We start from the raw sequence: 115,343 nt of genomic DNA on the forward strand, positions 1-115,343 counted from the left end.
GGCCGGTGCGATCGGTGACCCGGGGGGCCAGCAGCGCGGCCGCCGAGCCGATGCCGACGTCCTGCAGGGTGTTGCGTACGCTGTCCTGTTGGAAGCGCGCGGTGATTTTCGCGGCGTCCAGTTGCATCGGTTTCATTGAGCCAACCAGCAGCATTTCATGGAACTCGCTGGTCCACAGCGAGGCATGCGGGAAGACATCGAGGAAGCTGCGCACCAGTGAGCGCGAGTCGTCGATATTCTGCGTCGGCAGCGGCAGCCACTGGGCAACGATGCCCTGGTCCTGCAAGCGACTGGCGGCCAGCTGGTAGAAGTCCCGCGAATACAAATTGACTACGCCTGCAGCGGAGGGCGGTGGTGGTTCCAGGGTGATCACGTCGTAGGTCTGTGCACTGCGCAGCAGTTCCTGGCGACCGTCGCGCAGGCGTACGTCGACGCCGGGATCGCTGGCGGCATTGAAGTTGCCCTTGAACAACGGCGCTGCTTTCACCACCGATGGCAGCAACTCGGCAACCACGCGATGTTCCAGACCCGGATAGCGCAGCATGGCGCCTGCGGTGATGCCGGTGCCGAAGCCGATCACCAGGGTCGAGCGCGGATCACCGTTGTGGATCAGCAGCGGCAGCAGCGCCTGAATGCGCATGTAGCGCAGCGACGGCATGGCATCGCCAGTGTTCGACACGCCCTGGATGTACAAACGGTGGAAGGTGTTTTCGCCACGTCCCTGAGTGACCACCGCGACCGTGCCGCCGCGTCCTTCCTCGTAGAAGGCCAGCGTGCCGTTGCGTGCGCCGGGCAACAGGCTGGCCAGTTTGTCGGCTGGGGTCAGTACCGCCACCGCTACGCAAACCAGACCCAGTGCGACCACGGCCTGGCGCCGACCTTTCGCCACGCCATGGCCCTTGCGCACCGCCATATAACCGATTGTCGCTGCGACGAGCGCCAGTAGACCGAGGGTGCGGACAAGTCCCAGCAAGGGAATCAATACGAAGCCGCAAAGCATCACACCGATGATCCCGCCCAGGGTGTTGAACGCGACAACGGCGCCGACATCGCGGCCCACACGTTCGCTGCCGACACTCAGGCGCAACGCCAGAGGAAACGCCGCGCCGAGCTGCAGGGTCGGCACAAACACGATGCTCAGCGCCGCCACGGCAAAGCGCGCGCTCATACCGGCCAGCTCGCTGACGCCCAGACTCAGCAGCCAGGTTTCCGCATGGCTCTGCGCGAGCACCAGCCAGCGGCCGAGCACGGCGATCTCCAGCAGCGCAAGCAGGCCTGCACCGGCAATCAACAAACCGAATACGCCCCATGGGTCGCGAATGCGCTCGACGCGACGGGCGAGCATGGCGCTGCCGATAAACAGCCCGGTCAGGTAGGTCGCCAGCACCACGGCGAACGCGTAGGTGCGCGTGCTCATGAACTGCACGATCGATTGCGACCAGACCACCTCGTAACCCAACGCCACACCCCCGGCGATCGCGTAAAGCCACAGCGCAGTGCGGTCGGCTGCTTTGGCGTTGCCGTGTTTGACCGGTGTGGCCAGCGCTACTGGCTGCTGGCGCTGCAACCACAGCGCACCGGCCGCGGCGAGCAGGTTGAGCATCGCGGCGAACAGCGCACTGCCGCGCACGCCGAGGCTGGCGATCAGTACGAACGCGGCGAGCAAAGTGCCAATGATCGCGCCCAGCGTATTCGCCGCATACAACTGACCGCCGGCCTTGCCCGGCTCAGCCGCCAGTGCGCGCACCAGCACCGGCAGTGTCCCGCCCATCAACACCGCCGGAATGCCCACCAGCGCAAACGGCAGCAACCACGCAAGCACGCCGACATGACCTTGCAACCAGGCAAACGCACCGGCCGCCAGACTCATCGCCACTGTCGCGCCAACCCCGAGTATCGCCACCAGTACTTCCAGCCCGGCGTAGAGCAGAACCGGCTGTTGCAAGCGATCGGCCCAGCGCCCGAACAGCCAGCCGCCGAGCGCGAGCCCGGCGAAAAACGCGCTGATGCCGGTGGTGATTGCGTAGACCTCGACGCCGACCACCAGCGACAGCTGTTTGATCCACAACACCTGATAGACCAACGCTGCCGCGCCGGAGATGCATAGCAACAGGGCAGGGATCATTGAGGTGGTGGACGCGACTTGCGGAACGGGTATGGCCGACGGCTTGCTGGCGATACGTGAGGACATGCGGTGAGCCTTGTTATGGATTGGCTGATGTTGATCGTTCCCACGCTCTGCGTGGGAATGCCTCACTGGACGCTCCGCGTCCGCTTCGGCATTGGACGCAGAGCGTGGGAACGATCGCAGAAAACCTTGTGGGAGCGAGCCTGCTTGCGAACGAAACCGACCCGGTCGCTTGTTGAAAACAGGGCCGCCCGCCGATGAAGGCGAGCGGCGGTACAGCGCTATTACTGGGCTTTCTTCATTTTTTCTTCGATACGGCGGTCCACATCCTCGCGGATCTGGTCGATGCTGAAGCTCGCCGGACGCTGGCTAGGTGGATAGTCGACGAAGGTCTGCAGGAACTTCGCCGCGCGGCGGGTACCGTCGAAAATCAGATAATCGTTTTTCGTCAGCCAGTCATAGTACTGGTCAGACACGACATCGGCGCGTTCGTACGGGTCCATGCGCAGGTTGAACATTTTCGGCACACGCAGGCAGGTGAACGGTTCGCTCCACACCTGCAGTCCGCCGGGCGCGCGCTGCTCACAGAACACCAGTTTCCAATCATTGAAACGCATGCTGACCAACGCACCGTCATCGTTGAAGTAGTAGAACTCCTTGCGCGCGCTCTTGTCGGTTTTACCCGTCAGGTAGTCCAGCTGGTTATAGCCGTCCAGGTGCACTTTGAAGTTCTTGCCGCCGATGTCGGCGCCCTTGAGCAAGCGGTCCTTGATGTCGGTGTCGCCCACGGCGGCCAACAGTGTCGGGAACCAGTCCAGACCGGAGAACATCTGCGTGGAGACTTCGCCTGCCTTGACTTTGCCCGGCCAGCGAATCATCGCCGGTACCCGGTATGCGCCTTCCCAGTTCGAGTTTTTCTCGTTGCGGAACGGCGTCGTTGCAGCGTCAGGCCACGACCATTGGTTCGGGCCGTTGTCGGTGGTGTAGACAACGATGGTGTTCTCGGTCAGCTTCAAGTCATCCAGTGTCTTGAGCAGCTTGCCGACGTCGCCGTCATGCTCGAGCATGCCATCGGCATATTCGTTGCCGACCATGCCGCTTTGGCCTTGCATGGATTCGCGCACGTGAGTGAAGGCATGCATGCGTGTGGTGTTCATCCAGACAAAGAACGGTTTGTCCGCCTTGGCCTGTTTCTCGATGAACGCTTGCGCTGCCGCAGTGGTTTCGTCGTCGATGGTCTCCATGCGTTTCTTGGTCAGCGCGCCGGTGTCTTCAATCTTGCCGTCGGCAAAACTGTGGATCACGCCACGAGGCGAGGCGGCCTTGACGAACTCGGCATCATCCTTGGGCCAGTACGGACGCTCCGGTTCCTCTTCGGCGTTGAGGTGATACAGGTTGCCGAAAAACTCGTCGAAACCATGGTTGGTCGGCAGATATTCGTCTTTGTCGCCCAAGTGGTTCTTGCCGAATTGACCCGTGGCATAGCCCTGGGCTTTCAGCGCTTGGGCAATGGTCACATCGCGTGGCTGCAAGCCCACCGGAACCCCCGGCATGCCGACTTTCGACAAGCCGGTCCGCAATGGCGTCTGCCCGGTGATGAACGACGAGCGTCCGGCCGTGCAACTATTTTCGGCATAGTAATCGGTGAAGATCATGCCTTCTTTGGCGATACGGTCGATATTCGGCGTCTTGTATCCGACCACGCCCATGGAATAGGCACTGATGTTGGTCTGGCCGATGTCGTCGCCGAAGATCACGAGAATGTTGGGTTTTTCAGCCGCTGTGGCGGTTGCCGACAGCGCCATCACCGAGGTTGCCACCAGGGCGAGTTTCGGTAGCCACTTGCGTATGCGAGTCATCTGACTTGCTCCTTTTGCACGGGGGTCGTTTTTTGCGAAAAACGTTTACTGCTCTCCTGCATCACGCTTTCTTATTGCACTTGCTCGGTTGCCGGCGGATCGAACGGATAGATCCGGCGCCATTCCGACGCCATGTCCACCACCGTCCAGCCACGGGAATTCGCTTCATCGAGGGCCTTGTCGAGTCGGCCGATATTCGATTGCCGGTCATAAGCCCACTCGCGCTTGGCATCGGTGTGGTGCACCAGCCCCATCAGGCGCTTGCCCGGCCCGGCGGCGGTCCACTGCAGCATTTGCAGGTCGCCGTCGGAGTTGCCAAAGGCGAGGATCGGCCGCCGACCGATGACCGCATCGATGCTGACCGGTTTGCCCGGACCGTCATCGTTGTGAGCAACTTTCGGCGTGCGCACGATCGACGCTTTGCCGTCCTTGAACTGGTAAGAGGTGACGAACGTGGTACCGATCACCTGTTCCGGCGGGATGCCGTAGACCTTCTCGGCGAAGGCGCGCATGAAGCCGGTATCGCCGCCGGAAACGATGTAGGTCTTGAAGTTCTGGCTGCGCAGGTAGTCGAGCATTTCCAGCATCGGCTGGAAGATCATTTCCGTGTAGGGCTTGCCGGTTTTCGGTGGCGGGCCTGGCTGAACCAGGTTTTCGCGTAGTCATCGAAGGCTTCGGTGGTCATGCCGCTGTGGGTGGCGCCGACGATCTCAGCAAACCCTCCATGCCCGACGCGGCGAGGGCTTTGTGATCATTTTCCAGCACCGCTTTGAACGGCTGTGTGGTTTTCCATTCCGGGTGTTGTGCGGCGGTGCGCTTGACCTCGTCGAAGGCAAACAGCAATTCGAAGTACGCCGGTTGTTCGCTCCACAAGGTGCCGTCATTGTCGAACACGGCGATGCGATCGGCCGGTTTGACGAAGTCCTTGCTGCTCTGGTCGGTCACGGCCTGGACGAACTCGATGATGCTCTTTTTGGCCGGGCCCTCGTTCCATGACGGCAGCGGTTCATTCGCCTGTGCCAGCAGGGGCAGAACCAGTGTCAACAGCAGGGCGAAACCGAAACGTTGGCGACGCAGCAACGGGTTGATCATGTGAAGTCCTTCTCATGCACAGGGTTGAGCGGGCGCAGGGCCGGTGCGGGTTTCGCCTGTTGCCGGGCGACCTGACTTTGAAGCGTAGACAACGATTGGCGAAGCTGAACAAGTGTTTGATCGGCGGCAGACTGACGGCCGTAAAGCCCGCGTAACAATCCCTGCAAGCGCGGACCGGCGCCCGTGAGTTTCAAGCCCAGACGACTACGCCGCAGCCACAGGTACAGCGCGGTCAGTTGCGCCGGCCTGGCTTGCAGTTGCGGGGCGATCTGTTGCCAGGCGAAAGCGGGCGAATGCTGCCAGGCCAATTGCTTCGCCCGTTTATGTGCGAGCCAGCGTTGATGGGCGCGAACGGCGACGGGCCGCAGCAAGTACACAGCGACGGCGAGGCCGACCGCCAGCGCCAGCCAGAGGAGCCAGCGGCTGGAGAAGTGCAAGTGCTTCTGTTGCAGTTGCCTGAGGTCTTCGGCGAGCGAAAACACCGGTTTATAGGCGTTGTTGGCTGCGGCCTCGAAGCTCACGGCCGGCACCTCAGCGCTACGGATCTGCTTCGCAGCGGAATCCCACCATTTCACGCGGATGGCTGGCAGCGTGTAAGTACCGGCGCTGTCGATGCGATAGCTGGCGCTGTCGACACGTTGGCCGCCGAGGATATTGCCGCGACCGTCATCCAGCGCTTTGACTTGTGGCGTCTTCGCGTACCGGCTCAAGCCGGCGACATCACTGAAGGTCGGAATCGGCAGGGCCATCGCCAGCGCGCCATCGGCTTGCAGGGTGAGCTCACGTGTGATGCTGTCGCCGACTTTCAGCGGCGTGGCCGAATTGGTAACGATCTGTTTCAAGCGCAACCCACTGGCGACCATAGGCGTCTCCCCGGGCGCGAAACCGGGCGGCTGGGCGGCGCTGAAACTCAGCGGCTGGCTTTGTGCGCTGATTTCTTCAGTGGCCTGGCCCAGTCTGGCGCGTAAGGTCAGCGCCGGGATATCGAAACTGCGCGCGACGTTGGGCGTGATCAGATAGCTATAGCGCAAGCCATTGAACGATTGGCCATCGATGGTCTGGTTCAGATGCTGCGCCTGGCCGTTCGGCGGCATCACCAGCGCACCGTCGAGTTGCAGATCGGGCAGAGTGGCGGCGCTGGTGAACCAGGTGTCGGTGAGCACGTCGAGTTGCAGTTCGACCAGACCGCCGACCATCGCGCCTTCACTAGGGTTGAGGTGAGCCTGGACTTTCAGTTGCGCTGGGGCGGCAATAACATTCAGAGACAGCAGGCTGGTCAGCAGCAGTGCGCTGAGTTTTGCGGTGAGGGTCCGGGCCTCTTCGCGAGCAGGCTCGCGCCCACTTGGAGTCCACGGTTTTCCAGTGGGAGCGAGCTTGCTCGCGAAGGCCGCAACACGGTTCATGGCCGGTCACCCTGCTGATCCTGCAAGCTGAACTTCTGCCTTAGAAACTTCGCCGGCGAGGTGGTCAGGTTCTCCAGCCACAGCGCGTCGGACGCCGCCTGCTGGGTCTCGACCTTTTTGCTCTGACCTTTACCGGGTGCCTTGTCGAATTTGACTTCATCGGGTTTGGTTTGCGGAGCGTTTTTCTCGGCGCTTTCGGTGTCCTTGAGCAGTGCCTGAGCCAAGGCCAGATTGGCGCTCGCTTGGGGAAATTGCGGCTGCAGTTTCAACGCCTGGCTGTAGGCGGCAATCGCCTGATCGAACTTGAAGCGGCGCACATAAATGTTGCCCAGGTAGAAGTACGCCTGCGGCGTGTCCAGGCGGGCGAAGGTCGCCATTGCCAAGTCGTAATCGGCAGCGTGATAGGCCGCGACGCCTTTCCAGTACGGGTCGACGAACAGCGCCGCGGCTTCGGGCAAACGATCATGCTCAAACGCCCAGCGGCCCTGTTGGTCGCGGGTGAAAAACGCATCGGTGAGGGCGTTGGCCTGCGCCGGCGCCGCAGGCCAGCCCAACCCTACGGCCAAAAACAGCGCCGGCATCCAGTTGACGCTCCAGCCTTTGCGTACGCTGAACAGCGCCAGTAACAGCAACGGCCAGCAGAGCCAGTAACCGGCGTCCTTCCAGTGCAATTCGCGCTGTTCGGCGCTGGCGCTCTGGAAGTGTTGGCGGGCGTGCAACTCGATCCACTCCAGGTCATCGTTATTGAGGGTCAGGCTGCCGAGCGGCGCGTCGACGGCCGAGGCCAATTGCTTGAGGGCCGCTTGATCGAAGCTGCCGAGCACCGGTCGCCCGCTACTGTCGATTTTCGGTTGGCCGCTGGCGTTAGTGATGACGCCCGCGTCTTCGCTGCCCACCGCCAGAACCAGAACCTCCAAGGCACTGCCGTCGAGGTGTTTTTGCAGATCATCGAGTTGCGTGGTATCGGCCCCATCAGTCATCAGCAGCAGACTGCCCGGGGTGTTCTCGGCGCTGAGCAAGCGTTTCGCTTGATCGATCACGGCGGCGACGTTCTTGCCCGGTTTGTCGATCAAGCCCGTGCCCAGGGCCTGGATGAAACTATCGAGCAGCGCCGGATCGTCGGTCGGTGGCAACACCAGATGCGCGCTGCCGGCATAGGCGATCAGTGCGGTCCGCGCAGCGGCGCGACGTTGCAGCAGATCATGCAGCTTGTGCTTGACCGCCTCCAGCCGCGTCGGCTGCACGTCGTTGGCGTCCATCGACGGCGAAAGGTCGACGGCAACGATCAGTGGTGCGCGGTTCTCGAGAAAGTCCGGGCGATCCTGTTCCCACGTCGGCCCGGCCGCGGCGAGTGCACCGAGGATCAGCAGCGCACAGAGCAGGTGCACCGGGCGCCAGCGCTGGTGATCCTGCGGGGTGATCAACAAGTGCGGCAGCAAGTGTTCGGCGATATTGCCGCGCAGGCGTTTTTGCAGGTCGCGGCTGCGACGCCAGATCAGTGGCAGCATTGCGCCGAACAGCGCAAGCAACAGCCACAGCGGGCGCAGAAAGTGGAAATCGCTGAGGTTGATTTCCATCTCAGGCTTCCTGCCGTTGCCGCGCATCCATCAGACGCGGGTTCAACAACGCGCCGAGCTGATACAGCGCCAACAACAGCAATGCTGCACCCAGCGGCCAGTAGAACAGTTCTCGCTGCGGTTGATGGCTAAGGGTTTTCACCTGATGCGGGGTGAGCTGGTCAAGGGTGGTGTAGACCTGATCCAGTGCCGCGCGATCTTCGGCGCGGAAGAAGCGGCCGCCGGTGGTATTGGCGATCTGTTCGAGGCCTTGCAGATTGACCTTCGCTTCGCCGGAAGCGTCGGGGTCGCCGATGCCGATGGTATGAATGACCACGCCTTTGTTGGCCGCCATTTCGGCGGCGTGATCCGGCGTAATGGCGCTGCTGGTGTCGTTGCCATCGGTCAGCAGAATCAGGACTTTTTCCTGCTCATGGGCCTTGTCGAGCAACTTCAGGCTGAGCCCGATCGCGTCACCGATCGCCGTGTTGGGGCCGGCCATGCCGATCCCGGTATCGGCCAGCAACAACGACAGGCTGGCGTGATCGAGGGTCAGTGGAGCCTGTGGATAGGCACCGCTGCCAAATACAATCAGGCCGATGCGGTCGTCCTTGCGTTTGTCGATGAAGCCTTGGACCACGCCTTTGACCGCCGCCAGGCGATTGATTTTTTCGCCTTGGGCGTTAGTGAAATCCTCGGTTTCCATCGACTGCGAGAGGTCGATGGCGAGCATCAGGTCGCGCACCGGTTGCTGGCGTTCGATCGGCTTTTCGACGTACACCGGGCGCGACACGGCCAGCAGGATCAGCGCCCACACCAGCACATTGAGCAGCAGTTGCCAGCGATTGCGCCGACTGCCCGCGGTGCCTGGCGCTTCGCCGACCGCGCGGCTCATCGCGCCGAAAAACGGTACGCGCACGGCACTGCGGGCTTCGTTGTAGGCAGGCAAAAAGCGGTAAGCCAACCAGGGCAGCGGCAGCAGGAGCAACAGCCAGGGGTAATCAAGCTGCCACATGGTGATGCTCCACCCAGTATTGGCAGCTGTCGAAGAGCATTTGCCGTTGCGCTGCGGGGAGGGCGCGCAATATGGGGTCCGGCGCGTAGGCGAGTTGGGCCAGTTGCGTGCTGAAGTCGGCGGGCATTCTGTTTTTGCAATGCCGTTGCAGAAATTCCTGCCAGTCATCTTTGCCAAGCGCCGCCGGCCCTTGTGGGAGCGAACCTGCTGGCGAAAGCGCTGTGTCAGTGGATCGAGGTATTGCATGCGCTGACGTCTTCGCGAGCAGGCTCGCTCCCACGGGGAATGCATTCCAGCGCCGCGATCGAGTGGGCATGGACAGGGCTACGCGTTTGAGCAGCTCTGGCAATTCGCGCAGGGCATTGAGATCGTCACTGCGGCCGCGCAACTGTGCCAGTCGGGCAAGGGCTTCACGGCGATAGCGGTCGCGGCACCATTGCCAGTATCTGCGCAGGCCGAGCAACAGCGCGGCGAATATCAGCACCGCCAGCAACAGCCACCAGCCCCAGGTTTGCGGCGCATAGCTGACGGGCGCAGGCAGGGCCAGCTCCTTGAGCTGATCGATGCCGGGAATGTTCGGGTTCATCGCGCGCCCCCGGCGCTTTTGCCCAGTTCGGCGCGCAGTTGCCCATGGGCGTCCTCGGCGGTGCTGATCATCATCAGCGGCACCTGACTGCGGCGCAGCAGGGTGGCGACGTCCTTGAGCCGCCCGCTGAAAAAATCCCCCAGCGGCTGATGCACGTTACGTTTCTCGATCGCCAGTTCGACCTGCAACTCGCCCTGGGTGACGAGCAGCCGACCGTTGTTCGGCAGTTTCAGCGCCAGCGGATCATAGACCTGCAAGGCAATCACATCGTTGTGCGCCGACAGCTGCCGCATCAATTGCAAGGTGCGTTCACCGGCGCCAGCAAAGTCGCTGACAATGCAGATCAAGTGGTCGTGCCCGGCCACACCGAGGCAGCGCTGCAAGGCTTTGTCCAATTGGTCTTCATCTTCGGCGTCGGGATTACCGGCGTTCAGCGCGCGGTTTTGCTGCACTACGCGGCTAAGCAGTGCTTCGACACGCTTGCGGCTGCGCAAAGGCGCGATGCTGTCGATGCGCTGATCGTTGAAGACCAGACCGCCGACCCGATCCCCGGCGTGAAAAACCATCCACGCCGCCAGCGCGGCGAGTTCGGCGGCGACTGCCGATTTGAAGCTGCGCTGCGAGCCGAAGAACATCGACATGCGCTGGTCGACCACGATCAGGGCCGGGCGGTCGCGTTCTTCGGTGAAAGTGCGCACCACCGGTTTGCCGGTACGCAACGAGGCGCGCCAGTCGAGGTGGCGCAGGTCATCGCCCGGTTGATAGCGGCGCAACTCGTCGAAATTCAGCCCGCGACCGCGCAGCCGCGAAGCGTGGTTGCCGGCGAGGATGCTGCCCTGCGGCTGCCGGGCAAGAAAACTCAGGTCACGGGCCTTGAACTCCAGCGCCATCAATTGCGCGAGAGAGACGTAGACCAGACCTTCGTCGTTCATGCGGGAATCGCCACTTTGTCGAGAATCCGGTCGAGCACCTGATCGGCGCTGACGCCATCGGCTACCGCGTCGTAACTCAGCTGCAAACGATGGCGCAACACCGGATGGACCACGGCGCGGACGTTGTCCGGCGAAACGAAATCCTGCCCCTGCAGCCACGCATCGGCGCGGGCGCAGCGGTCCAGGCCAATGCCGCCACGGGGACTGGCACCAATGGCGATCCAGCGTGCGAGGTCTTCGTCGTAGTCGGCGGGGTGGCGGGTGGCGTTGATCAGGTCGATCAGGTAAGTGTCGATGGCCGGTGAAACGTGCACGGCGCTGACTTCCTTGCGCGCAGCAAAAATCACCTCTTGCGGCAAAGTGAAATTCTTCACCGGCGTGGTGCTCGCACCTTGGGCAAACTCTTCGTTGCGCAGCAGGCGCAGCACCTGGCTTTCGTTTTCGGCGCTGGGGTAATCGAGCAGCACCTTCATCAGAAAACGGTCCATCTGCGCTTCCGGCAGTGGGTAGGTGCCTTCCTGCTCGATCGGGTTCTGCGTCGCAACGACGATGAACAGCTCCGGTAGCGCATGGCTGTTGCCGGCGACGGTGATCTGGCGTTCCTCCATGGCTTCGAGCAGCGCCGCCTGGACCTTGGCCGGGGCGCGGTTGATTTCGTCGGCGAGGATCAGATTGCCGAACAGCGGGCCGGGCTGGAATCGGATCTCGTTTTTGCCGTCGACCTGGTGCAGCACCTCGGCGCCAGTGATGTCCGAGGGCAACAGGTCGGGGGTGAACTGGATGCGGCTCATCTTGGCATCAAGGTGTTTGGCCAGTGCCTTGACCGTGCGTGTCTTGGCCAGCCCGGGCAGACTCTCCAGGAGCAAATGACCATTGGCCAACAGCCCGAGCAGAATCTGCCGGATGACTTGATCCTGGCCGAGCACCGCTTCGGCGATGCTGGCTTGCAGGGCGTTGAGGTCGGTGAGCGCTGTCATGGGCAGTCCTTTGTGTCCGGGTCTAGAAAAACGCCAGGGTCAGATTGACGCTGAAGCCGTTGCCTTCGGGGCGGTTTTTGGTGTCGAACTCCGGCACCCAGCGCGCGCTGATATTGGCCTGGGCATCGGCGAACTTTCCGGCCCAGCCAACCACCGGGCCGGCGCCGACCGAACGGCCGCGATAGCCATTGAAGACATCGGCGGTCTGGCCTTTGTCGTCGGTCAGTTGCTGCACGTAGCCGGCGGCAAGTCCGGCGTTCCAGCCATTGCCCAAGCCGTGAGTCCAGAAGGCGTCGAGGGTGAAGATGTTGCCGTTGCGATAATCGGTAGCGTCGTTCTCGGTGTAGAACTCCAGCCCGCTGGACAAGGTGAACTCGCCGCCCTTGCCGTCGAGGTGGGTAAAGGCCACGGTTGGCATGAATGTGTAGTTATTCTGTCCGGGGTTGGCCAGGCGGTCCTTGTTATAGGCGCCGGTCGGCACGTAGATCGGTAGCGACAGCGAGAGATGATTGAGTTCGTCGAAGTGATAACCAGCGGCAATCGGGGTGATCAGCGCATCGGCAAACTGCGTGCCGGAATCGCTGTCACCCAAAGTGCGCCCGCGCGGGCCGGTGATGCTCGCCTTGATGTCGGTGTATTGCACCGGCAGGCCCATTGCCGAGGCGAAATTCCAGCGGCCCTTGCCGGTGTTCCAGACATGGGTGAAGTTGGCCATGGTGTAGGAGACTTTCACGTCGATCCCGCCACTGATCGCGCCGGAAATCGGTGCGCCGTCGCTGCCCTTGAGCGAGCCGTCGTACCAGATGCTGGTCAACGACATTACCCAGCCCGGCTCCGGCGGCACGATGCCAGCATTGGCGAACACTTGCTGGCCCGTGATCGGCCGGCCGACGCCACCTTCCGCAGCGAACAGCGATGGACTGACGCCCAGGCACAGCAAGAGGAGGAGGCGCCCGCTGCGTGGCTTGTGCATGGCGAACGCCGCGCCATCCGGCCCCGGCAGAAATCCTCTATTCCCGGCTCGACTGCAGATCATTCCCGATTCCATGGTGTTTTTCCGGACAACTGAGCAATGTCGCGCCGCTACTGCGTTATCCCTTTGCTTATCAAGCCTGTAGGACACGTCCTTCTGAAACTAGCAGCTAATCGGGGGTTAGCCAGTCGAAGCAATTAATTCGTTGGTGCGGGCGGCGGGGTGTGCACATCACACCTCTGATGGTCGGAGCCGGGCTGAATCGAAGGTGGCTGGGGCGGCACTGCAAACTTCTGTGGGAGCGAGCCTGCTCGCGAAAGCGGTAGTCCATTTGACACACGTTTCTGATATCGATACCTGATTTCGCGAGCAGGCTCGCTCCTACAGGACTTGTATACAATCTCGCAGCCGAGCGCCCAACAATTTCCAACGGGGCATAGGTCGTCAGCCGATTTCGTGGTTAACTTCCGCCTCTTGCATGCTTTCCAATCAAAAAACAGAAGGACTCAAGTCATGGCTCAAGTCACCCTCAAAGGCAATCCGGTTCAAGTCAACGGCCAGTTGCCACAAGCCGGTTCCAAGGCGCCAGCCTTTTCCCTGGTAGCCGGCAATCTGTCCGATGTCACCCTGAAAGACTTCGCTGGCAAGCGCAAAGTCCTGAACATTTTCCCAAGCGTCGACACCCCGACCTGCGCCACTTCCGTGCGCAAGTTCAACGCCCAGGCCAACGACATCAGCAACACCGTGGTGCTGTGCATCTCCGCTGACCTGCCGTTCGCCCAGGCGCGCTTCTGCGGCGCCGAAGGTCTGGAAAACGTACAGAACCTGTCGACCCTGCGCGGCAGCGAGTTCATCGAAAACTACGGCGTGGCCATCGCTGACGGCCCGCTGAAAGGCCTGACCGCTCGCGCCGTTGTGGTGCTGGACGAAAACGACACCGTCCTGCACAGCGAACTGGTCAAGGAAATCGCCGAAGAGCCTAACTACGAAGCGGCACTGTCCGTTCTCAAGTAAGGCTTTTACAATTGTTAACGGCCTGGCCCTGTCCAGGCCGTTTTCATTTGTGTATCAGGGTTTTGCCTCACACCTTGAAACGTAAGTGGAAGGTAAATTGCCGGTAAAGCTGCTTTGCTTAAATCCACTCAGTGCTTATCGTTCAGCCTCCCGTAATAGAAGCCCACGCGCCCAATGGTCAATAACTCCATGCAATCGTCCCCCCGCAAATCCCGTCGCTGGCTGATCAGCCTGCTGGTCCTGTTGGTCATCGCCGTCCTGTGCTGGAAATTCTGGCCCGCTGGCTCTGCTGACAAGGCGGGCGGCGACAAAGCGGCCGCCGGGCATACCGGGCGCTCGGGAATGATGCGGCCGGGCTTCGGCGGCGGTACCGGGCCGATTCCGGTGCGTGTGGCGCCGGCGGTGAAGGGCGACTTCCCGCTGTATTACAAGGCACTGGGCACGGTCACCGCGCTCAATACCATCAACGTGCGCAGCCGGGTGGGCGGCGAACTGGTGAAGATTCATTTCGAAGAAGGCCAGATGGTCAAGGCGGGCGACCTGTTGGCCGAGATCGATCCGCGTCCTTACCAGAATGCTTTGCTCCAGGCCGAAGGCACGTTGCTGCAGAATCAGGCGCAACTGAAAAACGCCCAAGTCGACGTCGAGCGTTATCGTGGGCTGTATAAAGAAGACAGCATCGCCAAACAGACCCTCGACACCGCCGAAGCGCTGGTCGGCCAATACTTGGGCACGGTCAAGACCAATCAGGCCGCGGTCAACGATGCCAAGCTCAATCTCGAATTCACCAAGATCCGCGCGCCGATTGCCGGTCGCGTCGGTCTGCGTCAGGTCGACGTCGGCAACCTCGTCGCCGCCAACGACACCACGTTCCTCGCGGTGATCACCCAGACGCAACCGATCAGCGTGGCCTTCACCCTGCCGGAGAACAGCCTCGACACCGTCCTGGCCCGTTACCGCAGCGGCGCCAAGTTGCCTGCCGAAGCGTGGGATCGCGGCGACACCAAGCTGCAAGCCACTGGCGTGCTGCAAAGCCTCGACAACCAGATCGACGTGGCCACCGGCACCCTCAAGTTCAAGGCCCGTTACGATAACCGCGACCAGTCACTGTTCCCCAACCAGTTCGTCAACGTCCACCTGCTGGCCGACACGCTCAAAGGTGTAGTGCTGGCACCGTCGGCAGCGATCCAGTTCGGTACCAACGGCACCTTCGTCTATGCGCTGGACGGCGACAAGAAAGTCACCATTCGCCAACTGAAAATCGGTGCCAGCGACGGTGACAACACCGTGGTCACCGAAGGCCTCGTCGCGGGTGATCGCGTTGTGCTTGAAGGCACCGATCGCTTGAAAGAGGGCAGCGAAGTCGAAGTGGTCAATGACAGCAGCGAAGTGCCGACCTCGCCGACCGAGCACCTGCAAGGCAAATCCGCCGCCAATCCCGATGCGACCACCGCTGACAAGGCCAAGAAGGGCGCATGAACATTTCGCGGCTGTTCATCCTCCGTCCGGTAGCCACCACCCTTAGCATGCTGGCCATTGTCCTGGCCGGCCTGATCGCTTATCGCCTGCTGCCGGTTTCGGCCCTGCCGCAGGTCGATTACCCGACCATCCGCGTCATGACCCTGTACCCCGGCGCCAGTCCGGACGTAATGACCAGCGCCGTCACCGCGCCGCTTGAACGCCAGTTCGGGCAGATGCCGGGCCTGACGCAAATGGCTTCGACCAGCTCCGGCGGCGCTTCGGTGCTGACCCTGCGTTTCAGCCTCGACATCAACATGGACGTCGCCGAGCAGCAGGTGCAGGCCGCGATCAACGCCGCGACCAACCTGCTGCCTACCGACCTGCCGGCGCCGCCGGTGTACAACAAGGTCAACCCGGCGGACACCCCGGTGCTGACCCTGGCCATCACTTCGAAAACCATGCTGCTGCCCAAGCTCAATGACTTGGTCGATACGCGCATGGCGCAGAAGATCGCCCAGATCAGCGGCGTCGGCATGGTCAGCATCGCTGGTGGCCAGCGTCAGGCGGTACGAATCAAGGTCAACCCCGAAGCGCTCGCGGCCAACAGCCTTAACCTGTCGGACGTGCGCACGCTGATCGGCGCCTCCAACGTCAACCAGCCGAAAGGCAACTTCGATGGCCCGACCCGGGTGTCGATGCTCGATGCCAACGACCAACTGACCTCGCCCGAGGACTACGCCAATCTGATCCTGACCTACAAGAACGGCGCGCCGTTGCGGCTCAAGGACGTCGCGGAAATCGTCGATGGCGCCGAGAACGAGCGTCTGGCCGCGTGGGCCAACCAGAATCAGGCGGTGTTGCTGAATATCCAGCGTCAGCCAGGCGCCAACGTTATCGAAGTGGTCGACCGCATCAAGGCCTTGCTGCCGAGTATCACCGACAACCTGCCGGCCGGCCTCGATGTCACTGTGCTGACGGATCGCACCCAGACCATCCGCGCCTCGGTCACCGACGTGCAACACGAACTGCTGATCGCTATCGCGTTGGTGGTCATGGTCACGTTCCTGTTTCTGCGCCGCGCCAGTGCAACGATCATTCCCTCGGTGGCCGTGCCGCTGTCGTTGATCGGCACCTTTGGCGTGATGTACCTCGCCGGTTTCTCGGTGAACAACCTGACGTTGATGGCGCTGACCATCGCCACTGGCTTCGTGGTCGACGACGCCATCGTCATGCTCGAGAACATTTCGCGCTTCATCGAAGAGGGTGACAGCCCGATGCAGGCCGCGCTCAAGGGCGCGAAACAGATCGGCTTCACCCTGATTTCCCTGACCCTGTCGCTGATCGCCGTCCTGATTCCGCTGCTGTTCATGGCCGACGTGGTGGGGCGCCTGTTCCGTGAATTCGCCATCACCCTGGCCGTGGCAATCCTGATTTCCCTGGTCGTCTCGCTGACCCTGACGCCGATGATGTGCGCGCGTCTGCTCAAGCGTGAACCGCAGGAACACGAGCAAGGCCGTTTCTATCGCGCCAGCGGTGCGTTCATCGATTGGATGATCAACGAATACGGGCGGATGCTGCGCTGGGTGCTCAAGCATCAGCCGCTGACCTTGCTGGTCGCCATCGGCACACTGGCGTTGACCGTGTTCCTGTACGTGATCGTGCCGAAGGGTTTCTTTCCGGTGCAGGACACCGGCGTGATTCAGGGTATTTCCGAAGCGCCGCAGTCGATCTCCTTCGCGGCGATGGGAGATCGGCAGCAGCAACTGGCGAAGATCATCCTTGAAGATCCGGCGGTGCAGAGCCTGTCGTCCTACATTGGCGTCGACGGCGACAACGCCACGCTCAACAGCGGCCGCTTGCTGATCAACCTCAAGCCCCACGGCGAGCGCGATCTGACGGCCAGCGAAGTGATCGCGCGCCTGCAACCGCAACTGGGCAAACTGGTCGGCATTCGGCTGTTCATGCAGCCGGTGCAGGACCTGACCATCGAGGATCGGGTCAGCCGCACCCAGTATCAGTTCAGCATGTCTTCGCCGGACTCCGAATTGCTCAGCCAGTGGAGCGGACGTCTGGTCGAAGCCCTGGCGCAGCGTCCAGAGTTGACCGACGTGGCCAGTGATCTGCAGGACAAAGGCTTGCAGGTCTATCTGGTGATCGACCGCGACGCCGCATCGCGCCTCGGCGTGTCGGTGGCGAATATCACCGATGCGCTGTACGACGCGTTCGGCCAGCGGCAGATTTCGACCATTTACACCCAGGCCAGCCAGTACCGCGTGGTGCTGCAAGCCCAGGCCGGGGAGAAGATCGGCCCGCAGGCCCTGGATCAGATTCACGTCAAGACTACCGACGGCGCGCAGGTGCGTCTGTCGAGTCTGGCGCATGTCGAAGAGCGTCAGGCGCAATTGGCGATCACTCACATCGGCCAGTTTCCGGCAGTGATGATGTCGTTCAACCTCGCGCCGGGCGTGGCGTTGGGGCATGCCGTGGACATCATCGAGCAAGTGCAGCAGGACATCGGCATGCCGGTCGGCGTGCAGACTCAGTTCCAGGGCGCGGCGCAAGCGTTCCAGGCTTCGCTGTCGAGTACCCTGCTGCTGATTCTGGCGGCGGTGGTGACCATGTACATCGTGCTGGGCGTGCTCTACGAGAGCTACATCCACCCGATCACCATTCTCTCGACCTTGCCGTCGGCAGCGGTCGGCGCCTTGCTGGCGTTGCTGCTCAGTGGCAACGACCTGGGCATGATCGCGATCATCGGCATCATCCTGCTGATCGGTATCGTCAAGAAGAACGCGATCATGATGATCGACTTCGCCCTCGACGCCGAACGCACCCAGGGCATGGCCCCGGCCGAGGCGATCTATCAAGCGGCGCTGCTGCGCTTCCGGCCGATTCTGATGACCACACTGGCAGCGTTGTTCGGCGCAGTGCCGCTGATGCTTGCCACGGGGTCTGGCGCGGAACTGCGTCAGCCGTTGGGTCTGGTGATGGTCGGCGGTTTGTTGGTGAGCCAGGTGTTGACGCTGTTCACCACGCCGGTGATTTACCTGTACTTCGACCGCCTCGGAAGGCGCTTTGGCAAAGCCAAAGCCGAAGGTGAAGAGGTCGCGGTATGACGGTCGGAATATATCTCCCCTGTGGGAGCGAGCCTGCTCGCGAAAGCGGTAGGTCAGTCACTGCCAAAGTTGAAGGTAAGGGCGCATTCGCGAGCAGGCTCGCTCCCACAGAAGTATGCGGGGAGAACAAGAGTCGATGAACCTCTCCGGCCCTTTCATCAAACGCCCCGTGGCAACCATGCTGCTATCCCTGGCAATCATGTTGCTCGGCGGGGTCAGCTTCGGTCTGTTGCCGGTATCGCCGCTGCCGCAGATGGATTTCCCGGTGATCGTCGTCCAGGCCAGTCTGCCGGGCGCCAGTCCCGAGGTGAGGCTTCAACGGTGGCCACGCCGCTGGAGCGTTCGTTCGGTGCGATTGCCGGCGTCAACACCATGAGCAGCCGCTCCAGTCAGGGTTCGACTCGGGTCATTCTGCAATTTGACCTCGACCGTGACATCAACGGCGCGGCGCGGGAAGTGCAGGCGGCGATCAATGCTTCGCGCAATCTGCTGCCAAGCGGGATGCGTAGCATGCCGACCTATAAAAAGGTCAATCCGTCGCAGGCGCCGATCATGGTGCTGTCGCTGACTTCGGATGTGCTGGAAAAAGGCCAGCTCTACGATCTGGCCTCGACCATCCTCTCGCAAAGCCTGTCGCAGGTGCAGGGCGTCGGTGAAGTGCAGATCGGTGGCAGTTCGCTGCCGGCGGTGCGCATCGAGCTCGAACCGCAGGCGCTGAACCAGTACGGCGTGGCCCTCGACGATGTGCGCAAGACCATTGCCGACGCCAACGTACGCCGGCCCAAGGGTTCGGTCGAGGACGGCGAGCGCCTGTGGCAGATCCAGGCCAACGACCAGTTGGAGAAAGCCAAGGATTACGAGTCGCTGATCATTCACTACGCCGACGGCGCCGCATTGCGTCTCAAGGATGTGGCGAAAGTCAGCGATGGCGTCGAAGACCGTTACAACAGCGGTTTCTTCAACGACGACGCGGCGGTGCTGCTGGTGATCAACCGCCAGGCAGGCGCCAACATCATCGAAACGGTCAACGAGATCAAGGCGCAGTTGCCCGCGCTGCAAGCGGTGCTGCCGGCCAGCGTCAAACTCAATCTGGCCATGGATCGCTCGCCAGTGATCAAGGCCACGCTGCACGAAGCCGAGATGACCTTGCTGATCGCCGTCGCGCTGGTGGTGTTGGTGGTGTACCTGTTTCTCGGTAACTTCCGCGCCTCGCTGATCCCGACCCTGGCGGTGCCGGTGTCGCTGGTCGGTACCTTTGCGGTGATGTACCTGTACGGGTTTTCGCTGAACAACCTGTCGCTGATGGCGCTGATTCTCGCCACCGGACTGGTGGTGGACGACGCCATCGTGGTGCTGGAAAACATTTCCCGGCACATCGACGAAGGCGTCAAGCCGATGCAGGCCGCGTACCTCGGCGCCAAGGAAGTCGGCTTTACCCTGCTGTCGATGAACGTCTCTCTGGTGGCGGTGTTCCTGTCGATCCTGTTCATGGGCGGGCTGGTCGAGAGCTTGTTTCGCGAATTTTCCATCACCCTGGCGGCGGCAATCGTGGTGTCGCTGGTGGTGTCCCTGACGCTGACACCGATGCTCTGCGCGCGCTGGCTCAAGCCGCACACCCCGGGCCAGGAAAACCGCTTGCAACGCTGGAGCCACAAGACCAACGACTGGATGGTTGGCAAATACGCCACCAGCCTCGACTGGGTATTGCGTCATCGGCGTCTGACCTTGTTCAGTCTGCTGCTCACCGTGGGCGTCAACATTGCGCTCTATGTAGTGGTGCCTAAAACCTTCCTGCCGCAGCAGGACACCGGCCAGTTGATCGGTTTCGTGCGTGGCGACGACGGTCTGTCCTTCAACGTCATGCAGCCAAAAATGGAAACCTTTCGCCGCGCCGTACTCAAGGATGAAGCGGTGGAAAGCGTGGCCGGGTTCATCGGCGGCAACAACGGCACCAACAATGCCTTCATGATCGTGCGCCTGAAGCCGATCAAGCAACGCCAGCTGTCGGCGCAGAAAGTCATCGAACGCCTGCGCAAGGAAATGCCCAAGGTGCCCGGGGCGCAGTTGATGCTGATGGCCGACCAGGATCTGCAGTTTGGTGGCGGCCGCGAGCAGACCAGTTCGCAATACACCTACATTCTGCAAAGCGGCGACCTCGCCGAGCTGCGCAAGTGGTTCCCGAAAGTGGTCACCGCGTTGCGTGCCTTGCCCGAGCTGACCGCCATCGATGCCCGCGAAGGTGCCGGGGCACAGCAGGTGACACTGATCGTCGACCGGGATCAGGCCAAGCGCCTGGGCGTCGACATGAACATGGTCACCGCCGTGCTCAACAACGCTTACAGCCAGCGGCAGATTTCGACGATCTACGACAGCCTCAACCAGTACCAGGTGGTGATGGAGGTCAATCCGAAATACGCCCAGGATCCGGTGACGCTCAAGCAGGTCGAGGTGATTACCGCTGACGGTGCGCGGGTGCCGCTGTCGACGTTCGCCCATTACGAAAACAGCCTGGAAAACGACCGGGTCAGTCACGAAGGCCAGTTCGCGTCCGAAAGCATTTCCTTTGACATGGCCGAAGGCGTGACGGTGGAGCAGGGCAGCGCCGCCATCGAACGGGCGATCGCCAAGGTCGGCCTGCCGGAGGATGTGATTGCGAAAATGGCCGGCACCGCTGACGCCTTCGCGGCCACGCAGAAGAGCCAGCCGTTCATGATCCTCGGTGCGTTGCTGGCGGTGTATCTGGTGCTCGGCGTGCTGTATGAAAGCTACATCCACCCGCTGACCATTCTTTCGACTTTGCCCTCGGCCGGGGTCGGCGCGCTGCTGTCGATTTATGCACTGGGGGGCGAGTTCAGCCTGATTTCCCTGCTGGGGATATTCCTGCTGATCGGCGTGGTGAAAAAGAACGCCATTCTGATGATCGATCTGGCGCTGCAATTGGAGCGTCATCAGGGCCTGTCGCCGCTGGAGTCGATCCGCAGCGCCTGTCTGCAACGCCTGCGACCGATTCTGATGACCACGCTGGCGGCGATCCTCGGCGCCTTGCCGTTGCTGCTCGGCCGCGCCGAGGGTGCCGAAATGCGCCAGCCGCTGGGACTGACCATCATTGGCGGCCTGGTGTTCAGCCAGGTCCTGACCCTTTACACCACCCCGGTGGTTTACCTCTATCTCGACAAGCTGCGCCATCGCTTCAACAAATGGCGTGGCGTGCGCACTGATGCCGCTCTGGAAACTCCGCTATGACTGACCGTTCGCTTCTCCAATTGGCCACCGTTCGCGGCTCGCGCCTGTTGAGCCTGTCGCTGTGCGTGGCGCTGCTCAGCGCTTGCGCAGTCGGCCCGGACTACCAGCGCCCGCAAACTGCCGAAATCGCTCAGTTCAAGGAAGCCGAGGGCTGGCGTCAGGCCAACCCCAGCGACTCGCTGGCCCGTGGCGCCTGGTGGGAGTTGTACGGCGACCAACAGCTCAACGCCTTGATCGAAAAACTCAACAGCTCCAACCAGACCGTTGCCCAGTCGGAAGCGCAGTTTCGTCAGGCGCAGGCCTTGGTGCGCAGCGCGCGTGGGGCGTTTTACCCCAGCGTCGACCTGAGTCTGGGCAAGACCCGCTCGAGTCAGGGCACCGGCAGCAGCAGTTCGAGCCTGAGCAGTTCCTCAAGCGGCATCCGCGACACCTACAACGCGCAACTGGGCGTCAGTTGGGAAGCCGATGTCTGGGGCAAACTGCGTCGTGGCCTGGAGGCGGATGAGGCCAACGCTCAGGCGAGCTTTGCCGATCTGGCAGCGATGCGTCTGAGTCAGCAATCGGAACTGGTGCAGAACTACCTGCAACTGCGGGTCATCGATCAGCAGAAGCGTTTGCTCGAGGCCACTGTTGCCGCTTATGAACGCTCGCTGAAAATGACCCAGAACCAGTACCGCGCCGGGGTTTCCGGGCGCGATGCGGTGGCGCAGGCGCAAACCCAGCTGAAAAGCACCCAGGCCGATCTGGTTGATCTGATCTGGCAGCGCGCGCAGTTCGAAAACGCTATTGCCGTACTGACCGGCGAAGCACCGGCCAACTTCAGCATTGCCGAAAGCCAGAGCATCCCGAATCTGCCGCAGGTACCGCTGAGCTTGCCTTCACAACTGCTGGAACGCCGTCCTGACATCGCTTCGGCCGAACGCTCGGTGATTGCCGCCAATGCCAACATCGGCGTGGCGAAAGCCGCGTATTACCCGGACCTGACCCTGAGCCTGAGCGGCGGCTACAGCAGCAGTACCTCGAAAAACCTGATCAGCCTGCCGAACCGTTTCTGGTCGGTCGGCCCGCAGCTTTCTTTGCCGCTGTTCGACGGTGGCATTCGTTCGGCCGAGGTTGACCGCAGCGAGGCAGCCTATGACGAAACCGTCGCCCGCTACCGCCAGACCGTTCTCGACGGTTTCCGTGAAGTGGAAAACTATCTGGTCCAGCTCAAGGTGTATGAGGACGAAGCTGCGGTGCGTCAGGAAGCGCTGGACGCCGCCCGCGATTCCCTGCGCCTGACGGAAAACCAGTACAAGGCGGGCCTGATTGCCTATATCGATGTGGTAGTGGTGCAGGCCACCGCGCTTAGCAACGAACGCAGTGTGCTGAATATTCTGCAGAACCGACTGATCGCCAGCGTACAACTGATCGCCGCACTGGGCGGCGGCTGGGACGGCCAACTGGACGTCAGCGACAACCGCTGAACCTGTGGGAGCGAGCTTGCTCGCGAAAGCGGTGGGTCAGGCAACTACGATGGTGGCTGTGCCGACGCCTTCGCGAGCAAGCTCGCTCCCACAGGGATTCGCGTTCGAATGGTGAAGGGTGGTCGGACGCTGAAAATTGTGGGAGCGAGCCTGCTCGCGAAAGCGGTGGGTCAGGCAACTACGATGGTGGCTGTGCCGACGCCTTCGCGAGCAAGCTCGCTCCCACAGGGATTCGCGTTCGAATGGTGAGGGGTGGCTGGACGCTGAAAAATTGTGGGAGCGAGCCTGCTCGCGAAAGCGGTGGGTCAGTCGAGCGAGATGTTGAAAGTGCTGACGCCTTCGCGAGCAGGCTCGCTCCCACGGGAATTAGTGTATGGCGTGAGATCGCTTTCACAAGGTGTGCTTAAAGCCCACCGCAGAGCCTTGTAGGACGATCGAACAAGCGTTTCATCGGCTTGATGGCAATTTGGTTACTTTGTCAGTGCGTTCTTCCGCGCAATCAGTACAATCGCCGCATTTGCCCGACCGAGAATGGAAGCAGTACGGTTTCGGCTTGTCACGAGAACGTCCATGCTCATCGGCAGCTACTCCTTCACCCTGGTTTTCATTTCGTTGTGCGTGGCCATTCTGGCTTCCTACACGGCGCTCGATCTCACCGGGCGCATCGCCACGGCGAAAGGCCGGGCCGTGCATTTCTGGACGGCGGGCGGGGCGTTGGCGATGGGCGTTGGCGTCTGGTCGATGCACTTCATCGGCATGCTCGCCTTCAAATTGCCGATCGACCTGGGCTACGACTTCGCCCTCACTGCGCTGTCGCTGCTGATCGCGGTGCTGTCCTGCGGTTTTGCGTTGTGGCTGGTCAGCCAACCGAAACTGCCACTGGCGCAACTGGCCTTCGGTGCGTTGATCATGGGAGCGGGCATCAGCGCCATGCACTACACCGGCATGGCCGCGCTGCGCATGACCCCGGGCATTGATTACGACCCGACATTGTTCAGCGCCTCCCTGCTGATTGCCGTCGGCGCCTCGGCAGCGGCATTGTGGATTGCCTTTCGTCTGCGCCAGCATTCTCCCTATGTGCGGCTGATTCGTGCCGGCGCGGCGGTGATCATGGGGGTGGCGATTGTCGGCATGCACTACACCGGCATGGCGGCGGCGCAATTTCCTGACGGCAGTTTCTGCGGCGCGACGCTCAATGGCTTGAAGGGCAACGGCCTCGACAGCCTGGTCGTGGTCACCACGCTGGCGGTGCTGTCGATTGCCCTGTTGACCTCGATTCTCGATGCCCGCCTCGAAGCGCGCACCGCTGATCTGGCGCACTCGCTGACGGTGGCCAATCGCGAACTCACCCAATTGGCCTTGCACGATCCGCTGACCAGCCTGCCCAATCGCATGTTGCTCGACGACCGCATCAATCAGGCAATCAGAAAAGTTGAAGAGCAGGGCGGCTGCTTCGCCTTGATGTTCATCGACCTCGACGGCTTCAAACCGGTCAACGACGCATTCGGCCATCACATGGGTGACCAATTGCTGCGCGAGGTCGGCGCGCGTCTGCGTGAAGACCTGCGCAGCCAGGACACGTTGGCGCGGATCGGTGGCGATGAATTCGTTTTGCTGGTGCGCTTGAGCGAGCCCAATGACGCCTTGAGCCTGGCTGCGCGTCAGGTCGGCCTGATCGGTCGCACGTTCCGCGTCGCCGAGCATGATCTGCAGATTTCCGCCAGCGTCGGCATTGCCCTGTATCCGGGCAACGGCGCCAACGCCCAGGAACTGCTGATGAACGCCGACGCCGCGATGTACCACGCCAAGGGCGGCGGCAAAAACGGCTACAGCTTCTTCGATGCGTCGATGAACACCAACGCGCGCAAACAACTGCAACTGTTGCAGGACCTGCGCGCGGCCATCGAGCACAACCAGTTCTGCCTGCATTACCAACCCAAATTCGACGCCGCCAACGGTCGCCCCGTCGGTGCCGAAGCGCTGCTGCGTTGGAAGCATCCGCTGCATGGCATGCTGATGCCGGATAAATTCATCGATCTGGCGGAGAAAACCGGGCTGATCATTCCGATGGGCGAATGGGTGCTTAATGAAGCCTGCCGGCAGATGCGCGAATGGTACGTGCTCGGTTACACCGACTGGCGCATTGCCGTGAACCTCTCGGCCTTGCAGTTCTGCCATGCCGGGCTGGTGCAAAGCGTGGCCAAGGCGCTGGCGAACCACCACTTGCCGGCCAACAGCCTGACCCTGGAAATCACCGAAACCACAGCGATGAGCGACGCTGACGCGAGCATGACCGTCCTGCAAGAGCTGTCGGACATGGGCGTCGACCTGTCGATCGACGACTTCGGCACCGGTTATTCCAGCCTGATGTACCTCAAGCGCCTGCCGGCCAATGAGCTGAAGATCGACCGTGGTTTCGTCCGCGATCTGGAACATGACAGCGATGATGCGGCGATCGTCTCGGCGATTGTCGCGCTGGGGCAGGCCCTGGATCTGCGGATTGTCGCCGAAGGCGTCGAGACCGGCGCGCAACAGGATTTCCTGACCAAACTGGGCTGTGATTCGCTGCAGGGCTATCTGCTTGGCCACCCGATGCCGGCGGAGCGCTTCATGCAGGACATCGTGCGCGGGCAACGGCTGGCGGTGGTCTGAGAGACCCTGTGGGAGCGAGCTTGCTCGCGAAGGCGCCCGGATAGGCGCCACATGCAAAACCCGCCAATCGCAGTTATTCTTCCCCCGACTGTTACGTGTGCACGTGGGGGAAGGCCAGCATGGATAAAGTCATTGTCATCACCGGGGGCGGGCGCGGAATCGGCGCGGCTACGGCATTGTTGGCAGCCGAACAGGGCTACCGGATCTGCATCAACTATCAGTCGGATGAACAGGCCGCACACAACGTACTAGAGCAGGTTCGCGCCTTGGGCGCACAGGCCGTCGCGGTCCGCGCCGATGTCAGCATCGAAGACGAAGTAATCGCTATGTTTCAGCGCGTCGACGCCGAACTGGGCCGGGTTACTGCGCTGGTCAACAACGCCGGCACCGTCGGGCAGAAGTCGCGAGTCGATGAAATGTCCGAATTCCGCATCCTCAAAATCATGAAAACCAACGTGCTGGCGCCGATCCTCTGCGCCAAGCACGCGATCCTGCGCATGTCGCCCAAACACGGCGGGCAGGGCGGCAGCATCGTCAACGTCTCCTCGGTCGCGGCACGCCTCGGTTCGCCAAACGAGTACGTTGATTACGCCGCATCCAAAGGCGCGCTCGACACCTTTACCATCGGTCTGTCGAAAGAAGTCGCGGGTGAGGGCATTCGCGTCAATGCCGTGCGTCCGGGCTACATCTACACCGACTTCCATGCCCTGAGCGGCGACCCGGATCGGGTCAGCAAGCTCGAATCGGCGATTCCCATGGCCCGGGGCGGGCGGCCGGATGAAGTGGCGGAGGCGATTGTCTGGTTGCTGTCGGACAAGGCTTCGTATGCGACGGGGACGTTTGTTGATTTGGGGGGTGGGCGGTAAACCGGTGGATTTGCAGTGTTAAAGCCGGCCTCTTCGCGAGCAGGCTCGCTCCCACATTGGTTCTGTATTCACAAATCAACTGTGGGAGCGAGCCTGCTCGCGAAGGGGCCAGTCCAGACAACATCTATCCCTCAGAACGACCGCACAATCCGCCCCAACGTCTCCATGGCCTTTTCCGATTCCTCGGTCCACGGGCTGCCGTAATTCAAGCGAATGCAATTTCTGAAACGCTGGGTCGGCGAGAATATCGGCCCCGGCGCGATGCTGATGCCTTGCGCCAATGCCATTTGAAACAGCTTCAGCGAATCCATCTGCTCCGGCAATTCCAGCCATAGAAAGTAGCCGCCCGCCGGCTGGCTGACGCGGGTCTGCGCCGGAAAATACCTAGCAATTGCCGCGAGCATCGCGCTCTGCTGTTCTTCCAGGGCATAACGCAGTTTGCGCAGATGCCGATCGTAGCCGCCGTGTTGCAGATAATCGGCAATCGCCGCTTGCGCCGGCATCGAAGCGCACAGCGAGGTCATCAGCTTCAGCCGTTCGATTTTCTGCGCGAAACGCCCGGCCGCCACCCAGCCGATGCGGTAACCGGGCGCGAGGCTTTTGGCGAACGAGCCGCAATGCATGACCAGTCCTTCGGTATCAAAAGCCTTGGCCGGTTTTGGCGCCTGTTGCCCGTAATAAAGCTCGGCGTAGACGTCGTCCTCGATCAATGGCACCTGATGCTGACGCAGCAGTTCGACCAGTTCCTGTTTCTTCGCCTCGGGCACGGTCGCGCCCATCGGGTTCTGGAAACTGGTCATGCACCAGCAGGCCTTGATCGGGTGACGTTCGAGGGTTTGCGCGAGCACGCCGAGGTCGATGCCGTCACGCGGATGCACGGGGATTTCCACGGCTTTGAGCTTCAGGCGCTCCAGCACTTGCAGGCAGGCATAAAACGCCGGGGCCTCGATGGCCACCAGATCGCCGGGCTCGGTCACTGCTTGCAGGCACAGGTTCAGCGCTTCGAGGGCGCCGTTGGTGATCAGTAGCTCTTCCATCGGCAGCATCAGCCCGCCGACCATGTAGCGCAGGGCAATCTGTCGACGCAATTGCGGATTGCCCGGCGACATGTCGGTGACGACCATGCGCGGATCCATCTCCCGCGCGGCGCTGGCCAGTGAGCGGGACAGGCGTTGCAGCGGGAACAGCGTCGGGCTGGGGAAGGCCGAGCCGAAGGGCACGGTGTTGGGGTCTTTGATCGAATCGAGCACCGAGAACACCAGTTCGCTGACGTCGACTTCGGTGGATTCGTTGACCTGGCTGCTGATCACCGGCTCGGAAAATGTGCTCGGTGTATGGGCGTTGACGAAGTAACCGGAGCGCGGCCGGGCGCGGATCAGGCCGCGGCGTTCGAGCAGGTAATAGGCCTGGAACACGGTCGACGGGCTGACCCCGTAAGCCTGGCTGGCATAGCGCACCGACGGTACCCGCTGGCCAGGGCCGAGGACGCCGGAGCGGATCAGTTCAGCGATGTCGTCGGCGAATTTTTCGTAGCGTTTCATCGAAGGGCCTTGGTGGACTTGATTTTGTGGGGTGTCAGGGAAGGAGCCCTCACCCTAGCCCTCTCCCAGAGGGAGAGGGGACTGATTGGGGGATGCTGATGAAATACGCCGACCTGACAGTGCTTTGCCGAATCCATAATCGACTCGGTCTTTCAGGTCGATGCATTGCGACAGACACCTCGGTCGGCTCCCTCTCCCTCCGGGAGAGGGCTGGGGTGAGGGCAACAATGCCAGCTGCTCAACGATTCATCGGCGCCACAAACCGGCTCGTCGCCACGCTGTATACCTGCGGCTCGTCACTGTCTTCAATCCTGAAACTCAACGTCTGCGAACTGCTCGCCGGGCGCTCGGTGGTCATCGCCACCGACACCGGCACATCGACAATCTCCCCGGGCGCCAGGCTCAATGCCGTTTTGCCCTGCAATTCAAACCCGTCGCCATCAACCAGACTCAACCGGTAATCCTGCCGTTGCTGAGTCTTGTTGATCACTTTCAGCGAATAAATATTCTCGATCTGCCCCTGGGCGTTCTCACGAAACAACCCGCGATCCTTGGTCACGTCCAGCGACACCATCGGTCGCTCGATCAATGCCAGCACCAACGCGCCAATCATCACCAGTAACACCGCCGTATAGCCAATCAAGCGCGGACGCAGCAGATGAGTCTTGCCGCCCTGCAATTCGCGCTCGGAACTGTAGCGGATCAGGCCGCGCGGGTAATGCATTTTGTCCATGATCGAATCGCAGGCATCGATGCACGCTGCGCAGCCGATGCATTCCATTTGCAAGCCATCGCGGATGTCGATGCCGGTCGGGCAGACCTGCACGCACAGCTGGCAGTCGATGCAATCACCCAGGCCGGCTTCGACCGGGCGCACGTCACGCTTGCGCGGACCCCGGTTTTCGCCGCGGGCGGCGTCGTAGGCAATGGTCAGCGTGTCCTTGTCGAACATCACACTCTGGAACCGCGCATACGGGCACATGTGCATGCACACTGCCTCACGCAGCCAACCGGCGTTGATGTACGTGGCGGCGGCGAAGAACAGCACCCAGAACAGGCTGACGCCACCGATCTGCAGCGTCAGCAGTTCTTCGGCCAGCGGCCGGATCGGGGTGAAATAGCCGACGAAGGTCAGGCCGGTGATCACGCTGATTGCCAGCCACAGCGTGTGCTTGGCGGCACGCCGCGCCAGTTTGTTCAGGCTCCATGGCGCCGCTTGCAGTTTGATGCGCTGGTTGCGCTCGCCTTCGGTGATCTTCTCGCACCACATGAAGATCCACGTCCACGAACTCTGCGGGCAGGTGTAACCGCACCAGACGCGACCGGCAAACACGGTGATGGCGAAGAGTCCGAACGCGGCAATGATCAACAGCGCCGAGAGCAGAATGAAATCCTGCGGCCAGAACGTCGCGCCGAAGATGTGGAATTTGCTTTCCGCCAGATCCCAAAGTACGGCCTGCCGACCGCCCCAGTTCAGCCACACGGTGCCGAAAAACAGCACGAACAGAACGCCGGCACCGCTCATACGCAGGTTGCGGAACAGGCCGGTGAAACTGCGAGTGTGGATCTGCTTGTCGGTGGATCCGGCGGTCGCTTTCAGTGGGCGCGCGGGTACGCTTTTTATCGTTGGCGATGCTTCTACGGTTCGGACGGGGATTTGCTCGCTCATGTTCGTTCGCTCATCAGCCTCCATCAGGCCGATGCACTATGAGCGCCGATCTGTTTGCAGAACAGACTCAGGTTTGGCAATAAAAAGCGGATCAGATGAGGTTTGGCGCAATGCCTGCGACAACTTGAAGCAACCTGCCAGGCAAGGCGCAAACGCCTATTGCAGGCGTCTGCGTCGGGTGTTGATGGAGACCAATCAAACCACCGAATCACTGTCATCGGCCTTCAGATGTTTGCGCCCGTCCTTGGCCCCGGCGACGGTCAAGGCATCGGCTTCTGCTTCGGTGATGTAAGTGCGTTTGCCTTCGATTTCCACGAACGACATGGCTTTGTCGCTATCGGTCATGACTTCCAGGGTGTCACAGATGCGAATTTCCTCACCATGCTCGACGGTAAAAAAACACACTTTCTGCTCGGGGTTGGATTCATCGATTCGAACGGGCATGGCGGCAGTCCTTGTTCCAGGGAGGTCTGCATATTAGGAAGCGCAGCGCGCCGATCGTTCTGCGCAACCGATTAATGGTCGCTGTTGTCCATCGCTTATCAAGCCAATAACAAGGGAAGCACGATGGAAGACTGGTGGGATGAAGTGTGGGCCACGATGCAAGCCGAATTTGCCGATATCGGCGATGCCTCGCAAATGACCCGGATCACCGTACGTCTGGTGATGGCGGCGATTCTCGGCGGGATTCTCGGATTTGAGCGCGAGCATAAAGGCAAGGCAGCGGGCGTTCGCACGCACATGCTGGTGGCATTGGGTGCTGCGCTATTCGTATTGGTGCCGCAGACCTCGGGCGCAGAATCCGATGCGATGAGTCGCGTATTGCAGGGCGTGATTGCCGGGATCGGCTTTCTCGGCGCCGGCACCATTCTGAAAAATCAACAGGGCGACGAGGCCCATGTCAAAGGCCTGACCACGGCGGCGGGTTTATGGATGACGGCAGCGATCGGCGTGGCGGCGGGGCTGGGCAAGGAAGCGACGGCATTGCTCAGTACCATTCTGGCACTGGCGATCTTCAGCGTGATGCCGTACGTGGTGAGGGTGTTCGAAAAGGATGTCGACAAGAATGACCACCTCTGACTCCTCGCCGGCTGATGATCGTTCCCACGCTCCGCGTGGGAATGCCTCAACGGACGCTCCGCGTTCGGCTCTGGATGGGACGCAGAGCGTCCCGGGCTGCATTCCTTTGCTGCGCGTGGGAACGATCAGATCAGACGCGGAGCGTGGGAACGATCAGGGGGCAAGCGTCAGACGATCACCGGCGGCATCGTGCTCGGTGGCTCTTCTTTCGGTGGTGGCGTGGTGCCTGGCGGCTCTTGTTCGGGCACCGCCGGCGGCTCGGTCTCCGGCAGGGTGGGTTTGTCGATGTTCGGATCGGGCGTTTCCGCCGGGATCGGGATGCTCATCAAGTGACCTCCGTATGGCACATGGCGTGGGACGTGCTTAAGTGAGTTGACCCGGCCACGACAAATTCGATCCGCAGGTTTGTCTTGTTAATTTCATCTGAACTTTTCCCCGCGCCGGTTGCTCGGAACCTAAGTGAGTTCATGACAGGGCCGGCGCTTTGTCGCGAATACTGTTCCGGCACAAGAGCGTCCTTGGGGCGTTAAGGAGAGATGCTCAATGACTGCTGAAAGACCTTCAGAGCTGAGTTACAACCCGCACATGCCGCTGTCGCAGGCGTTGCTGCTGCCACGTATCGTCATCGAAAACACCATGCCGACTCTCGACGGCGGCCAGTTCGCCGCCAAATCGATTGCCGGGCGCGAAGTGGTGGTGACCAGCAAAGTGTTTGCCGACGGCCATGACAAGCTCGCCGTGCGTATTCGCTGGCGCGAGGAAGGCCAGGAAACCTGGCAGACCGAGGTCATGTCCGATCAGGGCAACAACACTTGGCAAGGCCAGTTCCGCCCTGAGGAGCAGGGCCGCTACCTGTATTGCATCGAAGCGTGGATCGACCATTTCGCCAGCTTCCAGTACGAACTGGAAAAGAAGCACAGCGCGGCGGTGCCGGTTTCTCTGGAGTTGCAGGAAGGCCGCACGATGGTGCAACAGGCCGCCGAACGCAGCGAAGGCCAGCTCAGCGAGCAGCTCGCCGCGCTGCACCATGAATTGTCGGGCCTGCTCGGAAACGAGCAGGTTGCGCTGTTTCTGCACTCGCGCAGTGCAGAGCTGATGGCTCAGGCCGATCACCGCGCCTACCTCAGCGTCAGCGCCGAATTCCCCATGGACGTCGAGCGCGAACTCGCCGAGTTCGCCAGTTGGTATGAGCTGTTTCCGCGCTCGATCACCGACGATCCCCAGCGTCACGGCACTTTCAACGATGTGCATTCGCGTCTGCCGATGATTCAGGACATGGGCTTCGACGTGCTGTATTTCACGCCGATTCACCCGATCGGCCGCGCCCACCGCAAGGGCCGCAACAATTCCCTGACTGCCGGCCCGGACGATCCCGGCAGTCCGTACGCGATCGGCAGCGAAGAGGGTGCCACCGAAGCGATTCCCTCGCACCTCGGCCCCCGTGAAGATTTCCGCCGCCTGGTGGCTGCCGCCGCCGACCATGGTCTGGAAATCGCTCTCGATTTCGCCATCCAGTGCTCCCAGGATCACCCGTGGCTCAAGGAGCATCCGGGCTGGTTCAACTGGCGCCCGGACGGCACGATCAAATACGCCGAAAACCCGCCGAAGAAATACCAGGACATCGTCAACGTCGACTTCTATGCGCCGGACGCGATTCCGAGCCTGTGGGTCGAGTTGCGCGACATCGTCGTCGGCTGGGTCAAGGAAGGCGTGAAGATCTTCCGCGTTGACAACCCGCACACCAAACCGCTGCCGTTCTGGCAATGGCTGATCGCCGATGTGCGCACGCTGTATCCGGAAGTGATTTTCCTCGCCGAGGCCTTCACCACGCCGGCGATGATGGCGCGTCTGGGCAAGGTCGGGTATTCGCAGAGCTACACCTATTTCACCTGGCGCAATACCAAGGCCGAGCTGGCGGAATATTTCACCGAACTCAATCAGTCGCCGTGGCGCGAATGCTACCGGCCGAATTTCTTCGTCAACACCCCGGACATCAACCCGGCGTTTTTGCATGAGTCGGGGCGTCCCGGTTTCCTCATTCGCGCGGCGCTGGCGACTATGGGCTCGGGGCTGTGGGGCATGTATTCCGGTTTCGAATTGTGCGAATCGGCGCCAGTACCGGGCAAAGAGGAATATCTGGATTCGGAGAAATACGAGATCCGCGTCCGTGATTTCACTGCACCCGGCAACATCATTGCCGAAATCGCTCAGCTCAACCGCATCCGCCGGCAGAATCCGGCGCTGCACACGCATCTGGGCCTGAAAATCTACAACGCCTGGAACGACAACATTCTGTACTTCGGCAAGCGCAGCGCCGATGGCAGCAATTTCATTCTGGTCGCGGTCAGCCTCGATCCGCATAACGTGCAGGGAGCGAATTTCGAACTGCCGCTGTGGGAAATGGGCCTGCCGGACGATGCCACCACCCATGGCGAAGACTTGATGAATGGCCATCGCTGGGACTGGCACGGCAAGTATCAGTTCATGCGTATTGACCCGGCGTATCAGCCGTTCGGGATTTGGCGGATTTCAGCTTCGTAACATTTGCACCGCCTCCGTGGCGAGGGGATTTATCCCCGTTGGGGCGCGCAGCGGCCCCTTTTTTCAAGCTGCACCGCGTTAACAATTTGCGACTGCTGCGCAGCCGAACGGGGATAAATCCCCTCGCCACAGGGGCTCACCAATGCGAGTCCCTCGGTGTATCAGAGAATTTTTCAGGAGTTCCACATGGCGAAGAAACCCAAGGCAGCCGCCTTCATCAAAGACCCGCTCTGGTACAAGGACGCGGTGATCTATCAGGTTCACGTCAAATCGTTTTTCGACTCCAACAATGACGGGATCGGCGACTTTCCCGGGCTTATCGCCAAACTCGATTACATTGCCGACCTCGGCGTCAACACCATCTGGCTGCTGCCGTTCTACCCCTCGCCACGTCGCGACGACGGCTACGACATCGCCGAATACCGTGGCGTGCACAGCGACTACGGGACCATGGCCGACGCCAAGCGCTTCATTGCCGAAGCGCACAAGCGCGGGCTGCGGGTGATCACCGAGCTGGTCATCAACCACACCTCCGACCAGCACCCGTGGTTCCAGCGTGCGCGTAAAGCCAAGCCGGGTTCGGCGGCGCGGGATTTCTACGTCTGGTCCGATGACGATCAGAAATACGACGGCACGCGGATCATCTTTCTCGACACAGAGAAGTCCAACTGGACTTGGGACCCCGTCGCCGGTCAGTACTTCTGGCACCGCTTCTACTCGCACCAGCCGGATCTGAACTTCGATAACCCGCAAGTGATGAAAGCCGTGTTGTCGGTGATGCGCTACTGGTTGGACATGGGCATCGACGGCCTGCGTCTCGACGCAATTCCGTACCTGATCGAGCGCGACGGCACCAACAACGAAAACCTGCCCGAGACCCACGACGTCCTCAAGCAGATCCGTGCCGAGATCGACGCCAACTATCCCGACCGCATGCTGCTGGCCGAGGCCAATCAGTGGCCGGAAGACACCCAGCTGTATTTCGGTGACACCGATGCCGCTGGGGTCAATGGCGACGAATGCCACATGGCCTTCCACTTCCCGCTGATGCCGCGCATGTACATGGCGCTGGCGCAGGAAGATCGCTTCCCGATCACCGACATTCTCCGGCAGACCCCGGAAATTCCGGCGAATTGCCAGTGGGCGATTTTCCTGCGCAACCACGATGAGCTGACCCTGGAAATGGTCACCGATCGTGAGCGCGATTACCTGTGGAACTACTACGCCGCTGACCGTCGCGCACGGATTAACCTCGGTATTCGCCGCCGTCTCGCACCGTTGATGGAACGCGACCGTCGCCGCATCGAACTGCTCAACAGTCTGCTGCTGTCGATGCCCGGCACGCCGACTCTGTATTACGGCGACGAAATCGGTATGGGCGACAACATCTACCTCGGCGACCGCGACGGCGTGCGTACGCCGATGCAGTGGTCGATCGACCGCAACGGCGGTTTCTCCCGCGCCGATCCGGCCAGTCTGGTACTGCCGCCGATCATGGACCCGCAGTATGGCTATCAGTCGGTCAACGTCGAAACCCAGTCCGGCGATCCGCATTCGCTGTTGAACTGGACGCGGCGCCTGCTGGCCGTGCGCAAGCAATCGAAAGCCTTCGGCCGTGGCACGTTGAAAATGCTCTCGCCGGCCAACCGTCGCGTGCTGGCTTATACCCGCGAATACACCGATGTCGATGGCAAGCACGAAATCATCCTGTGCGTGGCCAACGTCTCGCGCAGTGCGCAAGCAGTGGAGCTGGATCTGTCGGCGTACGTCGGCATGGTGCGGGTGGAAATGCTCGGCGGTAACGCGTTCCCGCCGATCGGTCAGTTGAATTTCCTTCTGACCCTGGCGCCGTACGGCTTCTATTGGTTCGCGCTGGCAGCGGAGAACCAGATGCCGAGCTGGCACGTCGAGCCGGCGCAGAGCCTGCCGGACTTCACCACGCTGGTACTGAAAAAACGCATGGAAGAGCTGCTCGAAGCGCCGTCGCGTACGACGCTGGAGCAAAGCATTCTGCCGAGCTGGCTGCAGAACCGTCGCTGGTTCGCCGGCAAGGACGCGGCGATCGAGAAGGTCAATCTGGCTTATGGCGTGCGTTTCGGCGACGCCCAGCATCCAGTGCTGCTCAGCGAAATCGAGGTCACCAGCGGTGGCCAGACCAATCGTTATCAACTGCCGTTCGGCTTTATTGCCGAAGACCATGTCGGCCCGCCGTTGCCGCAGCAATTGGCGCTATCGCGTGTACGCCGTGTGCGTCAGGTCGGCCTGATTACCGATGCGTTCAGTCTGGAAACCTTCGTCCGCGCCGTTCTGCAAGGCATGCAGAACAACACCGTACTGGAGTCGATCGAAGGCGAAATCCGCTTCGAACAGACAGATCATCTGGAAAAACTCGGCCTCGGCGCCGAGTCGGATGTGCGCTACCTGTCGGCCGAGCAATCGAACAGCTCCGTGGTTGTCGGCAACAGCCTGGTGCTTAAGCTGATACGCAAAGTGGCTTCCGGCGTACACCCGGAACTGGAGATGAGCGCTTACCTGACCGAGGCCGGGTTTGCCAATATCTCGCCACTGCTCGGTTCGGTGATTCGCCGCGACGCGCAGGGTGAAGACAATCTGCTGATGATCGCTCAGGGTTATCTGAGCAATCAGGGCGATGCATGGGAATGGACGCAGAACAACCTCGAACGGGCGCTGCGCGATGAACTGGCCGACGCCATGTCCGAGCAGGAGCAGCATTACAACGCGCTCGGCGAGCTGAAGGACTTCGCCGGCATGCTCGGCCAGCGTCTGGGCGAGATGCATCAGGTGCTCGCTGCGCCAACCGACAACGCGGACTTTGCGCCGCAAGTGTCGTCGAGCAAGGACATGGCCACGACGGCCAAGGATGTCACTGCCCAGGTCGAACATGCCTTGAAACTGCTCAAGCAGCATCAAGGCGAGTTGAACGCGGCGGACCAGAAACTGGTCAAGCGTCTGCTCGACGAGAAGAAAACCATTCTTGCCCATGTGCAGGATCTGGCGAAGAAAGCCACTGGCGGCTTGCGCATCCGGGTGCATGGCGACTTGCATTTGGGTCAGGTGCTGGTGATCAAGGGCGATGCCTACCTGATCGACTTCGAGGGCGAACCGGCGCGGCCGTTGAGTGAGCGTCGCGGCAAGCACAGCCCGTACAAGGATGTCAGCGGCGTACTGCGTTCGTTCGATTACGCAGCGGCGATGACCATCAACGTACACAACGTTGATAACAGCACCGAAGCCGAAGCGGCGCGTAAACGGGTCGCCGAGCGTTATCTGCGCGAAGCACGCGAGGCATTTGTCCAGGCATACCGCGAGGCAGCAGCTAGTCTTGAGCATGCCTGGCAGGATCCTCAGGGTGCCGACGCCGCGCTGGCGTTGTTCGGCCTGGAAAAAGCCGCTTATGAAGTGGCCTACGAGGCGGAAAACCGCCCAACGTGGCTGCCCGTGCCATTGCACGGCTTGTATGGATTATTGACAGGGCTTAAACCCTTTTCCGATCTTGGTGGAGAGTAGTCATGAGTTTCTCGAACAAGGAACAGGGTGTGGTAAAGGAAGCATTGTTACCCTCGGCACGCGACATTGATGCTTTGGTGCGCGCTGAACATCAGGACCCGTTTTCCATTCTCGGCCCGCACGGCGATGGCGCTGGCGGGCAGTTCATCCGCGCCTATCTGCCCGGTGCGCTGAGTGTGGCGGTGCTGGACAAGGACAGCGGCGAAGAGCTTGGCCCGCTGGAGATGACCGAGACGCCGGGGCTGTTTGTCGGCCATTTCGATCGGGCGCGACCGTACCTGTTGCGCACGCGTTGGGCCGGTGGCGAGCAGGTCGCCGAAGATCCGTACAGCTTTGGTCAGCTGCTCGGCGAAATGGATTTGTATCTGTTCTCCGAAGGCAATCACCGTGACCTCAGCGCTTGCCTCGGTGCACAGTTGAAAACCGTCGATGGCGTTGACGGCGTGCGCTTTGCCGTGTGGGCGCCGAATGCCCGCCGTGTCTCGGTGGTTGGCGATTTCAACGTCTGGGACGGTCGTCGTCACCCGATGCGCCTGCGCCATCCTTCGGGCGTGTGGGAGTTGTTCATTCCGCGTTTGCAAGCGGGGGAGTTGTACAAGTACGAAATCCTCGGCGCCCACGGCATTCTGCCGCTCAAGGCCGACCCGATGGCGCTGGCCACCAGCCTGCCACCGGACACCGCCTCGAAAGTCGCCTCGCCATTACAGATCGACTGGCAGGATCACGAGTGGATGAACTCCCGTCAGGATCGCCAGCAGCGCTCCAAGCCTCTGTCGATCTATGAGTTGCACGCCGGTTCCTGGCAGTGCGAGCTGGATGATCTCGGCGAAGTCGCGCGCCAGTACACCTGGCCGGAACTGGCCGAGCGGCTGATTCCTTATGTCAAAGAGCTGGGATTCACCCACATCGAACTGATGCCGATCATGGAGCACCCGTTCGGCGGTTCCTGGGGCTATCAGTTGCTTTCGCAATTCGCGCCGAGTGCGCGTTACGGCACGCCGGATCAGTTCGCCGCGTTCGTCAACGCCTGCCATCAGGCCGACATCGGTGTGATCCTCGACTGGGTACCGGCGCATTTCCCCACCGATACCCACGGCCTGGCCCAGTTCGACGGCACCGCGCTGTACGAATACGGCAACCCACTGGAAGGCTTCCATCAGGATTGGGACACGCTGATCTACAACCTCGGTCGCACCGAAGTGCACGGTTACATGCTGGCCTCGGCGCTGCACTGGCTGAAACACTTCCACATCGACGGCCTGCGTGTCGATGCCGTGGCCTCGATGCTATACCGCGATTATTCGCGCAAGGCTGGCGAATGGGTGCCGAACCGCCACGGCGGTCGGGAGAACCTGGAGGCCATCGACTTCCTGCGTCATTTGAACGACGTGGTTGAACTGGAAGCGCCGGGTGCGCTGGTGATCGCCGAAGAGTCCACCGCATGGCCGGGCGTCAGCCAGAGCACCCAGCAGGGCGGCTTGGGCTTTTCTTACAAATGGAACATGGGCTGGATGCACGATTCGCTGCACTACATCCAGCAGGACCCGGTGTACCGCGCCCATCACCACAACGAGTTGAGTTTTGGCCTGGTCTACGCCTGGTCGGAGCGCTTCATCCTGCCGATTTCACACGACGAAGTGGTGCATGGCAAACACTCGCTGATCGACAAGATGCCCGGCGACCGCTGGCAGAAATTTGCCAACCTGCGCGCCTATCTGAGCTTCATGTGGACGCATCCGGGCAAGAAGCTGCTGTTCATGGGCTGCGAGTTTGGCCAATGGCGCGAGTGGAACCATGATCAGCAGCTGGACTGGTACCTGCTGCAGTATTCCGAGCACAAAGGCGTGCAGAAACTGGTGGGCGATCTCAACCGGCTGTATCGCGAAGAGCCGGCACTGCACGATCAGGACGACGCGCCGCAAGGCTTCCAGTGGTTGATTGGCGATGATGCGATCAACAGCGTTTACGCATGGCTACGCTGGAGCAAGGACGGCTCGCCGGTTTTGGTCGTCGCCAATTTCACGCCGGTACCGCGCCAGTCGTATCGGGTCGGCGTGCCGTTTGCCGGACGCTGGACCGAGCTGTTCAACAGTGACGCCGACATTTATGCCGGCTCCAACTATGGCAATGGCGGCGGAGCGTTGACCGATGAAGTACCGAGTCATGGTCAATCCTTGTCGCTGGAACTGAATCTACCGCCTTTGGCGGTGTTGATTCTCAAGCCGCAGGGCTGATCCAGGAACAGTAAAACTGTGGGAGCGGGCTTGCCCGCGATGAGGCCGTCACATTCAGCATCTCTGTTGACTGAGATGCCGCCATCGCTGGCAAGCCAGCTCCCACAGGGTTTTTCAGTGATCAGCAGATCACCAGCGCATCCGCACGCCGAGGCTGCCGATGATCCCGTTCAGGTCATTGTCATCCACATCGCTGCTGTAATCGGCGCTCATGTACAGGCTTACCGCCGGTGTGACCCGCGCCACCAGACCCAAACCCAATTCCACTGTTGAAGACTTGCGGCTGCTGCTGATCTTGTCGACCTGATCGAGGGTCACCGTGCTGCCGGTGTAAACGGTGTGCCAAAGGTTGGTGCGCACGTAGGGTTCGACAGGCAACCCGTTCAAGTCATAACTGCCTTTCAACCGCGCACCGACGCGGCCACTCCACGCGGTCAGGTCGGTGGAAGAGGCATTGCCCGAGCCGGCGTACGGAGCGTCGAGACTGATGCGCTGGTTGATCAGTTGTGCCTGCGGCTCGACCACCCAGTTTTCACTCAAGCCGATCGGGTAACCGCCTTCGACGGAAAAGGTCATCGCATTGCCTTCGGTGGCTTGCCGATTACCTTGCGCAGTGCGACTGAAGCCGCTGACCCGACCGCCGCTGGCCGACAGGTCGACGTGCCAGCCTTGCGCACCCACCAGACTGTAATAGGCGCCAAGGCTCTGGCCTTGCAGGTTGAGGCTGTCAGTGTTGCGGTCGGCGAGGGCACGTCGGGTCAGCGCACCATCGGCATTCAGCTGGACCTGATTGTCGCCACCTATAAGACCAAGGGTCTGAGTGGTCCCGTTAGCGCTTTTCAACGTGACCACGGCCGGACCTTTGAACTCGCCAGCGGCCATCGCATAACCGGATGAAAGTGCGTCGGTCTGTGCTTGCCGAGCGCTTTTGCCGTACAGCTCGTCCCAAGCAGATGGGGCAAGATCCTCAGTGATCAGGCGCGAACTCTGCTGACTCAATGGCAGTGGTCCGGGTGTTATCACGGTTACTGGCAAGGTCAGCACCGGTACGTCGGCGTGATACCACGCGGGTTCGTCCGCCGCAGATCCCGCATGCGCCTCCATGGACGAGCACAGCAGCAGTGAACCTGACACTGTGCAAAGAGTGATTTTCAGTTCGTTTGAGGTCATTGAAGTTTTCATGGAGGTCTACCTTGCAAGCGCATGCGTCATCTCGTGTTTGGCGTCTCTCCTACCCCGAACGAGGGGCGACCGAATAGAGCGGGGCGAACCGCGGCTGCTCGATTTCGCGAGTGCCGGAAGGTCAGCCCCAGTAGTGATTCCGGGGGTAGTAAGGTAGAGATAAGAAGAGCGACGCCTGCGCGTCAAGAAAATGCACGATGAATGGTGCACTTAAATCGGCCTTCGCAAGCGTTTGTTTTTCTGCACATAACTAAGTGTTTGTTTGCATGGAAAAACGCTTGCGAAGCAGACGGCTGACGGTTTTTTGCCGCCGACGAAAGGTCCTTCCTAGCGGTAGTTGCCGGGAAGGCCTGTCATTTAATTGCTGTCAAAAACGCAGCTACAGGTGTACTTCAACTGCTAACGGCAAGTGATCTGAAAGATGCGTCCACGGCTTGTTGCCAAGAATGCGTGGGTCATGGCTGCTGGCATTGCGCAGATAAATCCGGTCAAGCCTCAGCAAGGGAAACCGCGCCGGATAGGTTTTCGCCGGGCGCCCATGGTGACGCTCAAAGGCTTCATGCAGATAATCGCGACGGGCGAGGGCGGCGTTGCCTTGCAACTGCCAGTCATTGAAATCGCCGGCGATGATCACCGGCGCATCGTCGGGTAGAGATTCAAGCAGCTGACAGAGCAGCTGCAACTGCAATTGCCGATGGCTTTCCAGCAGACTCAAATGCACACAGATTGCATGCACCTCGGCATGCCCAGGCACATCAAGAATGCAGTGCAACAGCCCGCGCCGTTCAGGCCCGGTGATCGACACGTCGAGGTTGCGATATTCGCGGATCGGGTATTTCGACAGCAGCGCGTTGCCGTGGTGGCCATCCGGGTAAACGGCGTTGCGCCCGTAGGCAAAATCGCTCCACATGCTGTCGGCGAGGAATTCGTACTGCGACGTCTGCGGCCAGTCGTTGTAACGACTGGAATGGCGTTCGTGCTCACCCACCACTTCCTGCAGAAACACCAGATCGGCCGAGGTACTGCGCATCGCTTCGCGCAGCTCCGGTAGAACGAACCGCCGATTCAGCGCGGTGAAGCCCTTGTGGGTGTTGACCGTGAGTACCCGCAGGCGATGAATGACTGGCGCGTCGACCGCTTGACGCTTGGGATCGCTGGACACGTTCACTCCTCTGAATTGGGCCATGCCTGTTCATGCGACTGGTTTGAGGGGGTGGCAGTTCCTTACGATGATTCACTGCTGGGCCAATGTGGGAGCGAGCCTGCTCGCGAAGACTTCATCACATTCAATACATCTGACACATGACACACCGCTTTCGCGAGCAGGCTCGCTCCCACAGGTATGTTGAGCTTCCGCCGTTCAGAAGAAGACGATTTCATACGGCAAGCGCATCCGCTCCAGCAGCACGGGCGGCAGCAGCGGGGCGATGCCGATGGCCGGTTCGCCCTTGAGCTGGCTGGCATAGGCGTGGGTCGCGTGGCTCTTGCGCGCGACCGTCCAGGTGTCGAGCCGCAGCTTGCGCGCGCGTTCCCAGGGAATCATTTGCTGCTCGCGCTCCGGCCAGTGCCAGGCCCACACCGGCACATCGTGATAGGTCGCCCCGGCCTTTTGCGCCGCGTCGAAACTGGCGCGCCCGACCACTTCATGATCCGGCGGGCCATCCTTGCGCCAGGTACTGAACACTACGTCGCCCGGTCGCAGGTAACGGCCGATGAACTCGGTGAGTTGGCTTTGCTGATCACTCAGTGCGTTGTCGGTAAAGCCGCCGCGCACCCACTTCAGGCTGTGCATGGGCAGGCCGAGGCGGCGCAGGGCTTCGACGCTTTCCTGCGGGCGGAACACGCTCAGACGTTGTTCCGACCACTGGCGCGAGCCGGGGTGGCTGGCGCTACCGTCGGTAATCGAGAGCAATTGCAGGGGATGGCCAAGGCTGGAGAGCAGTTGCAGCAGACCGCCGCAAGTGACCACTTCATCGCCCGGATGCGGGGCGATGACCACGGCGCGGGCGCCGGCGGGTACCAGGCTGTGGGTGTTGATGACGGGAATATTGTCGAGTTGCGGCGCGCTGTTCCAGATCTGTGCCGGCAGGCCGTGTTCGTTGAGCAATGACGATTTCATGAGTGCGACGTCCTTGTGGTATCTCGCCCTCAGTCGTGAGCAGCCAACGCTGATCGCGGCCCGTGAAGGCAAATGAATAGCAACGGTGCAGTGCTCCAACCCTTGGATTACTGCGAGGCAGAGTATTGCTCAAGACAGCCGATTCGTCGCGTCACAGATCAATCTGATCCGTAATTTTTTATTCCAGCTGTGCCAGATTGCGCAGAAAGTCACCGAACCCGCCCTTGGCCCGACTGTCGAGACGGGCGCTGGTGTGCACCTGCGGTCGGTGACTCCAGGCGATATTGGCGCCGCTGCGCTCCAGCGCACGCACCAGTTGCACATCCTCGTCACAGGTCAGCGGCTTGAAACCGCCGGCCAGGCGATAAGCCTCGGCGCTGACACCGAGGTTGGCGCCGTGAATGTGTCGATGGCCATCGCGGGCCTGATAATGGCGGTGATAGCGAATCTGCGCCGCCTCATCAATCGATTCGTGCCAGTGCTCGACAGTGACCGTGCCGCACACAGCATCAGCCTCCAGCCCCAGTTGCGCCGCCAGCCAGTCATCGGCGACGCGGCTGTCGGCGTCGGTGCAGGCGATCCAGCGGGCACCGCGCTCGAGCAACAGGCGCGCACCGGTGGCGCGGGCTTCGCCAACGTTGCGCGCATCGATCTGCAAGCTGAGCACTGGATAAGCGCTGACGATCTGCGCCGAGCCATCGCTGCAACTGTCGAGCACCACCAGTATTTCCACCGGCTCGCCGCCCAGTTGTGCATGCTGGCTGGCGCGCAACGCTGCACGCAGGCATTCATCAAGCAGCGCCTCTTCGTTGTGCGCCGGAATCACAATACCGATCAACGCAAGCCCTCCAGGGCCGCCACCGAGCGTGGCTCGCGGCTCCACAGTTCGAGAATGAAATCCGCTTCCTGATGCAGCACCAGACGCGGCAAAGCCAATTGATCGTGGATCTGATCGTGGACCTGCCGTGCATTCAGCGGGCAGCCCTCGATCGGCGGGCGCCAGTGGCAGGCCAGCAATTGTCCGTCGGCGGTCAGTGACTCACTGATCCGGCGAATCATTTCTGTCAGATCTTTTTCGTCGAGGTAGTAGCCGACTTCGCTGAATACGATCAGGTCGAATTTTTCCTCCGGCCAGTCAGCCGGAAGGCGGCCCTGACGGACCTGGGCATGCTCGAACACGCTCAAACGAGTCCGCGCCAGTTTCACCGCCGCGCTCGCTGTATCGCAGCACAACAGGCGGTCGCAGCGCGGAGCCAGTTCTGCACTCAGTTCGCCGTTGGCGCAACCCGGCTCGAACACCGACCTGTAGCGCGGACGGGGCAGGGCGGCGAGGGTGATCGCGCGTTTGCGCTGCTCGTACCAGCGCTGGCGGAACGCCCATGGGTCGTCATTGCCCGCGAACAGGCCATCGAAATAGCGGTCATCGACGGTCACAGGAACACCACTTCAAAAGGTTGCAGCAAACGATCGAGCACATAGGGCGCGAGCACCGGCCCGAGGCCGACGTCGCGGTCGCCTTCCAACTGGCTGGCGAACGCGTGCGCGGCGTGGCGTTTACGTGCGATGTGCGTCGGTGAAAGGAGGATCTTGCGCGCCCGCTCCCATGGCACCGAAGCGTCTTCCGGGGTTGCCCAGTGCCAGGTCCAGACCGGAAGCTCATGGCAGGTCGCACCAACGCGTCGCGCCGCCTCAACACTGGCGCGGCCGACAGCCTCGTGATCGCTGTGACCGTCCTGGCGCCAGGTAGTGAAAACCACGTCACTGGCGTGCAGATAACCGGCGATGAATTCGCTCAACTGCGGTTCCTGAGCTGCGACTTGGGTGTCGGTAAAACCGCCGCGCAGCCATTTCAGGCTGTGCATCGGTAGGCCGAGGCGCCGCAGGGCTTCGGCGGATTCCTGCGGACGCACCACGCTCAAACGCTCGACTGTCCAGCGCTGCGAGCCGGGGTGACTGGCGCTGCCATCGGTGACCGAAATCAACTGCAACGGCCGTCCGGCTGCCGCCAGCAACTGCATGATGCCGCCGCACCCGAGCACTTCGTCATCCGGGTGCGGTGCGACGATCACTGCACGCGAGCCCAGTGGTACCAAGTCAAGAATATCGATGGCCGGCATCTCGGCGAGACGCCGCGAAGCCTGCCATTGCTGCAATGAAGTGCCCTGGCCAACGATCGGGTTGGCTTTCATAACGCCCAGACCTCGCAGGACTGACCAGCAATCTGCTGGCCCAGTGCAGCAAGGTCGCGTTCGGCATGACTCTGGCGCAGAAACACCGGCAGGTCGGCGCTCAACCGGGCGAAATGCCGATCCTGACAAAACGGCCCGGCACCCAACGCACGACCGACTTCGCGCATCACCTGTTCGGCAGACTGCTCAACCACGGCGCGGGCGCGGCGGGCGAGCAATTCAGCGTCGGCCTCGGGCTGCGCATCGATTTGCAGCGCGCTGAAGCGCAACACATCGGCTGCCGCTTGCAGTGCTGTGTCAGTCGCACCGAGATGGGCGAGGGCGTGCGGTTCATCGCGTTGCGCGCAATGCTGACGCAGCCCTTCGGCAATCCGCCGTGAAGCGCCATACCAGCAAGCGGCGATACCGATCCCGCCCTGCCAGAACCCCGGCCGGTGCAGGTAATCACCGGGGTTGCCAATGGCCTGCGCTTCGGCGTTGTCGAACAGCACTTCAACGCTGCCGGTGGCCGCCATGCCCACCGCTTGCCAGCCTTGATCGGTGATGGTCACGCCAGGTTGATCGAGTGCGACTGCAACCAATTGCTGCTGACCGTCCGCGTCCCATGCGGTGAGCAAGGCGTGGCTGAGCACTGCAGCGCCAGAGCACCAGGCCTTGCACCCGTTCAGCGTCACCATGTGCCCGGCTGGCGTGACTTTCACCCGCGCCTGCGGCGGTTCGGCGGCCCACATGCCCCACGTGCTGCCCGGGGTTGGCGTACCGCCCAATTGCTCGATGATCGCCAGCGCGTCGGTGTGGCCCTCATAGAGTTTGCACAGGCCTAAATCGTGTCCACCGACTTGCGAGAGACGCTGAAAGCGCTCCAGCGTGTGACCGCTGCCGGGTAACGGCAAGCGGTCGAGGCCGGCCTCGACCATTGCCCGCAGGCAACGGCCGAGGGCATTGGTGTCGGCGTAATCTGGCGGACGGCGGGCCAGATAATGTTGAAAGTCCATATCAATCTTCTTCGTCACGTTGCAGTTCGAACAGCAGCAACGAACGCCCGGTCACCGAATATTCATGGCCGAATTCAAAGCGTTCCTGGCCGCGAATAGACGGCTGATTGGTGTCGATCATGCAGGTCCAGAAGCCGCCGTCCGGCACTTCCGGCAGGGTGAAGTTGACGATGTCGTGGTGTGCGTTGACCACCAGCAACAGGGTCGCGTCGGCACCTTTGCGGCGGATGCCGGTTTCCTGCGCGCGACCGTCGAGCAGCATCCCGAGGCAGCGGTTGTGCGCATCGTGCCAGTGCTCGGTGGTCATCTCGGTGGCGTCCGGTGCCAGCCAGGTCACGTCCTTGACGCCGATGTCTTCGTTGTACTCGCCGACCAGGAAGCGTCCGCGACGCAGGATCGGATAAGTCAGGCGCAGCTTGATCAGGCGTTTGACGAACTTGAGCAGGGCCTTGCCGTCCTCGCTCAGGTCCCAGTTGACCCAGCCGATCTCGCTATCCTGGCAATAGGCGTTGTTGTTGCCGTCCTGGGTGCGGGCGAACTCGTCGCCGGCAACGATCATCGGTGTGCCTTGGGCCAGCAGAAGGGTGGCGAAGAAGTTGCGCATCTGCCGATGACGCAGTGCGTTGATTTCCGGATCGTCGGTCGGGCCTTCGACGCCGTGGTTCCACGACAGGTTGTTGTTACTGCCGTCCTGGTTGTTTTCGTCGTTGGCTTCGTTGTGCTTGTCGTTGTACGAGACCAGATCGTTGAGGGTGAAACCGTCGTGGGCGGTGATGAAGTTCACCGACGAATACGGCCGGCGCCCGCGCTGGTTGAACATCTCGCCGGAAGCGGTCATGCGGCTGGCGAAATCGGCAAGCTGAGCGTCGTCGCCTTTCCAGAACGCGCGCACGGTGTCGCGGAACTTGTCGTTCCACTCAACCCAGCCCGGTGGAAAGTTGCCGACCTGATAACCGCCGGGGCCGCAGTCCCAGGGTTCGGCGATCATTTTCACCTGACGCAGCACCGGGTCCTGACGGCAGGCAACGAGGAAGCTGTGGCGCTCGTCGAAGCCATCATGGTAACGGCCAAGAATGGTTGCGAGGTCGAAGCGGAAACCGTCGACGTGCATCTCGCTGGCCCAGTAGCGCAGGGAGTCGGTGACCATTTGCAGGACGCACGGGTGGCTCAGGTCCAGCGTGTTACCGGTGCCGGAATCGTTGATGTAGTAGCGCTTGTCGTCGGGCATCAAGCGGTAATACGAGGCGTTGTCGATACCGCGCATCGACAGGGTCGGGCCTTGCTCGTTGCCCTCGGCGGTGTGGTTGTAGACCACGTCGAGAATGACTTCGAGGTTGGCATCGTGCAGGTGCGCGACCATTTCCTTGAATTCGGCAATCTTGCCACTGGCCAGATAACGCGGGTCCGGGGCGAAGAACGCGATGCTGTTGTAGCCCCAGTAGTTGGTCATGCCCTTTTGCAGCAGATGCTGATCGTTAACGAAGGCGTGAATCGGCAGCAGTTCGACAGAAGACACGCCAAGTTTGCGAATGTGCTCGAGCACGTCGTCGACCATCAGACCGCCGAAGGTGCCACGCAGGTTTTCCGGCACCGACGGGTGACGCATGCTGATGCCGCGCACGTGGGTTTCATAGATGATGGTCTTGTCCCACGGCACGCTGACGCGATGGTCGTTGCCCCAAGTGTGCGCCGGGTCGATGACCTTGCACTTGGGCACGAATGGCGCGCTGTCACGCTCGTCGAAACTCAGGTCGGCGTCGGGGTGGCCGATGGTGTAGCCGAACAGCGCCTCCGACCATTTCAGCTCGCCGACCAATTGCTTGGCGTATGGGTCGATCAGCAGTTTGTTGTGGTTGAAGCGGTGACCATTGGCCGGGTCATAAGGACCATATACGCGGTAGCCGTAGATCAAGCCAGGATGCGCATCCGGGAGGTAGCCGTGGTAAATCTCATCGGTGTATTCCGGCAGCTCGATGCGTTCGAGCTCGACCTCGCCGGCATCGTCGAAAATGCACAGCTCGACCTTGGTGGCGTTGGCGGAAAACAGAGCAAAGTTCACCCCCAGACCATCCCAGGTCGCACCGAGCGGGAAGGGCAGGCCTTCACGGATTCTCGACGGCTCGGCTTGCGCAGCGGGTTCGGCTTTCTTTGGACGGGTCATGATTGCTCCTGCAAAAAAACGGGACAGTTCAGGCAATGAGATTTCCTGGTGGGAGCGAGCCTGCTCGCGAAAGCGTCGGTACATTCGACATTTTCACCAACTGACCTAGCGCTTTCGCGAGCAGGCTCGCTCCCACAGGGTTGTGTGTTGTTCCCAATAAGGGACTTTCTTCGGGGCGCAAGAACCCCTTGTGGCGAGCACGCTCGCCACACAGTCATTCAGTTCAAAAATGGATCGGGTCAGTTCGCCGGAGGCTTCTTCGCTGCTCGCGGCTTTTTCTCGGCAGCCTTTTCGCCCGGCGGGACTACTTTGGCCGTGGCCGCCGGCTTGGCTTTCGCTGCCGGTTTGGCTTTGGCGGCTGCCGAAGTCTTGCCGTCGGTGCTTTTCGCTGCTGCGGCTGTAGTCTTGCCAGCCCCTTTGCTGCCCGCCGCTTTCGGTGGCTTCTTGGGTGCCAGCGCTTCGGCCTCGGCCAGCTTGCGCGCCATTTCCCAATGACGTTCTTCGTGGCCTTCAGGTTTCCCTTCCGACTCCCAGATCTGATAGGCGAATTCGCGAATGCGTTTATCGTCGGTGCTCATCGCAATGCTCCTGAACTGAACTCATGCTTGTGTTAAGTGTTGGATAAAGAGATTGACCGGGACATCCCCCAGCGCTTCGCTGACATTCAGCTCCCTGTTTTGTGTGACTACGGTGCTGGCAAAAAGTCCCTTCAGGTTTGTATCCGAAGCGGCAGACGGTAAAACCACCCGCGTATCGCCCCAGCGCAGCGCATCGACCTGCGGGATGGCACTGTTTTCCAGCAACGTCGCGCAACGCACCGGCACCACCACAATCGCCCGCACGCCCAGATGTTCACGCGCGAATGCCAAGACGTTGTGCGCCTGACTGCCCAGCACTTCCAATGGCTGGTAATCGCCTCGACGGAACAGCTCGCTGTGTTCCTTGCGCAGGTTCAACACCTCACTGATCAGCGCCTGTTTGATGCGCCCGTCACGCCAATTATTGAGCAGTTCGGTACCCGGCACGGATGCCTGCAACGCTTGCTCACGGGCGGCGTAATCCACCGGCCGGCGGTTGTCCGGGTCGACCAGACTGAAGTCCCAGTACTCGTTGCCCTGGTACAGATCCGGCACACCCGGCACGGTCATGCGCAGCAAGGTTTGCGCCAGCCCGTTGAGCGCGCCGGCAGCGGCGATGCTGTTGACGGTCTTGCTCAGCGCCGCACGCAGCAACTCGCCTTCTTCACCGGTCAGCAGCTTCTCCGTGAAAGCCTGGGCCGCGTTTTCATACGCTTCGTTCGGCGCGCTCCAGCTGCTTTGCAGCTTGGCTTCGCGCAGGGCTTTCTGTTGCCACTGCCAGATGCGCTTGGCGTAATCGGCGAAACCGGCCTGGTCATCGTCCTGCAGGTCCAGCGGCCAACTGCCGAGCAATGCCTGATAGAGGATCAGTTCGTCGCCAGCGGAAGGCGCGTCATCTTCGATGCGCACCGGGCGGGCGAGGGCGCGCCACAGTTCGACCTGATCGGCGTACCAATGGCTGCGTTCGCTGAGCACGGCCAGCCGGGCACGGGTGTCTTCGCCGCGCTTGTGGTCATGGGTGGCAGTCGCGAGCAGGTTGTCAGGAAACTCGGCCATGCGCTGTTGATTGACTTCATGGAACTCGCTGACCGGCGCGCTGAATTGCTCGGTGTTGTAACCGACATCATTGCGCGACAGCAGCACCGCCGAACGATACAGCGCGGTATCTTCCACGGCTTTGGCTGCTGCCGGCGAGGTCAGTTGCTGGAAACGCACGCAGGCATGCTTGAGGATCTTGCGCGAGCGACCCCGTGGCTTGCGGCGCCACGGCGTGCCGCCGAGCCAACTGGCGACCGAGTCGAGCACTGGCCAGTCGGCTTCGCTGAGGGTTTGCCGCGCACCGTCCATGGCGTGCTGGAAAATCGCTTCGTCCTGCTCGGACCGGCCCATGGCGCTGATGTAAGTGCGATAAACCGGGAAGTGCACGATCAGCGCATGCAGCACGCGGCGAATCGCGCCCAGGGTCAGGTCGCGGGTCATCAAGTCATCACGCGAAACTTGATGCAGGGCCTGCGCGACACTTTCGAAGTCGCTGGCCAGCGAGCCGTTGAGGATCTGCTGGCGGGCCAGTTGCGCTTCTTCCATGAACGCAGCCGGGCGCTCGGTGCGGCGCTGCCAGAGTTCGCCCAGTACATGTTCGCCGTCCGGGTCGTGTTGCAGCAGCGACAGCTGATTCATGAACTCGTAGCCGGTGGTGCCGTCGACGCTCCAGTCGCGGCGCAGGGTTTCGCCCTCGCCGAGGATCTTCTCGACATAGATCGGCAGATGACGTCCCGGCGCCAAGTGATCAAGGCGACGGCGCAATTTGCGGCAGTAGCCACGCGGGTCGGCGAGGCCGTCGATGTGGTCGATGCGCAAGCCGTCGACCAGACCTTCTTCGACCAATTGGAAGATTTTGCCGTGGGTCGCTTCGAACACCGCCGGACGCTCGACGCGCAGGCCGCCAAGCTCGTTGATGTCGAAGAAGCGCCGCCAGTTGATGTCGTCCGCCGCCGTGCGCCAACTGGCCAGGCGATAACTTTGCCGTTCCAGCAGTTCGTGAAGCTTTTGAAAGCCTTCCTCGGTGGTGGAATCGTACTGAGCGAGGTTGCTCTCGACAGTTGCGAGAACGCGCGGATCGCTCGCCAGCTCTCGCAACTCTTGCTTGAGCGGGATCGCCAGCGAATGGGCATCGGTCTGGTAGCTGAGTGTGCTGAAGCGATCGGCCAGAGACTTCAGCGTGTCGTCGGACTTGAGTAGCTCGCCATAGTTGTTCGGGCAGATCGGGAAGTGATGGTCGTAATGTTCGACGTAGAACGTGCCGGTCTGCGCGTTGAATTTCAGCTTCAGCGTGCCTTCCTGCAACGCCACGCCGTAATCACTGCCAAGGAACGGCAGCAGCAACTGGCCTTCCATCAACGGGTCCGGCGAGTGCCACTGAATGTCGAAGAATTCGCCGTACGGGCTCAGGCGTCCCCATTCCAGCAAGTCGAGCCACCACGGGTTGTCGTTGCCGCCCACGGCCATGTGGTTGGAAACGATGTCGAGGATCAGGCCCATGTTGTGTTCGCGCAGGGTGCTGACCAGTCGGCGCAATGCCGGCTCGCCGCCCAGCTCCGGATTGACCTGGGTCGGGTCGACCACGTCATAGCCATGCATGGAGCCGGCGCGCGCCGCCAGCAATGGCGAGGCGTAGATATGGCTGATACCGAGGCGGGCAAAGTACGGCACCAATGGCACCGCTTGTTCGAGGGTAAAGCCTTTGTGAAATTGCAGACGCAAGGTGGCGCGCAATGGCTGGATTTGCTGTTGATTCATTGGTCACGCTCAGTGGCTTGAAGGCGCGCGCAAGCCAGCAGTTCCAGGCGGCGGGCGGCATCGGGGCCGTCCAGCAATGCTTCGCTGGGACCGGGCAAACGTCGCGACCAGTTCGGATGTGAGTCGGTGGTGCCGGGCAGATTCGCCTGTTCATCGATACCCAACGCATCTTCCAGCGGCAGCAGCACCAGCGGAGCGCGGGTGTGGCCGAGGAAACGCACGCTGGCATCGACCACTTGATCGGCCTCGTGGGACTCTTCACGGAAATTCTGCGGATCCTGGCGAAGCGCATCGCGCAGGCCTTCGCGTTCGCGCTCGCGATGTCGACGCCAGTCGATTTCGCCGTTGGCATCGACCAGACCCAGGCGCGCATTCCAGTCGATATCGCGGCCATGCCACCAACCGTTGAGTGTTGGCAGGTCATGGGTGCTGGTGGTGGCCAGCGCGTCATCCGGCCAGTCGAGAATCGGTTTGAAACGAGTGTTGTCCTGCTCGAACAACAGCACGCGCATACCCAGAATCGAACGCGCCGCGAGTTTCTCGCGCAGACCTTCCGGTACGGTGCCGAGGTCTTCGCCGAGCACGATGGCCTGGTGCCGATGCGACTCAAGGGTCAGCAGACGCAGCATGTCGTCGAACGGGTAATACAGATAGGCACCGTCGGCCGGGTCAGCGCCGTTGGGGATCACCCACAAGCGTTGCAGGCCCATGACATGGTCGATGCGCAGGCCGCCAGCATGGGCGAAGTTGGCGCGCAGCATGTCGATGAAGGCACGGAAACCGTTACGGATCAGCCCTTCCGGCGAGAACGCGGAAATGCCCCAGCCCTGGCCGCTGCGATTGAGGATGTCCGGTGGCGCGCCCACGGTCAGCGAGGCGAGCAATTCATCCTGAAAGCTCCAGGACTGGCTGCCAGCGCCATCAGCACCGACCGCGAGGTCGGCGATCAGACCGATGCCCATGCCGGCACTGCGCGCGGCAGTTTGGGCGCGTTCGAGGCAGCGATGGATCAGCCATTGGCAGAAGGCGAAATAACCGATGCGCTCGGCGTATTCCTCGGCAAACGCGCCGAGCGCCGCGCCGCGCGGGTCGTGCCAGTGCTCCGGCCATTCGCGCCAGTCGTGGCTTTCGCCACGGGCGGCGCGCATTTCCTGAATGGCTTCAAAGCGGCAATGGTTTTCCAGCGCTTCGCCACCGGCATGGCGGAAACTGGCGAAGTCGGCGTGCAGCGGGTGCTCGCCAGCGACAAAGCCGTCGTACAAAGCTTGCAGTAGCTTCTGCTTGGCTTCAGCGGCAGCCGGCCAGTCGATCAGCTTGAGATTTTCCAGCTGCTCGAACTGCGCGGCCAGGCCACTGGCATCAATTGCATCACGCAACGCGCGTTCGCCGAGAATGCTCCCCGGCGCGGCATACAGTGAATTTAGAAACAAGCGGCTGGACGGCGAATAAGGGCTGTAGCGACCATTGTCGGCGCTGAACATCGCGTGCATCGGACTGATCGCCAGCGCATCGGCGCCACGTTCGCCCGCTACACGAACCAGTTCTTCCAGCGCCTGGGTGTCGCCAAAGCCACCGTCACCCGGACGGCGCAGCGAATACAACTGGGCGCTCAGACCCCAGGCGCGCGGGATCGGGCTATCGACCGCATCGGCGACGCTGAAGCAGCGTTCAGGCGCCACGGCGAGCGTGAAATACTGATCGGCGATATGCACTTGCTGGTAACCGACCGGAATCAAGCCGGGCAACATGGCTTCGTTGTCCAGCTTCAGGTTCATCTGCGAGCCGTCTTCAAGATGGATTTCGCAGGGGGTTTCCGGTGAGAAGTAGCGACTCAGGTCGAGGGCGACGCCCACGTCGCAGGTCAGCAGGGGTGGCAAATGGCGGTCTTGCTGGACTTCTTGCAATTCCAGCAGGCTGGCATCGATTTCCTGCGCGGTGCTGGCGGGGTGGCCGAGTCCGATCAGGACATTGCGCAACACAGCAGGAGCGACTTTTTGCTGACGCCCGTTGGCGTCGATCCAGTCGACGGCAAGGCCGGCTCGACTGGCGAGTATTTCCAGTTGCGCATCGCTCATAGGCGCTCTCCATCCAGGGGGTGCATAACGGGTGCGGCCGTGAGGCTGACAAGCGCGGTGTACGCCGGCAGTTGGTTCGGGTCCGACAGTTCGACTGCGGCTGGCTGTTGAAACAACCAGTCGGTATCAGTCTGTGCAGGGTTGACCACTGGCGTGTCACTGAGGTTCAGGTCAATTCGCAGCTCACTGCCGTTGCCCAGCCGCCAGCGTGCGCTGACCGCGCCATGGCCGAGCATCTGCGCGCCCAGAGCCTGGGTCCCGGAGAGGTTGGGAATGATGTATTGGTGCCGCAACTTGAGCAGTTGCCGATACAGCTCTTGGGTCTGCTGTTGCAATGGCGTGCCGCTGCCGGATAATCGCGGCTGCGAAGCGTGGAAGGTGCTTTCGGCATTCGGATCGGGGATCTGTTCGCGCTTGTGCGGATCGGTAAAGGCACTGAATGCGGCGAACTCGTTGCGCCGACCTTCACGCACCAGTTCCGCCAGTTCACCGTGATGGCTGGTGAAAAACAGGAACGGTTGCTCGGCGGCAAATTCATCGCCCATGAACATCAGCGGAATCATCGGCGACAGCAGCAACAACACCGTCGCCGCCTGCACCGCACGCGGGTCGGCAAGCTGATGCAGACGTTCGCCAAAGGCGCGGTTGCCGATCTGGTCATGGTTCTGCAGAAACAGCACGAAAGCGGTGGAGGGCAGATGTTCGCTCGGCTCGCCACGGGGTTCGCCATGACGAGTGATGTGGCCTTGGAAAACAAAGCCCTGACTCAGGCAGCGCACCAATTGCTCGGTGGGTTGCGCGGCATAGTCGGCGTAGTAGGCGTCGGTTTCGCCGGTCAGCAGCACGTGCAAAGCGTTATGGCCGTCATCGTTCCACTGCGCGTCGTAATCGTTTTCCAGCAGGCTCGACTGGTTCAGCTCGTTCTCGACGGTCAGCCAGACGTGCCGGGTCGGGTCGATCTGCTGGCGAATGCGTCGGGCCAGATCGCTGAGGAAATCCGGGTCTTCAATTGCGTGCACCGCGTCCAGGCGCAAACCGTCGAAACGGTATTCGAGCAGCCACATCAGCGCGTTTTCAATGAAGAACTCGCGCACTTCCGGACGACGGAAGTCGATCGCCGCGCCCCAGGGCGTGTGTTTGTCCTCGCGGAAAAAGCCTTTGGCGTAACGATGCAGATAGTTGCCGTCGGGACCGAAGTGGTTGTAGACGACGTCGAGAATCACCGCCAGGCCATGGCCGTGGGCGGTGTCGATCAGGTGTTTGAGTTGTTCCGGTGTGCCGTAGGAGGCTTGCGGTGCATAGGGCAGCACTCCGTCGTAGCCCCAGTTGCGATCACCGGGGAATTGCGCCAGCGGCATCAGTTCGATGGCGGTAATGCCCAGCGCCACCAAGCGCGCCAGATGCTGTTCAACTTCGGCAAATCCACCGAGCGCACCGACGTGCAGCTCGTAAATCACCGCTTCGCTCCACGGCCGACCATTCCAGGTCGTGTGCCGCCATTGATAGGCATGGGGGTCGACCACCAAGCTGTGGCGGTCGAGGTCACCATCCTGCGCCCTGGAGGCCGGGTCCGGCACCTCCAGTTCGCCATCGATGCAGTAACGGTAGCGACTGCCCGCCGGGCAATTGGCCTTGATTACAAACCAACCGTCGCCCTGAGGCAGCATGGGCAACGATTTTCCATCTTCCAGTTCCACACTGACGTAGAACGCGTCAGGCGCCCACAACGCAAATTGCGTGTGCTCGGCATCCAGCATGATCGCGCCGTGGGGCCAGGTTTCTTGGGTCCTTGACGGCATTTTCTGCAACTCCCTGGTTATTTGTGGCTGGCTTTACCCAACGCCTTGGCGACCAGTTGTTCGTAAAGTTCGGCGTACGGTTCAACCGCTTTGCTCCAGTTGAACGGTGCAGCCATGGCGCGGCAGCGCATGGCATTGAGCAGTTCCGGGAAGGCGAAGACCTTGAACGCGCGGCTCAGGGCTTCCTTGTAGCTATCAACGGTGGACTCATCGAAGAGGAAACCGGTGACGCCGTTTTCAATGGTGTCGGCCAGACCGCCGGTGTTGCGCGCGACCGGCAACGAGCCGAAACGCTGGGCGTACATCTGGCTCAGGCCGCATGGCTCGTAACGCGAAGGCATCAGGAGGAAATCGCTGCCGGCGAACATGCGTCGGGCATCGGTCTCGTTGAAGCCGATGCGCACGCCGATCTGGCCAGGAAAGCGCAGGGCCAGTTCACGCATGGCTTGCTCTTCTTCCGGCTCGCCGCGACCAATGATCGCGATCTGACCACCGTTCTGCACGATGAACTCGGACACCGCTTCGGTGAGGTCGAGACCTTTCTGATAGACCAGGCGCGAAACCACGGCGAACAGTGGGCCGGTAGAGTCATTCAGGCCGAACAGCTCACGGACGTGGGCGGCGTTGACCGCTTTGCCTTCCCAGTCGCCGATGGCGAACGGGGCGAACAGGTGCGGGTCGGTCGCCGAATCCCAGCTCTCGTCGATGCCGTTCGGGATACCGCTGAGCAGGCCTTGCTGGGTCTTGGCGGCAAGGAAACCGTCGAGGCCGCAGCCGAAGTCCGGGGTGGTGATTTCTTGCGCATACGTCGCGCTGACGGTGGTGATGTGGCTCGAATAGGCCATGCCGGCCTTGAGGAACGACATCTTGCCGTAGAACTCCATGCCTTCCTGTTGCAGGGCATGGGTGGGAATCCCCAGCTCCGGGCAGGAACCGAGGCTGGTAACGCCCTGGTAGGCAAGGTTGTGAATGGTAAACAGGGTCGGCGTGCGCTGCCCGCGCCAGTGCATGTAAGCGGGCGCGAGGCCAGCCGGCCAGTCATGGGCGTGCACCAGATCCGGGCGCCAGTGGATTTGCGCAAGGTTGGCGGCGATGTCGGCAGCGGCGAGGCCGAGACGGGCGAAGCGGATATGGTTGTCCGGCCAGTCGCGACCGTTGTTGGCGCCGTAAGGGCCACCTTCACGCTCGTAGAGTTCAGGGCAGATCAACACGTAGATCACCAGGCCATCGGGCATGTCCATGCGACCGATCTTGCAAGGTGGCAGCGCAGCGTGGCCACCCAGTTCGCCGATGATGTGAATCGGGTTTTCGCTGTGCACCACTTGCGGATAACCGGGGATCAGCACCCGCACATCATGCAGATGGGCCATGGCCCGGGGCAGGGCGGCGGAGACGTCACCGAGGCCGCCAGTCTTGACCAGATCGGCGATTTCCGAAGTCACGAACAACACTTTTTTCTTGTTGGGATTCTGGCTTGCTACAGGAGCAAGCGTCTTGGTGCCGGGTACGTTGATCTGTCGGCTGCCGGGAACACTGATGGTGCTCGATTCTCCAAGCGACTGGTGAGCACGCTCTCCCTGAATATCCAATGCCGCACTGATCATATGTATCTCCCGTGTGTGATCTGATTCTTGTCTCGAACAAGCTGTTTCGTGGCCAAGTCCTGTGGCCGGGCGCAAAGGCGCCACGCATCGGTGAGCAAATGCTGACCCAACACGCGCAAGCAGAATGGGTGGTGAGGCCGTTGCAAGGATTACACCAGTCGCTTTCGCCCAGTTGTTCTGATGACCTGTGGCGTGAAGCAAAAGTTTCGACTTTTTTTCGTCGGTATGACCGAGTGGTTTGGCCACTGAAAAATGAGTCTAGGCCAGATCCTAGAGCGGGTCGGGGCAAATGGGTAAATTGTTCGACAATCGGTTGTGTCGGGATGTAAGCGAGGGTTCAGGAGCGGAAACGCTCCGACGAAGGGCATGTTTTTCGGTCGGAGTGGGCCAAAACGGTGACTGGGTAGTCACGGTTTTGTGCTAGGGGACGGGCCGGTTGCACCGTTGTGGTGCGAGGGTATTTCAGAGCGGTATCTGAGATGAGACCTTCGCAAGAGGCTCGCTCCCACATTGGAACGCGTACAACCTGTGGGAGCGAGCCTGCTCGCGAAGAGGCCTGTTGCAGCAACTGAACTTTAAAGTGATGGAATCAATTCAACAGACGCACCGGCTCCCCAGCTGCCCAACCCTGAATATCCTCGATCATCTGCCGGAAGAACTGTTCGTAATTCTGCCGACTGACATAGCCCACATGGGGGGTAGCGAGGACATTGTCCAGCGTGCGAAACGGGTGCAGGGCCGGCAAAGGCTCTTGTTCGAACACGTCCAGCGCCGCCCCGGCAATGCGCCGTTTCTGTAGCGCCTTGATCAACGCCGCTTCATCGACGATCGGCCCGCGAGCAGTGTTGACCAGCAGCGCGCTCGGTTTCATCCACTCCAGCGCCTGGGCATCAACCAGACCGCGACTGCGTTCGCTGAGCACCAGATGCACCGACAGCACGTCGGCCTGTTCGAACAATTGCTGCTTGCTGACGTACGTCACGCCGACCTGTTCCGCGCGTTCGGCGGTGAGGTTCTCGCTCCAGGCGATCACCCGCATGCCGAACACCTGGCCGAACTGCGCGACCCGCTGGCCGATGCTGCCCAAACCCAGGATTCCCAGGGTCTTGCCATGCAGATCGCCGCCGAGGCCCTGTTGCCACTGGCCGGCGCGCAGGGCATTGGCTTCCTTCACCAGATCACGGGTGGCCGCCATGATCAGCGCCCAGGTCAGTTCCGGTGCGGCATGTTTGTAACTGTCGGTGCCGCAGACCTTGATGCCCAGCGCTGCAGCGGCCGGCATGTCCAGCGCCGCATTGCGCATGCCGCCGGTGACCAGCAACTTCAGATTGGGCAAGCGTCCGAGCAAGTCGGCGTCGAAACGCGTGCGTTCGCGCATGACGCAGATCACCTCGTATTGGCCGAGGCGCTCGGCCAGTGTCGCGTTGTCGGCCGGGTAATCATGCACAAAGGTCACTTCACCGATGCTCTCCAGCACGGACCAGTCGACCACGTCGCGTGCCACGTCCTGCCAGTCATCGATCACTGCAATCTGCACCGTCATCGGCTTACCTCATCATGGAGCGGAAGGAGTCTTGCCCAGCCAACCGAGCAACGCCTGATGGAATTTCTCCGGTTCTTCCATTTGTGGCGCGTGGCCCATGCCCGGGAATTCGATCAGCGTCGACTGCGGAATCAACTTGGCGACCTGTTTGCCGAGCACCTCGTAGTGGCCGATTTTCGCTTTGACTTCCGGCGGTGCGAGGTCCTTGCCGATGGCGGTGGTGTCGGAGGTGCCGATCAGCAACAGGGTCGGCATCTTCAGGTCCTTGAACTCGTAGTAGACCGGCTGGGTGAAGATCATGTCGTAGATCAGCGCCGAGTTCCACGCGACCTGGGTCTTGCCCGGACCTTTGCTCAGACCGGCGAGCATGTCGACCCAGCGATCGAATTCGGGCTTCCAGCGGCCGTCGTAATAAGTGGTGCGCTCATAGTCGCGAATGCCCTTGGCCGTGACCTTCAACTCACGCTGATACCACTGATCGACGGTGCGATACGGAACGCCGAGGGCTTTCCAGTCTTCCAGACCGATCGGGTTGACCATCGCCAATTGATCGACCTGCTCCGGGAACAGCAGCGCATAACGGGTGGCGAGCATGCCGCCGGTGGAGTGGCCGAGCACAGTGGCTTTCTGAATGCCCAACGCCTTGAGCAATTGCTGGGTGTTGGTCGCCAGTTGCTGGAAGCTGTATTGATAGTGCTCGGGTTTGCTGGAGGTGCAGAAGCCGATCTGGTCCGGCGCAATCACGCGGTAGCCGGCGTCGCTCAAGGCCTTGATCGAACTGTCCCAGGTCGCCGCGCAGAAATTCTTGCCGTGCATCAGCACCACGGTGCGGCCGTTGGCCTTGCCATTGGCGGCGACGTCCATGTAACCCATTTGCAGTTTCTGACCCTGGGATTCGAAGGCGAAGTGTTTAAGCGTGTAGGGGTATTGGAAACCTTGCAGCTCCGGGCCATAGGCAGGCCCTTCGGCGGGGGCGGTTTCAGTGGCTGCGTGCGCCATTAATGGCAGGGCAGCGCTGAGGACGAGGCCGGGCAGCCAGCGGGAAAGCGTGACGGACATAAGCACAAACTCCTTGAAAATTGGCCGACTCTGGAAGGTCGGGATTACGCCGACGTTAAACAAAGGCAATCACAGCGAAGGTTGGTTCAACCGAGCCAGCCCAGGGTCAGCAAGGCCAGCACGCCATAGCGCACGCCTTTGGCCAGGGTGACGATCAACAGAAAGCGCCCGAGCGGTTCGCGCATGACGCCGGCAATCAAGGTCAGCGGATCGCCGATCACCGGTAGCCAACTGAGCAGCAGCGACCAATGCCCATAGCGCTCGTAGTGCTTGCGCGCCTTGGCCATGTGCTCAGGGCTGACCGGGAACCAGCGTCGATCCTGAAACCGCTCGATGCCCCGTCCCAGCCACCAGTTGACCAGCGAACCGAGCACGTTGCCCAGCGTCGCCACCGCGAGCAAACCCCACAGCCAGTAACGCTCGCGGACGATCAGGCCGACCAGCAGCGCCTCGGACTGCAACGGCAACAATGTCGCCGCGCCAAACGCAGCAAAGAACAGGCCGAAGTAGGCTGCCCCCATCAACGGGCCGGGTAGTCCGCCACTACCACATCCGCGCCGTCCTTCTTCAGGCCGATGACCTGATACGCGTCGCTCATGCCGTCCATTTCCATGCCCGGTGAGCCCATTGGCATGCCCGGTGCAGCCACACCCAGCAGATCGTCGCGCTTGCTCAACGCAAGCACCTGATCGGCCGGCACATGGCCTTCAACGAATTTGCCATTGATGATCGCCGTGTGGCAGGACGCCAGACGCGGTGGTACGCCGTGCTGCTGTTTAAAGCTGCTCATGTCGCTTTCGACGTGGTCTTCGACTTTGAAGCCATTGGCTTCGAGATGGCTGATCCACTTTTTGCAGCAGCCGCAATTGGCATCGCGGTGCACTTCGATCGGGATCAGTTCGGCGGCTTGCGCCAGGGAGGAGATGAACAGGGCGCTCAGGGCGAGCAGACGCAGTTGGCTACGCATGGGAATGGGCTCTCGACTCGGTGGAGGTCAGCAAGAACGCATTTTGACCGGTTTTTCCATCCCGGCATCAACTGAGTGTTTCCAGTTACTACAAAACACCCGAACCATTGCAGGAGTGAGTCTGCTCGCGAATGCGGTTGACCAGCCGCAGATACAGTGACTGAAAAATCGCTTTCGTGAGCAGGCTCGCTCCCACAGGGGATTGGCGTAAAGGCCAAAATCCCGGTGGTCGCGGTTGGCTTAACTGACCTTGAACCGCCCCATGATCGCACTCACGCGGCTGTTGGCTTCAAGCAGCTGGCGGGTATTCAGCTCGCTGGCCTGGCCGCTCTGCACCAGTTCATCGACCATGTGGCGAATCTGCACCATGCTGCGGTTGATCTCTTCGGTCACTGCGCTTTGCTGTTCGGCGGCGGTGGCGATCTGCGTGCTGAGGCTATTGATGTGGCTGACCGAACCGGCCATTTCGTCCAGCCCCGAGTTGACTCGGGCGGTGGCGTCAGCGGCGGACTGGCAACTGGCCTGGGTGTTTTCCATGGCGCTGACCGAGGAACTGACGCCTTGGGTCAGACGGGTCAACATCTCGTTGATTTCCGAGGTGCTGGCCTGAGTGCGGGCGGCGAGGGCGCGGACTTCATCCGCCACCACCGCAAAGCCGCGACCCTGTTCACCGGCACGCGCCGCCTCAATCGCCGCGTTGAGGGCGAGCAGGTTGGTCTGCCCGGCAATCGCACCGATAACACCGAGGATTTCGGTAATGCGCTGGGCATCCTGCTGCATGTTTTCAACTTTGTGTGTAGCGCTGGCCACTTCGTCGATCAGCGCGACCACGCTGTTGGTCGCTTCACCCACCACGACGCGCGAGCGATCGGCGTTTTCATTGGCGCGCTGGGTGAACGCAGCGGTTTCAGCGGCATTCTGCGCCACGCTTTCAGCGGTGGAGCTCATTTCGGTAATGGCGGTGACGGTCTGGTCGGTTTCCGAGGCGTGACGCAGCAGAATCTGGCTGGTGTGCGCCGAAGTGCGTTGCAGATTGTCGAGGCTGGAGGCCATGGCGCCGGTGGCCTGGGTGACTTCGCCGATCATGTTCTGCAAATAGACGATGAAGGTGTTGACCGAATGGCCGATGGCGCCCAGTTCGTCCTCAGCGCGAATGGTGATGCGGCGGGTCAGGTCGGCGTCACCGCTGGACAGTGAATCGATGTTGGCTTTCAGAGCCTTCATGCGCTGTACCAGTTTGCGAATCGCGTAAACCTGCAACAGCACCAGCAGGATCACCAGCGGTATCTGGATCAGGCTGAGACTGTTGAGCACATCGTCACGCTGGGCGGTGAGCATTTTGGTCGGCAGGGCGGTGGCGAGGAACCACGGTGTGCCCTCGATAGGGCGCATGAAGAATGTGGCGTCTTCACCGTTGTTGTCGAACTCGACGCGTTGCGCTTTATCGCGGTTCTGCAGGCCGGTCTTGATCTGATTGATGAAGGTCGAGCTGGCCGCGAGTTCGCTGATGTTCTTCAACACGATCGGACCGCTGATGCGCGAGCTGTTACTGATGATCTTGCCGTCAGCCTCGACGATGAGCATTTCGGCGTTGAGGTCTTTTTCCTTGCGCGCCACCAGGTCGTTGAAGAAGCCCAGGGTCACGTCGATGGTCGAGACGCCCCAGGCGCTGCCGTTCTTGTAGATCGCCATGGCGCAGTTGGTGCGCGGCTCGGCACTCGCGTCGTCCTTATAGGCAGCGGCCCACGCGCACTGACCGCGCGGAGTGGCCATGCCGCCCTTGTGCCAGCTCTGGTCGTAGTAGTTCGGTGCGGCGTCGCTGTTCCAGAAGGTATTGACCTTGAGCTGACCCGAGGCGTCGCGATGCCAGAAAGTGCTGAACTTGTTGCGCCCGGCTTCGCGCTGGCCGGGCAACGGCCAGATACCGCCGCCAAAGACTTTCAGTTCGCCGTACTGATCCACCAGCCCTGGCAGCACCACGTCGATGGCGGCGCTGTCGAGCAGGGGGATGGTCTGGGTGATGCTGCGTTGCTGCGCCTGCACCTTGTTCAGTTCGCCCTGAATCTGCACGGCGACTTCGGCGATGCGGTTGAGCACGACCTTCTCTTCGGTATCGCGCAGGGTCGGTGCGACCAGTTGGCTGATGCCGACCACGGTCAGCACGGACAACAGCAGGATGAACAGAATCAGAAACAGCGTGTAGCGAGCCTGAATAGTGCGCAGTGCGGGCATGGAACTGATCCTTGAGCGGCGTTTTTGTTGGAGGGCAGGAATAAAACAGGGCGGGTATCACAGCGTATCGTCGTTACGGGCGGAAGCTTTAGGTACTTGCGCGCCGAAAGAACTCAGGGCGATGACCGGTTGGTATCGGGATTGGTACATCCCTCGCAATCGCCACAGTTGTTACATCCTGATGACGGCGCTGAAGCAATGTTTGCGGGCCTTAAGCTCGGTGTCATGAATGTACGAGATTTGTAAAAAAGCGCACAAAAGGGTTGGTTGGATCAGGCGAAGCGGCCGATACTCGCGCCCATTCAATTGGTTGGAACAAGGACATTTCATGCTCATTGCACAAGGAATCCTCGCATGACGATCGGCTATACCGGCGCCTGGGAAAGCAAGGCGGGCGTAATGGTCCGTGATACCGGCGCGAAAAAGCAGGTTTCGCAGAGCGTCAAGGTGCAGCAGATGCTGACCCTGGTCGGCAACGATCCGAATGCGCTTAACGTCGCGGAGATGGACAAACAGGGTTTGCGCAAGCAGATCAAGGGCTTTGATCCAGCCAACGTCTCCGTCAAGCAGTTGGGCAACCTCAGCGAGTTCCTGCGCGGGCGCGGCCTGATTTCCGAGATCACCTCGATCACCTTGCTCAATGCCGGCGACAAATTCGACCGCTTCGGCGTGCAGAAAGACCCGGAGGCGAAGTTCAACGCGCTGGAATATTTCGCCACGCAGCTCGATGCTATCCAGACCAACAGTCTCAATGGCAATTACTACGGCAAGAGCCTGATTCCCGAATTCAAGAAAGCCATTTACGTCCTGCAGAATCTCAAGACCTATGGCGAAGGCAATGCGGCAGTTCCGTCCGACAAAGGCCTGAAGGCAAAGGCCTGACATCTGCCGATGAAGCCCGCTCATCCGTGTGCGGGCTCGGGCTGTTTACACCGCAGCCATGGCTCGCCCAGTGAGTTGACGTTGTGCCTGGTCGTGTAACTGCTGCATGTGCGGGCAATGCAATGTCAGCTTGCGCGTGCGGTAGCCGCGATGAAACAACGTCAGCCAGCCTCCTCCATTGTCTTGCGCAGGCGCCAGACCGGTGAAAGCAAAACCTATGGCGTTAAGACTGTGCAGATCCACGGCAAACTGTCGGGACAGCTGCAAACGAATCGAAATCAGCCAATGCCCGGGCAACGTTCTCAGCTGATCGAGCAGTTCCGGTTCGAGTTTTTCCACGAGCATTTCATGGCGATTGCCGTGTTGTTGAACCTGAACCGAGGGCCCGCGCCAGCATGCTGCACTGGGAGAACAGCCAAACGCCGCCGTCATACGCTCCATGAACGCACGGTAGCGGGTTGGCCACGGCTGCTCCGGCAGCGGACGCTGATAGCCGTCTATGGCGCGGACACCCAAGACGATCGACTCCGGTTTTTTGCAGCCGAAGGGCGAACGGACAAAGTCCGGCAGCAATCCAGTGTTGTGAAAACCGAGACTGATCGCCATGCGTTGAGTGTAAGGGTGATGGGTGACCTGTTTGATCGAAACGCTGCGACAACTCAACGCCTGTGCATGAGTCAGCAGTTGCGCGCCCAGCCGCGTAGCGATGTTCTTGCCGCGGGTATCGGGATGTACGACGCTCAAGGCCAGTTCGGCATCGTGCGAGCTTTCGCTCTGCCGATACAAAGTGGCATGGCCAAGAATCCGTTCACCCTCGACCGCAACCAGTGAGTGCCAGCGCTTGGCTGCGTGGTTCTGATTGATCAGGCAGGGCAGGTAGACGTCGCTTTGCACGTAATGATCGCCGTACACCTCGCGAAACAGTTCGCTGACGGCCGTGGCGTCGCTCTCACGGTAATTGCGCAGGATCAACGGTTCCATCACGCACCTCCCTGTCATGTTGGTCATAGCATCGATGATCGACGATTCGCAGGCTTTTACCTGCGCGAGGATGGCGCACGAGATCCTCGAAGCCGCAGCTCTGGATACGCAGCTCCAGCAGTCGAGCGTCTCGCAGTGGGGTTATCTGCGGGTAAAGTTCGATCAAACGAGTCTCAAGTGTGCCGTCAATGCCGGACGATCGTGCGTTCGCCACATATTTCAATGTCAGCACATCCCTGTCGTCGACCTGTTCAATCACCAATTGCCAATCGTCGCTGCCAGTCGTGCACCTTACGGTGTCGCTGATTTCATCCGTCATCAGCGACAGGATCCCGACCCGCACGCGCTGGCTGCTACAGCTGCGGCCCCTGAGCGCGAATTTGCGTTGCGCCGTGCCCACCGGTTCGCGCCAGCACGCCAGGTCACCCACGGGATAGCGGATCAGCGGCATCAAACGGCGATGGAGGTTGGTCAATACCAGCACACCGGTTTTGTCGCAGTCATCGATCCGTGCCCCTGTGTGCGGGTCGATGATCTCCAGCAGAACGTGGCCGTCAGGCGTGCGGTGTTCGCCCTCCATGCAGTCACGGTGGCTGGCACCGATAAATCCACCGTCGACGCTGGCGTAGCCAATGGAGGCAATGCGCGCATTGGGCAGCACTTGCCGGAGCAGTTGCCGTTGCGAGGCGAACAGGCTCTCCCCGCCGTACAGCACGCTGTCAATCATCGGCAATACCCGCTTGTGTTGCTTGAGCCAACCGGCAAAGGTCAATAGCTGCGCGGGCGGGCCGGCCAGCACGTTGATCCGGTGTTGCCCGATGGCATCGGCCAGCCTCGCCGGGTCAACGTCACCGGTAAACGGAAATTCGGTGACAGCCGGTGTAACGTGGGCCAGGGAATCGTGGATAAACAGGAAACTGGCATAGAGGTCGCCGGCGAAAAACAGATTGGCTACTCGGTCGCCGGGGTTGAATTGCGCGCTGAGACTGCGGCCGAAGTCCTCGGCCGTGCGTTGCCATTCAGCGCGCGTATAGACCGACAGTCGGCCGCCCCCGGTTGACCCGCCGGTCTTGAAGACCAGCGCAGCCCGTACGGGGGCAGTCAAGACTGCCCATTCATCAAGGTTCTCGCTGCCAGTCCAGAATCCTGCAGGATCGAGCACAGGCCATTCACTCAGTCGGTTGAGCGCCTCAGGAACCTTGGCGAGACAGTTGTTGTAGTAGGGCGAATGCTGACGGACAAAGCCCATCAATTCGCCAATCGGGTCGTTTTTTTTCACGATGTCTTCTTCTTGTTTCGAATAAGCCAACTCACGTTCGAACGTCAGCGGCGAGAGTCAATGACCAACGGCGTCTTGCCGCTGTATTTGTTCTGAATAAAGGTCACGGGCAAGCATTGTTCTATGTGCAGAACCAGTACTCCGGTGTCGACGGCGCTCATCAGGGTCGAATTATTGGCGAGCCGTGCCCTGACCGCGTCGGCTGCAAGTTCGCTGTGCACTTGCAGCCGCTCGATGCCCTCTGCGCTGTGGTCCAGACGCAACTGAAACGGAACTTGCAGTCGTGTCGCCAGTTCGCTCAGAGAGATAAAGTAAGTGCCGATACGCAGCAGCGTGCCGTGGCGTTGCAACAGTTCGAAGCGCGGCGACTGCAGTCCGCAGGCGCAAACGCCCGGCAGCCAGCGCCCGGTGTCGCCAAGCTCATAACGCTCAACGATCTGACCGCCGTCGCGGGCGAGGGAGGTCACCACCAGCCGGCCGACTTGATCATCGACAATCGTTACATCCTCATCGAACGCGACGACTTCCAGCTGCTGGATATCATTCATCAAATGGAACACCCCGTCCGCTGAAGCCTGGCACGCATGGCCAAGCGGGCCGGCATCGACGCTGCCGTAGATCGCCGAGCGAATGAGCACGACGCCACAACTGCGCAGCAATTCACGGTTCTGCTCGCTGAGGTGCTCGCCACCCATGAAGACCTTTTCGACCCCGCCATAAGCGCGCAGACGCTCCTGCTCGTTGAGGAACAGGCGATGCAGCGTGCCGGGCATGCCGACCAGCACATTGACCCGCTGTTCGATGATCAATTGGGCAATTTCCCGATAGTCTTCATCGGCCGGGGCGGCCATGGGCAGATGCGTCACCTGCAGGCATTCCAGCGCTTTGTTGAGGCTCAGAAAACCGGCGTAGAGCCCGCCACAGTAGAACAGGTTCATGACCCGATCCCGCGCCGGATCGAGGCCGGCGGCGAACAGGCCGTCAGCCGTTGCGCGCATCTGACGATCGAAATCGCGATAGCTGTAGCCAGCCAGCGCAGGGGTGCCGTTACTGCCGCCGGAACGAAAATACAACTGCGCCTGAGCATTGACGGGTTGGGCGATGAAGGCCGCTTTGTCCATGATCGGAGCGCGCGACTTCGCCGGTAATGGCGCTACATCGAGACGGGCCTGTCTTGGCAATTGCGCGGTCGCCAGACTCACCGATACCCGCCGACTCAGACGTTGTAACGCATAGACGCCGTCATGGGGCTCGCCCTCGTAACCATCATGAATGCTGTCGATCGGTGCGATACGCGTAACCCCGGCTGCGATCAGCGTCCGGGTCAGCTCGACAATGCGCGGTTGCGCGCACACCAGCGCACAGCTTTGCAAGACGTTGCGCCATGGCTGCAGGGTGGCGGTCAGCAGTGCCATCGGCACGGGATGCAGCAGCACGCTACGAAACAGCGGCGACGGCGCAAGTTGCCGGTTATGTGCCCAGATCACCCGCCAGCCAGAGCCATTCCAGACCTGTCCGGTTTGCCCGGCAAAGCTCTGCGCCAGACTGGCCATTTGCGTGTGCATGGTGATCTGTGAAGCTTCCTGAAGCGTTGGTAACAAAGCGGGCCATTGTCCTGCACGTCGCTTTAGCGCCTGCGCCAGGCGTTCACCGATATCGCACAAAACCTGCGGATCGTCGCTGTCCACCAGCACCCACTGCGGGCTGGAACAGGCCTGCTGATCCAGGCGGCAGACTTCATCGGCCACGGCATCGAGCGCCTCGGGTGTGGTCGCTTCAGGGGTGAGATAGACAAAGCTGATGCGGTGCCCCCAATCAATCCAGCGACAACCCGGCGCCAACTGTTGCCGAATGGCTTGCAGCGCCGCTTCGCCACCCCACGCTGCGACACCGTTGGCATGCTTGCATAACTGGCCCGTCTGCTCGGAGCTCGCGGGGATAACCGCCACGTAACCGGGCAATTGCCCGCTCGCATCGCACGCTACCAACGCGCTCAGCAGTTGCGCCGTCAGGCCTTGATCGCTGCGGCTGGGTCGCAACCAGTTGATGTTGCCGGCCAGCAGACTTTCGACCACGGCGCAAAAGGCCAGAAGCGGCGCGTTGGCGGGCGTGATGTGCACCACCAGTCCGAGCGGACGCCAGGCTTCGAAGCGCGGCTGGCGATAATCGATACGGCGCAATGAATCGGCATCCGCGCCGAGTTCACGCTGGCGCTTGTAGAGCAAGGCCTCAGGCTGGCAGAAATCGATCAGGGCCTGACGTTGTTCAGGGTCGAGAGGCAGATCCGCGTTAGCGCTGCGCAGATGCTCGGCAAAGGCTGACACGGTTTTGATCACCGTGCTGCTGTCGAGTGATGCCTCCAATTGCTGCGGCAATGCCTGTTGCAAATGCTGCAGTGCGTCGTCGAGGCTATAAGTGTCGTGCAGTTGTCCATTGATCAAGTACATATCAGTGATTCTCCAGTAATTCAGCAGCCGCCAGTGCGCAGCTTCTGCCCGCCGTGGTGCCGGCGCGGCCGTGCAGTTCGAACCAGTCGCTGGTCAATCCGCAGCCGCAACTTGCGCCCGGGTGCAGCGTGGCCAGATCGCTCATGACCACGGCGTGAGCAGGGCTGGAAGCGATGTAAGGCGAGACGAACCCGAGCAGGCCTTGCTGGCCATAGGGCAGCAATGAAAAGTCCCGCGGATCGCGAATCAACACCCGCGAATACACCGGCGCATGAAAATGGTGATGGGCGCATTCGATGTAAGGCACGGCATGCTCGACAGCGCCGTAGCCATCTCGGCAGCGGACGGGGTCGATGCCCAGTTGCCGGTGGATTTGCGCATATAGCTGTTGCTTTGGGATTTCCTGCGCGGCCTGGGTTTTCCAGCCGCCGCCAAAAAATGCCAGCGAACCGGCGGGTAATTGCAGATCCTGCACAGCGGTAGCCTGCATGCGTTGCAGGGTCTGCCAGAGGAACGCCGGAAAGCCGAAAATTCTTACCGGCAAACCTTCTTCAGCGAACGACTGCAACGCGGCGATGACGCCGAACGCATCGAATTGATGGCCGCTGCCGGTAAGGCGCAAGGCATAGAACACGCGGTTGACCGGGGCAAACTGGCAGAGAAACTGGTCGGTGAAGGAAGTGCCGAGCGTTATGCGGCCCTCGGGTTCATGGCTAAGCAGCAGGTAGTTGCATGGCGTCTGCGGCGTGTCCCAGCCGTAATGGCGGAAGATCTGCGCGACCATGAATTGCGCGCTCGCCAGGCTGCGCTCGTCGTAGCGCATGCGGCTCTTCTGTCCGCTGGTGCCCGATGAAGTCAGTTCGAGGGCATCGGCGCCGGTACTGCTGAGCAAGAGGTGTTGCTTGAAGAAACTGGCGAAGATCGGCGGCAGTCGCGACCAGTCATCGAGCTTGTCGAGATCCTCGGGCGCAAGTGCATGGGCCTTGAGCCAGTGCTGATAGCCGGGCGTATGGGCGCAGTGGAAGCGGCTGATTTCTGCCATTGCCCGATCAAACAGATCGGGAATTGTGGAATCCGCGCAATAGGGATCCGTCAACGCGCACAGCGCGTCGGTAAAGGGCAAGTGAGTCATCAATGTTCCTTATTGAGGCGAAGCCACATCAGGCGTGGTGGTTTGCAGGAGGTGGTACATCAGGGGCAGGCACATCAGCCCGCCGAATGCGGCCCACATAGCGAAATATTCAAGACGGGCGCCGCCACCGATGGCGGCAATCAGCGAACCGCCGAGCCCCATGACGGCAATCGAAATCATGCCGGTCAGCGCCGATACCAGCCCTTTGCTGTCATCACTGGAAAACAGCGCCAGTCGATACACTGCCGCATTGCTCATGCCCAGCCCGACGGCGTAGAGCGCCACGCTGGCCACTACCGGTCCAGGTCCGGCACCGAGCAATGCGCACGCCGCCAACAGCAGCAGACCCAGACAGAACGGCCAGAGCGCCAGTTGAATCAATTGCTGCAATGAGTGGCTCTGCAGCAAGCGGTCGAGAATCAGATTGCCGGCGATCACCGCAGAAAATACCGGGATCTGCCACAGGCCATATTCCAGTGACGTCAGTTCCAGAACCCGCACCAGCAGCAACGGTGCGAGGCCGATCCAGGCAATCAGCGGCAGACTCATCAGGCCCAGCGCCAGACTGGCGCAGAGGAAGCGCGGATTGCCCAACAGCGCGGCGTAGCGCTGCGAAGTGCGGCGCAAGGAGAAAGGTACTTGGGGATTTCGATGCCCGTCGCGGCGCTCGACGCCTACGGTTTCCGGCATCCACAAATACAGACCGAGCCACACCAGCGCGGCGCCGCCGCCGAGCAGCAGAAAAATCTCGCGCCAGCTCAGCCATTCCAGCAGCACTATGCCAAGCAGCGGCCCGAGCAGCGGCGACAACAGAGCGACATTGCCCAGCAGCGCCATGAGCCTGACGGCGTCAGCTTCGCAAAAAACCTCCTGCAACGCCGGGTAGCTCACCGCTACGAGAAACCCCAGCCCCATGCCTTGCAACAGACGCAACAGGTTGAACGCTTCAATACTGTGGGTTAAAAAAGCTGCCGCGCACGACAAACCGAACAGTGCGCTGCCAATCAACAACAGCGGCCGGCGGCCGAATTGATCGGACAACGGCCCGAGGAACCACTGCAAGCAAACGCCACCCAGCAGATAAAGATTGAACGCATTGGGTACATGCCGCGAGTCTGCCTCGAGGTCGGTTGTCACGGCCAGCATCGCCGGCATGATCACGTCGCTGCCCATGTAGGTCAGGAGTTCGAAAGCGGTCAGCGCCAGACAGAAACCTGCCACTTGGCGGGGGCCGATGTTGATAAGTGTTCTCTGCATGAACATCCCTGTTTATCGGTTGTAGGAAGTTCGCAGAGCCTAGGCGCAGACCTGTGCCGGACCTAGCCGTTTGCTGCGTCAGCAGATTTCAAAAATTTACGGCATGTTTAAAGGGCTGGCGCAAAGCCAAACGTGTTTACCTTGGCTGGTGTTGTGGCAGAAACAACAATGCCCGCTTTGGCGCGGGCATTGTTTGCATGACATCAGGTGGACGGTTGAGCCCTCTTGCAGCCAAAACGCTTCGGCGGCTGTAACATGAGCGCCGTTTGCATCGACGCATGCCCGCAATCGGTCAAGCGCATGACATGCACGCGGATACACACCGGATTCATTCCATCGTTTCAGGAAACCGCAATGACCCAGAAGCAACGCTTGATTTATTCGATTCTGATCGCCCTGTCCGTACTGGCGATCATGCTGGGCCTGTCCTGGCTGCAAAACGCCGGCATGATCACCGAGAAAACTTTCCAGTACGTCGCGATCGGCGTGGCGGTGGTTGTCGTGGTGATCAATGGCGTGATGCGCCGCAAGGTCAAGCCGTAACGGCGAGCACCCGGTGCCTCATTCGTGGTTGAGGACCGCTGCAGCCTGCGGGTGCAGGCTGTAACTCTTGTCGGCGTTGAAGGTGATCACGCCTTCGGCGCACAAGCGTTTCAGCACTTCGCGCACGCTGAGAAACGACAACGGCACGTCCAGATCGAGCAACTGGCTATGCACTCCACGTACGCCCAGGCGACGATTGCTCTGTGCTGCCACGAGCAGGGCGTCGATGACTTTCAGGCGAATCAGGCTGGTGCGCAGGCCGAAACTCTTCAGTAGCACGCGAATACGCTCGTTGCCCGGACGCTCGCCGCGCTGGCTGAAATTGCCAGAGTGCGAACTCATGGAAACGCCCTGTGGCGTCTGGCTACCGTCCGTTGGTAGTTGCGAGTTGTACATGCGATTACTCCTTTTCAGAGCCAGATCGGGAAAGGTTTTGTTGCGCTCTCTAAACAAGACGTTTCAGCACGACAAATCATGAAAGAAAAGATGTAGAAATTTCGTCGCAAATTCGTTTCGGCCTTGTGATGCCGGCCTCGTCCCGAAGGATTGCCCGCTAAATTTTTTTCCTCAGCTTCGTTTCTTCGTCAGGCTCATTGCGCGTGGACGCAGGGGCAATCGACCTTTCGATCAGGAGCAAGCGTGATTATTTCCAGGCAACTCACCGGGCTGGCCCTCGCCAGCACCTTGTTCGGACTGAGCCTGTCGGCCCATGCACTGAGCCCGGCTGCACAAACCAGCGCCGATATTCGCCGCACCAGTTTCGGCGTGCCGCACATTCGTGCCGAGAACGAACGCGGGCTTGGCTTCGGCATCGGTTACGCCTATGCCCAGGACAACCTGTGCCTGTTGGCCAACGAGATCGTCACCGTCAACGGTGAACGCTCGCGTTACTTCGGGCCGGAACAGTTCACTGTCGAACAACGGGAAAACCGCGTCAGTGATGTGTTCTTCACCTGGCTCAATGCTCCAGAAGCGGTCGAAACCTTCTGGCAGGCGCAACCGGCGCAGGTCCGCGACCTGGTCGAGGGTTATGCCGCCGGCTACAACCGCTATCTGGGCGAACGGCGCCAGCAAGGATTGCCGCAGCAATGCCAGGGCGAGTGGGTACGTGATATCAGTGCCGAAGATCTGGTCAAACTGACGCGGCGCCTGTTGGTGGAAGGCGGGGTAGGGCAGTTCGCCGAGGCTCTGGCCGCCGCTACGCCGCCGCAAGCGACCGCACAGGTCAAGCAGGATGCCGAGGCGTTCCAGTTGGCCGACGCCCGTCAGCAACGTTTCGCCCTGGATCGCGGCAGCAACGCCGTGGCAGTCGGCAGCGAGCGTTCGTTCAACGGCCGTGGCATGTTGCTGGCCAACCCGCATTTCCCATGGGTCGGCGGCATGCGTTTCTATCAGATGCACTTGACCATCCCCGGCAAGCTCGATGTCATGGGCGCCGCTTTGCCGGGTCTGCCGATGATCAACATCGGTTTCAACCAGCATCTGGCCTGGACCCACACTGTCGACTCGTCGAAACACTTCACCTTGTATCGCCTGCAACTCGATCCAAAGGATCCGACCCGGTATCTGCTTGACGGCAAGTCGCTGCCGCTGAACAAACAGACGGTTACCGTGCAGGTCAAGCAGGCTGACGGCCAGGTCGTGCCAGTGAAGCGCGATATCTACAGCTCGCAGTTCGGTCCGATCGTGCAATGGCCGGGCAAGCTCGACTGGGACAAGCAATATGCCTACAGCTTGCGCGATGCCAACCTCGACAACGATCGCGTGCTCAAGCAGTGGTACGCGATGAACCAGGCCAGCAATCTCAAGGATCTGCAAAACGCTGTGCACGAAATTCAGGGTATCCCGTGGGTCAACACCCTGGCGGTGGATGACCAGGGCCAGACGCTGTACATGAACCAATCTGTAGTGCCGAACGTCAGCGCCGAGAAGCTGGCCAAATGCAGCGATCCGCGTGTCGGCCTGCGGATGATTGTGCTGGACGGTTCCAACAGCGGCTGTGCCTGGGACATCGATCCGCAAGCGGCACAGAAGGGCATTTTCGCGTCCAGTCAGTTGCCGCAATTGCTGCGCAAGGATTTCGTCCAGCATTCCAACGATTCCGCGTGGCTGGCCAACCCGGCGCAACCGCTCACCGGCTATTCGCCGCTGATCAGCCAGGAGGGCCAGCCACTGGGCCTGCGCTCGCGATTCGCACTGGATCGCCTCGATGTCTTGCGCAAAAAAGGCCCACTGGCAGTCAAGGATCTGCAGCACATGGTAATGGATGACCAGGTGTATCTGGCGACGCAGGTCATGCACGATCTGTTGAATTTTTGTGGTTCTGATCTGGGCAATGATGCGGCGAAACTGAAACCTGCCTGTGCCGCCCTCAAAGCCTGGGATAGTCGCGCCAATCTGGATTCCGGGCTCGGTCTGGTGCATTTCCAGAACATCATGCAAGCGCTGCTCGAATCGCCGGACATCTGGCGTGTTGCGTTCAATCCGGCAGATGCGCAAAACACCCCGCGTGGTCTGGCGGTCGAGCAGCCCGCAGTTGCCAAAGCGCTGCGCGAGGCCATGCTGGCGTCGGTCGAACTGACCGGCAAAATGGGCCTGAAACCAGGCACGCGCTGGGGCGATATTCAGGTGGTCAGCAGTGGCGGGCAGCAGACGCCGATTCATGGCGGGCCGGGGACGCTGGGCATTTACAACGCGATGCAGAGCGTGCCCCGTGAGGATGGCAAACTTGAAGTGGTCAGCGGCACCAGCTATCTGCAAGTGGTGAGCTTTGATGAAAAAGGCCCGCACGCCCAAGGGCTGCTGGCGTTCTCGTTGTCCAGTGATCCGATGTCGAAATACTCGCGGGATCAAACTGCTGCATTTTCGAAGAAGCAGTGGAGTGTCCTGCCATTCACTGAGCAACAGATCAAAGCGGACCCGCAGTATCATGTGCAGACGATCAAGCAGGATCAGGCAGGGAAGGTGGCAGCGCAGTAAACAGTCGTCGCCTGAAACAAACGAAGGCCGCCTCCCGCAAGGGACGCGGCCTTCAGCTTTTTGGTGGACGCTGCGGCATCGAATTGATTACCGGGTTGCCTTCTTTGTTGCGAGTCAGGTAGACCGGCAGTACTTTCGGCAGGCTGTTGGCGAGGTTGTTCATCTCTTTGATGTTGTAGACACCGCCCACGCGGATCGCGCCGGTACTGGTGTCGGCCAGCATCAACGGCTTGTCCAGGTAACGGTTGATCAGCGGCAGAGCGTCGTGCAGCGCGAGGTTGTCCAGTATCAGTCGGCCGCTGCGCCACGCCAGCGAGGTATCGCCGGGGTAGGTCTGGCTGATTTGCGGTGCGTAATCGCCATGTCGGTAGCGTGCCTGCATCGATGGACTCAGACGCAAGCCGTCGCCCGTCAGATCGCGATTGCTGCTGACCAGCACCGAACCCTCGACCAGATTGACCCGCACCTGATCTTCGTACATCCACACATTGAACCGGGTACCGGTCACGCGGATCTTGCCGTCACCAGCGCGCACCACAAACGGATGAGACGCGTCATGGCTGACATTAAAAAACGCCTCGCCCTTGTTCAGAGTGGCGCGACGTTCATTCTTGTAATTGCTGAAAGTCAGGTCGGTGTTCAGGTTGAGTTCCAGCTGGCTGCCGTCACTCAGAGTGATCTGACGCACACTATCGGTGGCGGCGTAATGCTGATAGCTGTTGGGTACCCAGCCCAGATTCCAGCCGCTGTAGGCCGCGAGCGGCAAGCCGATAGCGCAGGCGCCGGCGATTACGGCGAACTTGCGCCACGAACGCAAGGGCTTGCGCTGCGCCGCGAGCGCCTCGGGCTCGGTTCGAGGCAGATCCCCGGCGACTTCCCAGATTTCCTGCATCGCTTCGTATTCGAAGGCATGCAGCGGATGGGCTTCGTGCCAGGCTTCAAATGCGCGACGCTCCTCGTTCGAGCAGTCAGCGGCGTGCAAACGCATGCACCAGTGCGCGGCGGCATCGGTGATCGCATCGTATTCGGCTTCCGAGAGAGTGTCTTGGGTCATTGACTGGTCCTGATTTCGCTCATTCTAACCTTGCCGGCAGGCTGCCGAGAACATCTGTCATGGCATTTGCCCATCAAGGTGGAACTTATTTTTCCCTGTGGCGCCCAAAAAAACAGGAAGCAAATGCCTACTATCCATAAATGGAGTGAAAAAATGATCAAAAAGACATTCGCAGCCCTGATTGCCACCGCCGGTTTGCTCAGCGCCGGTGCCGCCCTGGCGGACAAGCCAGGCGCAGGCTGGATCACCATCGAAAAAGCCATCGAGGTCGCCAAGACCAAAGCCGGCTATGTCGAGGTCTATGAGATCGGCGCCGACAATGACGGCTACTGGGAAGGCGAAGGGCGCAAGGCCGACGGCATTGTCTACGAATTCCGCATCGACGGCGCCTCGGGTAATGTGCTCCGCGACCAAAAGGACTAAGCCTCAAAGACAGGCTGTTGTAATAAGTGCGCCGGCGTTTAGCCGGCGCACTTTTTTGTTTACGGTACAGATACCATCTGGCTTGAGACCGGCGCTGGCAGCGGAATGGGCGCCGGCAGGGGGTCCAGCTCTCGGCCCATTTCGCTGATGAGTAATGCGATCGAGTCGGCGTTGGCCAGTATCACGTCAACACGTGCCTCGTCAGAGACTGGACTGCGAAACGCCTTGCGTGCCTCGGCAAGGGTTTTGGTTTTAGTCAGGGTCAGAATTTTTTGATAGTCATCGGCGTGCGATGGTACCTGGTCGATGTCCACCCAGTTCCCCAGATCATCTTTCTCCAGGAACAACTTCGCAGGTGGTGTAGCGCGCGACAGCGATTTACGCAGGCGATCAAGATCATCCTTGAGCAACTGGCCGTCCGCAGTGGTGGTGTCGATAAGGCTGGGAAAGGGTGCCATCGCCTCTACTGCAGCCAGATCTTCGCTATCGCAGACCAGATGCGACAGTTCATGGAGCAGAATGACGGCCCGAGCGTGGGAGTCCACGTTGAATCTGGGAGGCAGAAACTCCGTATAGGCGTTCAGCCCCGGATTGAAGAAGTGCTGGGTAAAGTGGACGATCTTCTTGCTGTCCTGCTTGAAAACGAAGGCAACCGTATCGTCACCGTAGCGCTTGTTCAGGCCAGCAAAGAAGCGATCGGTGTAGAGCAAGTCATCCTTGGGATCCGTCAGCTCACGGCACAACGGGATGATGACCTTCTCGAACTTCCTCAGCAGCGCCGGCGTAACCTGTGCCACGTCAAAAAAATCCCTGAGCACTCGCTCAACCCGCGTGCCTCCCAGGTTATCGCGGTGAATGACGAAGTTATGCAGGCAATTGAGCGCGTAGGCTCTTGCCCGGATGACGGCCTGCTGTATCACGAAAGCCCTGGCGGGAGAGGTGCGGTTGATCTGTGCCATGCCTTTGGCCTGGACCTTTAGCACGACTGAGCGTTCCTTTTCGACATTTTCTTGCAATGTTTTCGGTCGCTTGCGTCGGCAGCGCTGCACGGTCTGGCCGTCGCGAGCAATGATCAGTCTTGAGTTTTTTTCCTCAAGTAGCGGTCCTGCACTGCCATCCTTCTTGCGCATAAACCATTTTTTTTCCGCCTTGACGACGGAATAGACCTTGCCGGCAATCGCGACATAATTTTTCGCGGTGGATGCGTCGCGATAAACCAGTTTACTGGCCTCAAGCTTGAGGCTGTTCAGCGCCTTGCTGGTTTCAAACGATTGCAAGCTAACACGAGCAGGGGCAGCGGGCGGCACTTTCGCCCAGCGCGCGGCGGCTTGTACCGTCGTGTCAGTAACGTCAGGAGTTTTTACCTCAGAGGCAAATTCAGAGGTTGCCGTTTCCGCCTCGGTTTCCCAGGACAAACGTCCCAGGCTGAACAGCGAGATTGCCCCCGCAATAAAGTTCTTCAGGCCCTGCGCCCAATGGTGATCCTGAAGGCCTTCGGCGGATTCCTTGAAGTCCTGATAGCTTTTCCAGAGAAAAAACAAAGAGGCGAGTTTGCCCGGCAACAAGTGCGGCACCAGGCGCACCCCGTGACTGAAGAGAAACTTTGCCGCTTCCCAATCCGCCTGGGCATTGATCTGTGGCTGACTTTTGAGCAATTGCAGCAGGAGGTTGAGGGTGTCTTTGTGAAACCGCTCGAGCACGTTGCTGCTGATAGCCTGACTTTCAACCGTGATCTCGCTGGGTTTGCCAATCGTCGTTTGTAACAGGTTCCTGAACACGGCCTGCTGGTCTTCAGGCAGACGCCGGATGATCAGATCCTGAAAATGCCCGGGAGTATTCAGTGCATCGATCAACTGCACCTCGTTTTCGAACTCGCGAAAAACGAATCTGGAATAGGGCGCATACAGCACCCTTGGCCCTGTTTGCCCCGATCCTGGCCCGATGACATATAGCCCGAGTGCGTCGACGGGATCAGCGCCACCGGTCTTGATCAATGATAGTGGGCAAACAATCGCGTGGGCTCCCTCGACCGTGGCGCGAGCTAATCCATCGGGCATGTCGAGCACTTGGCAAATATAGTCATAACCGTTCCCGGACAGTTGTTGCTGCAACTTCAATGCGTGCGCGTGTTGCATCAACTGCCAGGGCAACTGACGGACGAAACGTTTTTTACTGACGCGCGCAGCCTCATTGTCACCGGACAGCGCGGCAGTCACTTTGCGTGCATAGGTCGTGGCCACTTCCAGCGATTGCAGCAGTTGCCGCACGGCGGACTGATCGAAGTTTTTTGGTAAAGCCGTGGCTGTTTTCGCCGCAACCTTGAAACCGCTGCCCTGCACGGCGTTGTAGTGATGCAGGGCAAATTCCAGCAGGTCGCAGGCCGGGCCTGCAAGCGTCAGGTTCGGAGTGATCTGAATGTCCTGCGGCTTGAGTCGGTTATTGGGGTATCTGGTATCGAGCAGTGTCTTCAGCGTTTGCTCGATGTGGGTGGCCAGGGGCGGAACGCCCTCAAGGAAATCCTTGCCATCGATAAACGCGAGCCGCACTTCATCCAGCAGCGCTAGCTGCGTGTGCTGTTCCGTCATTGGGGCCATGCGCAACCAGTCGGGGTAGTCCAGATGACGGGCAACGCTACGGGCGATATCGATGGCTCGGCGCAGATTGGTATCGATGACGGTGGCTTTCATTTCGGCAAGTAACTTCGCCAGCGTGTCTTCGTCCTTGATGCACGTGCGTAATAGCTCACACTCGGCCATGTAATGTTCAATAGCCGATTGCATGCGATCACTCGACACACTCCCTTCTATCAACTCGAAATTGCCAAGCGTGTACTGCTGATCCAGGCGCCGTTGCCTCGTTGGCAGATTTTCCAGCAGGATTTGACTCTGGTTGTTGTCGTCGAGCCGTCGTTGCAGTTGTTTGCGCGCAGTCTCGATATCGTTGAAGGATTCCAGGCCATTGGCTGGTGTCCAGAGAATCGCGCGTCCGGAGTGCGCGACATCCATGCCACCGCGCTCGGTCAACAGCACACAATGAGCAAGCGGCAGTGCCTCACTCTGGCCGGCGCATTTCACGGTCATTGACCAGGCGTCCGGGCGAAAGCCATTGAGCGACTGGCGCTCGGCGCGTGTCGGGTGCCCTGTATCGAACACGGTATGGATAATCTTTCGTTCGGCCTCCAGCCACGAACCACTGAGAGTTCTCAGCTGTGCTTCGCCGCGCATAGCCGCCTCGAATGCCTGCGCCAGCTTCCAGCCAATGCTTTCTACAAAGCCGCGCTGCTCCCGACTGCTCGCGGTCGGCTGGTTCTTGAAGTTGCCGGTCAGGCTGTCCAGCGTTCGTTGCAGACTCGTCTGCAGTTGCTCGGCCTTGTCCGCCTGCACCAGTGACGATGGCGGCGCACTGGCAAACAAAGGTCGGGTGCTCCAGCGCTCATTGGCGTCAAGCCTGAGCAGGCGCTGATGGATCATTGACCGGATATCCAGCGCCTTGTCGAACAGCGCGTGAATATCGCTGGTGCGTTCGCTCTGACGAAACGACTGCAGGGCAAATTCAATGTTCTGCCGCTGTTTGGTGAGGACTGCCTCAAACAGGGTCGTCATGATTTCGCCGCCGATGTTTTCCCCTGACACCTGAGCATCGGTAAAACCAAGGTAGCGTTTGCGCTCCTCCAGGCTCATCAGCCCGTACAGTTCGTCTTCGTGTCCGGCAGCACCGAGTTTTGCCGTCAGTGTCTGTTTGAGATCGGCATAGTCATTGAGTACCTGCACGCCTTCGCTGGGCGTGTAGAGGTAGGCTTTGTCATGATTAATCATCAACGACCCGGCCAATTCGACCTGGACGCTGTCTTCGCGCAAGCACACGGTTTCGAAGGTTGGCCTGCGCACGGCTACGTTCGGCTCGCGGATCAGACTGTGCAGGGCGTCGAACTCACTGGCGGAGAGAATTTCCGTTTCGCGCTTGATCATCAAGTCCGCGCGCGCCTGATCCATCAGTGTCTGGGCGAAGAGGGTGCGTCGCGGCGAGCCCTCGAATGAAGCAGCATTCCAGTAACCTTCGAGCTGCCGAAACAACAGCATGGTCAGTTTGCCCGATGCGCAGTTGATTGCAGTCGCCCACGCTGATTGATCATCAGTGCCGGGGAGACGGGTGGGATGGGAAAATTCAACGGTCTGACCCTGCGGCCAGCCCTGACGGCGAAAATGCACCAGCAACGCTTCAGTCAGTGAGTGTGAATCAAGCCACTGTCTGTCTTGGCCGGAGGAGGCGGGTGTCTTGACGGTGTAAAAACCGACTCGGGTTTGCGACTGCTGCAGGTCGCCAAAATGTGGCTTGAGCAGATCGTCGAGAATTGCTTGCAGCAGTGTAGTGAGCGACGGCAAGCGTTTCAGTTCGTCCACGAGGTCGCGTGCGCAGGCTTCCTGCGAATCGGTGATTGCTGTTTGTTGATCCTCGAATACATCACCTGTGATGGTTTCGCGGGTGATGGTAATGCCGCGTTTCTCCACCAGCTCCTTGCGCAGCGAAACGTTTAGAAAAGCCAATAGATCGTCTTGCTCGTCTGCATTGTCGAGGCGCGCTTGCAACGCCTCCGTCAGCGCCTGGTCATCGCTGTATTTTTTCAAGCCGTCGTAGGGGGTGTACAGAAACATCCCGTCATCATCAGGCGCCGCGCCAAGAATGAAACTGCCAGCCAGAGGTACAGGCAATTGCTTGTCGGCGTTGAGCAGAATGCGTTCGGCCAGCATCGGCGGAGTTTGTGCGCTGCGCAGGGTCTGGGTGGCCAGCTGCACATGCGCGAGCCAAACAAAGTCTTTGCTGTTGAAACCGTGTGTTTTAGCCAGGCCGGCATGCAGGCCAGGGGATTTCAGAATGTCGGGGAACAGCAGTGGTGCGGTCGGACTGGACATCATCGGAGCTCTGAACGGGGCGCCATCAGGCAGGGACTCGACAGTAGGCCCCCAGCCCGGAGCAGGTGCGGTAGATGGATACCGCACGCGCCGGATCGAAATGTGAGGTCGGCGCCGCCAGCCATTGCCGTGCAATCGAAGGGTTGACAGCTGACAGCTCTGGCGGGGTTAATCGGTGGGCAAATTGACCGTACGCTGTTGTTCCCTCCAATAATCATTCTGGAGCTTCAGATGTCTGCGCCACACGATCAGGGCACGCCCACGTTATCCCTCGAAGCACTCACGCAACTGCTTGAAACGATTTTCCTGCGCCACGGCACTTCCAGCGAAGTGGCCCGGGTACTGGCCGCCAATTGCGCCGGCGCCGAGCGCGATGGCGCGCACAGCCACGGTGTATTTCGCATTCCCGGCTATGTCTCGACACTGAGAAGCGGCTGGGTAAATGGCTACGCGGTACCACAGGTAGAAGACGTCGCCTCGGGTTTTGTCCGCGTCGATGCCGGCAATGGTTTTGCGCAACCGGCATTGGCCGCGGCCCGACCGCTGCTGGTGGAAAAAGCCCGTCATGCCGGGATCGCGGTGTTGGCGATCCGTAACTCGCATCACTTCGCTGCGCTATGGCCGGATGTCGAACCGTTCGCTGATGAAGGCCTGGTGGCGCTGAGCGTGGTCAACAGCATGACCTGCGTGGTGCCCCATGGGGCCGACCGGCCGTTGTTCGGCACTAACCCGATCGCCTTCGCCGCGCCAAGGGCCAATGCCGCGCCGATTGTTTTCGACCTCGCCACCAGCGCCATCGCCCATGGCGATGTGCAGATCGCGGCGCGCAAAGGTGAAAAACTTCCGGCCGGGATGGGCGTCGACAGCCTCGGTCAACCGACCCAGGACCCCAAGGCGATTCTCGAGGGCGGGGCGCTGTTGCCGTTTGGTGGCCACAAGGGTTCGGCACTGTCGATGATGGTCGAGTTGCTGGCGGCGGCATTGACCGGCGGCAATTTTTCCTTCGAGTTCGACTGGTCCAACCATCCTGGCGCGAAGACGCCATGGACCGGCCAGCTGTTGATCGTCATCGACCCGAGCAAAGCGGCGGGGCAGAGCTTTGCCCAGCGCAGTGAGGAACTGGTGCGGCAAATGCACGGGGTCGGGCTCAAGCGCTTGCCGGGGGATCGACGGCATTTGCAGCGCAGTCGGTCGATGGCGCAAGGGATTGCGCTGGATGAGCAGACGTTGGGGCAGTTGCGGGAGTTGGCGGGGGAGTGAGTCTTTTGTTGTTCTGACGATTGCAGTGATAAGGTCAAAAGCCCCTCACCCTAGCCCTCTCCCAGAGGGAGAGGGAACTGACCGCGTGGTTTGGGCGAGATACGCCGACTTGGGATACCGAGGTGAATTCAGTAATGGAAAAGCAAAGCGGTGGGCATAAAAAAAGCGAACCCTGAGGTTCGCCTTTTTCCGTGCGCCTGACTCAGCGACGGCCGAGTAGCAGGCCCACCACCAGACCGAAACCGGCGGAGATCGCTACGGTTTGCCATGGATGGCCACCGATGTAATTTTCCGTGGCTTCAACGGCGGGTTTGGTGCGGTCGCGCACGCTGGACACCGAATCCAGTGCCAGCTGCAGCTTCTGGGCGATTTGTGCGCGCAGGGTTTCTGCTTCTTCGCCTACCAGTGAAGCGCTGCTCTTGAGCAGTTTGTCCGATTCTTCGATCAGCGCCTGAAGCTCGCTGAAAGCTTGATCCTTGATTTGCTCTTCGGCAGCTTGCGAGGCGGTTTTACGGGCCATTGGGTGACTCCTTGCAGGTGAATGGACAGTGACCAATGGAGTGTGGCGGCAGGCGAAAAGTTGCATGTCATTCGTGGGCAAGGGAAAAACCTGCAACGGAGATTTGTGTCGAGCGTGTAAGATGTCGCCATTTTACGCAGCAGGATAAATCCCCATGAGTTTCAATCTGGCCGACAAATCCCTCGCAGAGCGCGCAGCGTTGGAAGACGAGAAATCCCGTCTGTTCGAACTCTGGCAGAACAATCTGGGCAAAGCCAAAGGCGAAGCCGCGCGCTTGTTTGGGGAGCGCTCCAAGCGCAAGGGCAAATGGGCCGAGTGGGTTCGCGCCGAGCTGGACAGCATGTCGCCGCCGGAATTCGCCAACATGGTGCGCAGCGAAGTCAATCGCCTGATGGCGGCGAACAAGTAAAGCGCGTCACGCCTGGGTGAACGTTTCGGCAATCGCCTCGCGAACCTTGACCAGCACCGGATCGATCTGTGTGCTGGTGCGCCAGCCCAGTTCCACCGGATAGCGCGGTAAAGCCAGAGGGCAGGGCAGCAATGCCAGTCCGCTCAGCGCCGCGATGCTTTCTGCGGCATGGGCCGGGATGGTCGCCACTGCCTGACTGCCGTTGAGCAGGAAGGGCAGCGCGGCGAAATGCGTGGTCGACGCGCATACCCGGCGACTCAATCCCACAGCCGCCAACCCTTCATCGGTAATGCCGATAAAACCGCCCGACGACACCAGAATGTGCTCGCGCTCAACGAACTCCTGCAATTCGATCTGCTGCTGGCCCGGTGCAAGACTGCCCGGATCAACCAGGCACGCATAGCCGCCTTCCCCCAACACCTGACGACTGAGCAGGCGCTCGGCAAATCCTCCGGCGGTGATCGCCAGGTCAATGCTGCGCTCCATCAACGCACGGGCGACGATCTGGCTGTGGGTCTGGCGGAATATCAGCCGCAGTTTCGGCGCACGACGGGCGATTTCCTTGATCAAGCGGCGGCCGTAGGCAATTTCAAAATCATCTGACAGACCGATCGCCACCGAGCGCCCCTCATACTGATTGGCCGCTGGATCAAGCATGGCCAGACTTTGCCGGCATTTGTTCAGGGCATCGCTGATCACCGGTTTCAACTGATTGGCTTGCAGCGTCGGCGCCAGACCGCGCCCGGTGCGCACGAACAACTGATCGCCATACACCTCGCGCAAGCGACGCAATGCCGCGCTGACCGCCGACTGTGTTACGCCCAAGCGCAGGGCGGCGCGGCTGGCACTGGATTCCTCGTGCAGCGCTTCGAAGACTTTCAGCAGATTGAGGTCGATGTCGGCGATATTCATTTGGCTCATATCATTCAGCAGTGGGCAGGGCTTTATTCATGATCGCGTGACGCCGGAGAATCGGCAACACCTGAACCTGATGGAGTAAAAACAATGGCCAAATCCATAGTGGCGGCGTTGCAGATCGGCGCCTTGCCCGGTGGCAAAGACGAAACCCTTGAACAGATCCTTTCTTGGGAAGACGCAATCCGCGAATCCGGCGCTGCGCTGGTGGTAATGCCGGAAGCCCTGCTCGGTGGTTACCCGAAAGGCGAGGGTTTCGGCACCCAGTTGGGTTATCGACTGCCTGAGGGGCGCGAGGCCTTCGCGCGTTATTTTGCCAACGCCATTGATGTGCCTGGCGCCGAAACCGACGCCCTGGCCGGATTGTCAGCGCGCACCGGGGCAAATCTGGTGATCGGCGTGATCGAGCGCGCCGGCAGCACATTGTATTGCACTGTGCTGTATTTCGATCCGCAGGCCGGGCTGCTCGGCAAACACCGCAAGCTCATGCCCACCGGCACCGAGCGACTGATCTGGGGCAAGGGTGATGGTTCGACGCTGCCGGTGTTCGACACCCAGGTCGGCAAGCTTGGCGCGGTGGTCTGCTGGGAAAACATGATGCCGCTGCTGCGCACGGCGATGTATGCCAAGGGCGTGGAGGTCTGGTGCGCGCCGACCGTGGACGAGCGCGAGATGTGGCAGGTCAGCATGCGCCACATCGCCCATGAAGGCCGCTGCTTCGTGGTCAGCGCCTGTCAGGTACAGGCCTCGCCGAATGCGTTGGGTGTGGAGATTGCCAATTGGCCCGGGGATCGACCTTTGATTGCCGGCGGCAGCGTGATCGTCGGGCCGATGGGCGATGTGCTGGCTGGACCTTTGCGTGGCGAGGCGGGTTTGCTGACGGCGCAGATCGACACCGATGAACTGATCCGCGCGCGGTACGACTACGATGTGGTCGGCCACTATGCGCGGCCGGATGTGTTCGAGTTGACCGTTGATGAGCGCGCGAAGCCGGGGGTGCGGTTCAACTCCTGACCTTGAAACTTGTAGAGAACCTGTGGGAGCGAGCCTGCTCGCGAAGACGTAGGCACCATGAATATCGCAGTTGCCTGAACCACCGCCTTCGCGAGCAGGCTCGCTCCTACAGGGGTTGTGTGTTGTTCTGCCGATGGAGACCGCTGACTACCACGTCGCCGCACTCGCTTTAGGCAGGCTCAACTTGCCGCTGTCGGTAAAGCGCATCGTGCCGAACAACCCGCCCGCCAGTTTGCCGCGCAGCACGTAGGGCAGGTTATCGAGGCTTTGCGTCTGGCTCAGGCCCAAGGTCTGGCGCAGGAACGAGAACGCCGAGACGCTGACCGGTACCGTGACAATGGCTTCAGAGAAACGCGGGATCGAGCCGCTCTGATCGCTCACACCGGACGCCAGCGAATGGCCATTGACCTCCAGATCCAGGGCGATGCCGTTGTAATCGATCGCCGTTTCATTGGGGTTCTGCACGCGCAGCTTGATCGCGAAGCGCACTTCCAGTTCCTGGCTGGGCAACGGTTCGAGGCCGACCACGTTGATGTTCACCGGGTCGCGATTGGGAAACAGTGCGCAGGCACTGAGCGACAACAGCAGAAGCGACAGGATGACGGCGTGGACGCGGCGCATAAAAAACTCTCGACAAAAAAGGGCTGATCCGTCGCCGGTGCAGCCCTTTTTTTTCGAGGCGTGACGTCAGCGGTTCAACTGTGCGACAGCCGCCGCTTGGCCGGGTTCACCTTTGCCGGTGACGTCGGGGTTTTCCATGACCTGCAGGATCGACGCTTCCGGGTCGAAATCATCTTCTTCCAGCTCGATGAATTCTTCCGGCAGGAAGATGTTCAGCACGATAGCGCACAACGCACCGACAGTTATTGGCGATTCGAAGATATTGCGCAGCGCTTGCGGCAGTTCGCGCAGGACTTCCGGCACCGCCGCGATGCCCAGGCCCATGCCCAGGGAGATCGCCACGATCAGCATGTTGCGACGATGCAGGCCGGCCTCGGCGAGGATCTTGATCCCGGCAACGGCGACGGTGCCGAACATCACCAGCTCGGCGCCGCCCAGCACCGGTTTCGGCATCAGTTGCAGCACCGCGCCGATCATCGGGAACAAACCGAGCAACACCAGCAGCCCGGCGATGAAAAACGCCACATAGCGGCTGGCCACGCCAGTCAGCTGGATCACGCCATTGTTCTGCGCGAACGTGACCATCGGCATGCTGTTGAACACTGCCGCCATGGCCGAGTTGAGGCCATCGGCGAGCAGGCCGGATTTGATGCGACGGATGTACAGCGGGCCTTTCACCGGTTGCCGCGAGATCATCGAGTTGGCGGTCAGGTCACCGGCAGCTTCCAGCGGCGACACGAGGAAAATCACCGCCACCGGCACGAACGCCACCCAGTCGAAATTGAAGCCGTACTTGAACGGCACCGGCACGCTGAACAGCGGCCCCTCGGGCATCGAAGCGAAATCCACCGTGCCCATCAGCCATGCCACTAAGTAGCCGAGGGTCAGGCCGATGACAATCGCGCCCAGGCGCAGAAACGGCACGTCGACTCGGTTCAACACTACGATGGTGCCGATCACCAGTGCCGCGAGAAACACATGGCTGGCCGCGCCAAGATCTGGCGCACCGAAGCCGCCGGCGATGTCGGTCATCGCCACTTTGATCAGCGACAGGCCCATCAGCGTGATGATCGTGCCGGTCACCACCGGCGTGATCAGCATGCGCAGTTTGCCGATGAACTGGCTGAGCACCACTTCGATGAACGCGGCGAAGAAGCACACGCCGAAGATCGTCGAAAGGATTTCGTCAGTGCCACCGCCACGCGCCTTCACCATGAAACCGGCGCTGAGGATCACACTGATGAAGGAGAAACTGGTGCCTTGCAGGCAGAGCAGACCGGAACCCACCGGGCCGAATCGCCTGGCCTGGACAAAGGTGCCGAGGCCGGAGACGAACAGCGCCATGCTGATCAGGTAGGGGATTTCACTGTGCAGACCGAGGGCGCCGCCCATGATCAGGGTCGGGGTGATGATGCCGACGAAACTCGCCAGCACGTGTTGCAGCGCGGCGAACACCGTGGCGGTCAGGTGCGGACGGTCGTTGAGGCCGTAGATCAGGTCGTTGTTGCGCGGGGTTTTGTCAGAGGCGGTCATGGTGATGTGCGCGCCGCAAGGCGGGGCCGGGTCAGAAAATGGGTGCGCAGAATGCCGGAAGAGGGCGGCGAGGGCAACGAGCAATAACTGCCTGAAAGGTCAGGTTTTACTGCCTATGTGGGAGCGAGCCTGCTCGCGAAAGCGGTGGCTCAGTCTGCATCTTGGTCACTGACGAGCCGCCTTCGCGAGCAGGCTCGCTCCCACAATGATCGTCCACGCCCGTTAATCAGCAATGGCCAATCCCCCGTGGCATACTCCCGCGCATGACTTTCGACTCCCCCCTCAGTGCCTGGCAATACGCAGTCGACCACAAGGGTTTCATCCAGGATGAAGCCCAGGAACACGCGGTCTGGGCCTTGCAAAAATGCCATGAAGCCTTGCACGCCGGTGCCCGTTCGGTCGGCGGCGTGTACCTGTGGGGGCCGGTCGGGCGCGGCAAGACCTGGTTGATGGATCAGTTCCATCAGAGCCTGCGGGTGCCGGCGCGGCGGCAACACTTTCATCACTTCATGGGCTGGGTGCATCAGCGTTCGTTCCAACTCAGTGGCATCGCCGATCCGTTGCGCGCCTTGGCCAAAGAGCTGGCCGGCGAAGTGCGCGTGCTGTGCTTCGATGAACTGTTCGTCAATGACATCGGCGACGCGATCATTCTCGGCCGGCTGTTTCAGGTGATGTTCGAGGAAGGTGTGGTGATCGTTTGCACGTCCAACCTGCCGCCGGATGATCTGTACGCGGACGGCTTCAACCGCGACCGTTTCACGCCGGCGATTGCGGCGATCAAGGCGCACATGACCATGGTCGCGGTGAATGGCGCCGAGGATCATCGCTTGCATCCGGGGGCGATCGAGCAGCGTTATTTTGTTCGCGCGGATGATTTACCGAGCGCACTGGAGGCCGTGTTCAAGTCGCTGGCTGCAGATGAGGTTGTCAGCGAAGAACCCGTCGCCGTGGGCCATCGAACACTCGACGTCGTTCAAGCCAGCGAATCCGTGCTGTGGTGCCGCTACAGCGATTTGTGCGAACAACCTTTCGCCGCCATGGACTTCATCGCCCTGTGTGATCGCTACCGGGCTATTCTGTTGAGCGAAGTACCGAACCTCAGCGCACAGAAGCGCGAGGGACGCATTGCGCGCGGTACCGAAGACGGCGCTGAGCGCGTGGTCGCTGGCGACCGGGAATTGCCGCAGTTATCGGTGCACGACGACGGCGTGCGCCGTTTTATCGCGCTGGTCGACGAATGCTACGACCGCAAGGTGCCGCTGTACGTCGAGTCGGCTGTACCGATGGAGGCCTTGTACACCGAGGGCTATCTGGAATTCCCGTTCCGCCGCACCCTCAGCCGTTTGCAGGAGATGCAATTGCAGCGCTTCGCTGAAGCCTGAAAGAAGAGGGCGCCGACATGAGTCAACCGCTGTCCCATCATTTGCTGACCATGGCCTACCAGAATGCCTGGGCCAACCATCGCCTGGCCAAGGCCTGGACCCGGCTCGACGCCACTGAATTGGCCGCGCCACGGGTGAGCTTCTTCCCCGGCATCCGCCTCACGCTTAATCACATTCTCACCTGCGACTGGTTCTACGTCGACGCGCTGGAGCGCGAATTGCGCGGGGACGAGCCGCACCCGGATTGCTACGTTTTCTTCAATGCAGACGAGCCGTTTACCGATGCCGCAACGCTGCGTGCAGAACAGGCCCGCGTCGATCGCCGGCTGATCGCCTATTGCGAACAATTGCGCGATGCCGATCTGGCGAGAATCGTCACTATCGCTCGCGACGAACCGCAACATGACAGCCGCCTGCGCATGCTCTCGCACCTGTTCGAACACCAGATCCATCATCGCGGCCAGGTGCACGCGATGCTCAGCGGCACGACGGTAAAGCCACCGCAACTGGATGAATTTTTCTGTATCGGCGAAAGCGCATTGCGCGCCGAAGACTTCGCCGAACTGGGCTGGACTGAAGAGCTCATCTGGGGCCGCTGACCGCAAAAGATCGCAGCCTCGTTGCACTCGTCAACTCCTACACATATCGGACCGTAGGAGCTGACGAGTGCAACGAGGCTGCGATCTTTTGATCTTCAGCTTTTCAAGTTGCCCTCTCCGGCGCACCCAAGCTAATGTCCCCCCTAGGCCTTCCAGCTAGCACCTTGCGCGCCGGGGCTCTTTGCTTAATCGGGGATGGAAATGGATTCCGCAGAAATACTCGTACTTCAGGCCAGCTACAGCAACCCGGTGCACGCCGAAGCCATCGGCATTGTGCTCAACCACTACGCCGAAGATCCCATGGGCGGCGGTCACCCGATCGCGCCTGAACTGCTGCAACGCCTGCCCGAAGAACTCGCCCGCCGCCCGCATGCCTTCAGCGTGCTGGCCTTCGTCGGCGGCGAACCGGCCGGACTGGTCAACTGTTTCGAAGGCTTCTCGACATTCGCCTGTAAACCACTGGTCAACGTCCACGACGTCGCCGTGGTCGGCAAATTTCGCGGCCTGGGGCTCAGTCAGAAAATGCTGCAGAAAGTTGAAGAAATCGGCCGCCAGCGTGGCTGCTGCAAGATCACCCTCGAAGTGCTGGAAGGCAATGCGGTGGCGCAGGGTTCGTATCGCAAATTCGGCTTTGCACCGGGGATGTTCAATCCGGATCACGGGCGGATGCTGTTCTGGATAAAGGACTTGCAGGCCTGAAGGCTCCTCACCGCAAATCACCAACATAAAAAAAGGCGCCCCAATGAGGGCGCCTAACTGTCATCTCCCGGGCCAGAGCGGAGCCACGGAAGGTTCATCGGTTGCTCGGTAAAGCTCAGTCGCGATAAGACTCGGTCACCTGCGCCGTCTGGTCAGCAGGGACGCGAATTTCTTTCGCACTGGCGTCGGCCTTTTGCTCGCTTTGCGCGTGCTGGACCGGGAAATTTTCGTAGTAATAACGCATCCGTTCGGCACCGCCTTCAGCGAAGGCGCTGGTGGAGCCGAGGGCGAGCAAGGTTGTGAGGATGATAGTGGTGATTTTCATGGTGCCTCCTACTGAACAAGTGGGAGTCGGTTCGTCCGTGAAGCAGACCGCGGAAGAGAGTCTGCGTCGCCGCCATTAACAATGGGTTAACGCTCGTTCGGCGCAAATATTGCGGGGTATTACAGAAACAACGCGGTCGATAGGCACAAAAAAGGGCCTTCTCGGCCCTTTGTAGTTTTACTTCTGCGCTACTTCCGCAGGATCGGGATGCTTGGGTTTCATCAAACTGAAGTCAATCAACGCCCGCCGCGGTGCCTGATACGGATCGCCAATCAGCAGCTTGCGCGGTACGAAGTTGTCGCTGACCAGGCTTCTACTGCGATCCAGTTCATCGGAGCTCAACCCGGCCAAGTCCGCCCAGGTATGAATGAGCTGCGAGCTGCTGTACGGGCGGCTGAGGTCGCCGGCGAAGTTCCAGTCGTGGTTTTCCTTCCACTTCGGCGAGGCCCAGGCCATGAACGGGATGGTGTACATCGGCGCGGTCGGCTTGTTTTCGTTGCGCCCCAGCGTGCCGTGGCCGGCGGAGTCGAAGACATCCTCACCGTGGTCGGAAAGGTACAGCAGGAAGCCATTCGGGTCGGTTTTGGCGTAGTCCTTGATCAGGCTCGAGACCACGAAGTCGTTGTATAGCACGGCATTGTCATAGCTGTTGTAAGTCGGTACCTGATCGTCCCGCACGCCAGCCGGAACGCCTTGGCGATCCTTGAACTTGTCGAACGTCGGCGGATAACGGTACTGATAGCTCATGTGCGTGCCGAGCAGATGCACGACGATCAGCTTGCGTGGCGCCGCATCGGCCAGCGCCTTGTTGAACGGCTCGATGACGTCGCCATCGTACTGGGCCGAGTTCTGGTTGCGGTTGTTGTTCAGGTACACCTGCTCGTCAGCCTGTTCGGAGAAGGTCGTGAGCATGGTGTTGCGCTTGGTCATGGTCTGCTGGTTGGTGATCCAGAACGTCTTGTAACCGGCCTGTTTCATCACGCTCACCAGCGATGGCGTCGACAGGTACAGATCCGGGTTCTGCTCATCGGCGAAGGTCAGCACTTGCTGCAGCGCTTCGATGGTGTAAGGGCGCGGGGTGATGACGTTGTCGAAAACCGCCAGTTGATCCTTGAGCTTGTCCAGTTCCGGCGTGGTATTGCGCGGGTATCCGTAAAGACTCATGCGCTGGCGGTTGGTCGACTCGCCAATCACCAGCACCAAAGTCGCCGGTTGCCCGGCCGAGGCGTCCTTGAGGTTTTTCAGCGGCGCGATCTTGCTGGCACTGTCGAGCATGCCTTGCATGTCCCCCAGCGTTTCCAGATAACGGTGATACGCCACGGCCATCTGCCACGGCACGGCAGGCTCGATGCGGGTTTCGAATTTCTCGAAGCCTTCAGCGAAATTGCCCATGCGCATGGTTTGCTTGACCAGCGGGTAGCCGACCACGGCGATGACAATCGCCGTCGCCGCTACCAGCGCGCGACCACGCGGCATGTACACAGGACGCAGGCGCGTCCACAGAAACCAGGCAAACGCGGTATGGGCGAGGAACGCCGGGATCATCCACCAGGCGAAATACTGGGTCATGTACTCGCCGGCTTCCGACACGTTCGACTCGAACATGATGAAGATGACGCTCTGCGAGAATTCCTGCTGATAAATGAAAAAGTAGCCGAGGCTGGCCATCGAGCAGGCCCACAGCACCACACCGATGATCGCCGCGAGCAGGCGAGTCTGTTTGGGGAACAGCAGCATCGGCGCCAGCCACAGCGCGCTCATCACGAATGCCTGACGAAATCCGGTGAAGCCGGACGTGCCAGTCAGCTGGATCAGCAGTTGGGTAATACCCGAGAAATACCAGAAGAAGACGAACAGCCAGATGAATCCGGCCCAGTCGAAACCGGTCGCAGTCGTTTTGCTGCGTTTGAACAATGCCATTCAGCGCTCCAGCTCAATCATCAGACCCACGCCGGAAACGCTTCCATGACACCGACGAACAGAGGCCGTACGCGCAGGCACGGCCAGAATGGGGCGGAGTATCCCCAAGGGCTTGTGAAAGATTTGTTAAGCGCCGCGTTTGATGAGTATCAGGCGGTCAGAGGTGCAACATGTCGGGAACGACGCGGGTCGTTCCCGAAGCAGGCGGGGATCAGGCGTGGGGCGCGCGCTGCACAACCGGACGCGGTTGCGGCTGCGAGCCTTGGGTCAATGCGCGCAATTGCGCCAACTCGTGCTTCAACTGATCGCGCTCGTCTTTCAACTGGCGCAATTCATCGCGACGGATCGTAACGTAGAGGGTTTGTGGCGGCATTGCTGTGTGTACTGTGCCCATTGCTCACCTCGCAAATGGCGTGCATCAACTGTAAGTCACTCCTCGTTTTGAGGCGCTTGACTTACTATCGGCGCCAATTTTGATTTCTTTTGCCCTGGAAGGGAACTTTTTTATTTTTCATGGTCGGTGTGTCTTCGGCAGGATTCGGGGCGTTATCACTCTGGATCGGGCACAATGCCCGGAAACTTCATCGCAACGCTCTGGACTAACCTCCATCAGTCGCGTTGGGCTATAACCAATGACACACATTTATTTGTAGTAAGGAGCATCAGCACATGCAACTCGGGATTATTGGACTGGGCCGCATGGGCGGCAATATTGCGCGACGTCTGATGCTCAACGGGCACATCACCGTTGTTTACGACCGCAATACCGCTTTCATCGATAACCTGGTCGCCGAGGGCTCCACTGGCGTCGCCGACTTGCCAGCGCTGGTCGCCGGCCTCGACAAGCCGCGCGCGGTCTGGGTCATGCTGCCGGCGGGCGCACCGACCGAAGACACCATCAACACCCTGAGCGAACTGCTCGAACCCGGCGATACGATCATCGACGGCGGCAACACCAACTACAAGGACGACATTCGTCGCGCCAAGACGCTGAACGAGAAGGGCCTGCACTACATCGACGTCGGCACCTCCGGCGGCGTCTGGGGCCTGGAACGCGGCTATTGCATGATGATCGGTGGCGACGCCGAAACCGTGCAGCGTCTCGATCCGCTGTTCGCCGCACTGGCGCCGGGCATGGGCGACATTCCGCGCACCAAGGATCGCAAGTCCGATGACCACCGCGCCGAGCATGGCTACATCCACGCCGGTCCCGCAGGCGCCGGGCACTTCGTGAAGATGATCCACAACGGCATCGAGTACGGCATGATGGCCGCGTTCGCCGAGGGCTTCGACATCCTCAAGACCAAATCCAGCGAACGCCTGCCGGAAGATCAGCGTTTTGATCTCAACGTGGCGGACATCGCGGAAGTCTGGCGTCGTGGCAGCGTGGTTTCGTCGTGGCTGCTCGACCTGACTGCCGATGCGCTGGCCAGCGATCCGAAGCTCGACGGGTTCTCCGGCTCGGTCGCCGACAGTGGCGAAGGCCAATGGACCATCGAAGCGGCCATGGAGCAAGCGGTGCCGGTACCGGTGCTGTCCAACTCGCTGTTCTCCCGTTACCGCTCGCGCGGGCAGGGCACCTTCGGTGACAAGATCCTGTCGGCACAACGCTTCGGCTTCGGCGGCCACGTGGAGATTGCCAAGAAATGACCCGTACGATCCGCAGAAAATCCAAGGCAGAACCCGCACCACCGACCACTTTGTTTTTGTTCGGTGCCCACGGCGACCTGGTCAAGCGCTTGCTGATGCCGGCGCTGTACAACCTCAGTCGCGACGGCCTGCTCGACGAGAATCTGCGGATCGTCGGCGTTGATCACAACGCCATTACCGATGAAGCCTTTGCGCAGAAGCTCGAAGACTTCATCCGTACCGAAGTGGCGGCGAAGGTCGGCAAGGGCGATCAGATGCTTGATCCGGCCTTGTGGGCCAAGCTCGCCAAAGGCATCAGCTACGTCCAGGGCGACTTCCTCGACGACAGCACTTATTCCGCCCTGGCGGCGAAAATCGCCGACAGCGGCACTGGCAATGCGGTGTTCTACCTGGCCACCGCGCCGCGTTTCTTCAGTGAAGTGGTGCGCCGCCTCGGCAGCGCCGGTTTGCTCGAAGAGACTCCAGAAGCATTCAGAAGGGTGGTGATCGAGAAGCCGTTCGGCTCCGATCTGCACACCGCCGAAGCCTTGAACGCTTGCCTGCTCAAGGTCATGAGCGAAAAGCAGATCTACCGGATCGACCACTATCTGGGCAAGGAAACCGTACAGAACATTCTGGTCAGCCGATTCTCCAATAGCCTGTTCGAAGCGTTCTGGAACAACCATTACATCGACCACGTGCAGATCACCGCGGCAGAAACCGTCGGTGTCGAAACCCGTGGCAGTTTTTACGAACACACCGGCGCGCTGCGTGACATGGTGCCCAATCACCTGTTCCAGCTGCTGGCCATGGTCGCCATGGAACCGCCGGCCGCTTTTGGCGCTGACGCGGTACGTGGCGAGAAGGCCAAGGTGGTCGGGGCGATTCGTCCCTGGTCGACGGAAGAAGCCCGGGCCAACTCGGTGCGTGGCCAGTACAGCGCCGGCGAGCGCGATGGCCAACCGTTGAAGGGTTATCGCGAAGAAGCCAACGTGTCGCCCGACAGCCCCACGGAAACCTATGTGGCGCTGAAGGTGATGATCGATAACTGGCGCTGGGTCGGCGTGCCGTTCTATCTGCGCACCGGCAAGCGCATGAGCGTGCGCGACACCGAGATCGTCATCTGCTTCAAACCGGCGCCGTACGCACAGTTCCGCGACACCGAAGTCGACGAGTTGCAGCCGACTTATCTGCGTATCCAGATCCAGCCAAACGAAGGCATGTGGTTCGACCTGCTGGCCAAGCGCCCGGGGCCTGCGCTGAACATGGCCAATATCGAGCTGGGTTTTGCGTACAAGGATTTCTTCGAGATGCAGCCTTCCACCGGCTACGAAACCTTGATCTACGACTGCCTGACCGGCGACCAGACCCTGTTCCAGCGTGCCGACAACATTGAGAACGGTTGGCGAGCGGTGCAGCCTTTCCTTGATGCCTGGCAGCAGGATGCCAGCGTCGAAACGTATGCGGCCGGCGAAGATGGCCCGCAAGCTGCCGAAGATCTCCTGACTCGTGATGGTCGCGTCTGGCACAGCCTGGGATGAGTGATTTGTCGAAACAACCGATACGTTTTCTGCTCAGCGATATGGACGGCACGCTGTTATTGCCGGATCACACACTGAATCAACGCACCATTAACGCCGTTCGTTCGTTGCGCGAGGCCGGCGTGCTGTTCAGCCTCGCCAGCGGCCGCCCGCCGAAAGCCATGTTGCAGCAGATCGAGGCGCTGGGCGTTGATCTGCCGACAGCGGCCTTCAATGGCGGGACCATCGTCAAACCGGACGGCACACTGTTGGCTGCGCATTATTTGCCAGCGACGACCGCGCTGATTGCTCTGGCGCAGTTTGCCGATCAACCGGAGGTGGAAATCTGGGTGTTCAGCGGCGGTGACTGGCTGCTCAAGGACCCGCACGGGCCGATGGTCCCACGTGAACAGAGCGGCCTCGGCTATCCGCCGGTGGTGGTCGAGAGTTTCGAACCGTATCTGGAGCGTATCGACAAGATCGTTGCCACCAGCAACAACACTGAGTTGCTGATTGAGCTGGAGGCGCAGCTGTTGCCGAAGGTCAACGGCATGGCGCAAGTGTCGCGCTCGCAGCCGGTGTATCTGGACGTCACTGCGCTTGAGGCCAACAAAGGCACCGCGCTGACAACAATTGCCGAATACCTCGGCGTGCCACTGGAACAGACCGCCGTCATCGGCGATGGTGGCAACGACCCGGCAATGTTCAAATGCGCCGGCCTGTCGATTGCCATGGGCCAGGCGGAAGAAGCGGTCAAGCGCCAGGCTGACGTCGTTACCGCATCGAACACCGAAGACGGCGTGGCACAGGCGATCGAAAAGTACATCCTCCCGCGCTGACCCGACACAAAACCCAATGTGGGAGCGAGCCTGCTCGCGAAAGCGCTGTGTCATCCAACAGATTCGTTGCCTGACACGGCCTCTTCGCGAGCAGGCTCGCTCCCACAGGTTTTCGCGGCGTTTACAAAACCCCGGTAGCCCACGAAACCCAATGTGGGAGCGAGCCTGCTCGCGATGAAGGCGGCACATTCAACACCTTCTTTGCCTGACCGAACGCATTCGCGAGCAGGCTCGCTCCCACAGGGTTATTCAGTGTGGCTTAGAGCCAATAGCTCACCGCATACCAGCCCAGGAGACCCATCACCACGGTATACGGCACTGCCATCCACACCATGCGCCCGTACGACAAACGTACCAGCGGCGCGATCGCCGAGGTCAGCAGGAACAGAAACGCCGCCTGACCATTCGGTGTCGCCACACTCGGCAGATTGGTGCCGGTGTTGATCGCAATCGCCAACGTTTCGAAGTGCTCGCGAGTCATGTGCCCGGCCAGAAAAGCCTGTTTCACCTCGGTGATGTAAATGGTCGCGACAAACACGTTGTCGCTGATCGCCGAGAGCAGGCCGTTGGCGATAAACAACATGCCCGGCTGTTGATCCATCGGCAACGCCAAGACCCACTCGATGAGTGGGACGAACAGATGCTGATCGTGAATGACCGCCACCACGGCAAAAAACACCACCAGCAGCGCGGTAAACGGCATGGCGTCCTTGAACGCGCTGCCCAGGCGATGCTCGTCGGTGATGCCGGTAAACGCAGTGATCAACACAATCACCATCAAACCGATCAGGCCGACTTCAGCCAGGTGAAACGCCAGGCAACCAATCAGAATCAGCGCCGCCGCGCCTTGCACCAGCAGCGCTGCCGTCTGACGAGGCGTGCGTTTGGCGTTGTCCTCGGCAGCGTAGTTGGCCAACACAGCGCGGACGTTGTCCGGCAGCAGCGTGCCGTATCCGAACCAGCGCAGCTTCTCCAGCAGCACGCAAGTAACCAGACCCGCCACCAGTACCGGCAGCGACACCGGGGCAACTTTCTGGAAGAACTCGCCGAAATGCCAGCCCATCTCATGGCCGATCAACAGGTTCTGCGGCTCACCGACCAAGGTGCAGACGCCACCGAGCGCTGTGCCGACCGCACCGTGCATCAGCAGGCTGCGCAGGAAAGCGCGGAATTGATTGAGGTCTTCGTGGTGCAGGGTCGGCAGATGCTGATCGTCACTGAATTCGCTGTCCTGACGGGGATCGTTGCCCGACGCCACCCGGTGATAAACCGAATAAAAACCCACCGCCGCACTGATGATTACCGCCGTCACCGTCAGCGCATCCAGGAACGCAGAAAGAAACGCCGAGAGAAAGCAGAACATCAACGCCAGCGCTGCTTTCGAACGTACGCCCAACAACAGCCGCGAAAACAGGAACAGCAGCAGATCTTTCATGAAGTAGATTCCGGCAACCATGAACATCAGCAGCAGGATCACCGGGAAGTTGTGCAGCAACTCATCGTAAAGCGCTTGCGGCGTGGTCATCTTCAGCAGCAGCGCTTCGATCAACAACAAACCGCCCGGCATTAACGGATAACACTTGAGCGCCATGGCCAGGGTGAAGATGAATTCGATCACCAGCAGCCAGCCTGCGGCGACAGGTCCCGCGGTAAATAGCACCAAGGCATTGAGGATCAGAAAACCGACGATGGTCGCCTTGTACCAGCGTGGCGATTGCCCGAGGAAGTTGTGCGCGAACGCTTGGGCGATTGAACCGGACATCGGCTGCTCCTTTTATTTAGAAGCGCGAAAGTTGCCGGATGTGTCGAGTAAGATCAAGTAGTGGTCGCGCCTTACGATCCCGAAAAAGCTCGGGATCCGTTCATCGATACAACAGCGGGCCGTCGAGGCATGTCTCGGCGGCACACTATTCTGCGCAAGGGAATATCCGAGCCGATCATCCAGCTCGTGTAATCACCAGCAGGGGGAAGTTGATTTGAGTTCCTTTTCCGCTCAGATCCGCAGCAAGCTCAATTGACCACTACGATCCGCATGTCGGATATTTGATTATTAATCCCCCAAGCGGTGAACCGCTGGGGACCCGCTTGAAGGCCTTCCACCTTAGCTCTCCATTCCCCGGATGGGGCAACTTCAAGATTCTGCACACGCCTACCATTGTGCAGCAGTCCGACGGAGGTCTCGGGCTGACTGAAACCGACAATTATCAAGCTGCTATAGGAGGTACTGCCGCCTTCGTGGATTTCCCGGTTGCCAGAATCACTGATGGAGTCGATATAGGTGTAGTCCTCCGGCACTATTTCGATTTGCCAATAAGGGGGTAATGCGCTCTCGGCGCCTCGAACATAATACAGGTGCGCCCCCAGTTCCTGATTCTCCAACGACACCTTGAACTCGCCATTGGCCATCGACACGTGAGCTTGAAGGTAGGTGTTTTTGTCAGCAATTCCAAGAGCCTGATCATCAGCCGTCGAGCCAGTAAGCGTGAACGTCCTGCTCTTGGTGCGGCCACCGTCCTTGATGGACCGGCCACGGTCATCAACCACTTTCAGGATCTTTGGAGCGCTGTCTGATTTTCCATTCGCAGAAAAGATCTCGGTCTGCGAGTCGGTAGGTCTCAATTTATCAGTCATTTTGAATTCCTTTTTCAGGTAGTACACGCAGCCATCTGCGCGCCCTGTCATCTGATCCCTGATCAAAGGAGACGTCTACTGTCAGAAATTACAGGTACAGCTATCTATCCGACAGACGGTAAGTCCGGGTGCAGGTGTCGACTTATTGATTCAAATAACGCGCAACCACTGCCCGATAGTTTCCATCCAACGAGTAACCACCAACGACAATGCCTCCGTCAGCCTGCACGGCCAACGAATTGGCTGTATCAAGACTTCGTCTCAAGCGCGTGCGCAACCAACCGTGGCCGTGGCCGAATTCTGGGTCGAGGCTGCCATTGAGTTGAAACCGTGCAACCATGAAGTCGGCTTCAATCCCGCCAATAGTTGCCCCCACGGCGATGATTCGACCGTCACTCATTAGCTGGGCGGCGTTCCATTGGCAGCCGCTGGGACCGATGTCCAAGACGTGTGGCTGGCCATGGTGACTGTGCAAGTCGGGCCGGCCATTGGCGTGCAGGACAAACGTCAGGCAGCGGATTGGATCGCGGCTGCTGCCGAAGCAGTAGAGCCTGTCGGCGGACTCGATGATCTGGCTGACCTGAGCGCTTTTGCCATGGGCCTTGAAGGACATGAAGCCGTCTACGGCAAAACGTTCGTCCAGCCTGCCATCGGGTTGATACACCGCCAACAGGCCTTGTTGAGGAAAGTCGATGCAACCCGCCACCACGATGCGGCCGTCCTTTTTCAACAAGAGAGTGCTCAGCCAGGTATTGAGCAGCAGATGGCGCACCACGACGAATCCGCGCCCGTTGAACGATTCGTCCAGGCTGCCATCGGGGCGAAGGCGGATCAGCATGCCGGCGTGATCGGCGAGGCTGAAATGATGATTGGCGATCAGCAGAATGCGGCCGTCGTCCTGCAGCGCAAAGTCGCAGGCTTCGACACCCGGCACGCCCGGCGGTAACCAGTTGTCGCGGGTGCCCATGGACAGCTCGCCGGGCAGGCGCACGATCTGGAAGCCGTCATCACCGAAGGTTCGGTCTGGCTGGCCGTTGGCATCGAACATGGCGAGGGCGGGCAGGGTGCGATGGGTATTTTCATAATGCAGGCCGGCCAACAGGATTCTTCCGTCGGGCAGCACCTGGACCTTGCCGGCCTTGGCTTCGAAACCGTTAACGAAGCTGCTGATCACGCTGCCCTGATCACCAAAGGACAGATCGGCCGAGCCATCCGCCAACAGCCGCGCCAGGCCAAATCGGCTACCTTTTGGCGTGCCAACTTTGGCCGCGACCAGAATCCGCCCCTGTGCATCGAGCGCTACATGCTGAGTCTGGCTCGATAGACTGCCGGCAAAGTACACCTGCGCAACACCGCCAATGGCGAATGCCGAGTCGAGCGAACCGGGGTTGTTCCATGCAGTAGGCAGCGCAAAAGCGTTCAGGGTGGACATGCCCGCATCTCCTTGCGAGTTGAGCAAAACCGGGGACCCGGTCGGCTAACTGCACGAGCGAAACATTCAATCCCTGAACCGCGAGAAGTACAACTGGATGAACTAACAGAACGACGGTCGCACTGTGCCAGAACAGTGTCTTGTTGAACCAGTCGCAAGCATGCCAAGCATTCCCGTAAAACTGGCCTGACAAGTTACGGTTTACCAATATGAAAAGGGCGGATGACTTTGCGTCATCCGCCCTTGTTCGATTATCAGTGTGGCATCGACCACGATTGCAACTTGTGGCCGTCTTCGCTGAGCTCAGCGCGGGCCTGTTGCAGCAGTTGTTCGAGTTGCGCCGGGTCAGAGTAGGCGCTGCTCGGGATCTGTTTGCGACCGATGTGGGAATTGGTGCGGTCGACGACCGTCAGGCTCAGTTCGCCATTGCCGTCTTGTGGCGCCCAGGCCACGCATTGAAAAGGCTTGAACGCGTGGTTGGCAATCAAAAGTGCTTCGTTGATACGCAGCGGGGCAGTCATGGGGTCTTCTCTCTATTGGCGCCCAATCAGATGATGTGCCGTCGGTTGGGCTTACCGTGCGGCGGGTTACTTGTACTGATGCACGCAACCGGGGGGCGGGTCACACTTGAAACAAAGAAATTTCATGTTCTTTACATAACGTAAGTTCGTTTCGTTAATCCTGCACATGTCCGAACACCGCGCTGAATTCACCCCTCATCGGAACGCCGCCCGCCCAGCCCTCTCCCCGAGGGAGAGGGAGCCGACTTGTGGGCTTTTCAAACTTGGATTCGGCTCGATAATTCAGGTCGGTGTAACTCGAACAAACACCATGGCCAGTTCCCTCTCCCTGGGGAGAGGGCTAGGGTGAGGGGCCACTCTCTGACACCACGCAAATAGTCGATAGCTAACTAACAACCAGTTTTCTTATAACTCTTTCATCAACCTTCATATAAGCAATCGATACAAGCCCCCGTCAAAATCTTGCTAGTGTTACAACCGGGTCTGCCAAATGACTGTTTTTACAATCATTTATAAAATTTGGCGCCAAGGAGCAGTCATGAGCGAAGCGCCCGCGTCGAGACGTTTACTGGTGGTCGATCCCTGCGACGACTGCCATCGCCTGTTGCCCGGATTGCGCGCCGTGGGTTGGGATGTCGACAGTTGTAATCTTGAAAACGCCGCCTCCCGCGCCTGTGACGTCGGCCTGCTGCGCTTGCAGCCTTACCACCTGGAACGTCCAGAAGCGGTCAAGGAGCTGATCAGCCGCAGCGGCACCGAATGGATTGCCGTGCTCAATCAGGAAGTCCTGCGCTTACAGAACGTCGGCGACTTCGTCTGTGAATGGTTCTTCGATTTCCACACCTTGCCCTTCGACGTCTCCCGCGTACAGGTCACCCTCGGCCGCGCCTTCGGCATGGCGCGCTTGCGCGGGCAGGGCACGATTCATGTCGATCAGCCGGAGCACGAACTGCTCGGCGACAGCAAACCGATCCGCGAACTGCGCAAACTGCTGAGCAAACTCGCACCGACCGAATCGCCGGTATTGATTCGCGGTGAAAGCGGCACCGGCAAAGAACTGGTCGCCCGCACTTTGCACCGGCAATCGCAGCGGCACAGCAAACCGTTTGTGGCGATCAACTGCGGGGCGATACCCGAGCATCTGATTCAGTCGGAATTGTTTGGCCACGAGAAAGGCGCTTTCACCGGCGCGCATCAGCGCAAGGTCGGGCGCATAGAAGCGGCCAATGGCGGCACGTTGTTTCTCGATGAAATCGGCGACTTGCCGTTGGAGTTACAGGCCAATCTGCTGCGATTTCTTCAGGAAAAGCACATTGAGCGGGTAGGGGGCAGCCAGCCGATCCCGGTGGACGTTCGCGTTCTGGCGGCGACCCACGTTGACCTGGAAGCGGCGATCGAGAAAAAGCGCTTTCGCGAAGACCTCTATTACCGGTTAAACGTCCTGCAAGTCGTGACCGCGCCGTTGCGTGAACGCCATGGCGACTTATCGATGCTGGCCAACCATTTTTCGCACTTCTATAGCCATGAAACCGGCCGCCGGCCTCGTAGCTTCAGTGAAGATGCGTTGATTGCCATGGGCAAGCATGACTGGCCGGGCAATGTGCGGGAACTGGCTAACCGGGTAAGGCGTGGGTTGGTGTTGGCGGAGGGGCGGCAGATTGAGGCCCGGGATCTGGGGCTGATCAGTCAGCATTCGATTGCCACGCCGATGGGGACCTTGGAGGATTACAAGACCCGCGCGGAACGGCAGGCGTTGTGTGATGTGTTGAATCGGCACAGTGATAATTTGAGTGTGGCCGCGAAAGTCCTTGGGGTTTCGCGGCCTACTTTTTATCGGTTGTTGCATAAGCATCAGATTCGTTAATTAGCTGAAGATCAAAGGATCGCAGCCTTCGGCAGCGCCTACACGGAACAATGTAGGCACTGCCGAAAGCTGCGATCTTTTGCTTTTTCCTAGAAGTAATACGGGAATTTCAGGCTGAACGAAAAGTCCGGCGCATCATCGGTCATGCCGATCGACAAGTTCGGCACGATCGTCAGGTTGTCGGTTGCCGCAATCGTCATGCCGACGTTGAAGTAACCGGCGTTCGCATCACTGGAAACCACCGATTCCCAATCGCCGCCGTCCTGTTTCAGCTTGCTCTTGCGTTGCACCAGGTCGGAGACCGAGAACGACATACTCATCTTCTCGTTGAGCGCAAAGGCGATACCGGCGCCGATCTGGAAGCTGTCGCCAATCTTCACCTTGCCCGGGGTTTTCTGGTTGACCGTGGAGCTGATGTCGTCGAACGACTCCTCGAGGTTGTGGGTGTAGGAGAGGCTGCCGAACAGCACGGCCGGGTCGAACGTCTTGACCAGCGAGATCCCCGGGGTGATCGACCAGACGCCGTTGCCGGTGGGCAGGGTGTCGGGGACGAACAGGTTGGAGTTGGCGTCGGTCTGGCGCAGCTTGATGCCGAACGGGTCTTTGCCGGTCGGCGCCTTGACGCGCAAGGTGACGACGGCGTCCGGGGTGTTGACCGACTCGTCGAGGAATTTGTAGGCGATACCGAAGTTGACGTCGCCGATGGTTGGATCCTTGGTCACGGTTTCTTCGGTGGTCACACCTGCAGCGCCCTGATTGCCGCCGCCGGACTGATACGTCGACTCGCGATAGACCACCGGCACGTTCAGGTCGAACTGCCAGCGATTGTCGAAGTTGTAGCGGCCGGTGAGGTCCAGGGTCCAGGTGTCGGCCTTGATCCGGTCGAGGTTGATGTTGCCGAGGAAGATCGAATCCAGCGCAAGGAACCCGTTCAGGATCAACTGACGGGTGTCGTAGCGCGAATAGGTCAGGCCGGTTTCGACGCTGAACTTGCCGCCGCCAAAGAATCCACTGGCTTCGTCATACAGGTTGGAAACGCTCTGTGCCGGTTGTGAATCATCGGCCAGTGATTGACCGTAGGACGCGCCACTGCCCCCGGCGGCGCCTCCCGATGCAGCGGCCGCACCGGTGCCTGTGGCGGCTCCGGCGGCGACGCGATTGCCTTTCATGTCGGATGGCGATTTGGCCAACCGTTTTGGCGGTGGGGCGGCGGGTGTTTCTTCTACCTGGCGGACCCGTTGTTCAAGTACCGCCAGCGCTTGTTGTTGTTGTTCGTATCGTTGTCTCAGTTCCAGAAGTTCCCGTTTCAGGGCTTCTACATCGGCGTCGGGTGCTGCTTGCAGCATTGCCGCCGGGAGAAGGGTACTCAAACACACTGCAGCACGCAGTGATACTGATCGATACATGAATAAGCCGTCCCTTTAAGCCCAATGATCGAGACTCAGCGTAGTTCAATATCCGATATTGCGTAGGGCCCCGAGTTGGGTCAGGTTGCAATCCAGTGCACCGGCGCTTCTGCCGTTATTGTTAAGTACGACGTTGAGTTGCGTAAGGTTGTTGACCACGTTGGCGCTGCCCAGCAAACGGGTGTTCTGCAGCAGCCCGCCCTGGGCGACCTGTTGCAGCGCCGTGCCTTGGTTGCCGCTGGCCTGAATGGCCATTTGCACGCCACCGCCATTGGCCGAAACCGCGACACTGCCGGCGCCGTTGCTGCCGCTGATGGTCTGCCCGGCGATGAGCGCCTGGCCCTGCGACGGCACCAGTGCCGGGGCCTGACTGGCTTCGCTGACGTTGATCGCGACGTTGTTGTTGGCGGTGTTGCCATCGCCAGCGGCGCGTACGCTTTGCGTTACACCCTGGCTGCTATTGAGGCCGGCACCACCGATGACAGTGCCGGTGCCGAGGGTAGGGGTGCTGCCGTTGCCCGACTCCTTGATGGTCGAGACATAGAATTCCGGTTTGACGGTTGCGGCCTGGATCTGCATCGAGGTCGCGGCCCCGATCAAGTCGCCGCTGGCGTTGCGCCAGGTGCTGCTCATGACAATGCCGAAGCTGATGATCCGCCCCGGCATGACGTAACGACCGCGCAGCTCGGCGAGCTCCTGGTCCTTGATTTCGATGGGTTTGAATCCGGCATGGGCTAAACCTGACGCACTCGCTGCCAGGCAGGCGGCGGCCAGCCAGTATGAGCTTTTCATCTGCTGCTCCCGGGACATCCAGTCCCATTCTCTAACTCGGCGATTAAAAGAAGTCGCTCTGAATGAACCCGAAATCCATCAATTCTGCATCTTTGACCGGGTTGAAACTGTCCAGCGAGTTCTTCGCCGTCAGCGGCACGGGAGGGCTGCGCAAGGCGTTGGCCTTGTCGTAACCGGGGCCGACGATGGCAAAGACAATGCCGTTCCAACCTTTGACAAAGTCGTCGTGCTTGTAGCGCTTGTGGCCGAGAACCGGGTCACCGATGTAAACCCAATCCTTGTCCGAACGCTGCAGGACGACGAAGTGCTTGTAGCCGCGAATGTCCATCAGGACCACCACCGGAATGGTCACCGCTTCGAGTTTCTCGGGCGGGATCCGGTAGCCACGGGCACGCATGCCGATGCTTTCTACGTAGCGCTTCATGTCGAGCATGGAGAAACCCTGGGTTCGCACCAGGTCCTGGTCAGCGTTGACCAGCATGCCTTTGATGATGTGCTCCTCATCGACGTCGAGCCAATAGGCCTGGCGCAGAACCGTTGCCAGTGCGGCTGCGCCGCAGCTGAAATCGGTTTTCTGTTCAACGATGTCGGCAAACTTGCGCTCACGAATGCTTTGCACGTCCTTGTAGACCAGCACGCCACCCGGCAGGGCAGCGACCGGCATCTGGGCTGCCTGAGTCAGGCCGCACAGACAAAGCAGAGCGAGGAGGGCAGGGGTCCGCATGATCGAATACGCCTTGTGGAACCTGGGAAAAAAGCCCCGTTGCCGGGGCTTTCGTTTCGATCGCGATTACATGCAGGCTTTGCAACCTGCGGCGATGGACAGCGAGTTGCTTTGTTGGTTGCCGACACCCGCCGAGACGTTGGCTCCGCCGTTGCCGGAGAAGTTGTTCATCGAGTTGGTCATGTTGGCGTTGTTGACGACTGGAGTTTTCCAGCCATCTTTGGTCAACACTTGTTGGGTGGTGACGCCAGCGAGGCCAAAAGTACCCACGGCTTCGAACTTGGCTTTCTGATCATCGTTGCCGCCATGGCCGCCGCCACGGTTGCCCCAACCGCCGTGGTTGTCGTCTTCGATGGTCGCGGTGCCTTTGGCTTTGAACGCGCCAGCGGCTGCATAAGTACCGGTGAGGGTGTCGGTTTTGTAAGCCTGCACGCCTTTGTTTTCCACGACCAGGCCAGTCGAGGACTGGTTGGCAGAAGCGGCAGCCTGCGCTACACGACCACCGGAAACGGCGATGGCGAGGTTGTTTTTCTGTTGGTTGAAGTTGCCCGAGCTCACGTTGATGCCGATGTTGCCGGAACCGTTGTTGCCTGCATTGTTGAGCGTGGCGTTGTTGAAGGTGGACGAGTTTTTCACGTAGTTGTTGTTGTTCACCTGAGTCGCGCTCGAGGCGGCAACAGCATTGCCGAAGATAAAGCTTTCGTCAGCGGTGGCCAGTGCAGCAGCGTTGTCCTGCTGGTTGCCGTCGCCGGCGGCGACGTTGGCGCCCATGTTGCCGTTGGAGCCGTTGAGCGAGTCGCTGGCATTGGCGTTGTTCAGGGTGCCCTGGTTTTTCACCACGTTGCCGTCGCTGTTTTGCGCATCGAGTACAGCGGCGCCGGCGCCTGCGGTGATTTGCAGCAGTTGTTCAAGATTCGGACCTTGTGGCTGGCCGTGACCGTTGCCATGTCCATTGCCATGCCCGTTACCACGACCGTCGGCCTGTGCTGCCATTGCCATCACTGCTGCGAGTGCGAAAACCAGTGGTTTGAGAGCCATTGTAGGTTTCATGGTTGTTTCTCCGTCGTGCTTATTAGTTGGTTAAGTGTTGGGACTTTTCTAATTGCACTGCTTTTTGTTTGGGTCAGTCTGCGACCCGGATGCTCAGGGTGTTAGCCATTCGGTTCCCCACCCCGGCACTCTGGTTCACCTGGATGACCCCGCGGCTGCCGGTGAAGGCCTGATCACTGGTGGTGACCTGGCGACTGCCGATTGAGGTACCAGTTGCTCCTGAGCTCGGTAAAAACGCCACGTTCTGTTGTGAAAGGGCGCTGTCGTCAACGCTCTGCGGGCCGGCACTGATGCTGACGCGCGTAACGTTGGCCATTTGATTGTTGGCACCGGCGCCCTGGTTCACACCGAGGATGCCGTTGCCGTTGCTGAAAGAGTTGCCGCCGATGTTGGCGCTCGCGTCGATGGCGCGGCTGGCGCGCGTGTCGATGGTCTGCCTGACGTTGGTGGTGGCATGGGCTTCGGTGCCGATGGCAATCGCCTTGGTGTTGGCCTGTTGCATCTGGTCACCGGCAGCCTGGTTGACGTTGAAGTTGCCGCGATACTGCGCGCCGGAATCCTGAATATTGGCCTTGTTCACTGAAGCCGAATCGGCCATGGCGCTGGTGCAGCCGAGCAGGGCGAGAAGCAGCAGGGTGCGATTCATGTCATTGGCCTCCGGCCATGCGAGTCAGAGGCGCCAGCCCGGTGCTCATCGCCCTGTTGACCGTGTTGGAGATCGACGCCCCGGAGCCGCCGCCGCTGCCCGTGCGCATACCGGGCAGGCCGTTCTGATTGGTCAGGGTGTTCATGCCGGGCAGGTTGGAACTGGGCGTGGTCATGTTGCCGCGAATCGATGAGCCGCTGGCGACGCTGGCGAAATCACCGTCAGTGAGTTCGGTACTGCTGAGGGTCTGGTTGATCCGCGCCGAAGGGTTGGCGTTGACCGTGGTTGGATAGGGATCTTTGCCGCCGTTGCGCCCGATCGGGATGGGTTGAACGTCGCGGTTGAGGACGATCACCCCGTTGCCTTCGGCCTGGGCGCTGACACTGATCAATGCGCTGGCGGCTGATCCGATCAGCAGGAGGCAGGTCAGGCTTTTATTGAAATTCCCCACGGCTGCAATTCCTTCTTCAGTGGGCTGGGTTATTCAGCGTTGTGAAGGAGAGAGCGAAAGCTGTGCCGGTTTTGAATTGTCTCGTTATTTCAACGGGTTAGGTGTTTTCCGGGAATGCTCAAAGCGGGTACTGTTTCAGTGCTGAGACACATGCAGGGGCGCTTGAACGGTGCTTTACGTCGGAAAGCTCTGGAGCAAGGGTTTGCGCCGATGTGTTTCATCGGCGTAACAGGTGACGTGACGGAGTGATGAACAGCGTTTGGACGGGGGCTTTGCGCGGTGAGGAGTGTTTCAAAAACGGACAGGTTCGTCCCAACGCGGCTCAACTGGACAGCAGAAGCTCGACCGCCGCAAAGGCTTGGGCGTGCCGTTCGGCCCAATTGCCCTCGATAACTTGCAATGGCTGCTGATGCTCAATCAACCAGGCGCGCGTGGCTTCGAAAAATGCCATGCGATCCGCAAGATCCGGTTGGCAGCGCTGGCCGTCTTCGGCCCAGTCGACCTGATGCGGTGACAGCAGCAGGTGCAGGTCGTAATGACGCGCAAGCAATTCCGCTTCCAGCCAGTCTGGGCAGTCGCCGAACAGGGTCTGACTCCAGAGGATGTTGCTCAGCAAATGCGTATCGAGGATCAGCAGCGCGGGCAGCTTCGCCCGTGCCTGATCTTCCCAGCGCAACTGACCCCGGGCGATATCAGGAATATCCGCCAAACAGGTGTCGCGGGGATTTTCCTCAATGAACCGACGCACATATTCATCAACGCGCACGCCGCCGAAACGCTGCTCCAACCCTGCCGCCAGCCAACTCTTGCCGGTGGATTCCGGGCCGGTGAGAACAACGACTTTCATGGGCGCAACGCCGGATCGGCACGCCATTCCCGCCAGCCTTGCACGGCGAGCAGGGTAAACAGCGCGTACAGCGCAGCAGTCAGATAGAGGCCTTTATAGATGAACAGGCCGACAAAGATCACATCGAGGACGAACCACAACGCCCAGCATTGCAGGCGTTTTTGCGCCATCCACAGTTGCGCCACCAGACTGAAACCGGTGAGCGCTGCATCGAGCCACGGCTGTGCGGCGTCGGTCCAATGCGCCATCGCCGCGCCCAGCGACAGGCTGCCGATCGCTCCGATGCCAAGACCGAGCAGAATCGAGCGTGTATCGAGGCGGGTGACTTGGCGACCGTCATGCATCGTCCCGGCGCGGGTCCATTGCCACCAGCCATAGATTTGCAGCGCGGCGTAGATGACTTGCAGCAACATGTCCGAATACAGCTTCACCTCAAAGAAGATCCAGCTGTAGAGCAACACCATGACCAGCCCGATCGGCCAGCACCACGGATTCTGCTTGACCGTCAGCCACACGGCGATGACACCGAGGGCAGCGGCAAACAGTTCAAGCCCGGACATGGCGGATCCTTGGGGGAGTTGAGAAGGGGGCGGATTGTACTGCATTAGTCAGATCAAAAGCCCCTCACCCTAACCCTCTCCCGGAGGGAGAGGGAACTGACCGCGTTGTTTGGTCGAGGTACGCCGACCTGGAATATCGCGTCGAACGCAGATCATGAAAAGCCCAGTGATCTGCTCCCTCTCCTCGGGGAGAAGGCTGGGCGGGCGGCGTTCCGATGAGGGGTGGGCTCACCTCGGTGACCGGTCAGACCCGGAACTGGCGCAGCAACCCGTTGAGCTGTTCGCTCAGTTGCCCAAGCCGCAGGCTGGCTGCACTGGACTGCTCAGCTGCCAGCGCGGTGCTATGGGAAAGCCCGGCCGCCTGCGTCACGTTCTGGTTGATGTCCTCAACCACCTGCGCCTGTTGCAACGTGGCGCTGGCGATCGAGGCATTCAGTCCGTTCAGATTGCGCAACGCCTGGCCAATCGCATTAAGGCTCGCCCCGGCCAGCCCCGCCTGTTCAATGGTCAGTTGCGAAGCCTTGCTGCTGTCGCCGATCACCTTCACCGCAGCCTCCGAGTGATTCTGCAAACGCTCGATCATCGACTGGATTTCAGCCGTCGATTTCTGTGTACGCTGGGCCAGCAAGCGCACCTCATCGGCCACCACGGCAAACCCGCGACCCTGTTCACCCGCACGCGCCGCTTCAATCGCCGCGTTCAAGGCCAGCAGATTGGTCTGCTCGGCAATCGAGCGAATAACTTCCAACACGCTGCCAATCTGCGTGCTTTCGGCAGCGAGCGTGCGGATCACTTCAACCGCTTGGTCAATCGTCCCGGACAGCTTGTCGATCTGCTGCAAGCTGCCGTCGATGTTGATCTGCCCCTGTTGCGCCTGCGCTTCGGCGTCGCGCATTTCAGCGGCGGCGTGCTCGGCGTTTTTCGCCACGTCCTGCACGCCGTAGGTGACTTCGTTGATCGCCGTGGCCACCAGCTCCATCTGCTGCGACTGCTGTTGACTGCGCTGCTGCGCTTGCGAGGCATCGTTGCCCAGTTCGCTGGAAGACTGGCCCAAAGCGCTGGCAGACACCTGCAGGTCACCAATCACCCGGCGCAACTTGGCGGTGAAGGCATTGAAGTGATGGGCGAGTTCAGTGACCTCATCCTTGCCGTGGGTATCAAGGCTGCGGGTCAGGTCGCTTTCGCCGCTGGCGATGTTCGCCATGGCATTCACGGTTTCTTGCAACGGACGGACGATGCTGCGTGCGATCAGGATCACCAGCAGCGCCATGATCAGCGCAATCGCCAGGCCGATCGCCGATGCCTTGATCATTTGTTCCTGAAACTCCGCCTGAACATCGTCGACGTAAACCCCGGAACCGATTACCCAGCCCCATGGCTCGAACAATTTCACGTACGAAGTCTTCGCAACGGGATCAGTCGCCCCTGGTTTCGGCCAGCGATAATTGACCATGCCCGCGCCTTTGGCCTTGGCAATGGCGACCATCTCGTTGAACACCGCAAAGCCGTCCGGGTCGCGGATCGCCGAAAGATTCTGGCCTTCGAGCTTGGGATTGGTCGGGTGCATGACCATCACGGGTGTGAGGTCGTTGATCCAGAAGTAGTCGCTCTGGTCATAGCGCAGGCCACGGATCGCGGTCAGCGCCTGCTTTTGCGCGGCATCCCTGGTCAGGGTGCCGGCGGTTTCCAAGCCGTGGTAATAATTCAGCAGGCCACTGGCGGTCTGCACCACGTGCTGGGTTTTCTGCGCCTTGGCGTGGTAGAGGTCGTCGTGGATCTGCTTGAGCATCAGCACGCCCAAGGTCAGCAACATGACCACCGCCACAATCAAGATGAGCCACAAGCGTCGGCTGATCGACACACTGCGCAAGCTGTTCATAACGCTGTCACTCCGGATTCTTGTTCTTGTAATAAACGATCGCCAGCATCCAGCCACCGCTGTGGGCTTGCGATTGCGCGACTTGAGCCGCCTAACGCGGGAGCGCTATTAAGGCTTGTCTGTTAGGATTTCGGCCCCGCGCGCGAAAACCTGAATCCGGTTTTGATATTTCACGGAATTTTTACCGTTTCGTGTGGATCCTGTGCGCGCGCAATCGCTACAGCTTTTACCGGCTACGCTGGACGCAGTGAACGAAAAAATACTATCGGGGCATGCCCGCGCGCATCGCTCTCTGGGGGATTGATGGATCTTTGGACCGCCTTGCAGGCACTGATTCTAGGAGTTGTAGAAGGGCTGACGGAGTTTTTGCCCATTTCGAGTACCGGACACCAGATCATCGTCGCCGACTTGCTGAATTTCGGCGGCGAACGGGCCATGGCGTTCAACATCATCATCCAGCTCGGCGCGATCCTCGCCGTGGTCTGGGAATTTCGCCGCAAGATCCTCGACGTGGTGATCGGCCTGCCGACCCAGCCGAGCGCCAGGCGTTTCACCGCCAACCTGCTGATCGCCTTTTTGCCCGCCGTGGTGCTGGGGGTGATCTTTGCCGATCTGATTCACGAATACCTGTTCAACCCGATCACCGTGGCGGCGGCGCTGGTCATCGGCGGGATCATCATGCTGTGGGCCGAACAGCGCCAACATGAAGTCCACGCCGAAACCGTCGACGAGATCCGCTGGACCGACGCGCTGAAAATCGGCTTCGCGCAATGCCTGGCGATGATTCCCGGCACCTCGCGTTCCGGCTCGACGATCATTGGCGGCTTGCTCTTTGGCCTGTCGCGCAAGACCGCCACCGAGTTTTCGTTTTTCCTCGCCATGCCAACCATGGTCGGTGCGGCGGTGTATTCGGGCTACAAATACCGCGACCTGTTTGTGCCGGCGGATTTTCCGGTGTTCGCCATTGGTTTTGTCACGGCGTTCATCTTCGCCATGATCGCTGTGCGCGGCCTGCTCAAGTTCATCGGTAGCCACAGCTACGCAGCCTTTGCCTGGTACCGGATTGCGTTCGGCCTGTTCATTCTGGCGACCTGGCAGTTCGGCTGGGTGGACTGGTCGGCGGCCAAGGCATGAACGATTCCCGCACGCGCCGCCCGGAGGGGCGACCTTCAGGCGGGCGCGTTCAGCATCTGAAATTGAAGCTTGCGGTGTTGCTGATCATCTGCGCGCTGCCGCTGTTCGGCTCGCTGTCGATGTGGCTCAGCGGCATCTCGCGCGTGCCGCTGGCGGCGTACGGGATTGTCAGTGTGCTGGCGTTCTTTCTGTACTGGGCCGACAAGCGCAAGGCCCGCGCCGATGCCTGGCGCACTCCGGAGAATATCCTCCATGCGGTCGAACTGGCGGGGGGCTGGCCGGGTGCGCTGATCGCCCAGCAGGTGTTTCGGCACAAGACGCGCAAGGTCTCGTTTCAGATTCTGTTCTGGGTGATTGTGCTGCTGCATCAGGTGTTCTGGATTGACCAGATTTTCCTCGGATCGAACTTGCTGTCGCTGATTTAACGTCCACCGAAAATCCCCTGTGGGAGCGAGCCTGCTCGCGAAAGCAATCTCATCCTCGCTGATGAGTCGCCTGACAAACCGCTTTCGCGAGCAGGCTCGCTCCCACAGGGTCTGCGTGCTTACAAAAGCAGGCCGATTTGGGTTTTCTTAGGCAACTTGCTCACCACCAGTTGATGCGATCGCTGCAACAGTCCCTGCAATTCCTCGGCACCCAGCGGGTAGGGCGGGTGCATGATGATCCACTGCGCCCGTGCCAGATACGGCGCCGGATGAATCCCCGGGCGGTCGCAATGGCCGAGAAACAGGTCCTTGTCGACCTTGAACGCCAGCGAATCACCACGTAATCCTTGCAAGGCAAACATCTTGTTGCCGGCAATCGAGAACACCCGTACGCCGCCCCATTTGTAATCTTCCCGGGCGCCGGGCAGGGCCAGACAAAACTCGGCGACCTCGGCTTCGCTCATTCTTCCTTGTTTCATAGAAATCTATCCCCGCAGGCATTGAACGATTCGACCAGGTGATCGATCCATGCGCGCACCGCCGGCATTACCCCGCGCCGGTGCGGGTACACCGCTTGCAGCCAGCCGCCAGGCAATGACCATTGCGGTAGCACTTGCACCAGCGTGCCGTTACGCAATTCGGTTTCGCAGAACATCATCGGCAGCACGGTAAAGCCCTGACCGGCGAGCACGCAGGCCTTGCGCACCACGAAGTCATCGATGCCCAGCCGCGCTTCCATGCTCAGATCGACGCTCTTGCCTTGCTGATCGAGCAGGCGCACATGGACCATGCGATCGGCTTCCAGCGCGCCCAGTACCGGCAGGGTTTTCAGGTCCTGCGGATGATTGATGATCTTGCCTTGCATGAACGTCGGGCTGGCGATCACCACCGCTTGCGCCTGACGCAAGCGGCGGGTGACCAGCAACGGGTCTTCATCGCCGTGATCGCGCACACGCAAAGCGACATCGATGCCTTCAGTGACCAGATCGACCCGGCGGTTGAGCAGCACGACTTCCAGCTGCACCTGAGGAAACTTGCCAAGAAAGTCGCTGATCACCGTCGGCAGCATTTCATGGGCAAGGCCGGTCGGGCACGACACCCGCAAGCGCCCGCGCGGTTCGCTGGACATGCTCGCCACCGCTTCGTCAGCCATTTCCGCTTCCAGCAACATCGCCTGACAGTGACGCAAATAGCGTTCACCGACGGCAGTGAGATTCAGTTGGCGGGTGGTGCGTTGCAACAGACGCGCACCGAGGCGTTCTTCCAGTTCGGCAATGCGTCGGGACAAGCGTGACTTGGGAATGCCGAGCAGGCGCCCGGCGGCGGCAAATCCGCCGGCCTCGACCACTTTGGCGAAATAGTAGAGATCATTGAGGTCCTGCATGCGCGTTTCCAGTCGTTCTATCAATGGGACGAACTATCGCATTGTCGGCGACTAATCACCTATTGGTTTGTTGCGTAGGATTGTCTCCATTCCGTCGCCACAGGCGATTCTTTCAGGAGAACCCACATGAAACTGTTGCACATCGATTCAAGCATTCTCGGCGACAACTCGGCTTCCCGTCAGTTGAGCCGTCAAGTCGTCGACGCCTGGCGAGCCGCCGAGCCGAGCGCCGTGGTCACCTACCGCGACCTGGCCGCCGACGCTATCAGCCACTTCTCGTCGACCACGCTGGTTGCCGCCGGCACCACCGCCGAACTGCGCGACGCTGCGCAACAGCACGAAGCCGAGCTGAGCGCTTCGACCCTGGCCGAATTCATCGCTGCCGACGCCGTGGTGATTGCCGCGCCGATGTACAACTTCACCGTTCCAACCCAGCTCAAAGCGTGGATCGACCGCGTTGCCGTCGCCGGCCAGACGTTCCGCTACACCGAAGCCGGCCCTGAAGGCCTCTGCGGCGGCAAGAAAGTGGTGATCGTGTCGACTTCCGGTGGCATTCATGCCGGTCAGGCCAGCGGCATCGCTCATGAAGAATATCTGAAGCTGGTGCTGGGCTTCCTCGGCATCACCGATATCGAAATCGTTCGCGCTGAAGGTCTGGCCTATGGCGAAGAAGTGCGCAACAACGCCATGAGCGCTGCGCAAGCGAAGATCAGCGAGCAACTGTTCGCCGCCGCATAAGGCTTGCGTAAAGAACAGCTGATGTTCAGGTAACCCCAAAAAAACTCTGTATTCTGGTTCCGCAAGGGCCGAATACGGAGTTTTTTGTTTCCGGCTGTTACATAATCTGGCCCGGGTTATGCAGTTTCAGCACATCCGACGATGTGGTCCGACAGAGTGGGGCATTCATGAGGCATCTTTGTGCACTGTTGCTGATTTGCCTGCTGGCCAGCCTGAATTCAGTGCAGGCCGCACCGGGGCGCCACCCTGTCTGGAGCGTCGGTTATCACGAGATGACCTTTCTCGACCCGCTCGACCTGCAACCGATGCGCGCCATCGCTTTCTACCCGTCCAGTGACCGCGAGCACATGAGTTTGCTTGAGGGCTATTCCGTAGAGGCTGGTGAGGACACTAAGGTCGCCATCGGCCGCTTTCCGATGTTGATGTTGTCCCACGGCAACACCGGCACGCCGCTGGCCTTGCATGATCTGGCGACGTCGCTCGCGCGCAAGGGTTTTGTCGTGGTGGCGGTGATTCATCCCGGCGACAACTGGCGCGACCACAGCCGACTTGGCACGTTGAGCAATCTCTACGGGCGGCCAATCCAGATTTCCCAAGCGATCACCGCGACTCTCGCCGACAACATGCTGGCGCCGTTCGTCAACGCTGAACAGGTCGGTGTGATCGGTTATTCGGCCGGTGGCGAAACCGCGCTGATTCTTTCCGGGGCGCAACCGGATCTGGATCGTCTGCGCCGCTATTGTCAGGAACGCCCGGACGATCACGACGCCTGTAACACCCAGGGCGAGTTGATTGTTGATCGCGATGACTTGCAGCCAGTGGCCGATCCACGGGTTCACGCGTTATTGCTGATGGCACCGCTGAGCCTGAAATTCGGCCGCCATACCCTCGCCGATGTGCACGTACCGGTGCTGCTCTACAGCGGCGACGGCGACAAACTGGTGGCCTTCGATAAAAACGCTGCGGCTTTGGCGCGCAAACTGCCCACTGCGCCGGACTTCAAACTGCTCGCCGGGGCAGGGCACTTCGTGTTCATGGCGCCGTGCACCGAAGAGCAGATCCGCGCCATGCCGGCGTTGTGCACCGATGCCGACGGGGTGGATCGCGAGGATATTCATCGCAACCTGATCTCCGAGGCCGGACGGTTTTTTGCTCATGCGCTGGGCAGATCGACACGGGCGGGGATGCAGACGGCGGATCAATAACTTCATCGCCGCCACCAATTCCTGTAGGAGCTGACGAGTGCAACGAAGCTGCGATCTTTTGATTTTGCTTTGAAGATCAAGAGATCGCAGCCTCGTTGCACTCGTCAGCTCCTACAAGGGGATCGGTGTTTCATAAGGTCGCGCGGCGCTTTAGGAGCAGGGTCAAGCCCAACCCGGTCACCGACAACAACGCCGCGCTGAAGAAAATCCACGAATAGCCCAGATTCAACGCCACCGCGCCCATCAATGGCCCGGCAATCGCCAGTGCCAGATCGAAGAACACCGCATAAGCCCCCAACCCCGAACCACGGCTGGAACTCGGCACCTGTTTGATCGCTTCCACCCCCAGCG

Annotated in this window: 89 protein-coding genes and 4 pseudogenes (1 of these 93 running past the window's edge); 29 read left to right on the forward strand and 64 right to left on the reverse strand. The window is 60.4% G+C overall.

Going from position 1 to position 115,343, the window contains the following annotated elements; translation table 11 throughout:
- From OC605_RS19330 to OC605_RS19375, 10 genes and pseudogenes are all read right to left on the reverse strand, one after another.
- Positions 1 to 2,191, reverse strand: a 2,191-nt coding sequence (locus OC605_RS19330; protein ID WP_262138855.1) for a fused MFS/spermidine synthase, incomplete at its 3' end; no start/stop codon positions are given.
- A 221-nt stretch (positions 2,192 to 2,412) separates the two neighbouring features.
- The gene (locus OC605_RS19335) at positions 2,413 to 3,987 is read right to left on the reverse strand and encodes an arylsulfatase (RefSeq protein ID WP_016774612.1); all 1,575 of its coding nucleotides are present in this window, start codon (positions 3,985 to 3,987) and stop codon (positions 2,413 to 2,415) included.
- 71 nt (positions 3,988 to 4,058) lie between these two features.
- A pseudogene (locus tag OC605_RS19340) lies at positions 4,059 to 5,079 on the reverse strand (HAD family hydrolase).
- Entirely contained in the window at positions 5,076 to 6,482 is a 1,407-nt protein-coding gene (locus tag OC605_RS19345) for a BatD family protein (RefSeq protein WP_262138857.1), read from the reverse strand. The pseudogene OC605_RS19340 and the gene OC605_RS19345 overlap by 4 nt, the downstream one beginning before the upstream one ends.
- A complete protein-coding gene (locus OC605_RS19350) occupies positions 6,479 to 8,059 on the reverse strand; it encodes a VWA domain-containing protein (RefSeq protein ID WP_262138859.1) in 1,581 nt (526 codons plus the stop codon). Before OC605_RS19350 ends, OC605_RS19345 begins: the two co-directional genes overlap by 4 nt.
- 1 nt (position 8,060) lies before the next feature.
- Positions 8,061 to 9,053 carry a vWA domain-containing protein gene (locus OC605_RS19355; protein ID WP_262138861.1) on the reverse strand — a complete coding sequence of 331 codons (993 nt, stop codon included), beginning with the start codon at positions 9,051 to 9,053 and terminating at the stop codon, positions 8,061 to 8,063.
- Positions 9,040 to 9,639, reverse strand: coding sequence for a DUF4381 domain-containing protein (locus OC605_RS19360; protein ID WP_262138863.1), 600 nt, complete (start codon positions 9,637 to 9,639; stop codon positions 9,040 to 9,042). Before OC605_RS19360 ends, OC605_RS19355 begins: the two co-directional genes overlap by 14 nt.
- Entirely contained in the window at positions 9,636 to 10,571 is a 936-nt protein-coding gene (locus tag OC605_RS19365) for a DUF58 domain-containing protein (protein WP_262138864.1), read from the reverse strand. The genes OC605_RS19360 and OC605_RS19365 overlap by 4 nt, the downstream gene beginning before the upstream one ends.
- Positions 10,568 to 11,548, reverse strand: a complete 981-nt coding sequence (locus OC605_RS19370; protein WP_262138866.1) for an AAA family ATPase — start codon at positions 11,546 to 11,548, stop codon at positions 10,568 to 10,570. Before OC605_RS19370 ends, OC605_RS19365 begins: the two co-directional genes overlap by 4 nt.
- Positions 11,549 to 11,570: 22 nt before the next feature.
- On the reverse strand, positions 11,571 to 12,521 hold the full coding sequence (locus tag OC605_RS19375) for a transporter (protein ID WP_262139059.1): 951 nt from the start codon (positions 12,519 to 12,521) through the stop codon (positions 11,571 to 11,573).
- 513 nt (positions 12,522 to 13,034) lie between these two features.
- Here OC605_RS19375 and tpx point away from each other — a divergent pair.
- From tpx to OC605_RS19410, 7 genes and pseudogenes are all read left to right on the forward strand, one after another.
- Positions 13,035 to 13,535 carry a thiol peroxidase gene (gene tpx / locus OC605_RS19380; RefSeq protein ID WP_016774621.1) on the forward strand — a complete coding sequence of 167 codons (501 nt, stop codon included), beginning with the start codon at positions 13,035 to 13,037 and terminating at the stop codon, positions 13,533 to 13,535.
- 174 nt (positions 13,536 to 13,709) lie between these two features.
- Positions 13,710 to 15,014 carry an MdtA/MuxA family multidrug efflux RND transporter periplasmic adaptor subunit gene (locus tag OC605_RS19385; protein ID WP_262138868.1) on the forward strand — a complete coding sequence of 435 codons (1,305 nt, stop codon included), beginning with the start codon at positions 13,710 to 13,712 and terminating at the stop codon, positions 15,012 to 15,014.
- Positions 15,011 to 18,112, forward strand: a complete 3,102-nt coding sequence (locus tag OC605_RS19390) for an MdtB/MuxB family multidrug efflux RND transporter permease subunit (protein WP_262138870.1) — start codon at positions 15,011 to 15,013, stop codon at positions 18,110 to 18,112. Before OC605_RS19385 ends, OC605_RS19390 begins: the two co-directional genes overlap by 4 nt.
- Before the next feature lie 136 nt (positions 18,113 to 18,248).
- Positions 18,249 to 21,355, forward strand: a pseudogene (locus OC605_RS19395) (efflux RND transporter permease subunit).
- The gene (locus OC605_RS19400) at positions 21,352 to 22,821 is read left to right on the forward strand and encodes an efflux transporter outer membrane subunit (protein WP_130926885.1); all 1,470 of its coding nucleotides are present in this window, start codon (positions 21,352 to 21,354) and stop codon (positions 22,819 to 22,821) included. Before OC605_RS19395 ends, OC605_RS19400 begins: the two are co-directional and overlap by 4 nt.
- Positions 22,822 to 23,391: 570 nt before the next feature.
- Entirely contained in the window at positions 23,392 to 25,473 is a 2,082-nt protein-coding gene (locus OC605_RS19405) for a putative bifunctional diguanylate cyclase/phosphodiesterase (protein WP_262138873.1), read from the forward strand.
- Between the two features lie 119 nt (positions 25,474 to 25,592).
- The gene (locus OC605_RS19410; protein WP_262138875.1) at positions 25,593 to 26,339 is read left to right on the forward strand and encodes an SDR family oxidoreductase; all 747 of its coding nucleotides are present in this window, start codon (positions 25,593 to 25,595) and stop codon (positions 26,337 to 26,339) included.
- Between the two features lie 131 nt (positions 26,340 to 26,470).
- Here the strand turns inward: OC605_RS19410 and mapR are convergent, their stop codons facing one another.
- The 3 genes from mapR to OC605_RS19425 form a co-directional block, all read right to left on the reverse strand.
- Positions 26,471 to 27,880 (reverse strand): GntR family transcriptional regulator MpaR, encoded by a 1,410-nt coding sequence (gene mapR / locus OC605_RS19415; protein ID WP_071172353.1) that lies wholly within the window; start codon positions 27,878 to 27,880, stop codon positions 26,471 to 26,473.
- Between the two features lie 238 nt (positions 27,881 to 28,118).
- The gene (gene ccoG / locus OC605_RS19420) at positions 28,119 to 29,549 is read right to left on the reverse strand and encodes a cytochrome c oxidase accessory protein CcoG (protein ID WP_262138877.1); all 1,431 of its coding nucleotides are present in this window, start codon (positions 29,547 to 29,549) and stop codon (positions 28,119 to 28,121) included.
- Positions 29,550 to 29,744: 195 nt separating this feature from the next.
- A complete protein-coding gene (locus OC605_RS19425; protein ID WP_024012873.1) occupies positions 29,745 to 29,993 on the reverse strand; it encodes a DUF3203 family protein in 249 nt (82 codons plus the stop codon).
- A gap of 123 nt (positions 29,994 to 30,116) precedes the next feature.
- Between OC605_RS19425 and OC605_RS19430 the strand changes: the two genes are divergently transcribed.
- Entirely contained in the window at positions 30,117 to 30,629 is a 513-nt protein-coding gene (locus tag OC605_RS19430) for an MgtC/SapB family protein (protein ID WP_016774631.1), read from the forward strand.
- 167 nt (positions 30,630 to 30,796) lie between these two features.
- On the opposite strand, the gene OC605_RS19435 is transcribed toward OC605_RS19430, so the two are convergent.
- Complete coding sequence (locus OC605_RS19435; protein WP_165368403.1) at positions 30,797 to 30,955, reverse strand: hypothetical protein; 159 nt, start codon at positions 30,953 to 30,955, stop codon at positions 30,797 to 30,799.
- A 217-nt stretch (positions 30,956 to 31,172) separates the two neighbouring features.
- Here OC605_RS19435 and OC605_RS19440 point away from each other — a divergent pair, with 217 nt between their 5' ends.
- From OC605_RS19440 to glgB, 3 genes are all read left to right on the forward strand, one after another.
- On the forward strand, positions 31,173 to 33,170 hold the full coding sequence (locus OC605_RS19440) for an alpha-1,4-glucan--maltose-1-phosphate maltosyltransferase (protein WP_262138881.1): 1,998 nt from the start codon (positions 31,173 to 31,175) through the stop codon (positions 33,168 to 33,170).
- 186 nt (positions 33,171 to 33,356) lie between these two features.
- The gene (gene treS / locus OC605_RS19445; RefSeq protein WP_262138883.1) at positions 33,357 to 36,698 is read left to right on the forward strand and encodes a maltose alpha-D-glucosyltransferase; all 3,342 of its coding nucleotides are present in this window, start codon (positions 33,357 to 33,359) and stop codon (positions 36,696 to 36,698) included.
- 2 nt (positions 36,699 to 36,700) lie between these two features.
- A complete protein-coding gene (gene glgB / locus OC605_RS19450; protein ID WP_262138885.1) occupies positions 36,701 to 38,932 on the forward strand; it encodes a 1,4-alpha-glucan branching protein GlgB in 2,232 nt (743 codons plus the stop codon).
- A gap of 129 nt (positions 38,933 to 39,061) precedes the next feature.
- On the opposite strand, the gene OC605_RS19455 is transcribed toward glgB, so the two are convergent.
- From OC605_RS19455 to OC605_RS28210, 19 genes and pseudogenes are all read right to left on the reverse strand, one after another.
- Positions 39,062 to 40,114 carry an autotransporter outer membrane beta-barrel domain-containing protein gene (locus tag OC605_RS19455; protein WP_262138887.1) on the reverse strand — a complete coding sequence of 351 codons (1,053 nt, stop codon included), beginning with the start codon at positions 40,112 to 40,114 and terminating at the stop codon, positions 39,062 to 39,064.
- A gap of 379 nt (positions 40,115 to 40,493) precedes the next feature.
- Positions 40,494 to 41,276 (reverse strand): endonuclease/exonuclease/phosphatase family protein, encoded by a 783-nt coding sequence (locus OC605_RS19460; RefSeq protein ID WP_016774637.1) that lies wholly within the window; start codon positions 41,274 to 41,276, stop codon positions 40,494 to 40,496.
- A gap of 198 nt (positions 41,277 to 41,474) precedes the next feature.
- Positions 41,475 to 42,233: a PIG-L deacetylase family protein gene (locus OC605_RS19465; RefSeq protein ID WP_016774638.1), complete on the reverse strand. Its 759-nt coding sequence runs from the start codon at positions 42,231 to 42,233 to the stop codon at positions 41,475 to 41,477.
- A gap of 178 nt (positions 42,234 to 42,411) precedes the next feature.
- The gene (locus OC605_RS19470) at positions 42,412 to 43,071 is read right to left on the reverse strand and encodes a glycosyltransferase (RefSeq protein ID WP_130887329.1); all 660 of its coding nucleotides are present in this window, start codon (positions 43,069 to 43,071) and stop codon (positions 42,412 to 42,414) included.
- Positions 43,068 to 43,667, reverse strand: a complete 600-nt coding sequence (locus OC605_RS19475; RefSeq protein WP_262138891.1) for a class I SAM-dependent DNA methyltransferase — start codon at positions 43,665 to 43,667, stop codon at positions 43,068 to 43,070. Before OC605_RS19475 ends, OC605_RS19470 begins: the two co-directional genes overlap by 4 nt.
- Entirely contained in the window at positions 43,664 to 44,422 is a 759-nt protein-coding gene (locus OC605_RS19480; RefSeq protein ID WP_262138893.1) for a PIG-L deacetylase family protein, read from the reverse strand. The genes OC605_RS19475 and OC605_RS19480 overlap by 4 nt, the downstream gene beginning before the upstream one ends.
- On the reverse strand, positions 44,419 to 45,417 hold the full coding sequence (locus OC605_RS19485; RefSeq protein ID WP_262138895.1) for an acyl-CoA dehydrogenase: 999 nt from the start codon (positions 45,415 to 45,417) through the stop codon (positions 44,419 to 44,421). Before OC605_RS19485 ends, OC605_RS19480 begins: the two co-directional genes overlap by 4 nt.
- 1 nt (position 45,418) lies before the next feature.
- A complete protein-coding gene (gene glgX / locus OC605_RS19490; RefSeq protein ID WP_186566775.1) occupies positions 45,419 to 47,578 on the reverse strand; it encodes a glycogen debranching protein GlgX in 2,160 nt (719 codons plus the stop codon).
- Between the two features lie 239 nt (positions 47,579 to 47,817).
- Entirely contained in the window at positions 47,818 to 48,156 is a 339-nt protein-coding gene (locus OC605_RS19495) for a DUF2934 domain-containing protein (RefSeq protein WP_262138897.1), read from the reverse strand.
- Between the two features lie 21 nt (positions 48,157 to 48,177).
- Positions 48,178 to 50,952 (reverse strand): malto-oligosyltrehalose synthase, encoded by a 2,775-nt coding sequence (locus tag OC605_RS19500; protein ID WP_262138899.1) that lies wholly within the window; start codon positions 50,950 to 50,952, stop codon positions 48,178 to 48,180.
- Positions 50,949 to 53,027 carry a 4-alpha-glucanotransferase gene (gene malQ, locus OC605_RS19505; RefSeq protein WP_262138901.1) on the reverse strand — a complete coding sequence of 693 codons (2,079 nt, stop codon included), beginning with the start codon at positions 53,025 to 53,027 and terminating at the stop codon, positions 50,949 to 50,951. Before malQ ends, OC605_RS19500 begins: the two co-directional genes overlap by 4 nt.
- A complete protein-coding gene (gene treZ / locus OC605_RS19510; RefSeq protein ID WP_262138903.1) occupies positions 53,024 to 54,826 on the reverse strand; it encodes a malto-oligosyltrehalose trehalohydrolase in 1,803 nt (600 codons plus the stop codon). The genes malQ and treZ overlap by 4 nt, the downstream gene beginning before the upstream one ends.
- A 17-nt stretch (positions 54,827 to 54,843) precedes the next feature.
- Positions 54,844 to 56,430 (reverse strand): glycogen synthase GlgA, encoded by a 1,587-nt coding sequence (gene glgA / locus OC605_RS19515; RefSeq protein ID WP_016774645.1) that lies wholly within the window; start codon positions 56,428 to 56,430, stop codon positions 54,844 to 54,846.
- 589 nt (positions 56,431 to 57,019) lie between these two features.
- On the reverse strand, positions 57,020 to 57,973 hold the full coding sequence (locus OC605_RS19520) for a D-2-hydroxyacid dehydrogenase family protein (protein WP_262138905.1): 954 nt from the start codon (positions 57,971 to 57,973) through the stop codon (positions 57,020 to 57,022).
- A 12-nt stretch (positions 57,974 to 57,985) separates the two neighbouring features.
- Complete coding sequence (locus OC605_RS19525) at positions 57,986 to 59,032, reverse strand: alpha/beta fold hydrolase (protein ID WP_110603361.1); 1,047 nt, start codon at positions 59,030 to 59,032, stop codon at positions 57,986 to 57,988.
- Positions 59,033 to 59,118: 86 nt separating this feature from the next.
- Positions 59,119 to 59,553 (reverse strand): YqaA family protein, encoded by a 435-nt coding sequence (locus tag OC605_RS19530; RefSeq protein ID WP_262138907.1) that lies wholly within the window; start codon positions 59,551 to 59,553, stop codon positions 59,119 to 59,121.
- Positions 59,553 to 59,999 (reverse strand): DUF411 domain-containing protein, encoded by a 447-nt coding sequence (locus OC605_RS19535; RefSeq protein WP_041480975.1) that lies wholly within the window; start codon positions 59,997 to 59,999, stop codon positions 59,553 to 59,555. The genes OC605_RS19530 and OC605_RS19535 overlap by 1 nt, the downstream gene beginning before the upstream one ends.
- 240 nt (positions 60,000 to 60,239) lie before the next feature.
- Positions 60,240 to 60,767 (reverse strand): annotated as a pseudogene (locus OC605_RS28205) (methyl-accepting chemotaxis protein); the annotation flags it as partial.
- Positions 60,768 to 61,100: 333 nt separating this feature from the next.
- Positions 61,101 to 62,231, reverse strand: a pseudogene (locus OC605_RS28210) (cache and HAMP domain-containing protein); the annotation flags it as partial.
- A 354-nt stretch (positions 62,232 to 62,585) separates the two neighbouring features.
- Here OC605_RS28210 and OC605_RS19545 point away from each other — a divergent pair.
- Positions 62,586 to 63,113 carry a hypothetical protein gene (locus OC605_RS19545; RefSeq protein ID WP_024012886.1) on the forward strand — a complete coding sequence of 176 codons (528 nt, stop codon included), beginning with the start codon at positions 62,586 to 62,588 and terminating at the stop codon, positions 63,111 to 63,113.
- Positions 63,114 to 63,158: 45 nt separating this feature from the next.
- Here the strand turns inward: OC605_RS19545 and OC605_RS19550 are convergent, their stop codons facing one another.
- From OC605_RS19550 to OC605_RS19570, 5 genes are all read right to left on the reverse strand, one after another.
- Positions 63,159 to 64,094: a GNAT family N-acetyltransferase gene (locus tag OC605_RS19550; protein WP_262138910.1), complete on the reverse strand. Its 936-nt coding sequence runs from the start codon at positions 64,092 to 64,094 to the stop codon at positions 63,159 to 63,161.
- Positions 64,063 to 65,343 carry a phenylacetate--CoA ligase family protein gene (locus OC605_RS19555; RefSeq protein ID WP_186567207.1) on the reverse strand — a complete coding sequence of 427 codons (1,281 nt, stop codon included), beginning with the start codon at positions 65,341 to 65,343 and terminating at the stop codon, positions 64,063 to 64,065. Before OC605_RS19555 ends, OC605_RS19550 begins: the two co-directional genes overlap by 32 nt.
- A gap of 74 nt (positions 65,344 to 65,417) precedes the next feature.
- Positions 65,418 to 67,820, reverse strand: a complete 2,403-nt coding sequence (locus OC605_RS19560) for an aldehyde dehydrogenase family protein (protein ID WP_262138912.1) — start codon at positions 67,818 to 67,820, stop codon at positions 65,418 to 65,420.
- Between the two features lies 1 nt (position 67,821).
- On the reverse strand, positions 67,822 to 68,952 hold the full coding sequence (locus tag OC605_RS19565; RefSeq protein WP_262138914.1) for an acyl-protein synthase: 1,131 nt from the start codon (positions 68,950 to 68,952) through the stop codon (positions 67,822 to 67,824).
- A gap of 9 nt (positions 68,953 to 68,961) precedes the next feature.
- Entirely contained in the window at positions 68,962 to 70,209 is a 1,248-nt protein-coding gene (locus OC605_RS19570) for an MFS transporter (protein ID WP_186566760.1), read from the reverse strand.
- 354 nt (positions 70,210 to 70,563) lie between these two features.
- Between OC605_RS19570 and OC605_RS19575 the strand changes: the two genes are divergently transcribed.
- Positions 70,564 to 70,752, forward strand: a complete 189-nt coding sequence (locus OC605_RS19575; RefSeq protein WP_016770563.1) for a hypothetical protein — start codon at positions 70,564 to 70,566, stop codon at positions 70,750 to 70,752.
- A gap of 18 nt (positions 70,753 to 70,770) precedes the next feature.
- Here the strand turns inward: OC605_RS19575 and OC605_RS19580 are convergent, their stop codons facing one another.
- A complete protein-coding gene (locus OC605_RS19580) occupies positions 70,771 to 71,148 on the reverse strand; it encodes a fe2+ zn2+ uptake regulation protein (protein WP_133337893.1) in 378 nt (125 codons plus the stop codon).
- Positions 71,149 to 71,391: 243 nt separating this feature from the next.
- Here OC605_RS19580 and OC605_RS19585 point away from each other — a divergent pair, with 243 nt between their 5' ends.
- A complete protein-coding gene (locus OC605_RS19585) occupies positions 71,392 to 73,731 on the forward strand; it encodes an acylase (protein WP_262138918.1) in 2,340 nt (779 codons plus the stop codon).
- 52 nt (positions 73,732 to 73,783) lie between these two features.
- On the opposite strand, the gene OC605_RS19590 is transcribed toward OC605_RS19585, so the two are convergent.
- Positions 73,784 to 74,785, reverse strand: coding sequence for a FecR family protein (locus tag OC605_RS19590; RefSeq protein WP_262138919.1), 1,002 nt, complete (start codon positions 74,783 to 74,785; stop codon positions 73,784 to 73,786).
- A gap of 153 nt (positions 74,786 to 74,938) precedes the next feature.
- On the opposite strand from OC605_RS19590, the gene OC605_RS19595 reads away from it, so the two are divergent.
- On the forward strand, positions 74,939 to 75,208 hold the full coding sequence (locus tag OC605_RS19595) for a PepSY domain-containing protein (RefSeq protein WP_041480965.1): 270 nt from the start codon (positions 74,939 to 74,941) through the stop codon (positions 75,206 to 75,208).
- Between the two features lie 59 nt (positions 75,209 to 75,267).
- Here OC605_RS19595 and OC605_RS19600 read toward each other — a convergent pair whose 3' ends face one another.
- Positions 75,268 to 80,118, reverse strand: a complete 4,851-nt coding sequence (locus tag OC605_RS19600; protein ID WP_262138922.1) for a dermonecrotic toxin domain-containing protein — start codon at positions 80,116 to 80,118, stop codon at positions 75,268 to 75,270.
- Between the two features lie 231 nt (positions 80,119 to 80,349).
- Here OC605_RS19600 and OC605_RS19605 point away from each other — a divergent pair, with 231 nt between their 5' ends.
- Positions 80,350 to 81,378: an Ldh family oxidoreductase gene (locus OC605_RS19605; RefSeq protein WP_262138924.1), complete on the forward strand. Its 1,029-nt coding sequence runs from the start codon at positions 80,350 to 80,352 to the stop codon at positions 81,376 to 81,378.
- A gap of 202 nt (positions 81,379 to 81,580) precedes the next feature.
- Here OC605_RS19605 and OC605_RS19610 read toward each other — a convergent pair whose 3' ends face one another.
- Positions 81,581 to 81,898, reverse strand: a complete 318-nt coding sequence (locus OC605_RS19610; RefSeq protein WP_016774661.1) for a YqjD family protein — start codon at positions 81,896 to 81,898, stop codon at positions 81,581 to 81,583.
- 154 nt (positions 81,899 to 82,052) lie between these two features.
- Between OC605_RS19610 and OC605_RS19615 the strand changes: the two genes are divergently transcribed.
- The gene (locus tag OC605_RS19615) at positions 82,053 to 82,307 is read left to right on the forward strand and encodes a hypothetical protein (RefSeq protein WP_186566750.1); all 255 of its coding nucleotides are present in this window, start codon (positions 82,053 to 82,055) and stop codon (positions 82,305 to 82,307) included.
- A 6-nt stretch (positions 82,308 to 82,313) separates the two neighbouring features.
- Here the strand turns inward: OC605_RS19615 and OC605_RS19620 are convergent, their stop codons facing one another.
- Positions 82,314 to 83,228, reverse strand: coding sequence for a LysR family transcriptional regulator (locus OC605_RS19620; RefSeq protein ID WP_262138927.1), 915 nt, complete (start codon positions 83,226 to 83,228; stop codon positions 82,314 to 82,316).
- Positions 83,229 to 83,312: 84 nt separating this feature from the next.
- Here OC605_RS19620 and OC605_RS19625 point away from each other — a divergent pair, with 84 nt between their 5' ends.
- Positions 83,313 to 84,236: a carbon-nitrogen hydrolase family protein gene (locus OC605_RS19625; RefSeq protein ID WP_262138929.1), complete on the forward strand. Its 924-nt coding sequence runs from the start codon at positions 83,313 to 83,315 to the stop codon at positions 84,234 to 84,236.
- Positions 84,237 to 84,383: 147 nt separating this feature from the next.
- Here the strand turns inward: OC605_RS19625 and OC605_RS19630 are convergent, their stop codons facing one another.
- A complete protein-coding gene (locus OC605_RS19630; protein ID WP_073474543.1) occupies positions 84,384 to 84,857 on the reverse strand; it encodes an LEA type 2 family protein in 474 nt (157 codons plus the stop codon).
- A 66-nt stretch (positions 84,858 to 84,923) separates the two neighbouring features.
- Positions 84,924 to 86,390 carry a nucleobase:cation symporter-2 family protein gene (locus OC605_RS19635; protein WP_262138932.1) on the reverse strand — a complete coding sequence of 489 codons (1,467 nt, stop codon included), beginning with the start codon at positions 86,388 to 86,390 and terminating at the stop codon, positions 84,924 to 84,926.
- A gap of 263 nt (positions 86,391 to 86,653) precedes the next feature.
- Here OC605_RS19635 and zapE point away from each other — a divergent pair, with 263 nt between their 5' ends.
- From zapE to OC605_RS19650, 3 genes are all read left to right on the forward strand, one after another.
- Entirely contained in the window at positions 86,654 to 87,772 is a 1,119-nt protein-coding gene (zapE, locus tag OC605_RS19640) for a cell division protein ZapE (RefSeq protein WP_262138934.1), read from the forward strand.
- A 17-nt stretch (positions 87,773 to 87,789) separates the two neighbouring features.
- Positions 87,790 to 88,371, forward strand: a complete 582-nt coding sequence (locus OC605_RS19645) for a DinB family protein (protein WP_262138935.1) — start codon at positions 87,790 to 87,792, stop codon at positions 88,369 to 88,371.
- 201 nt (positions 88,372 to 88,572) lie between these two features.
- Positions 88,573 to 89,070, forward strand: coding sequence for a GNAT family N-acetyltransferase (locus OC605_RS19650; protein WP_262138936.1), 498 nt, complete (start codon positions 88,573 to 88,575; stop codon positions 89,068 to 89,070).
- Between the two features lie 115 nt (positions 89,071 to 89,185).
- Here OC605_RS19650 and OC605_RS19655 read toward each other — a convergent pair whose 3' ends face one another.
- From OC605_RS19655 to OC605_RS19665, 3 genes are all read right to left on the reverse strand, one after another.
- Positions 89,186 to 89,395, reverse strand: a complete 210-nt coding sequence (locus OC605_RS19655) for a hypothetical protein (protein ID WP_262138937.1) — start codon at positions 89,393 to 89,395, stop codon at positions 89,186 to 89,188.
- 177 nt (positions 89,396 to 89,572) lie between these two features.
- A complete protein-coding gene (locus tag OC605_RS19660) occupies positions 89,573 to 91,315 on the reverse strand; it encodes a phosphoethanolamine transferase CptA (RefSeq protein ID WP_262138939.1) in 1,743 nt (580 codons plus the stop codon).
- Positions 91,316 to 91,526: 211 nt separating this feature from the next.
- On the reverse strand, positions 91,527 to 91,709 hold the full coding sequence (locus OC605_RS19665; RefSeq protein ID WP_016774671.1) for a DUF6026 family protein: 183 nt from the start codon (positions 91,707 to 91,709) through the stop codon (positions 91,527 to 91,529).
- Between the two features lie 275 nt (positions 91,710 to 91,984).
- On the opposite strand from OC605_RS19665, the gene gnd reads away from it, so the two are divergent.
- Genes gnd through OC605_RS19680 form a run of 3 tightly spaced genes read left to right on the forward strand, consistent with a single transcriptional unit; the run spans position 91,985 to position 95,303 of the window.
- On the forward strand, positions 91,985 to 92,965 hold the full coding sequence (gene gnd / locus OC605_RS19670; protein WP_262138942.1) for a phosphogluconate dehydrogenase (NAD(+)-dependent, decarboxylating): 981 nt from the start codon (positions 91,985 to 91,987) through the stop codon (positions 92,963 to 92,965).
- Positions 92,962 to 94,485: a glucose-6-phosphate dehydrogenase gene (gene zwf, locus OC605_RS19675; RefSeq protein ID WP_262138974.1), complete on the forward strand. Its 1,524-nt coding sequence runs from the start codon at positions 92,962 to 92,964 to the stop codon at positions 94,483 to 94,485. Before gnd ends, zwf begins: the two co-directional genes overlap by 4 nt.
- Entirely contained in the window at positions 94,482 to 95,303 is an 822-nt protein-coding gene (locus tag OC605_RS19680) for an HAD family hydrolase (RefSeq protein ID WP_262138976.1), read from the forward strand. Before zwf ends, OC605_RS19680 begins: the two co-directional genes overlap by 4 nt.
- A gap of 259 nt (positions 95,304 to 95,562) precedes the next feature.
- Here the strand turns inward: OC605_RS19680 and nhaB are convergent, their stop codons facing one another.
- The 4 genes from nhaB to OC605_RS19700 form a co-directional block, all read right to left on the reverse strand.
- Entirely contained in the window at positions 95,563 to 97,065 is a 1,503-nt protein-coding gene (gene nhaB / locus OC605_RS19685) for a sodium/proton antiporter NhaB (RefSeq protein WP_262138978.1), read from the reverse strand.
- A gap of 248 nt (positions 97,066 to 97,313) precedes the next feature.
- Positions 97,314 to 97,934 (reverse strand): hypothetical protein, encoded by a 621-nt coding sequence (locus OC605_RS19690; RefSeq protein ID WP_186566724.1) that lies wholly within the window; start codon positions 97,932 to 97,934, stop codon positions 97,314 to 97,316.
- 142 nt (positions 97,935 to 98,076) lie between these two features.
- A complete protein-coding gene (locus OC605_RS19695; protein ID WP_262138980.1) occupies positions 98,077 to 99,366 on the reverse strand; it encodes a hypothetical protein in 1,290 nt (429 codons plus the stop codon).
- A gap of 254 nt (positions 99,367 to 99,620) precedes the next feature.
- Entirely contained in the window at positions 99,621 to 99,887 is a 267-nt protein-coding gene (locus OC605_RS19700) for a hypothetical protein (RefSeq protein WP_016774677.1), read from the reverse strand.
- A 538-nt stretch (positions 99,888 to 100,425) separates the two neighbouring features.
- Between OC605_RS19700 and OC605_RS19705 the strand changes: the two genes are divergently transcribed.
- On the forward strand, positions 100,426 to 101,751 hold the full coding sequence (locus OC605_RS19705) for a sigma-54 dependent transcriptional regulator (protein ID WP_262138983.1): 1,326 nt from the start codon (positions 100,426 to 100,428) through the stop codon (positions 101,749 to 101,751).
- Between the two features lie 89 nt (positions 101,752 to 101,840).
- Here the strand turns inward: OC605_RS19705 and OC605_RS19710 are convergent, their stop codons facing one another.
- The 9 genes from OC605_RS19710 to OC605_RS19750 form a co-directional block, all read right to left on the reverse strand.
- Complete coding sequence (locus OC605_RS19710; RefSeq protein WP_133337853.1) at positions 101,841 to 103,157, reverse strand: hypothetical protein; 1,317 nt, start codon at positions 103,155 to 103,157, stop codon at positions 101,841 to 101,843.
- 45 nt (positions 103,158 to 103,202) lie between these two features.
- The gene (locus OC605_RS19715) at positions 103,203 to 103,949 is read right to left on the reverse strand and encodes a hypothetical protein (RefSeq protein ID WP_073474520.1); all 747 of its coding nucleotides are present in this window, start codon (positions 103,947 to 103,949) and stop codon (positions 103,203 to 103,205) included.
- Between the two features lie 43 nt (positions 103,950 to 103,992).
- The gene (locus tag OC605_RS19720; RefSeq protein WP_024012915.1) at positions 103,993 to 104,673 is read right to left on the reverse strand and encodes a C39 family peptidase; all 681 of its coding nucleotides are present in this window, start codon (positions 104,671 to 104,673) and stop codon (positions 103,993 to 103,995) included.
- A gap of 66 nt (positions 104,674 to 104,739) precedes the next feature.
- The gene (locus OC605_RS19725) at positions 104,740 to 105,723 is read right to left on the reverse strand and encodes a heme utilization protein (protein ID WP_133337851.1); all 984 of its coding nucleotides are present in this window, start codon (positions 105,721 to 105,723) and stop codon (positions 104,740 to 104,742) included.
- A gap of 73 nt (positions 105,724 to 105,796) precedes the next feature.
- Complete coding sequence (locus OC605_RS19730) at positions 105,797 to 106,369, reverse strand: adhesin (RefSeq protein ID WP_122611300.1); 573 nt, start codon at positions 106,367 to 106,369, stop codon at positions 105,797 to 105,799.
- Between the two features lies 1 nt (position 106,370).
- Positions 106,371 to 106,820 carry a hypothetical protein gene (locus OC605_RS19735; protein ID WP_024012918.1) on the reverse strand — a complete coding sequence of 150 codons (450 nt, stop codon included), beginning with the start codon at positions 106,818 to 106,820 and terminating at the stop codon, positions 106,371 to 106,373.
- A 322-nt stretch (positions 106,821 to 107,142) separates the two neighbouring features.
- Positions 107,143 to 107,667, reverse strand: coding sequence for an AAA family ATPase (locus OC605_RS19740; protein WP_186566715.1), 525 nt, complete (start codon positions 107,665 to 107,667; stop codon positions 107,143 to 107,145).
- The gene (pnuC, locus tag OC605_RS19745; protein ID WP_186566713.1) at positions 107,664 to 108,227 is read right to left on the reverse strand and encodes a nicotinamide riboside transporter PnuC; all 564 of its coding nucleotides are present in this window, start codon (positions 108,225 to 108,227) and stop codon (positions 107,664 to 107,666) included. The genes OC605_RS19740 and pnuC overlap by 4 nt, the downstream gene beginning before the upstream one ends.
- 244 nt (positions 108,228 to 108,471) lie before the next feature.
- The gene (locus OC605_RS19750) at positions 108,472 to 110,106 is read right to left on the reverse strand and encodes a methyl-accepting chemotaxis protein (RefSeq protein WP_197891562.1); all 1,635 of its coding nucleotides are present in this window, start codon (positions 110,104 to 110,106) and stop codon (positions 108,472 to 108,474) included.
- A gap of 303 nt (positions 110,107 to 110,409) precedes the next feature.
- Here OC605_RS19750 and OC605_RS19755 point away from each other — a divergent pair, with 303 nt between their 5' ends.
- Positions 110,410 to 111,240, forward strand: a complete 831-nt coding sequence (locus tag OC605_RS19755) for an undecaprenyl-diphosphate phosphatase (protein WP_016774688.1) — start codon at positions 110,410 to 110,412, stop codon at positions 111,238 to 111,240.
- Positions 111,237 to 111,665 (forward strand): DUF1294 domain-containing protein, encoded by a 429-nt coding sequence (locus OC605_RS19760; protein ID WP_262138989.1) that lies wholly within the window; start codon positions 111,237 to 111,239, stop codon positions 111,663 to 111,665. Before OC605_RS19755 ends, OC605_RS19760 begins: the two co-directional genes overlap by 4 nt.
- 119 nt (positions 111,666 to 111,784) lie before the next feature.
- Here OC605_RS19760 and OC605_RS19765 read toward each other — a convergent pair whose 3' ends face one another.
- Positions 111,785 to 112,144 (reverse strand): MmcQ/YjbR family DNA-binding protein, encoded by a 360-nt coding sequence (locus OC605_RS19765; protein WP_016774690.1) that lies wholly within the window; start codon positions 112,142 to 112,144, stop codon positions 111,785 to 111,787.
- Positions 112,141 to 113,049 (reverse strand): LysR substrate-binding domain-containing protein, encoded by a 909-nt coding sequence (locus OC605_RS19770; protein WP_262138992.1) that lies wholly within the window; start codon positions 113,047 to 113,049, stop codon positions 112,141 to 112,143. The genes OC605_RS19765 and OC605_RS19770 overlap by 4 nt, the downstream gene beginning before the upstream one ends.
- Positions 113,050 to 113,175: 126 nt before the next feature.
- On the opposite strand from OC605_RS19770, the gene OC605_RS19775 reads away from it, so the two are divergent.
- Positions 113,176 to 113,787 carry an FMN-dependent NADH-azoreductase gene (locus OC605_RS19775; RefSeq protein WP_186569695.1) on the forward strand — a complete coding sequence of 204 codons (612 nt, stop codon included), beginning with the start codon at positions 113,176 to 113,178 and terminating at the stop codon, positions 113,785 to 113,787.
- A 167-nt stretch (positions 113,788 to 113,954) separates the two neighbouring features.
- A complete protein-coding gene (locus OC605_RS19780; protein WP_122507326.1) occupies positions 113,955 to 114,992 on the forward strand; it encodes an alpha/beta hydrolase family protein in 1,038 nt (345 codons plus the stop codon).
- Between the two features lie 130 nt (positions 114,993 to 115,122).
- On the opposite strand, the gene OC605_RS19785 is transcribed toward OC605_RS19780, so the two are convergent.
- On the reverse strand, positions 115,123 to 115,343 hold the end of the coding sequence (locus tag OC605_RS19785) for an MFS transporter (RefSeq protein WP_262138995.1). It continues 967 nt past the right edge of the window; only the last 221 of its 1,188 coding nucleotides appear in the window; the start codon falls outside the window, past its right edge; the stop codon is at positions 115,123 to 115,125.

The sequence above is a fragment of the Pseudomonas sp. Marseille-Q5117 genome (genome assembly GCF_946901175.1).
Lineage (GTDB): Bacteria > Pseudomonadota > Gammaproteobacteria > Pseudomonadales > Pseudomonadaceae > Aquipseudomonas > Aquipseudomonas iranensis.

Bases quoted from the DNA above. Each gene is read 5' to 3' on its own strand.
- OC605_RS19760 (WP_262138989.1), top strand. From the start codon at position 111,237: ATGAACGATTCCCGCACGCGCCGCCCGGAGGGGCGACCTTCAGGCGGG.
- OC605_RS19435 (WP_165368403.1), bottom strand. From the start codon at position 30,955: ATGAGCATCCCGATCCCGGCGGAAACGCCCGATCCGAACATCGACAAA.
- OC605_RS19375 (WP_262139059.1), bottom strand. From the start codon at position 12,521: ATGCACAAGCCACGCAGCGGGCGCCTCCTCCTCTTGCTGTGCCTGGGC.
- zwf (WP_262138974.1), top strand. From the start codon at position 92,962: ATGACCCGTACGATCCGCAGAAAATCCAAGGCAGAACCCGCACCACCG.
- glgB (WP_262138885.1), top strand. From the start codon at position 36,701: ATGAGTTTCTCGAACAAGGAACAGGGTGTGGTAAAGGAAGCATTGTTA.
- OC605_RS19465 (WP_016774638.1), bottom strand. From the start codon at position 42,233: ATGAAATCGTCATTGCTCAACGAACACGGCCTGCCGGCACAGATCTGG.
- OC605_RS19590 (WP_262138919.1), bottom strand. From the start codon at position 74,785: ATGACCCAAGACACTCTCTCGGAAGCCGAATACGATGCGATCACCGAT.
- OC605_RS19630 (WP_073474543.1), bottom strand. From the start codon at position 84,857: ATGCGCCGCGTCCACGCCGTCATCCTGTCGCTTCTGCTGTTGTCGCTC.
- OC605_RS19715 (WP_073474520.1), bottom strand. From the start codon at position 103,949: ATGAAAAGCTCATACTGGCTGGCCGCCGCCTGCCTGGCAGCGAGTGCG.
- mapR (WP_071172353.1), bottom strand. From the start codon at position 27,880: ATGAAACGCTACGAAAAATTCGCCGACGACATCGCTGAACTGATCCGC.
- OC605_RS19605 (WP_262138924.1), top strand. From the start codon at position 80,350: ATGTCTGCGCCACACGATCAGGGCACGCCCACGTTATCCCTCGAAGCA.
- OC605_RS19650 (WP_262138936.1), top strand. From the start codon at position 88,573: ATGGATTCCGCAGAAATACTCGTACTTCAGGCCAGCTACAGCAACCCG.
- nhaB (WP_262138978.1), bottom strand. From the start codon at position 97,065: ATGTCCGGTTCAATCGCCCAAGCGTTCGCGCACAACTTCCTCGGGCAA.
- OC605_RS19350 (WP_262138859.1), bottom strand. From the start codon at position 8,059: ATGGAAATCAACCTCAGCGATTTCCACTTTCTGCGCCCGCTGTGGCTG.
- OC605_RS19695 (WP_262138980.1), bottom strand. From the start codon at position 99,366: ATGTCCACCCTGAACGCTTTTGCGCTGCCTACTGCATGGAACAACCCC.
- OC605_RS19485 (WP_262138895.1), bottom strand. From the start codon at position 45,417: ATGGACTTTCAACATTATCTGGCCCGCCGTCCGCCAGATTACGCCGAC.
- OC605_RS19530 (WP_262138907.1), bottom strand. From the start codon at position 59,553: ATGGGGGCAGCCTACTTCGGCCTGTTCTTTGCTGCGTTTGGCGCGGCG.
- zapE (WP_262138934.1), top strand. From the start codon at position 86,654: ATGACTTTCGACTCCCCCCTCAGTGCCTGGCAATACGCAGTCGACCAC.
- OC605_RS19425 (WP_024012873.1), bottom strand. From the start codon at position 29,993: ATGCCCGTTCGAATCGATGAATCCAACCCCGAGCAGAAAGTGTGTTTT.
- OC605_RS19615 (WP_186566750.1), top strand. From the start codon at position 82,053: ATGAGTTTCAATCTGGCCGACAAATCCCTCGCAGAGCGCGCAGCGTTG.
- OC605_RS19360 (WP_262138863.1), bottom strand. From the start codon at position 9,639: ATGAACCCGAACATTCCCGGCATCGATCAGCTCAAGGAGCTGGCCCTG.
- OC605_RS19680 (WP_262138976.1), top strand. From the start codon at position 94,482: ATGAGTGATTTGTCGAAACAACCGATACGTTTTCTGCTCAGCGATATG.
- OC605_RS19770 (WP_262138992.1), bottom strand. From the start codon at position 113,049: ATGCAGGACCTCAATGATCTCTACTATTTCGCCAAAGTGGTCGAGGCC.
- OC605_RS19750 (WP_197891562.1), bottom strand. From the start codon at position 110,106: ATGAACAGCTTGCGCAGTGTGTCGATCAGCCGACGCTTGTGGCTCATC.
- OC605_RS19565 (WP_262138914.1), bottom strand. From the start codon at position 68,952: ATGACTCACTTGCCCTTTACCGACGCGCTGTGCGCGTTGACGGATCCC.
- OC605_RS19635 (WP_262138932.1), bottom strand. From the start codon at position 86,390: ATGACCGCCTCTGACAAAACCCCGCGCAACAACGACCTGATCTACGGC.
- OC605_RS19430 (WP_016774631.1), top strand. From the start codon at position 30,117: ATGGAAGACTGGTGGGATGAAGTGTGGGCCACGATGCAAGCCGAATTT.
- glgA (WP_016774645.1), bottom strand. From the start codon at position 56,430: ATGATCAGTGCGGCATTGGATATTCAGGGAGAGCGTGCTCACCAGTCG.
- OC605_RS19600 (WP_262138922.1), bottom strand. From the start codon at position 80,118: ATGTCCAGTCCGACCGCACCACTGCTGTTCCCCGACATTCTGAAATCC.
- OC605_RS19730 (WP_122611300.1), bottom strand. From the start codon at position 106,369: ATGAATCGCACCCTGCTGCTTCTCGCCCTGCTCGGCTGCACCAGCGCC.
- OC605_RS19625 (WP_262138929.1), top strand. From the start codon at position 83,313: ATGGCCAAATCCATAGTGGCGGCGTTGCAGATCGGCGCCTTGCCCGGT.
- OC605_RS19580 (WP_133337893.1), bottom strand. From the start codon at position 71,148: ATGTACAACTCGCAACTACCAACGGACGGTAGCCAGACGCCACAGGGC.
- OC605_RS19575 (WP_016770563.1), top strand. From the start codon at position 70,564: ATGACCCAGAAGCAACGCTTGATTTATTCGATTCTGATCGCCCTGTCC.
- OC605_RS19365 (WP_262138864.1), bottom strand. From the start codon at position 10,571: ATGAACGACGAAGGTCTGGTCTACGTCTCTCTCGCGCAATTGATGGCG.
- OC605_RS19345 (WP_262138857.1), bottom strand. From the start codon at position 6,482: ATGAACCGTGTTGCGGCCTTCGCGAGCAAGCTCGCTCCCACTGGAAAA.
- OC605_RS19620 (WP_262138927.1), bottom strand. From the start codon at position 83,228: ATGAGCCAAATGAATATCGCCGACATCGACCTCAATCTGCTGAAAGTC.
- OC605_RS19535 (WP_041480975.1), bottom strand. From the start codon at position 59,999: ATGCGTAGCCAACTGCGTCTGCTCGCCCTGAGCGCCCTGTTCATCTCC.
- ccoG (WP_262138877.1), bottom strand. From the start codon at position 29,549: ATGAGCGAGCAAATCCCCGTCCGAACCGTAGAAGCATCGCCAACGATA.
- OC605_RS19705 (WP_262138983.1), top strand. From the start codon at position 100,426: ATGAGCGAAGCGCCCGCGTCGAGACGTTTACTGGTGGTCGATCCCTGC.
- treS (WP_262138883.1), top strand. From the start codon at position 33,357: ATGGCGAAGAAACCCAAGGCAGCCGCCTTCATCAAAGACCCGCTCTGG.
- OC605_RS19710 (WP_133337853.1), bottom strand. From the start codon at position 103,157: ATGTATCGATCAGTATCACTGCGTGCTGCAGTGTGTTTGAGTACCCTT.
- OC605_RS19355 (WP_262138861.1), bottom strand. From the start codon at position 9,053: ATGTGGCAGCTTGATTACCCCTGGCTGTTGCTCCTGCTGCCGCTGCCC.
- OC605_RS19765 (WP_016774690.1), bottom strand. From the start codon at position 112,144: ATGAAACAAGGAAGAATGAGCGAAGCCGAGGTCGCCGAGTTTTGTCTG.
- OC605_RS19775 (WP_186569695.1), top strand. From the start codon at position 113,176: ATGAAACTGTTGCACATCGATTCAAGCATTCTCGGCGACAACTCGGCT.
- OC605_RS19645 (WP_262138935.1), top strand. From the start codon at position 87,790: ATGAGTCAACCGCTGTCCCATCATTTGCTGACCATGGCCTACCAGAAT.
- OC605_RS19400 (WP_130926885.1), top strand. From the start codon at position 21,352: ATGACTGACCGTTCGCTTCTCCAATTGGCCACCGTTCGCGGCTCGCGC.
- OC605_RS19390 (WP_262138870.1), top strand. From the start codon at position 15,011: ATGAACATTTCGCGGCTGTTCATCCTCCGTCCGGTAGCCACCACCCTT.
- malQ (WP_262138901.1), bottom strand. From the start codon at position 53,027: ATGAGCGATGCGCAACTGGAAATACTCGCCAGTCGAGCCGGCCTTGCC.
- OC605_RS19595 (WP_041480965.1), top strand. From the start codon at position 74,939: ATGATCAAAAAGACATTCGCAGCCCTGATTGCCACCGCCGGTTTGCTC.
- OC605_RS19720 (WP_024012915.1), bottom strand. From the start codon at position 104,673: ATGCGGACCCCTGCCCTCCTCGCTCTGCTTTGTCTGTGCGGCCTGACT.
- OC605_RS19370 (WP_262138866.1), bottom strand. From the start codon at position 11,548: ATGACAGCGCTCACCGACCTCAACGCCCTGCAAGCCAGCATCGCCGAA.
- gnd (WP_262138942.1), top strand. From the start codon at position 91,985: ATGCAACTCGGGATTATTGGACTGGGCCGCATGGGCGGCAATATTGCG.
- OC605_RS19385 (WP_262138868.1), top strand. From the start codon at position 13,710: ATGGTCAATAACTCCATGCAATCGTCCCCCCGCAAATCCCGTCGCTGG.
- treZ (WP_262138903.1), bottom strand. From the start codon at position 54,826: ATGCCGTCAAGGACCCAAGAAACCTGGCCCCACGGCGCGATCATGCTG.
- OC605_RS19780 (WP_122507326.1), top strand. From the start codon at position 113,955: ATGAGGCATCTTTGTGCACTGTTGCTGATTTGCCTGCTGGCCAGCCTG.
- OC605_RS19665 (WP_016774671.1), bottom strand. From the start codon at position 91,709: ATGGGCACAGTACACACAGCAATGCCGCCACAAACCCTCTACGTTACG.
- OC605_RS19495 (WP_262138897.1), bottom strand. From the start codon at position 48,156: ATGAGCACCGACGATAAACGCATTCGCGAATTCGCCTATCAGATCTGG.
- OC605_RS19480 (WP_262138893.1), bottom strand. From the start codon at position 44,422: ATGAAAGCCAACCCGATCGTTGGCCAGGGCACTTCATTGCAGCAATGG.
- OC605_RS19610 (WP_016774661.1), bottom strand. From the start codon at position 81,898: ATGGCCCGTAAAACCGCCTCGCAAGCTGCCGAAGAGCAAATCAAGGAT.
- OC605_RS19500 (WP_262138899.1), bottom strand. From the start codon at position 50,952: ATGAATCAACAGCAAATCCAGCCATTGCGCGCCACCTTGCGTCTGCAA.
- OC605_RS19405 (WP_262138873.1), top strand. From the start codon at position 23,392: ATGCTCATCGGCAGCTACTCCTTCACCCTGGTTTTCATTTCGTTGTGC.
- OC605_RS19740 (WP_186566715.1), bottom strand. From the start codon at position 107,667: ATGAAAGTCGTTGTTCTCACCGGCCCGGAATCCACCGGCAAGAGTTGG.
- OC605_RS19570 (WP_186566760.1), bottom strand. From the start codon at position 70,209: ATGCAGAGAACACTTATCAACATCGGCCCCCGCCAAGTGGCAGGTTTC.
- OC605_RS19690 (WP_186566724.1), bottom strand. From the start codon at position 97,934: ATGACTGATAAATTGAGACCTACCGACTCGCAGACCGAGATCTTTTCT.
- OC605_RS19440 (WP_262138881.1), top strand. From the start codon at position 31,173: ATGACTGCTGAAAGACCTTCAGAGCTGAGTTACAACCCGCACATGCCG.
- OC605_RS19335 (WP_016774612.1), bottom strand. From the start codon at position 3,987: ATGACTCGCATACGCAAGTGGCTACCGAAACTCGCCCTGGTGGCAACC.
- OC605_RS19725 (WP_133337851.1), bottom strand. From the start codon at position 105,723: ATGAAACCTACAATGGCTCTCAAACCACTGGTTTTCGCACTCGCAGCA.
- OC605_RS19655 (WP_262138937.1), bottom strand. From the start codon at position 89,395: ATGAAAATCACCACTATCATCCTCACAACCTTGCTCGCCCTCGGCTCC.
- OC605_RS19520 (WP_262138905.1), bottom strand. From the start codon at position 57,973: ATGACGGTGCAGATTGCAGTGATCGATGACTGGCAGGACGTGGCACGC.
- OC605_RS19455 (WP_262138887.1), bottom strand. From the start codon at position 40,114: ATGAAAACTTCAATGACCTCAAACGAACTGAAAATCACTCTTTGCACA.
- OC605_RS19550 (WP_262138910.1), bottom strand. From the start codon at position 64,094: ATGGAACCGTTGATCCTGCGCAATTACCGTGAGAGCGACGCCACGGCC.
- OC605_RS19755 (WP_016774688.1), top strand. From the start codon at position 110,410: ATGGATCTTTGGACCGCCTTGCAGGCACTGATTCTAGGAGTTGTAGAA.
- pnuC (WP_186566713.1), bottom strand. From the start codon at position 108,227: ATGTCCGGGCTTGAACTGTTTGCCGCTGCCCTCGGTGTCATCGCCGTG.
- OC605_RS19410 (WP_262138875.1), top strand. From the start codon at position 25,593: ATGGATAAAGTCATTGTCATCACCGGGGGCGGGCGCGGAATCGGCGCG.
- OC605_RS19525 (WP_110603361.1), bottom strand. From the start codon at position 59,032: ATGTCCGTCACGCTTTCCCGCTGGCTGCCCGGCCTCGTCCTCAGCGCT.
- OC605_RS19700 (WP_016774677.1), bottom strand. From the start codon at position 99,887: ATGACTGCCCCGCTGCGTATCAACGAAGCACTTTTGATTGCCAACCAC.
- glgX (WP_186566775.1), bottom strand. From the start codon at position 47,578: ATGACCCGTCCAAAGAAAGCCGAACCCGCTGCGCAAGCCGAGCCGTCG.
- OC605_RS19560 (WP_262138912.1), bottom strand. From the start codon at position 67,820: ATGTACTTGATCAATGGACAACTGCACGACACTTATAGCCTCGACGAC.
- OC605_RS19660 (WP_262138939.1), bottom strand. From the start codon at position 91,315: ATGGCATTGTTCAAACGCAGCAAAACGACTGCGACCGGTTTCGACTGG.
- OC605_RS19545 (WP_024012886.1), top strand. From the start codon at position 62,586: ATGACGATCGGCTATACCGGCGCCTGGGAAAGCAAGGCGGGCGTAATG.
- tpx (WP_016774621.1), top strand. From the start codon at position 13,035: ATGGCTCAAGTCACCCTCAAAGGCAATCCGGTTCAAGTCAACGGCCAG.
- OC605_RS19555 (WP_186567207.1), bottom strand. From the start codon at position 65,343: ATGGGCTTTGTCCGTCAGCATTCGCCCTACTACAACAACTGTCTCGCC.